The organism is Sphingobacterium sp. PCS056 (genome assembly GCF_023273895.1).
Classification (GTDB): Bacteria; Bacteroidota; Bacteroidia; order Sphingobacteriales; family Sphingobacteriaceae; genus Sphingobacterium.
Genome location: NZ_CP096883.1, coordinates 3575628 through 3690970 on the forward strand (window position 1 = coordinate 3575628; position 115343 = coordinate 3690970).

At 38.0% G+C, this 115343-nt stretch carries 104 protein-coding genes, 1 tRNA gene and 2 pseudogenes (1 of these 107 only partly in view); 64 read left to right on the forward strand and 43 right to left on the reverse strand.

The window, feature by feature from the left end; all coding sequences use genetic code 11:
- Nucleotides 1-64: 64 nt before the first annotated feature.
- Nucleotides 65-826 (reverse strand): response regulator transcription factor, encoded by a 762-nt coding sequence (locus MUB18_RS14910; RefSeq protein ID WP_248753663.1) that lies wholly within the window; start codon nt 824-826, stop codon nt 65-67.
- A 94-nt stretch (nt 827-920) separates the two neighbouring features.
- Here MUB18_RS14910 and MUB18_RS14915 point away from each other — a divergent pair, with 94 nt between their 5' ends.
- The 7 genes from MUB18_RS14915 (at nt 921) to MUB18_RS14945 (ending at nt 11388) form a co-directional block, all read left to right on the forward strand.
- Entirely contained in the window at nt 921-1571 is a 651-nt protein-coding gene (locus tag MUB18_RS14915; RefSeq protein WP_094772156.1) for a DUF1349 domain-containing protein, read from the forward strand.
- A 372-nt stretch (nt 1572-1943) separates the two neighbouring features.
- Nucleotides 1944-2546, forward strand: coding sequence for an RNA polymerase sigma factor (locus tag MUB18_RS14920; RefSeq protein ID WP_248753664.1), 603 nt, complete (start codon nt 1944-1946; stop codon nt 2544-2546).
- 369 nt (nt 2547-2915) lie between these two features.
- A complete protein-coding gene (locus MUB18_RS14925) occupies nt 2916-3971 on the forward strand; it encodes a FecR family protein (RefSeq protein ID WP_248753665.1) in 1056 nt (351 codons plus the stop codon).
- A gap of 88 nt (nt 3972-4059) precedes the next feature.
- Nucleotides 4060-7137 (forward strand): SusC/RagA family TonB-linked outer membrane protein, encoded by a 3078-nt coding sequence (locus MUB18_RS14930; protein WP_248753666.1) that lies wholly within the window; start codon nt 4060-4062, stop codon nt 7135-7137.
- Nucleotides 7138-7148: 11 nt separating this feature from the next.
- The gene (locus tag MUB18_RS14935) at nt 7149-8726 is read left to right on the forward strand and encodes a RagB/SusD family nutrient uptake outer membrane protein (RefSeq protein ID WP_248753667.1); all 1578 of its coding nucleotides are present in this window, start codon (nt 7149-7151) and stop codon (nt 8724-8726) included.
- Nucleotides 8727-8826: 100 nt separating this feature from the next.
- Nucleotides 8827-10740, forward strand: a complete 1914-nt coding sequence (locus MUB18_RS14940; protein ID WP_248753668.1) for an alkaline phosphatase — start codon at nt 8827-8829, stop codon at nt 10738-10740.
- 501 nt (nt 10741-11241) lie between these two features.
- Nucleotides 11242-11388, forward strand: a complete 147-nt coding sequence (locus MUB18_RS14945) for a hypothetical protein (protein WP_021190220.1) — start codon at nt 11242-11244, stop codon at nt 11386-11388.
- A 198-nt stretch (nt 11389-11586) separates the two neighbouring features.
- Here MUB18_RS14945 and lon read toward each other — a convergent pair whose 3' ends face one another.
- Nucleotides 11587-14055 (reverse strand): endopeptidase La, encoded by a 2469-nt coding sequence (lon, locus tag MUB18_RS14950; RefSeq protein WP_094772152.1) that lies wholly within the window; start codon nt 14053-14055, stop codon nt 11587-11589.
- A 327-nt stretch (nt 14056-14382) separates the two neighbouring features.
- On the opposite strand from lon, the gene MUB18_RS14955 reads away from it, so the two are divergent.
- Complete coding sequence (locus tag MUB18_RS14955; protein ID WP_045753075.1) at nt 14383-15060, forward strand: tetratricopeptide repeat protein; 678 nt, start codon at nt 14383-14385, stop codon at nt 15058-15060.
- 92 nt (nt 15061-15152) lie between these two features.
- On the opposite strand, the gene MUB18_RS14960 is transcribed toward MUB18_RS14955, so the two are convergent.
- Entirely contained in the window at nt 15153-15707 is a 555-nt protein-coding gene (locus tag MUB18_RS14960) for a hypothetical protein (protein ID WP_248753669.1), read from the reverse strand.
- Between the two features lies 1 nt (nt 15708).
- A complete protein-coding gene (gpmI, locus tag MUB18_RS14965) occupies nt 15709-17241 on the reverse strand; it encodes a 2,3-bisphosphoglycerate-independent phosphoglycerate mutase (protein ID WP_248755933.1) in 1533 nt (510 codons plus the stop codon).
- A 269-nt stretch (nt 17242-17510) separates the two neighbouring features.
- Here gpmI and MUB18_RS14970 point away from each other — a divergent pair, with 269 nt between their 5' ends.
- The 6 genes from MUB18_RS14970 to MUB18_RS14995 all read left to right on the forward strand — a co-directional run bounded on the left by MUB18_RS14970 (nt 17511) and on the right by MUB18_RS14995 (nt 21491).
- Nucleotides 17511-17903 carry a DUF4783 domain-containing protein gene (locus MUB18_RS14970; RefSeq protein ID WP_248753670.1) on the forward strand — a complete coding sequence of 131 codons (393 nt, stop codon included), beginning with the start codon at nt 17511-17513 and terminating at the stop codon, nt 17901-17903.
- Nucleotides 17904-17973: 70 nt separating this feature from the next.
- Complete coding sequence (nadC, locus tag MUB18_RS14975) at nt 17974-18825, forward strand: carboxylating nicotinate-nucleotide diphosphorylase (protein WP_045753073.1); 852 nt, start codon at nt 17974-17976, stop codon at nt 18823-18825.
- 16 nt (nt 18826-18841) lie between these two features.
- Complete coding sequence (gene plsY / locus MUB18_RS14980; protein ID WP_045753072.1) at nt 18842-19486, forward strand: glycerol-3-phosphate 1-O-acyltransferase PlsY; 645 nt, start codon at nt 18842-18844, stop codon at nt 19484-19486.
- A 51-nt stretch (nt 19487-19537) separates the two neighbouring features.
- Complete coding sequence (locus MUB18_RS14985) at nt 19538-20332, forward strand: M48 family metallopeptidase (RefSeq protein ID WP_045753071.1); 795 nt, start codon at nt 19538-19540, stop codon at nt 20330-20332.
- A 135-nt stretch (nt 20333-20467) separates the two neighbouring features.
- Complete coding sequence (locus tag MUB18_RS14990) at nt 20468-21121, forward strand: DUF937 domain-containing protein (RefSeq protein ID WP_248753671.1); 654 nt, start codon at nt 20468-20470, stop codon at nt 21119-21121.
- A 64-nt stretch (nt 21122-21185) separates the two neighbouring features.
- Nucleotides 21186-21491, forward strand: coding sequence for a hypothetical protein (locus tag MUB18_RS14995; protein WP_045753069.1), 306 nt, complete (start codon nt 21186-21188; stop codon nt 21489-21491).
- Nucleotides 21492-21566: 75 nt separating this feature from the next.
- On the opposite strand, the gene MUB18_RS15000 is transcribed toward MUB18_RS14995, so the two are convergent.
- Nucleotides 21567-24605, reverse strand: coding sequence for an AAA family ATPase (locus MUB18_RS15000; protein ID WP_248753672.1), 3039 nt, complete (start codon nt 24603-24605; stop codon nt 21567-21569).
- A 4-nt stretch (nt 24606-24609) separates the two neighbouring features.
- Entirely contained in the window at nt 24610-25842 is a 1233-nt protein-coding gene (locus tag MUB18_RS15005) for an exonuclease SbcCD subunit D (RefSeq protein WP_248753673.1), read from the reverse strand.
- A gap of 108 nt (nt 25843-25950) precedes the next feature.
- On the opposite strand from MUB18_RS15005, the gene MUB18_RS15010 reads away from it, so the two are divergent.
- Nucleotides 25951-26673 carry a prolyl oligopeptidase family serine peptidase gene (locus tag MUB18_RS15010; RefSeq protein ID WP_248753674.1) on the forward strand — a complete coding sequence of 241 codons (723 nt, stop codon included), beginning with the start codon at nt 25951-25953 and terminating at the stop codon, nt 26671-26673.
- A 324-nt stretch (nt 26674-26997) separates the two neighbouring features.
- Nucleotides 26998-30303 carry a carboxypeptidase regulatory-like domain-containing protein gene (locus tag MUB18_RS15015; RefSeq protein ID WP_248753675.1) on the forward strand — a complete coding sequence of 1102 codons (3306 nt, stop codon included), beginning with the start codon at nt 26998-27000 and terminating at the stop codon, nt 30301-30303.
- A 393-nt stretch (nt 30304-30696) separates the two neighbouring features.
- Here the strand turns inward: MUB18_RS15015 and lgt are convergent, their stop codons facing one another.
- A complete protein-coding gene (gene lgt, locus MUB18_RS15020) occupies nt 30697-31521 on the reverse strand; it encodes a prolipoprotein diacylglyceryl transferase (RefSeq protein ID WP_248753676.1) in 825 nt (274 codons plus the stop codon).
- 188 nt (nt 31522-31709) lie between these two features.
- Here lgt and MUB18_RS15025 point away from each other — a divergent pair.
- The 3 genes and pseudogenes from MUB18_RS15025 (at nt 31710) to MUB18_RS15035 (ending at nt 34845) form a co-directional block, all read left to right on the forward strand.
- Nucleotides 31710-32824: pseudogene (locus MUB18_RS15025) on the forward strand (M42 family metallopeptidase).
- A 38-nt stretch (nt 32825-32862) separates the two neighbouring features.
- Nucleotides 32863-33195, forward strand: coding sequence for a DUF3467 domain-containing protein (locus MUB18_RS15030; RefSeq protein ID WP_045752573.1), 333 nt, complete (start codon nt 32863-32865; stop codon nt 33193-33195).
- A 141-nt stretch (nt 33196-33336) separates the two neighbouring features.
- Nucleotides 33337-34845: a carbon-nitrogen hydrolase family protein gene (locus MUB18_RS15035; protein WP_045752572.1), complete on the forward strand. Its 1509-nt coding sequence runs from the start codon at nt 33337-33339 to the stop codon at nt 34843-34845.
- 61 nt (nt 34846-34906) lie between these two features.
- On the opposite strand, the gene MUB18_RS15040 is transcribed toward MUB18_RS15035, so the two are convergent.
- Together MUB18_RS15040 and MUB18_RS15045 are read right to left on the reverse strand one after the other, a co-directional pair.
- Nucleotides 34907-35356 (reverse strand): cold-shock protein, encoded by a 450-nt coding sequence (locus tag MUB18_RS15040; RefSeq protein WP_021188224.1) that lies wholly within the window; start codon nt 35354-35356, stop codon nt 34907-34909.
- 224 nt (nt 35357-35580) lie between these two features.
- Complete coding sequence (locus MUB18_RS15045; RefSeq protein WP_045752571.1) at nt 35581-36144, reverse strand: YqgE/AlgH family protein; 564 nt, start codon at nt 36142-36144, stop codon at nt 35581-35583.
- Between the two features lie 130 nt (nt 36145-36274).
- Here MUB18_RS15045 and pdxH point away from each other — a divergent pair, with 130 nt between their 5' ends.
- The 5 genes from pdxH to ruvB all read left to right on the forward strand — a co-directional run bounded on the left by pdxH (nt 36275) and on the right by ruvB (nt 40653).
- Nucleotides 36275-36928 carry a pyridoxamine 5'-phosphate oxidase gene (gene pdxH, locus MUB18_RS15050; RefSeq protein WP_045752570.1) on the forward strand — a complete coding sequence of 218 codons (654 nt, stop codon included), beginning with the start codon at nt 36275-36277 and terminating at the stop codon, nt 36926-36928.
- 4 nt (nt 36929-36932) lie between these two features.
- Nucleotides 36933-37424: an NADH-quinone oxidoreductase subunit C gene (locus tag MUB18_RS15055; protein WP_045752569.1), complete on the forward strand. Its 492-nt coding sequence runs from the start codon at nt 36933-36935 to the stop codon at nt 37422-37424.
- Between the two features lie 23 nt (nt 37425-37447).
- Complete coding sequence (locus MUB18_RS15060; RefSeq protein ID WP_094772144.1) at nt 37448-38644, forward strand: NADH-quinone oxidoreductase subunit D; 1197 nt, start codon at nt 37448-37450, stop codon at nt 38642-38644.
- A 239-nt stretch (nt 38645-38883) separates the two neighbouring features.
- Complete coding sequence (locus tag MUB18_RS15065; protein ID WP_248753677.1) at nt 38884-39609, forward strand: polyprenol monophosphomannose synthase; 726 nt, start codon at nt 38884-38886, stop codon at nt 39607-39609.
- Nucleotides 39610-39630: 21 nt separating this feature from the next.
- A complete protein-coding gene (ruvB, locus tag MUB18_RS15070; RefSeq protein WP_045752566.1) occupies nt 39631-40653 on the forward strand; it encodes a Holliday junction branch migration DNA helicase RuvB in 1023 nt (340 codons plus the stop codon).
- Nucleotides 40654-40724: 71 nt separating this feature from the next.
- On the opposite strand, the gene MUB18_RS15075 is transcribed toward ruvB, so the two are convergent.
- From MUB18_RS15075 to MUB18_RS15085, 3 genes are all read right to left on the reverse strand, one after another.
- Entirely contained in the window at nt 40725-41276 is a 552-nt protein-coding gene (locus tag MUB18_RS15075; RefSeq protein WP_248753678.1) for a hypothetical protein, read from the reverse strand.
- Between the two features lie 3 nt (nt 41277-41279).
- Complete coding sequence (locus MUB18_RS15080; RefSeq protein ID WP_248753679.1) at nt 41280-43766, reverse strand: S9 family peptidase; 2487 nt, start codon at nt 43764-43766, stop codon at nt 41280-41282.
- A gap of 89 nt (nt 43767-43855) precedes the next feature.
- Nucleotides 43856-45274, reverse strand: a complete 1419-nt coding sequence (locus MUB18_RS15085) for an ATP-dependent RecD-like DNA helicase (RefSeq protein ID WP_248755934.1) — start codon at nt 45272-45274, stop codon at nt 43856-43858.
- Nucleotides 45275-45367: 93 nt separating this feature from the next.
- Here MUB18_RS15085 and MUB18_RS15090 point away from each other — a divergent pair, with 93 nt between their 5' ends.
- The 3 genes from MUB18_RS15090 to coaD are packed head-to-tail and all read left to right on the forward strand — an operon-like array spanning nt 45368 to nt 47172.
- Nucleotides 45368-46165, forward strand: a complete 798-nt coding sequence (locus MUB18_RS15090; protein ID WP_248753680.1) for a DUF3822 family protein — start codon at nt 45368-45370, stop codon at nt 46163-46165.
- Nucleotides 46156-46689, forward strand: a complete 534-nt coding sequence (rsmD, locus tag MUB18_RS15095) for a 16S rRNA (guanine(966)-N(2))-methyltransferase RsmD (protein ID WP_094772141.1) — start codon at nt 46156-46158, stop codon at nt 46687-46689. Before MUB18_RS15090 ends, rsmD begins: the two co-directional genes overlap by 10 nt.
- A 3-nt stretch (nt 46690-46692) precedes the next feature.
- Nucleotides 46693-47172, forward strand: a complete 480-nt coding sequence (gene coaD, locus MUB18_RS15100) for a pantetheine-phosphate adenylyltransferase (RefSeq protein ID WP_094772140.1) — start codon at nt 46693-46695, stop codon at nt 47170-47172.
- Nucleotides 47173-47444: 272 nt separating this feature from the next.
- Here the strand turns inward: coaD and MUB18_RS15105 are convergent, their stop codons facing one another.
- Together MUB18_RS15105 and gdhA are read right to left on the reverse strand one after the other, a co-directional pair.
- On the reverse strand, nt 47445-47693 hold the full coding sequence (locus MUB18_RS15105) for a hypothetical protein (protein ID WP_248753681.1): 249 nt from the start codon (nt 47691-47693) through the stop codon (nt 47445-47447).
- Between the two features lie 83 nt (nt 47694-47776).
- Complete coding sequence (gene gdhA / locus MUB18_RS15110) at nt 47777-49108, reverse strand: NADP-specific glutamate dehydrogenase (RefSeq protein ID WP_045752559.1); 1332 nt, start codon at nt 49106-49108, stop codon at nt 47777-47779.
- Between the two features lie 169 nt (nt 49109-49277).
- Here gdhA and MUB18_RS15115 point away from each other — a divergent pair, with 169 nt between their 5' ends.
- The 3 genes from MUB18_RS15115 to MUB18_RS15125 all read left to right on the forward strand — a co-directional run bounded on the left by MUB18_RS15115 (nt 49278) and on the right by MUB18_RS15125 (nt 55247).
- Nucleotides 49278-49592 (forward strand): DUF6660 family protein, encoded by a 315-nt coding sequence (locus MUB18_RS15115; RefSeq protein WP_248753682.1) that lies wholly within the window; start codon nt 49278-49280, stop codon nt 49590-49592.
- A gap of 91 nt (nt 49593-49683) precedes the next feature.
- On the forward strand, nt 49684-54006 hold the full coding sequence (locus MUB18_RS15120; protein WP_248753683.1) for a CusA/CzcA family heavy metal efflux RND transporter: 4323 nt from the start codon (nt 49684-49686) through the stop codon (nt 54004-54006).
- 5 nt (nt 54007-54011) lie between these two features.
- On the forward strand, nt 54012-55247 hold the full coding sequence (locus tag MUB18_RS15125) for an efflux RND transporter periplasmic adaptor subunit (protein ID WP_248753684.1): 1236 nt from the start codon (nt 54012-54014) through the stop codon (nt 55245-55247).
- A gap of 90 nt (nt 55248-55337) precedes the next feature.
- Here the strand turns inward: MUB18_RS15125 and MUB18_RS15130 are convergent, their stop codons facing one another.
- Both MUB18_RS15130 and MUB18_RS15135 read right to left on the reverse strand, forming a co-directional pair.
- Complete coding sequence (locus MUB18_RS15130; RefSeq protein ID WP_248753685.1) at nt 55338-55670, reverse strand: HopJ type III effector protein; 333 nt, start codon at nt 55668-55670, stop codon at nt 55338-55340.
- Nucleotides 55671-55710: 40 nt separating this feature from the next.
- Nucleotides 55711-56241 (reverse strand): YceI family protein, encoded by a 531-nt coding sequence (locus tag MUB18_RS15135; RefSeq protein ID WP_094772136.1) that lies wholly within the window; start codon nt 56239-56241, stop codon nt 55711-55713.
- 924 nt (nt 56242-57165) lie between these two features.
- Here MUB18_RS15135 and MUB18_RS15140 point away from each other — a divergent pair.
- The 3 genes from MUB18_RS15140 (at nt 57166) to MUB18_RS15150 (ending at nt 63342) form a co-directional block, all read left to right on the forward strand.
- The gene (locus MUB18_RS15140; protein WP_045752554.1) at nt 57166-57543 is read left to right on the forward strand and encodes a hypothetical protein; all 378 of its coding nucleotides are present in this window, start codon (nt 57166-57168) and stop codon (nt 57541-57543) included.
- A 109-nt stretch (nt 57544-57652) separates the two neighbouring features.
- Nucleotides 57653-58762, forward strand: a complete 1110-nt coding sequence (locus MUB18_RS15145) for an efflux RND transporter periplasmic adaptor subunit (RefSeq protein ID WP_045752553.1) — start codon at nt 57653-57655, stop codon at nt 58760-58762.
- Nucleotides 58763-58782: 20 nt separating this feature from the next.
- Nucleotides 58783-63342, forward strand: a complete 4560-nt coding sequence (locus MUB18_RS15150; protein ID WP_248753686.1) for an efflux RND transporter permease subunit — start codon at nt 58783-58785, stop codon at nt 63340-63342.
- A gap of 66 nt (nt 63343-63408) precedes the next feature.
- Here MUB18_RS15150 and MUB18_RS15155 read toward each other — a convergent pair whose 3' ends face one another.
- The 6 genes from MUB18_RS15155 to MUB18_RS15180 are packed head-to-tail and all read right to left on the reverse strand — an operon-like array spanning nt 63409 to nt 69750.
- Entirely contained in the window at nt 63409-64653 is a 1245-nt protein-coding gene (locus MUB18_RS15155) for a sulfate adenylyltransferase subunit 1 (protein WP_045756120.1), read from the reverse strand.
- A gap of 45 nt (nt 64654-64698) precedes the next feature.
- Nucleotides 64699-65589, reverse strand: a complete 891-nt coding sequence (gene cysD, locus MUB18_RS15160; RefSeq protein ID WP_045756119.1) for a sulfate adenylyltransferase subunit CysD — start codon at nt 65587-65589, stop codon at nt 64699-64701.
- 10 nt (nt 65590-65599) lie between these two features.
- The gene (locus tag MUB18_RS15165) at nt 65600-66301 is read right to left on the reverse strand and encodes a phosphoadenylyl-sulfate reductase (RefSeq protein WP_248753687.1); all 702 of its coding nucleotides are present in this window, start codon (nt 66299-66301) and stop codon (nt 65600-65602) included.
- Nucleotides 66288-66872, reverse strand: coding sequence for a bifunctional precorrin-2 dehydrogenase/sirohydrochlorin ferrochelatase (locus tag MUB18_RS15170; RefSeq protein WP_248753688.1), 585 nt, complete (start codon nt 66870-66872; stop codon nt 66288-66290). The genes MUB18_RS15165 and MUB18_RS15170 overlap by 14 nt, the downstream gene beginning before the upstream one ends.
- The gene (cobA, locus tag MUB18_RS15175) at nt 66873-67631 is read right to left on the reverse strand and encodes a uroporphyrinogen-III C-methyltransferase (RefSeq protein WP_045756116.1); all 759 of its coding nucleotides are present in this window, start codon (nt 67629-67631) and stop codon (nt 66873-66875) included.
- Nucleotides 67632-67647: 16 nt separating this feature from the next.
- Nucleotides 67648-69750, reverse strand: a complete 2103-nt coding sequence (locus tag MUB18_RS15180) for a HEPN domain-containing protein (protein ID WP_248753689.1) — start codon at nt 69748-69750, stop codon at nt 67648-67650.
- A gap of 190 nt (nt 69751-69940) precedes the next feature.
- Between MUB18_RS15180 and MUB18_RS15185 the strand changes: the two genes are divergently transcribed.
- The 6 genes from MUB18_RS15185 (at nt 69941) to MUB18_RS15210 (ending at nt 75050) form a co-directional block, all read left to right on the forward strand.
- Complete coding sequence (locus MUB18_RS15185; RefSeq protein ID WP_248753690.1) at nt 69941-70867, forward strand: PstS family phosphate ABC transporter substrate-binding protein; 927 nt, start codon at nt 69941-69943, stop codon at nt 70865-70867.
- A 1-nt stretch (nt 70868) separates the two neighbouring features.
- Nucleotides 70869-71765 carry a phosphate ABC transporter permease subunit PstC gene (gene pstC, locus MUB18_RS15190; RefSeq protein WP_248753691.1) on the forward strand — a complete coding sequence of 299 codons (897 nt, stop codon included), beginning with the start codon at nt 70869-70871 and terminating at the stop codon, nt 71763-71765.
- On the forward strand, nt 71758-72612 hold the full coding sequence (locus tag MUB18_RS15195; protein ID WP_045754779.1) for a PstA family ABC transporter permease: 855 nt from the start codon (nt 71758-71760) through the stop codon (nt 72610-72612). Before pstC ends, MUB18_RS15195 begins: the two co-directional genes overlap by 8 nt.
- Nucleotides 72567-73376, forward strand: a complete 810-nt coding sequence (locus tag MUB18_RS15200) for a phosphate ABC transporter ATP-binding protein (protein WP_045754780.1) — start codon at nt 72567-72569, stop codon at nt 73374-73376. The genes MUB18_RS15195 and MUB18_RS15200 overlap by 46 nt, the downstream gene beginning before the upstream one ends.
- 73 nt (nt 73377-73449) lie before the next feature.
- Nucleotides 73450-74679: a PQQ-dependent sugar dehydrogenase gene (locus MUB18_RS15205; protein WP_045754781.1), complete on the forward strand. Its 1230-nt coding sequence runs from the start codon at nt 73450-73452 to the stop codon at nt 74677-74679.
- A 59-nt stretch (nt 74680-74738) separates the two neighbouring features.
- On the forward strand, nt 74739-75050 hold the full coding sequence (locus MUB18_RS15210) for a hypothetical protein (RefSeq protein ID WP_248753692.1): 312 nt from the start codon (nt 74739-74741) through the stop codon (nt 75048-75050).
- Here MUB18_RS15210 and MUB18_RS15215 read toward each other — a convergent pair.
- The 5 genes and pseudogenes from MUB18_RS15215 to MUB18_RS15235 form a co-directional block, all read right to left on the reverse strand.
- Nucleotides 75047-75490 carry a GNAT family N-acetyltransferase gene (locus tag MUB18_RS15215; protein ID WP_045754783.1) on the reverse strand — a complete coding sequence of 148 codons (444 nt, stop codon included), beginning with the start codon at nt 75488-75490 and terminating at the stop codon, nt 75047-75049. The two genes, MUB18_RS15210 and MUB18_RS15215, sit on opposite strands and share 4 nt — an antisense overlap.
- Nucleotides 75481-75861, reverse strand: a complete 381-nt coding sequence (locus tag MUB18_RS15220) for a diacylglycerol kinase family protein (RefSeq protein WP_248753693.1) — start codon at nt 75859-75861, stop codon at nt 75481-75483. The genes MUB18_RS15215 and MUB18_RS15220 overlap by 10 nt, the downstream gene beginning before the upstream one ends.
- A 72-nt stretch (nt 75862-75933) precedes the next feature.
- Entirely contained in the window at nt 75934-76659 is a 726-nt protein-coding gene (gene bshB1, locus MUB18_RS15225; RefSeq protein ID WP_248755935.1) for a bacillithiol biosynthesis deacetylase BshB1, read from the reverse strand.
- An 82-nt stretch (nt 76660-76741) separates the two neighbouring features.
- Nucleotides 76742-77235 (reverse strand): annotated as a pseudogene (locus tag MUB18_RS15230) (glutathione peroxidase).
- Nucleotides 77236-77255: 20 nt separating this feature from the next.
- Nucleotides 77256-77894, reverse strand: a complete 639-nt coding sequence (locus MUB18_RS15235) for a DUF4294 domain-containing protein (protein WP_045754786.1) — start codon at nt 77892-77894, stop codon at nt 77256-77258.
- A 150-nt stretch (nt 77895-78044) separates the two neighbouring features.
- Between MUB18_RS15235 and MUB18_RS15240 the strand changes: the two genes are divergently transcribed.
- The 7 genes from MUB18_RS15240 to MUB18_RS15270 all read left to right on the forward strand — a co-directional run bounded on the left by MUB18_RS15240 (nt 78045) and on the right by MUB18_RS15270 (nt 85275).
- Complete coding sequence (locus MUB18_RS15240) at nt 78045-80261, forward strand: RelA/SpoT family protein (RefSeq protein WP_045754787.1); 2217 nt, start codon at nt 78045-78047, stop codon at nt 80259-80261.
- A gap of 82 nt (nt 80262-80343) precedes the next feature.
- Nucleotides 80344-80832 carry a Fur family transcriptional regulator gene (locus tag MUB18_RS15245; RefSeq protein WP_045754788.1) on the forward strand — a complete coding sequence of 163 codons (489 nt, stop codon included), beginning with the start codon at nt 80344-80346 and terminating at the stop codon, nt 80830-80832.
- Nucleotides 80833-80959: 127 nt separating this feature from the next.
- Entirely contained in the window at nt 80960-82237 is a 1278-nt protein-coding gene (locus MUB18_RS15250) for an adenylosuccinate synthase (RefSeq protein WP_248753694.1), read from the forward strand.
- Between the two features lie 3 nt (nt 82238-82240).
- A complete protein-coding gene (pabB, locus tag MUB18_RS15255) occupies nt 82241-83527 on the forward strand; it encodes an aminodeoxychorismate synthase component I (protein WP_248753695.1) in 1287 nt (428 codons plus the stop codon).
- Between the two features lie 67 nt (nt 83528-83594).
- Nucleotides 83595-84251 (forward strand): TatD family hydrolase, encoded by a 657-nt coding sequence (locus MUB18_RS15260; RefSeq protein WP_248753696.1) that lies wholly within the window; start codon nt 83595-83597, stop codon nt 84249-84251.
- A gap of 3 nt (nt 84252-84254) precedes the next feature.
- Nucleotides 84255-84980, forward strand: a complete 726-nt coding sequence (locus MUB18_RS15265) for a ThiF family adenylyltransferase (RefSeq protein WP_094772126.1) — start codon at nt 84255-84257, stop codon at nt 84978-84980.
- Nucleotides 84981-85035: 55 nt separating this feature from the next.
- Entirely contained in the window at nt 85036-85275 is a 240-nt protein-coding gene (locus MUB18_RS15270) for a hypothetical protein (RefSeq protein ID WP_045756454.1), read from the forward strand.
- A 272-nt stretch (nt 85276-85547) separates the two neighbouring features.
- Here the strand turns inward: MUB18_RS15270 and MUB18_RS15275 are convergent, their stop codons facing one another.
- The gene (locus MUB18_RS15275; protein WP_248753697.1) at nt 85548-85877 is read right to left on the reverse strand and encodes a hypothetical protein; all 330 of its coding nucleotides are present in this window, start codon (nt 85875-85877) and stop codon (nt 85548-85550) included.
- A 176-nt stretch (nt 85878-86053) separates the two neighbouring features.
- On the opposite strand from MUB18_RS15275, the gene MUB18_RS15280 reads away from it, so the two are divergent.
- The 5 genes from MUB18_RS15280 (at nt 86054) to MUB18_RS15300 (ending at nt 90571) form a co-directional block, all read left to right on the forward strand.
- Nucleotides 86054-89173 (forward strand): heavy metal translocating P-type ATPase, encoded by a 3120-nt coding sequence (locus MUB18_RS15280; RefSeq protein WP_248753698.1) that lies wholly within the window; start codon nt 86054-86056, stop codon nt 89171-89173.
- 119 nt (nt 89174-89292) lie between these two features.
- Nucleotides 89293-89499: an immunity protein Tsi6 family protein gene (locus tag MUB18_RS15285; RefSeq protein WP_248753699.1), complete on the forward strand. Its 207-nt coding sequence runs from the start codon at nt 89293-89295 to the stop codon at nt 89497-89499.
- 175 nt (nt 89500-89674) lie between these two features.
- Entirely contained in the window at nt 89675-89950 is a 276-nt protein-coding gene (locus tag MUB18_RS15290; RefSeq protein ID WP_094772123.1) for a hypothetical protein, read from the forward strand.
- Between the two features lie 117 nt (nt 89951-90067).
- Nucleotides 90068-90358: a DUF1049 domain-containing protein gene (locus MUB18_RS15295; protein ID WP_045756449.1), complete on the forward strand. Its 291-nt coding sequence runs from the start codon at nt 90068-90070 to the stop codon at nt 90356-90358.
- 140 nt (nt 90359-90498) lie between these two features.
- A tRNA-Lys gene (locus MUB18_RS15300) sits at nt 90499-90571 on the forward strand.
- A 456-nt stretch (nt 90572-91027) separates the two neighbouring features.
- Here the strand turns inward: MUB18_RS15300 and MUB18_RS15305 are convergent.
- On the reverse strand, nt 91028-91711 hold the full coding sequence (locus MUB18_RS15305; protein ID WP_317233165.1) for an MBL fold metallo-hydrolase: 684 nt from the start codon (nt 91709-91711) through the stop codon (nt 91028-91030).
- Nucleotides 91712-91765: 54 nt separating this feature from the next.
- Nucleotides 91766-92353, reverse strand: a complete 588-nt coding sequence (locus tag MUB18_RS15310) for a Crp/Fnr family transcriptional regulator (RefSeq protein WP_248753700.1) — start codon at nt 92351-92353, stop codon at nt 91766-91768.
- 736 nt (nt 92354-93089) lie between these two features.
- Between MUB18_RS15310 and MUB18_RS15315 the strand changes: the two genes are divergently transcribed.
- Together MUB18_RS15315 and MUB18_RS15320 are read left to right on the forward strand one after the other, a co-directional pair.
- Nucleotides 93090-93434, forward strand: a complete 345-nt coding sequence (locus MUB18_RS15315; RefSeq protein WP_094772063.1) for a YciI family protein — start codon at nt 93090-93092, stop codon at nt 93432-93434.
- On the forward strand, nt 93427-94692 hold the full coding sequence (locus MUB18_RS15320; RefSeq protein WP_248753701.1) for an RNA polymerase sigma factor: 1266 nt from the start codon (nt 93427-93429) through the stop codon (nt 94690-94692). The genes MUB18_RS15315 and MUB18_RS15320 overlap by 8 nt, the downstream gene beginning before the upstream one ends.
- 131 nt (nt 94693-94823) lie before the next feature.
- Here the strand turns inward: MUB18_RS15320 and MUB18_RS15325 are convergent, their stop codons facing one another.
- From MUB18_RS15325 to MUB18_RS15340, 4 genes are all read right to left on the reverse strand, one after another.
- The gene (locus MUB18_RS15325) at nt 94824-95429 is read right to left on the reverse strand and encodes a DNA alkylation repair protein (protein ID WP_248753702.1); all 606 of its coding nucleotides are present in this window, start codon (nt 95427-95429) and stop codon (nt 94824-94826) included.
- A gap of 217 nt (nt 95430-95646) precedes the next feature.
- A complete protein-coding gene (locus tag MUB18_RS15330; protein ID WP_248753703.1) occupies nt 95647-96186 on the reverse strand; it encodes a DinB family protein in 540 nt (179 codons plus the stop codon).
- Between the two features lie 360 nt (nt 96187-96546).
- Complete coding sequence (locus MUB18_RS15335) at nt 96547-97548, reverse strand: alpha/beta hydrolase family protein (protein WP_248753704.1); 1002 nt, start codon at nt 97546-97548, stop codon at nt 96547-96549.
- Between the two features lie 218 nt (nt 97549-97766).
- The gene (locus MUB18_RS15340) at nt 97767-98387 is read right to left on the reverse strand and encodes a hypothetical protein (RefSeq protein ID WP_248753705.1); all 621 of its coding nucleotides are present in this window, start codon (nt 98385-98387) and stop codon (nt 97767-97769) included.
- A 625-nt stretch (nt 98388-99012) separates the two neighbouring features.
- Here MUB18_RS15340 and MUB18_RS15345 point away from each other — a divergent pair.
- From MUB18_RS15345 to MUB18_RS15390, 10 genes are all read left to right on the forward strand, one after another.
- The gene (locus tag MUB18_RS15345) at nt 99013-99486 is read left to right on the forward strand and encodes a Dps family protein (protein ID WP_248753706.1); all 474 of its coding nucleotides are present in this window, start codon (nt 99013-99015) and stop codon (nt 99484-99486) included.
- A 68-nt stretch (nt 99487-99554) separates the two neighbouring features.
- Nucleotides 99555-100250 (forward strand): LytR/AlgR family response regulator transcription factor, encoded by a 696-nt coding sequence (locus MUB18_RS15350; RefSeq protein WP_248753707.1) that lies wholly within the window; start codon nt 99555-99557, stop codon nt 100248-100250.
- A 166-nt stretch (nt 100251-100416) separates the two neighbouring features.
- Entirely contained in the window at nt 100417-102639 is a 2223-nt protein-coding gene (locus MUB18_RS15355; protein ID WP_248753708.1) for a hybrid sensor histidine kinase/response regulator, read from the forward strand.
- 4 nt (nt 102640-102643) lie between these two features.
- A complete protein-coding gene (locus MUB18_RS15360; RefSeq protein WP_248753709.1) occupies nt 102644-103702 on the forward strand; it encodes an NADH:flavin oxidoreductase/NADH oxidase in 1059 nt (352 codons plus the stop codon).
- 21 nt (nt 103703-103723) lie between these two features.
- Nucleotides 103724-104275: a hypothetical protein gene (locus MUB18_RS15365; RefSeq protein WP_248753710.1), complete on the forward strand. Its 552-nt coding sequence runs from the start codon at nt 103724-103726 to the stop codon at nt 104273-104275.
- A 233-nt stretch (nt 104276-104508) separates the two neighbouring features.
- On the forward strand, nt 104509-105555 hold the full coding sequence (locus tag MUB18_RS15370; protein WP_248755937.1) for a cupin domain-containing protein: 1047 nt from the start codon (nt 104509-104511) through the stop codon (nt 105553-105555).
- Nucleotides 105556-105581: 26 nt separating this feature from the next.
- Nucleotides 105582-106283: a YoaK family protein gene (locus MUB18_RS15375; RefSeq protein WP_248753711.1), complete on the forward strand. Its 702-nt coding sequence runs from the start codon at nt 105582-105584 to the stop codon at nt 106281-106283.
- A gap of 11 nt (nt 106284-106294) precedes the next feature.
- On the forward strand, nt 106295-106756 hold the full coding sequence (locus tag MUB18_RS15380) for a redoxin domain-containing protein (protein ID WP_248753712.1): 462 nt from the start codon (nt 106295-106297) through the stop codon (nt 106754-106756).
- Nucleotides 106757-106758: 2 nt separating this feature from the next.
- Complete coding sequence (locus MUB18_RS15385; RefSeq protein ID WP_248753713.1) at nt 106759-107274, forward strand: DsbA family protein; 516 nt, start codon at nt 106759-106761, stop codon at nt 107272-107274.
- 165 nt (nt 107275-107439) lie between these two features.
- Nucleotides 107440-108261 (forward strand): alpha/beta fold hydrolase, encoded by an 822-nt coding sequence (locus MUB18_RS15390; RefSeq protein ID WP_248753714.1) that lies wholly within the window; start codon nt 107440-107442, stop codon nt 108259-108261.
- A gap of 249 nt (nt 108262-108510) precedes the next feature.
- Here MUB18_RS15390 and MUB18_RS15395 read toward each other — a convergent pair whose 3' ends face one another.
- From MUB18_RS15395 to MUB18_RS15405, 3 genes are all read right to left on the reverse strand, one after another.
- Entirely contained in the window at nt 108511-108828 is a 318-nt protein-coding gene (locus MUB18_RS15395; RefSeq protein ID WP_248753715.1) for a nuclear transport factor 2 family protein, read from the reverse strand.
- A 22-nt stretch (nt 108829-108850) separates the two neighbouring features.
- The gene (locus tag MUB18_RS15400) at nt 108851-109645 is read right to left on the reverse strand and encodes an SDR family oxidoreductase (protein ID WP_248753716.1); all 795 of its coding nucleotides are present in this window, start codon (nt 109643-109645) and stop codon (nt 108851-108853) included.
- A gap of 201 nt (nt 109646-109846) precedes the next feature.
- A complete protein-coding gene (locus MUB18_RS15405) occupies nt 109847-110905 on the reverse strand; it encodes an ankyrin repeat domain-containing protein (protein WP_248753717.1) in 1059 nt (352 codons plus the stop codon).
- Nucleotides 110906-111349: 444 nt separating this feature from the next.
- On the opposite strand from MUB18_RS15405, the gene MUB18_RS15410 reads away from it, so the two are divergent.
- Entirely contained in the window at nt 111350-111673 is a 324-nt protein-coding gene (locus MUB18_RS15410) for a winged helix-turn-helix transcriptional regulator (protein WP_248753718.1), read from the forward strand.
- On the opposite strand, the gene MUB18_RS15415 is transcribed toward MUB18_RS15410, so the two are convergent.
- The 6 genes from MUB18_RS15415 to MUB18_RS15440 all read right to left on the reverse strand — a co-directional run.
- Nucleotides 111642-111821: an NAD(+)--rifampin ADP-ribosyltransferase gene (locus MUB18_RS15415; protein WP_248753719.1), complete on the reverse strand. Its 180-nt coding sequence runs from the start codon at nt 111819-111821 to the stop codon at nt 111642-111644. The two genes, MUB18_RS15410 and MUB18_RS15415, sit on opposite strands and share 32 nt — an antisense overlap.
- 47 nt (nt 111822-111868) lie before the next feature.
- Complete coding sequence (locus MUB18_RS15420; protein WP_248753720.1) at nt 111869-112396, reverse strand: hypothetical protein; 528 nt, start codon at nt 112394-112396, stop codon at nt 111869-111871.
- A gap of 227 nt (nt 112397-112623) precedes the next feature.
- Nucleotides 112624-113454, reverse strand: coding sequence for an SMI1/KNR4 family protein (locus tag MUB18_RS15425; protein WP_248753721.1), 831 nt, complete (start codon nt 113452-113454; stop codon nt 112624-112626).
- A gap of 160 nt (nt 113455-113614) precedes the next feature.
- Complete coding sequence (locus MUB18_RS15430; RefSeq protein ID WP_248753722.1) at nt 113615-114256, reverse strand: hypothetical protein; 642 nt, start codon at nt 114254-114256, stop codon at nt 113615-113617.
- Between the two features lie 63 nt (nt 114257-114319).
- A complete protein-coding gene (locus tag MUB18_RS15435) occupies nt 114320-114946 on the reverse strand; it encodes a DUF4304 domain-containing protein (protein ID WP_248753723.1) in 627 nt (208 codons plus the stop codon).
- A gap of 359 nt (nt 114947-115305) precedes the next feature.
- On the reverse strand, nt 115306-115343 hold the end of the coding sequence (locus MUB18_RS15440) for an AraC family transcriptional regulator (RefSeq protein WP_248753724.1). It continues 808 nt past the right edge of the window; only the last 38 of its 846 coding nucleotides appear in the window; its start codon lies off the right edge, out of view — the gene reads right to left on this strand; its stop codon occupies nt 115306-115308.

The window sequence follows — 115343 nt, forward strand, 5'->3', positions numbered from 1 at the left end:
CATCACTCCTGATTGTGCTAGATTTTTTTACTCAGCCTAAAAAACTCATTATATTGATGATGAATTATAGCAGATTTAAAGAGGATGCGATACGGCATGCTGCTATAGAGTTTGTGACACGGAGTTTTTCAAGTATATTTTGACGGTGTCGATTGACTGTATTAATACTGATGGAGAGAACATGGGCTATTTCCTTACTTCTTTTACCAAGTTTGATCAAGCGAAGAATTTCGATTTCGCGCTTAGATAGCAAATTATTACTTTCCTGATTTTCAGATTGAATGATCTGTCCAGTGACACTATTCACAATACAACCCTGGTAGGCTTCTGTATTTTCAGAGAAATGAGCAAAATTGTATAAACAGAGTGCTAACCAAATACTGCCATTGGGTGAATTACGTACATAATACATACGATGGGATATCCAGCTATATTGATTTTCATGATTGTACATTCTGATTTTACTGATCACATGATAATTATGCCGCTCCGTTAGTGGGACATGTTTTAGAAAATGAAAATATTGCAATTCCAGCATATGCTTTTTTATTAGATCGTCCGGATGAATAAGATTAAAAATAGCATCTTCCCAGATGGAATCAATCTCTACATTATGATCAGATATTCCCAATGTTTTGGCAAGACCACCTGCATAGATATAGCTTTTATTATTCTTAAGATCGCTTAAAACTGCTATAGCATTTTCGATGTGGGCATAAAATTGTGCGATATATCGGTACTGCTCCAGCTGTTTGGAGGGATCCACTTCTTGATCAAATACCTGCTTTAAAAGCTTTTCATTAAGGATTCCAGCAATATTATTCATTTCGTAAAAATGGTTATTTATCAGTATTGACAATCTTTATGTGCACGTATACCTTTGCTAAAGTAAAAAATTATAAGATTATTTGGATAAACTGATGAAGAAATTAATATTGGTCATCGTGACTATACTTTGGCAACAGTGGACAGTGGCACAAAATCTAACTAAAATGCAATGGTTTAATGAGCCAGCAAAGTGGGAAATAAAAGATCAGGCGCTCCATATGTTTGTCACACCACAGAGTGATTATTGGAGGATTTCACATTATGGTTTTACCGTTGATGATGCGCCATTTTATTATGGTACCTATGGTGGAGAATTTGAAACTAAAGTCAAAATTTCTGCTGACTACAAAGCTAGATTTGATCAGATGGGACTGATGCTGCGCATCGATAAAGAGAATTATATTAAAGCTGGAATCGAATTTGTCGACGGAAAATATAATTTAAGTACAGTAGTAACGCATCGTACGAGCGATTGGAGTATCATTAGTCTTGAAAATGCGGTACCGTATGTTTGGATAAAAGCTGTAAGACGCTTAGATGCTGTGGAGATCTTTTATTCATTTGATGACAAAAAATATACCTTAATGCGTAATGCTTATCTGCAAGATAATACACCGGTAATGGTTGGCTTGATGGCTGCATGTCCAGATGGTAATGGGTTTGATGCAACATTTGAAAACTTTTCTGTAAAACACCTAGCCGATCAAAGACGTCTTGAATGGTTAAAAAATCATGCCGACTAATAATCAATGCAACCGGCCAAAATAATGGTGTAAGGACGTGGTAAAAGAATAGAAACTATACCTAACACGCATTAAACACTAAATCCTAACGCCTAAATCGGATCATAGCCTTTATATTCCAATATAAGAATGTATGGTCGAAATCTGAAACGCCAACGTCATATGATGACGTTGGCGTTTTTACCATGCTATGTAGAGCTTTTTGGTTCATTTATGAGCGTCAATCACTTATTCAATTTCTTCACACAGCCTATATTCTTAACAATTTGATAACCTACTAAAAGGATTAAGCTGTTTATTTTTTAAATAAATTTGCCCGTGGTTTTCAAACCACAAAACCACAGGTGCAGAAGAGAAAACATATCAATTAACATGAATAAAATGGTAAAAGAAATTGAAGAAATCGTAGCAATGTCTAGGGGGGACGTAAAGGCTTTCAATGCATTGTATGCGCGGTACCATAAACCTGTACATGCAAATATTCTAAAATTAATCGATAATCGTGAATTAGCTACGGAAGTGTTGCAAGATGTTTTCTTATTGCTTTGGCAGAATCGATTTAAGATACAGGTAGATCGTCCTGTTGGAGGCTGGTTATTTGTTGTCAGTTATAATAAATCGCTTAATGTTCTACGTAGTAAGTTGAAAGAATCAGTTGCGTATATTGCCAATTATCCCGAAGAAGTTTATGCGGAGGAAGATAGTAGTATTCAAGAAGAAATTTTCAATAAGCAAATGGAAATCTTGGAAGAAGCCGTTGCCGTATTACCAAAAAGAAAACGGGAAGTATTTAAATTGTGTCGTTATGAGGGGCGCACAAAAGAAGATGTAGCTGATCTTTTAGGACTTAGCCCACAATCGGTAGCAGATTATCTCAAACAATCGAACAAAGCCATCAGAGAATATGTCGCTAAGCAATACCCTGCTTATGCAGAAAGATCATTACTCATCGTCTTTCTTCTCGCGAATCTTTAATTTTTTTGAGTCACTCCCTATTGCCTTATCTCTGGAACATTCCGATCAGAATCATAGAAAACCGCCTCATAAGAACTTTATAAAGGGCTTTTTTACAAAAAAATAATACTTTTTACATCCCTTAAATCCGCCTTATTATTTCTTTTTGAATACATTGGGTGATTCATCTCTCCGAAAAATTTGCCTTTTTTTAATATGTATAAAATGGAAGAGTATTGCGCTTACATTAAGGCTCGGATATAATCTTTCTCATACGTGATCATGTCTTTAATATTAAACGATGTATCCACATGTTTAATTTATTTTTTATTAATAATTTCTTAACAACAAAAGCATCCCCTTTGGAAATTTCCTGTGTATTTACTATTGATGAAGCAACAGATTCTTAATTTAATTACGCGTTTTTGGGAAGGAAAACTTTCTAAAAATGATCAACATAAACTATTGTCCGACTTAGAAGATTCCAAACAACTTCTACTGGAGAAACTTAGGAACGATTTTGCAGCAGTACAAGAAAACGAAAAGTTGGCAACAGAGGAAGAGTATCAAGAGATGCTACTCGTTATTCATGAAAAAATGGGGGTGATCAAAGTATTACCTGATCGACGTCGTTTAAAAATAGGTTGGTCAATTGCCGCCTCCATTTTACTGGCAATGGGAATATTTGGGTATCACTTTGTCCAAACAAATTTACCCGGTCCCAGTACAACGGTACAAATACCAGAACCACTCATACACAAACTGGCCAACAGCAGTACAGATACGCTTACCTATAAAATGAAAGATGGGTCTCGCATCAGTTTATCCCCACATAGTACTATTTATTATACAAAAGGATATGGAGACACCGATAGAAAACTAACACTTATTGGAGAAGCAAGATTTAATGTTGCTCATGATGTACAACGACCATTTATTGTATCTGCCAATGGTTATACAACAACTGCACTTGGTACTGAATTTACAGTTGAAAGTTATACTAAAAGTAAATTATCGGTTAGGTTACTATCAGGGAAAATAGTTGTGAAATCAACGAATCGAAGTCCATTTGAAATGAAAGATCAGGTTCTCAAGCCTGGGCAACAGTTATTGATTGATGATCATCTTAAAACAGCTTTATTAGTTGATCGCCAAGAAAAAGTGGATAATTTGAAATTAGCGGGCAACGTGAAAGCAGATAAGCATGCACAGGAGAGCGGATTACAGTTTGATCAAATGCCACTTCCAGAGGTATTTTCTAAGATTGAAAATCTCAAGGGTGTAATCATCAATCTAGAAGAGGCATCTCTTGAAGGACTATCCTTTACTGGGAAATTTGAAGAACATTATCCACTGGATGTTATGTTGTCCATTATTTGTCAGATGAATGAACTTACCTATACCCACAGCAATAACAGCATAATCATTAAAAATAAAAATCAATAAAAGAAGTAAATAATACCGTTTAAATTTTAGTTCATGCGGTACAAACCACCTACAAATTAAAAGACTAAATGAAATGAAAAGAAACCCTATGAAGTTAAGAGCATTATTGACAATGCTATCGATCTCAGTTGCTCTGCAATCTTATTCCCAGTCCAGTGGGCAAATAAGAGGTACCATTATGGATAATAATGGTGTCGTCAAAACAGGAGCGACGGTTGTACTTTTAGATACGAAAGGACAAGTGGTCACAAGTATATCGACAGATCAAAAAGGTGTATTTGTATTTAAAGAATTAAATGAAGATGCTAAGTATAAAATAAAGGTTTCCATGATTGGTTACGAATCTTACCTTGAAGATCTCAAAGGGATAAAGAGCGGTGACAGTAATTCGATTTTGATTACTCTGAAAGAGCAACTTTCAGCCCTTAATGAAGTGGTAGTCATTGGTTACGGTCAGCAAAAAAGGGGAGATTTAACAACTGCGGTAAGCTCCTTACCTAATGTTGCAGAAAATGTTGCTCGTCCTTTGACGAATGTTGCAGACCTGATGCAAGGAAACGTGGCAGGTGTAACCGTGATGTCTGCAGGCGGAGATCCTTCGGCAATGCCTAAAGTGATGATTAGAGGAATGGGAACCCTAAACCCCGAATCTCCACTTTATGTAGTTGATGGAGCGCCCTATTATGGCGGACCTATCAATCCAAATGATATTGAAAGTATGGATATCTTGAAAGATGCAGCGTCTGCAGCTATATATGGAGCACAGGCATCATCTGGAGTTATCGTGATCACAACTAAAAGTGGTAAGGCTGGAGCACCAAAATTAAGTATAGATCTCTATCGCGGTTGGCAAAATGCGAGCAATCTACCTACTGCTTTGAATGCGACACAATATGCCCAGGCTTATAATGATGCCGCAAAAAGAGACGGAGTGAATCCTGCAGATGGTCATAATGCTACATTAAACCCTTGGGGACAGGAAACACGTACGAATTGGATGAATGAAATCTTCAGAACTGGTAATATTTTAAATGCAAATGCGCAGGTGTCTGGTGGATCAGACCGATCCAGGTATAGTTCTTCATTTGGTTATCACGATAAAGAAGGCTTATTGCTCAATACAGGTTACAAGCGTTTTGCTTATCGTTTGAAATCCGAATTTGATTTTTTTGATCGATTGACATTAGGACAAAATTTTTATGTCAACCATACTACCGCTCGAGGTACAAATACCTCAAGTAGTTATAGTGGATCTATCATCAATGCAATTTATATGAATCCTGCAGCGCCTGTTTATGATGAGAAAGGATTATTTCACGGTACTGTACCTTTTAATTTATCACAATTTTCATCTGCATATGGCGATACTTATAATCCAGTAGCTTTACTTCTACGCCCAACAGTTAACAATCCGACACTTAACCTCAATGGTAATGTTTTTGCCAAAGTGAATTTATGGGATGGTCTAACTTTCAAATCTAATTTTGTTTTGGATATCAATCGGTATTCTTTAAAAAGATTTGATCCCAAAATACCAGAAATTGGAAGATCAAATGGTAACAATTATTTGACTCAAGAAGAAGCACGTACGGATCGTTGGATTTGGGATCAGCAGTTGAATTATACCAAACGTTTTGGTGACCACCAGATTGATGCTGTAGCAGTATACTCTGCGCAGAAAACAAAGTATGAACAATACTATATTCAAGGAATGGGATTTGAACGGGAGGATGATTGGTATCAATATATCGAGAATGCACTATCTATACCAGGAATTCCAACAAGTGATGTTTGGGAAGATGCATTAACCTCAGCTATTGCTCGTGTTAATTACAATTATGCAGGACGGTATTATTTAGGAGCGAGTATCCGGCAGGACCGAAGTTCACGCTTACCAAAAAATAATCGATCGGACGTATTTACATCAATTTCGGGAGCATGGAAAATTTCTTCAGAATCATTTTTTAAAAGTGATTTTATTCATGATTTAAAACTACGCGCTTCTTGGGGGCAGATTGGAAATATTCAATCCGTTGATAAATATGCCTATAACCTACCTTTGAATAGCCGTACTGTCACACCTTTAGGTTCTGAGGGTCTTTTGGTACGTCATTTTGCATTAAATAAACAGGGTAATCCAAATCTGATCTGGGAGACTTCTGAATCATGGGATATCGGGCTAGATATGACTTTATTTCGTCAGTTGAGTTTTACAGCAGATTATTATCGTAAAAAGACCATCGGAATGATCTATGAAATTCAACCTGATCCACATTCAGGTATGCAGAGAGGCCCTACAAGTAATACAGGTGATATTATGAACAAAGGATTTGAATTCAGCACAAAATATAATCATCAATTTAGAGATTGGAAACTTGGCTTAAATGCTAATATCGCCTTCAACCGAAATGAGGTATTAAATATTGATGGGTTAGGAAGTGACTTTATTGAACACGGCGATAATGTTCGTGGCATATTGTCTCCATATCGTTCTACGCCAGGACAAGCATTATATTCATACTATTTGATTCCGAATAACGGAATATTTAATTCCGAAGCAGAAGTACAAGCCCATAGTATTAATGGCAAGCTTATTCAACCCTTTGCACGGCCTGGTGATTTAAAATTCGAAGATACAAATGGTGACGGGAAAATCAGTTTTGATGATCGTGTATATATGGGTAGTGCGGTTCCTAAGTTTACCTATGGTTTTGCCCTTAATTTAGATTATAAAAACTTTGATCTAAATGTATTAACCTATGGTATTTCAGGAGCAAAAATTTTTAACGGATATAAATTCACAGCCTACAACGCCGGTTTACAGGGGTATAATCTGGACAACCGTATTCTCAATGCCTGGACGCCCAATAATCTAAATAGTAATATTCCAGCTCTTTCTTCTAAAGATCCAAATGCTAATTACGGAACGATATCAGATTGGTACCTTGAGAGTGGCGATTATTTCCGTATAAAAAACATTACTATTGGCTATAACTTACCTAAGTTTTTGAACAAACTGCAATCTAGGATCTATTTTTCTGCTGAGAATCCGTTCACCTTTACCTCTTATTCAGGTATAGATCCAGAGGTCGGCAGTATCGGATTAGATGTAGCAAATTATCCTTTAGCCAAGACATACACGATAGGATTAAATGTTAATTTTTAAGAATGAAAATCATGAAAACACCATCCATAAAAAAATACAAATACATTACAATAGCATTACTGGGATTGAGCATAGGTATACAAGGCTGTAGTAAAAGTTTTACTGATCTGACTCCAAAAGGATCAATCACCAATGAAAACTTCTGGAAAACAGAAGCAGATGCCATCTTTGCCAGTAATGGTCTTTATGAACATTTCAATGACGATAATATGTTCGGAAGAGGTCTGTTTTGGTTTATCAACGCATCAGACGATATGGTAACAGGACGTACAGATGCAGGATCAGCAGCAGTGCGGAATTTTACAGCTACAGGTGCTGAAAGTCGTATAAATAGTATGTACAAGAAATTTTATCAGATCATACAACGTGCAAATACCATCATCACTAAAGTGCCAACTATGAGCATTAGCGATAATGTAAAAAACCGTGTATTAGGACAAGCATATTTCATGCGAGGTTATGCCTATTTCTATTTGTCACAATATTATGGTGATCAACGTGCCGGTGTTCCCATCGTTACTGATTCAAATATGAATGAAATTAAATTTGTACGACCGGCGCATGTGAAAGAGAATTTTGCGCAGATTGAAGGGGATCTTTTAAAGGCGGCAGAACTATTGCCACTTGTCAATACATATGGAGCAGATGATTTAGGAAGAGCACATAAAGACGCTGCCTATGCCTATTTAGCCAAAACAAATTTGCAATGGGCACGATATGACGAGAGTAAATGGACGCAGGTTGCTAAGTACTGCGATATGGTGACCAACTCAGGATCAGGCCGTAAATTAATTAATACAGGAAAACCAGAAACAGATTTTGCAAGTGTATTTTACATCGAAAATAACTTTTCATCTGAATATATCTTTTCAGTAGTTTCTAATAAAATTCAGGGTTCCATATTGCCGGCTGTATTATTCGAAAATACAGGTTACGGACTTTATAATGGTTGGGGATATTTTCACCCCACTTTGGAATTGTACAATGCTTTCGAATCAGGAGACAATCGTAAAAAGGCAACCATACTTGAATTTAACGATACATTTACGTTATTCGGATTGAATCGGAAATATTATTCGTCTAATTCTCAAACTGGTTTTCAGTTCAAAAAGTATATGCAACCTTTCCGTTTTCCAAAGGAGCAACATTTAAATCCAAGTGGAGATTACCCAACTTCTGATCTAAATATTCCTTTAATCCGTTATGCAGATATTCTTTTAATGAAAGCCGAAGCGCAGATTAAACAAGGGAAATCTGGAGATGTGGAGATCAATTTAGTACGTAACCGCGCAGGGCTTCCAGCATTAAGCGGCGCAACAATGGTTGATTTAAAAAGAGAACGTCGTTCAGAGTTTGCTGCAGAATATACCGATAGGCATAGTGACCTGGTTCGTTGGGGTGATGCTCAAGCTGCCTATGCACGACCAGCAACTGGAAGGCAACATAATGCTAAAACTGATCCAACCTCTAGCTACACCATAGTGCAAGTTTGGCCTGCCCGAACTTTTAATCCTGCTATTCATCATGTATGGCCAATTCCGCCATCAGATTTGAGTAATTCTGGGATTAGTCAAAATGAGGGATGGTAAAGCTATCCTACAAGTAATTTGAATCAACAAAGACGGCAGACTATAAAGATGCAAAAGATTGATGTGGTCTGTCGTTTTTTGTCCAATAGAAAGAATGAAAATGAAATTTGCTAAGTTATTATTAATACTGCCCTTAGTTGTTATAATCGTCCGGCTTGATGCACAGGAAACAGCTGCTAATCGTTTTGATAAACTCATGTATAGTACGCATCAGCAGCACCATGCACTTCGGGTCCGTGGTCATAGTCATAATGATTATGAACAGGATATTCCCTTGTTACGTGCTTACTACGCGGGAATGGAATCCATTGAAGCAGACCTATTCCTACGAGATGATACCTTATATGTGGCGCATGAGGCTAAAGATATCAAAATAGGACGAACCTTGGAAAATCTATATATTAAGCCTTTGGCAAACCTATTTAAACAAAATAATCTACATCCCTTTGCTGACAGCAGTAAAAACTTACAGCTGGTTTTAGATTTGAAAGAAGATTTTCAGATTATGATGCCAAAGTTAGTAAGCCTGTTAGAGCCTTATCGTTACCTAGTAGATTCTAAACAAAATAAACATGCCATTCAAATAGTAATCAGTGGCAATATGCCACCACCTGCTCTCTTTAAAAACTATCCAGACTACATATCCTTTGACGGTAGATTTGAAACCACATACACCAGCCAGCAACTGCAACGGGTAGCTATGATGAGCGATAACTTACGAACCTATACGCAATGGAATGGGAAGGGGGTGCCCACGAAGCAAGAGCAATTGAAAATAGAACAGCAAGGAATTAAGGCACGAAAATGGGGTAAACCATTTCGTCTTTGGGGCGCACCCGAGAGTGTCAATACGTGGATAGTATTAGAAAAAATGGGCGTTACCTGGCTAAATACAGATCATCCTGATGTGCTAAAAGCATATTTAGATGATTTGGAGAGTTCACGTTTTAAGGCAAATAACCCTTACGCTTTATATCAACCTACTTTTGCAAAAGATGGGAGTAAGGATACAGTCAAAAATGTGATTCTGCTAATTGGCGACGGTATGGGGTTAGGGCATATTCAAGCTGCTATGGTTGCCAACCGTGGTCAGCTGCATATGGCACAGATGAAATATTTAGGTTTTTCTTTAACAGCATCAGCTAGTCCAGGTAATACAGATTCAGGAGCTGGGGGATCAGCAATTGCTACCGGGCATAAATCATATAACGGTACGATAAGCGTAGATACATCTGGTAATCGGTTACTGAGATTACCAGAACTATTAGCAAGAGTTGGAAAGGTAAGCGGAATACTATCCACAGGGGATGCCTCGGATGCGACTCCCGCAGCATTTTATGCGTCTAATATAGACCGAAATGCATCTATCGCAATTACAGAAGCGCTCATCGAGAATAAGTATGTTAAGATATTGGCTGGTGAACTACCTGGACCTTATCGAGAAAAGGAAAGAAAAGATAAATTGGAAAAAAAATTAAATCAAGCCGGATATCAAGTTGTTGATAATCTAAGCGGATTAAAAAACGCCAAATCAGAGAAAACAATAGTCTATTTTGATGAACAAGATATGGTAGCTGTCAAAGATGGTAGAGGTAGTATTTTAAAAGAATTGCTCGCAATGAGCATCAGTAAACTTCAGGGTATGGGAAGTGGATTCTTTATCATGGCCGAGGGTGCTCAGATTGACTACGGCGGCCATGCGCGAGATTTAAATTATGTAGTAACAGAAGCTTTGGATTTTGATCAGGCAGTCGGCGAAGCACTTCGTTATGCTGATCAGAATGGTGAAACCTTGGTAATTGTAACAGCAGATCATGAAACCGGCGCACTTTCTTTGTTAGATGCCGATACAAAGACAGGGGCAATACAGGCCAATTTTGCATCTAATGATCATAGTGCAATGATGGTTCCTGTAATGGCTTATGGCCCCGGAGCTCAAAACTTTTTGGGTTATTATCAGAATACCGAACTTTTCAAAAAAATTGCTCAAGTCTTAGGCGCAATACAAAAGTAGTTGAATTGTCTCAAATGAGATTGTAAATAATAAACTGGGCAGTTCACTGTTATAAAATGCCCGGTTTATTATATAACCAAATATACAAAATCTGATACAATTGTGAATTTTCTAAAAATCACCTCTTCATAATGATAGCGTCACAGATAAGCGTATATTCTTGAGCATTTATCTATATCTTCTGGTTATTTTAGAAATAAGATTCTCCCTAAAGAATACAATCTTGCACATATACCTTGCTAAATAGTTACTTTAAACTGTTAAAAATCACTATATATAATATTTGTAGGTAGTTGTCGATTAAACTTTTGAGCATTAAAGAAGTCAAAACTATTATTAAAAAAGCACTTATTCAATTATTGAAAATAAGGAGCATTATGGTCAGCTTTTACAATTTTTAAGAATTAAGTGTAATTCAACCAAATAATATCATTTACATGCATAATTAGTAGAGTTTGGCTCGATATTTGAAGAATAATAAACAATCAAAACAATATATATATGATAAAAAGAGAAAGAACAAGAAAATCAAAAATTGAACAAAACCCATACATGTACTACATGACGAACTGGGGATTTATGGAAACGGAGATTAAAGAAGATCGTCCCGTAGCATTGAAGAAAGAAAACGATAAGCTTGAGAAATAATTCTCAACGCTTTTAAAACCACAAATTAGACACTTGCTTTTCCTAAACAGAAAGCATTTTGTGTTTATAGACCTTTCCCACTTTTATTTAATTATTTCAAGTATGTCAATGTCTAGTCAGAGTTGTTCATGTGTCTACATGTAAAAGCCGCTATAAAGATCAATTTATAGCGGCTTTTTATTTTTAGAACAATTTTGACTATTTCTTTGGTTCTAATCCTTTAGTCAGATCTTTTGCATGTTTTACTTTCTTATCTAATAATCCGAGCGCAATGACATCAGCCATTTCTGTTACATAGTGAAACTTCATGTCTTTGATGTAACTTTCTTTGATCTCTTCAATATCCTTTTGATTGGATTTACATAAAATAATCTCCTTAATATTTGCACGCTTAGCTGCCAATATTTTTTCTTTGATACCACCTACAGGAAGTACTTTTCCACGTAAGGTAATCTCACCTGTCATGGCTAAGTTTTCTTTCACTTTGCGCTGTGTGAATAGAGATGTCAATGCAGTCAACATCGTTACACCTGCCGAAGGTCCATCTTTTGGAGTAGCTCCTGCCGGTACATGAATATGTACATCCCAGTGATCAAATACCCGATAATCAATATTGAATTCTTCAGCATGTGAACGTAAATATGCCATAGCAATGGAAGCTGATTCTTTCATGACATCACCTAAGTTACCAGTTAAACTCATTTTTCCTTTTCCTGGGCTCAAACTTGATTCAATAAATAAAATATCGCCACCAACCGAGGTCCAAGCTAATCCGGTCACCACACCTGCCACTTCATTGTTTTCATAGCTATCTTTATCGAAAATAGGAGCCCCTAAAATTTCGACAAGATCCTTCTCATTGATATTGACATTATATTCTTTCTCCATTACAATACGAGTTGCAATACCACGTACGGTCGAACCTATTTTTTTCTCTAATCCACGGACACCAGACTCACGAGTATATTCTTCAATTATTCTTTCGATAATTTTAGGTTTCAGCGTTATATCTTTGGCTGTTAGACCGTGCGCTTCACGTTGTTTCGGAATGAGATGTTTTTTAGCAATCTCAATTTTTTCTTCGATTGTATAGCCATTGACTTCAATAATCTCCATACGATCCAGTAGCGCTGGTTGTATATTATTTAAGGAGTTTGCAGTAGCAATAAACATCACTTTAGACAAATCATACTCCATCTCTACGTAATGATCATAGAAGCTTGTGTTTTGTTCTGGATCTAATACTTCTAGAAGAGCTGAAGATGGATCGCCCTTAAAGTCTGCACTCATCTTGTCGATTTCGTCGAGTACAAAAACAGGGTTAGCAGCTCCGGCTTTTTTCAAAGACTGGATAATACGGCCTGGCATGGCACCAATATAGGTCTTGCGATGACCTCTTATTTCTGCCTCATCACGTACTCCTCCAAGTGCCATTCTTGTATATTTACGTCCCAAGGCCTTTGCAATCGATTTACCTAAAGATGTTTTACCGACTCCGGGAGGCCCTACCAAACATAAAATTGGGGCTTTCATATTGTTCTTTAATTTCAATACTGCCAAATACTCAATAATACGCTGTTTAACTTTATCCAATCCGTAATGGTCTTTGTCCAACACTTTTTGTGCTCTAGTTAGATCAAAATTATCTTTTGTAAACTCATTCCAAGGTAGGTCGAGCAATAATTCCAAATAATTGATCTGAACAGAATAGTCTGCTGCTGCAGGATTGATACGCGCTAATTTTTCGATTTCTTTTTCAAAATGTTTCGCTACAACATCATTCCATTTTTTCTTTGATGCTCTTTTTTTCAATTCAATAATTTCCAGATCAGGAGTATTACCACCCAATTCTTCTTGAATTGTTTTTAATTGTTGATTTAAGAAATAATCCCGTTGTTGTTTGTCCAGATCAATTCTTACTTTATTTTGGATTTGATTTTTCAATTCTAAAATCTGAATCTCAGAAGTCAACAATTCTAATAAAAGACGTGCTTTCTCATCTGCATTTAACAACTCTAACAATTGTTGCTTTTGAATCAAGTCAACATTGATATTCGAAGAGATAAAATTAATTAAGAAAGTAGGGCTTTCAATGTTTTTTATAGCAATACCAGCTTCACTTGGCAAGTTGGGCGATAATTGAATAATTTGAAGCGCCATTTCCTTTAAAGTCGCAATCAGAGCTTTGAACTCTTTAGTTGCTTTCGGTTTTTCTTCCTTATATTTCTCGACGTTTGCTTTAAGATATGGTTCTGTTTGAACGGCTTCAATTAATTTGAACCGTTGTTTACCCTGCAAGATAACCGTTGTGTTTCCATCAGGCATTTGCAGCACCTTAATGATATGTGCTACGGTACCTACTTGATAGAGTTCATCAATAGTTGGGTCTTCCATAGACATATCTTTCTGGGCAACAACTCCTATTGTTTTATCTCCTTGATAAGCATCTTTAACTAATTTGATGGATTTGTCACGTCCCACAGTTATCGGAATAACAACACCAGGAAATAAAACGGTATTGCGAAGAGATAAAATGGATAACGACTCAGGAATTTCGGCATTGCGCATGTCATCTTCGTCTTGTTGACTTAATAATGGAAAGAATTCGGTATCTTCAGATATAATGGGAATCGCCTGATTGAAATCAAATGTTTCGAATTTGCTCATATTATGTTAAGGTATATTTTTATTTTATGTCAGTTTATGACAACATGTCGTAAAACTGATAAAAAGTTATTTTAAAATTGTTATTGTAGGGTATTGCAAGTAAGATGCCAACCTATTATTTGAAAACTAATGATTCAATATTGCAGTGCATTAAGCAAAAAAGGCAGTCTATGTACTCCATAATGTCAGATTATTTAATTTAAATATTGTGTAAATAGGCATAATAATTGTAATATTGATGCAGGAATAGCGTTGTAAGTGGGAGCGTAATGGAAAAGGTTTTCAAAAATTACAGTAAACGCTTGAATATGAATTAAATACTTTAAAATGAAACGTAATTATTTAAATATGAATCTTAAATCAGTTAAATTAGGCTTATTTACTGGTGCATTTGCTTTGATGTCTCTTTCATCATATGCACAGACAGCAAAACAAGAGGAACACTCCAATCCAAATGTTCGTTTAGGGCAAAAAGCACTATTAGACGGTGATTTTAAAAATGCTGCTGTCTACTTAGAAAAGTCTTTACCTGCAGAGAGTAAAGATCCAGATGTATTATATATGTTGGGTTACTCTCAATTTCAAAATGGCGACTTCAAAAAAGCAGCAGAATCTTTTGGAAAAGTTGTTACGTTGGACAGTAAAAATGCAAATGGTTACTACTTTAAAGGAAAAGCTAATAATAATTTAGCAACTCAAACGTCAACAAAATTGAACAGTTCAGCACGTGAGTCGCTATTGAAGATTGCTATCGAAGATTATTCTAAAGCAATCGCTTTGAACGCAAATGATGTTAAATTATACCAAAACAGAGCATTAGCATACCGTGACTATGGAATTTTGGTAGGTACAGCGGGAGTGGCTAATTACAATAAAGCTGTAGCGACTGACGCTTACAATAATGCAGTAAAAGATTACGAAAAAGTATTGACTTTCGATGCTTCTCGTAAAGATATTCAAACGGAGATTAAAAAAGCTAAAATCTACCGTGATAACTTGAAATAGTATTTTCAAAACAGTAAAAAGCACTTTATGATTAAAAAACATAAAGTGCTTTTTTATTTTACATCCCTGCCATTAGGAGAGGTGATCGTTCATTAATGTGATTTTAACTGACCAGTAATCTTATATTGACTTTTGCCCAAGATGAGTATGTCTTGATCTTTTTCAATCTGATATAAGGAATCTACGTCGTAAATAAGTTTTTCATTACTCGAATATAAACTATTATCAACTTTTCGTTTGATAACAACTTGTTGAATCTTTCCTTTTAAATCATGCTCTACAGCTAAGTACTGAATTGCTAAACGATGATCCTTAGCTTGATAGATCGTTTTGCAATCTACTTCTTTAAAATCGTAGAGATTTGGATCTGCATCTTTGGTAATATCAGCGGCAATAAATCCACTTAATTCAGTGTGCCAGTTTGGAATCTTTACAGATTTAGTTTCACTATCCTCATCTTTAGCTACTGTCTTGACGACAGTGGGATCTAATTTTGTTAACTTTTCAATTTCAGCATTAAAAAATGAGTCCAAAGAAAGTGTGGATCCTTTGGCATGTTGGACCGATTTTTCGTTGCTACAGGACCAAAATAACAACACACTCCCTATAAATAGCAAGAGTGTGTTGTTGATATGTTTATTTTTCATATTAGTCTTCTACCAATACTTGACCATCCATTTGTAAAGGGATCTCAACTTTCAATAATTTCAATATAGTAGGTGCTATATCACCTAATTTTCCATCTTTTACTTTTTTATAATCTTTATCAATCAAGATGCATGGAACCAAATTCGTTGTATGTGCAGTATTGACGGAGCCATCTGCATTGAGCATAAACTCAGAGTTACCGTGATCGGCAATAATGATAAAAGAATAACCGTATTGTAATCCCTTTTCTACGACTTGTTTTGTACAATTGTCAACAGTCTCTACGGCTTTGACAACGGCATCGAACACACCTGTATGGCCAACCATATCTGGATTAGCAAAATTTAAACAAATAAAGTCCGGTTGTGCTTCTTCCATATCTTTTACGATAGCATCAGTAATGCCTTGGGCAGACATCTCAGGTTGCAAATCATAGGTCGCTACCTTTGGCGAAGGGATCAATAAACGACGTTCACCATCAAATTCTTGTTCACGTCCTCCTGAAAAGAAGAAAGTAACGTGCGGATATTTTTCTGTCTCGGCAATACGTACCTGTGTTTTATGATTTGCAGCCAATACTTCACCAAGTGTATTGGTTAAATTGTCTTTGTTAAAAATAACCTTTACATTTTTAAACGACTCGTCATATGCGGTCATCGTGACATAGTACAGGTCAAGTGGCTTTAAATCATACTCTGGAAATGCTTTCTGTGTTAAAGCTACTGTAATCTCACGTCCACGATCTGTTCTAAAGTTGTAACAGATCACGACATCACCATCCTGAATGGTTGCCATAGGTTGACCAGCAGCATTGGTTAATACAAGAGGTTGAACAAATTCATCTGTCACTTCTTGATCATATGAATGTTGTATAGACTCCAAGATGTCTTTGGTTGCCGTACCTGTACCATGTACCATTAGATCGTAAGCCAACTTCACACGTTCCCAACGATTGTCACGATCCATGGCATAATAACGTCCAATAGCGGATGCTAGCGTACCTACAGATTGTGGTAAGAAATCTTGCAATGCTTTAACATAAGTAATTCCAGAGTTTGGATCAGTGTCACGACCATCTAGAAATGCATGAATAAAGACTTGGTCTGAATGTAACCCAGCATATTTAGCCGCGTCACATAGACCTCGCAGATGGCTCGTGTGCGCATGAACGCCACCGTCTGAAAGCAATCCTATTAAATGTACTTTTTTATTATTGTTCAAGGCATATTTAAAAGCATCTTGAATGGTTGTATCGGTATTGAATACACCATCTCGAACTGCTTTGTGAATGCGACCTAGTTCTTGATAGACAACACGGCCAGCGCCTAAGTTCATATGTCCTACTTCAGAGTTACCCATCTGACCTTCAGGCAAACCAACAGCTTCACCTGAAGCTTCAAGTTTTGAGTTTGGATAGTTTGCTTTTAAATAATCGAGATAGGGCGTATGAGCTGCAAATGCAGCATCAGATTGATCTTCTTTTCCGTATCCTAATCCGTCTAGGATTAATAGTGCTACTTTTTTTTCCATAATGATATAAGCAAATATAATTTAAAACAAGTGATATTTCAAGGCTATACGTGCGGTATTAGAAAATTAATGTTTTTTCAATGTAAATTTCCGTAGATTTGGCATTGTTTATGTAACTCATCTACTAAAATCACAACAGTTTAGTCTACCAGCAATAACTATTTAAGTAAGTTCCTGGACTACATCAGGTTTAATTATCTACATTAATGAAAAGAATTATATTTTTTATTAGTATTTTCATGTGCATGAGCGTGTGCGTATTTGCTAATCATATGAGAGGAAATAATGCTATTTTATGTTATCAGTCATTTATGATGACACCTAACATGGCGGACATAAATGATACCCTTCTGATCGAACTTAAAACTGGAAATGCGAAGAATATAGCACGATTTTTCGCTTCAAATATAACATTGTCAATTTTGAATGAAGATGGTCTTTATTCAAAATTTCAGGCCGAAATGCTGTTACAAGGTTTTTTCTCTAAAAATAAACCTAGTGCAGTAAAATTACTACAGAAAATTACAAATAAAACCAATTATAGTTACTACGTCTACCAGCTTTCAAGTAACAAAAATTTATTTCGAGTTTTTATTAAAATCAATTTATCAAAAAGTGGGCAGACAATCGAAGAATTTAGAGTTGAAAAACAGGCCTCTAAATAATATTTCGAAATTATTTTCTTGAATAAAATTTAAATTTCCATCTTCGCTACATTATTAGTGACAACTCAAGATGGAAAAAAGAGAATATATTAAAAAATTTGTTCACGATGCAATACTAGAAGATGTTGGCGATGGCGATCATACAACACTTTCAACTATTCCAAAGGATAAAATTGGTGAAGCCAAATTAATTGTCAAGGAAGATGGTATTTTAGCAGGTGTAGAGGTTGCTTTAGAAATTATCGAGCAAATTGACCCGACGCTTACTTGTGAAGTCCTTATCCAAGATGGAAGTGCTGTACAAGTAGGTGATATCGCCTTATTCTTAAAAGGAAAGATCCATAGTATTTTAATTGCAGAACGTTTGATCTTAAATGTGATGCAGCGTATGAGCGGAATAGCTACGACTACTCACCGTTATGCCAAGTTGTTGGCAGGTACAAAAACGAAAATATTAGATACTCGTAAAACAACTCCCTTACTTCGTTTGTTAGAAAAAGAAGCAGTCAAAATTGGAGGGGGCACCAATCACCGTTTTGGTCTGTACGATATGATTTTGATTAAAGACAATCATGTGGATTACAGCGGAAGTGTAACACAGGCTTTAGCTAGCGCTAATGCTTACAGAGCGACCTTGAATAAGCCTATTGAAATCGAAATTGAAGTTAGAAATTTTGATGAACTAGCTGAAGTTATTACCTTTGGGCATGTTGATCGCATCATGTTGGATAATTTCAGCCCTGCGGATGTAAAGAAAGCAGTCGATATCATTGCCGAAAGATTTGTTACTGAGGCTTCTGGTGGAATTACAGAAGAAACGCTTCAAGCATATGCAGCAGCAGGGGTAGATTACATTTCAGCAGGAGCTTTGACACATTCTGTCAAAAGTTTGGATTTAAGTTTAAAAGCCAAATTAATTTAGGATTTAACAATAATTAATGATTTCTATTTATTTAGTAAGTGCAGTATTACTAGCTTATTTATTTGGATCAATCCCTACTGCGGTATGGTTTGGACAAGCATTTTATGGTGTTGACGTAAGAGAATACGGTAGTGGAAATGCTGGAGCAACTAATACTTTTCGTGTTTTAGGGCCCAAAGCAGGTGCTGTAGTGATGTTTGTTGATATTTTTAAAGGGTTTACATCTACGAATTTAGCTTATCTAATAGAAGCTGGTCAGAGCACCAGTAATGTACAATTTGTCAACTATCAGTTGGCGTTAGGGGTAATCGCTGTCTTGGGTCATTTATTTCCAGTATTTGCTGGATTTAGGGGAGGGAAAGGAGTTGCCACTTTATTTGGTATGATACTCGCTATTCATGCGCCAGCCGCATTACTTTGTGTGAGCATATTTATTATTATTTTATTGACCACACATTATGTCTCGTTAAGTTCGATTATGGCTGGTTTCACTTTTCCATTCAGTATCGCATTCTTATTTAAAACATCTATTCCATCAGTTTTACTCTATGGTATCGCGATCTGTGCGCTGATTTTAATCACCCATCAAAAGAACATCGAGCGTTTGCTGAAAGGACACGAATCTAAAGTTTACCTTTTTAAAAGGAAAAAGAATATTTAGGCATAGGAATTGCATTAGTTACTTTATAATGCAATGTCTAACAATTAACATATGAAAAAGGTTTTTAAATATACTAGTATGCTCTTGATAGGAGCTACTTTAGCTTCATGCTCTACTGTTCCGATCACAGGGCGTAAACAATTAAGTTTAGTCAGTGATAGTCAGATTCAAGAGCAAGCGGCATCTTCTTATAAGCAATTTTTAAATTCCTCAAAAACAAAAGTAATTACAGGTACTAGTCAAGCCACATTAGTTAAAAAAGTTGGCAACAAGTTGGCTATAGCAGTCAATCAGTACCTGACCCAACAGGGGATAGCAGATCAGTTTAATTTCAATTGGGAGTTTAACTTGGTACAGAGTGATGAGATCAATGCTTGGTGTATGCCTGGTGGAAAAGTAGCTATTTATACCGGTATTCTTCCAGTTACACAAAATGAAACAGGTCTTGCGACTGTGATGGGACACGAAATCGCGCATGCGATCGCTCGTCACTCAATGGAGCAAATGTCCAGACAATATGCAACACAGGCATTAGGAAATGTCATTGGAGTCGCAACATCAGGAACAAGTTATGCTGGTGTTATTAATAGTGCATATGGCATCGGTGGCCAGCTGACTTCTCTGAAGTATTCTCGCGGAAATGAATCGGAAGCTGATCATATGGGGCTTGTCATCATGGCCATGGCGGGTTATAATCCAAGTGAAGCTGTCAAATTTTGGGAACGTATGGCAACCGGTGGATCAAAAGGAACACCAGAGTTTCTAAGTACACACCCAAGTGATGCTAGACGTATCAGTGACATTCAAAAGATGCTACCAGAGGCATTAAAATATTACAAAAAATAACACTTTAAAAGTACTAATATAAAAAAGAGGTTTACGAACCTCTTTTTTTGTGGCGTTCGAGCTGCTTATACCTTGATGCTTGGCTTAATTATTGTCAACTTTCATTGATTCATATTAAAATATAAAATTATGGGAATGACTGATTTAATAACAGGTGGCCTTGGAAATAAAATGGCCGCAGGATTGTCTAAAAAGTTGGGGATTGACTCCACTAAAGCAACTTGGATCTTAGCAATAGCAGTTCCTCTAATTGCGGGCGCAATTAAATATAACCAAAGTAAAGGAGATGCCAATCATGTAAATGGTTTTGCCGAAGCGTTGGACACCAAACATAATGGAGCAATCTTAGATCATGTCGATGAAGTCATCGAACAAGGACCTACAGAAGATGGCAATAAGATCGTACAGCACATCTTTGGCAGTAATGCTGAATATGTAAGCTCAAATCTGGCTACGAAAAGTGGATTTAGCTCTGCGCAGATCACAGGAGTATTGGCTACTTTGGCACCGATCGTGATGGGGTACTTAGGTAAAGAAAAGGCAAATCATGCACAAAGTGGTACCAGCAATCCGTTAGGAGATCTATTAGGTGGGTTTTTAGGTGGAAATTCTAACGCTGGAGGTGGAATAGGGAGTATAATAGGAAATATATTTGGAGGGGATGAAAAAGCAGAAGGAGCAACAGTTTCATCCGGTGGAGGATTGACCGATAAGATCTCTGATTTTTTTGACAAAAATAAAGATGGTAGTGCCATTGATGATATCGTTGGTATGTTCACCAAAAAATAAGCGAACGATAAAAAACGTTTTGCTGTTCCAATTGTTATTTTAGTAAAGATCAAAATATACGATTATGGATAATAGGAATAAATATGATTCTGCTACTGTTGCTTTAGAAAAATTGAAAGAGGCTGGTTATGTGATTGATTATAATATAGAGTTAGAACCTTTAATTGCTAATCCATCCAATTATAAGATTGACTATGTATACCGTTATGAAGGAGATTCAAATCCTGATGATGAAAATACGGTCTATGGTATTGCAGAAAAGAATAGTTTAAATAAAGGTGTCTTTGTGATCGGCAATCTATCCTTTGTAGAAGGGAAAATTCGAGATGTTATTATTAATCTAGAAATTGCCCATAAGCAAGAAATATAAAAATAGGGGCCTAGGCCTCTATTTTTAGATTCATACAAGTCACTAATCCGTATATAAATTAAGATGACCTAGTTTTTAAAAATTATGGATCACTAGACTTCCTCTTTCTTCATCTTTGACAATTTTTATTGACGCTGGAATACGCTCTTGTAGTTCATCTACATGGGAAATGATGCCTACAATTCTATTTTCTTTATGAAGGGCATTTAGCGTTTCAAAAATGAGGTTAACAGAATCAGTATCTTGCGTACCAAATCCCTCATCAATAAAAAAGAAATTCTTTTCATTTCGATTTAGACTACGTGTACTTTCTGCTAATGCGAGTGCCAAACACAAGGATGCCTGAAAAAACTGACCTCCTGATAATGTTCTGACTGATCGGGTTTTACCTCCATTAAGATGATCTATAACTTCAAAATCATTATCTGCATTGATCATTAATTTGAGATGACCTCTTGTCAAACGTTCGAATCGTTGATTGGCAATCTGACATAAATCTTCTAAATATTGCGTCGAGATATAATCTACAAATCCATTTCCTTTAAATAGATTAGATAGTATATTTAGATTCTTACTTCGCAGTATGTGCTTATCCAGTTCACTTTGTAACTGTATTTTTTCTGCATATTTCTTTTTCGAGATGATAAGTTGATCCTTTAATGATTGCAGCTGACCGATCAATTTGTCCTTGACATCTTTGGTAAGCTGTAGTTCTTGACTTACGGTATCTAGTTGCGATATATCAACTGCTTCTTGCTTTATTCTGTCCTCTAGTTGTCGTATTGCTGTTTTTACAATAGCAAATTGTTCTTCAAACTGTTTAATTCGGGATTCTTCATTTTCCAGATCATACTGCTGTTGCAGTATTTGCTGTATCGCCTCCGTAGATTCAAAACCATGTACCTGTAATAATTCAGCTATCGATTTCTGATAAGATTCAATTTTTAAACGTGTCGTGTCTAATTGTAGCTGCAGACTCGTAGTATGCGTAGATTGCGTTGCTATCGCAACATTTAATCGATTAATTTCATCAGATAAGTTCTTGAATTCTTGCTCTGTAGCGATGATAGACTGAACTGATTGTGCAATTGTATTTTCAATATCGGAAATGGGCATGAGCTGAAAATCGGGTAGGTTCAGCCGTTTGATCAATTGCTGATGACTCGAAGCGCGGCCCTCAATTGCCGATTTAGATACCGCAATATTAGTCAGCACCTGATTATACTTTTCCTTTTTAGCCTTTAATTCATTCAATTCATCTTGTAACAAGCTTAAGTTGCTTTCTGCTACTGTACAATTCTGCTCTATCGTGACCGCTTCCAACTGCCATTGGTCAAATGCCTGACGGTCATTTGGCTGAAATGTGGTCCACGTAAATTGTTTAAGGTGGTCACTCAAATCGATAGCTATAGTGTCCAACTTGGCGGTATTTAAATCCACATCTTTCTGCAGATTTGACAACTGCGCAGCGAGTTGAATAAACCGCTGTTTTTGTTTTTGAATTTGAACTAATTCAGCAATCACATTTGATTTTTCAGACTGTAATGAATTCAATAATGAAGACAGGTCTTCAGTTTGCATGATATGAGGGTGGTGTTCAGATCCGCATAGTGGACAGGCTTCACCTGCTGTTAATGCATGAGAATAACTCGCTAATTGTTGTTGGACCTGAGCCTTATTTTCATCGGACTGTATCATCTCCAACCGTTGGTTTGCCGTTATTTCTTGATCATTCAATTTTTCATTCCAATTGGATGGATCTAGATCTTCCTGTTCAAATTGCAATAGAATAGCTTGCAGTTCTTTTTTCCTAGTCAGCAATTCTACCTGAAGCTCACTTTGGCTTTTAATGAACAATTCATGCTTGGTATACCAAGCATGAATTGCTACGAGTAGGTTACCTGAAATACGTTTTTCCTTTAATTTTATTATTTCCTGCTGTTTTTCCTGAATGAAAACTTGTTTTTTCTGGATTTCTTGTTCCACATCATGAAGAACAAGCTTGCCCTTAGCTAATCGATCATTATCTTTGCTAATATCACCCTGCAATTGTAGAACTTGAACAATATTTTTAAGATCCTCGACTTCTAATTTTTTATGATCAAGCAGATTGAAGTCACCTTCCACCAGTTTGTATCGACTATTTGCATGGATCAATGCGCCCTGCACAGTATTTAATTGTAACTGTGCACTGTTTACATCTTCTTGCAATTTTGATTCTTCGCTAAGTTCCCTAGCAACGCTATCCAATATATTTTTGAAAATTCGCTCTACTTTCTGAAAAAGCTGAATCTGAGTTTTAAGCGTTTCAATATGAACCTGCTCTGTACTTAGTTGCGCAAAAACCGCTTTCTTTTTTGCAATTTCAAAATGAAGCTGTTGAACCTCTAATAACTTTTGATGATGTTGCTCCAACAGTTGGTGTTTTTTGGTCACATCAAGGAGATCCAATTCTTCTTTTTCCAACTGTGTAAGTAAGTCCGCAATGCTTTCTTCGGTATAGTCTTCCAATGTCTGAACCGCCCCTGAAAGATGTTGGAGTTTCAAGTCTGTTTCTTTATTGAGAGCAGCAACTTTATAAAAAAGGTCATAGTGATCCAAGTTGAAAAGTTCTTTCATCATACTGGATCGTTCGGCACCCTTAAGCTCAAGAAATTCCTTGAATTGTCCCTGTGGAACAATAACAGTACGATTAAAGTTTTTGTAAGAGATGCCCAGTATTGTTTCAGCATCCGTACTCTCTAGTGGTATCTTTTCTTCACCATCAAATACATAAGCTTTTCGTATAGGAGTGGTGACTTTATCAAACTGTTTACCATTTCTTCTCCAAGATGCTTCAAATGCATATTTTTTATTTTCCTTGCCGATAAAGTGAAATTCGATTCTAAGCAGGTTAGCATTCAAATTCATCATATTATAGGCTCTATTATTACTGTTTAGCCGATTTGTATTAGCAAATAGCGCGAAAGTAATGGCTTCTAGGATCGATGATTTTCCTGATCCGACTTTTCCAAAAATACCGAAGAGACCGGCGGAAGTCAAGGATGTAAAATCTATTTCCTGTTTCGTCTGATAGGAGTAGAGTCCTTCTATCGATAGATATAGTGGCAACATATGACTAATTCTCCTTTTCGTTTTGAGTTCCTAATACTTCATTAAATAGTGCTAACAATTCTTCCGATGGCGCTTGATCATTATTTCTGTGACGGTAATAATCGGCGAAATTTTCGTTAATGCTCTTACTTCTTCTGGATACGAGGACTTCTTGTTGTCCATCACGGCGACTATGTACTTCGGGAATGAGGTAGATTATACCGGGATGACTGTCTTCAATACGTTTTCTTTCGGCCTGTGTCAACGATGTTTCGGAGACAAGTGTTAGTTCAACTAAACTATCTTGATGATCTTGTAACCACTCGATAGCATCCGATACCGCATTAAATTTTTTACGAATTAATTGCTTACCAGATCGTAAGGCAATGGTTTTATAAGTAGCTTCTTTTTGAGGTTGAACAGTCACGATAACAACATGTTTATCTTGTCCAGCTTCTGAAAAAGAATAACATAGGGGGCTACTTGAATACACAACAGGTGCTTGATGTCCACCGATTTCCTGATAGCGATGAAGATGACCAAGTGCCGTATATTGTATTTGTGAAGGAATACAATCTGTAAAAACAGTATCAGCAAAACCAATACGTAAAGGTTTCTCTCCCTCGGGTTCTTCTAGGACAGGACCACCTTTTTTGTTCATGTATAAATGTGATACTAAGATATTGGCACCGTTGGAATCGCAATATTGGTCGGCCAAAGATTGCCATTTTTGAGTGATTACTTCATTAAGTCCCAACTGTTCATCTTCTCCTAGATATTCTTTTAACCGATGTTCATTGGCAAAAGCCGTTACGATAACCCGAAGAGGAAAATCTAGATGGGACAATTTAATTTCAAGAAAACCGACATCACCTTTACTAATCTCAAAACCATTTTCAATCTGATAAGGGGCAAATCGCATATTGGGCCTACCGGCAAATAAAATACCGCAATCCCTTGCCAAACTATCTGGTGCATCTATACGATCAGGAGAGTCATGGTTGCCTGCAATAGCAATAACTGGCCTAGTGCCATTATTGGTCAGGCGTTTAAGTGTTTTATAAAGCAGTTCTATAGCTTCTACAGGAGGGTTAAAGGCATCAAATAGATCTCCGGCAACAAGAATAACGTCTACTTGCTCCTGATCTGCGATTGCAATAATTTCTTCCAATACTGCTTTTTGTTCATCAAATCTGGAGAAATAATCCAATCGTTTACCTAAATGCCAATCGGCTGTATGTAAAATTTTTAGCGACATGTTTTATGCGTGAAAACTTAAAATTACCTCGAATTTTCTATAAAAAAGAAGTTAATTAATATTAATATCTATTTTGCTGATTCAGAATAAAATGTATTTTTGTTTCTTATGCATATAACGAAAGATCGCAATCCATATCCTTTTTTGGTTTTTAACCTTGTTTTAACCTTATTTTTTAGCATCCTGCACCAGGATTGTCAAGCTCAATTGAAAGCTATAAAAGGACAGACCGCTTATCCATTTTTACTCAATCTGCCAGAAGGAGAGGCTACTACAAAACAGCCTATTCTTATATTTTTACACGGAAGAAGCCTTTCAGGAACCAACTTGGACCGTGTCAAAAGGTATGGCGTATTGTATGCAATGGATAAAGGGCAAGAAGTCCCGGGGATAATTATAGCTCCCCAATCTAGAGGTGGCTGGGATCCTGACAAAGTCATGGAGATCGTGGATTATGTGATCGAGCATTATAATGCAGATGCAGATCGCGTTTATGTTTGTGGCATGAGTATGGGAGGTTATGGAACCATGGATGTAGCAGGAAAGTATCCTGATCGTATCGCAGCAGCTGTAGCCATATGTGGTGGAGGAAGTGTTAAATATGCCGACAATCTAAGTCAGGTACCCCTATGGGTGCAACATGGTAATCGTGATCGAGCCGTACCGATGTCCGAGTCAAAAAAAATCGTCAATGCCATAAAAAAAGCAGATCCTGAGGCTGATGTTACCTTAACGATTATACCAGGAGGTACACATGGAAGTGTAGAAAATTTGTTCCATAAAGACGAAATCTACAACTGGCTTTTTAAACATAATCGCAAAGGCACCTAAACAATAACTCCTATTTTTTGTTTTGAGTTATGTCAAATATTACACAAGAGGGTAATATTCAAATTTATTTTCAATCTAAATTACAAGATATCACAATCGATTGATTTGTAATTTTAATAATACTTATTGACGTTCAATAGAATTATTGTAAAACCATATGTTAAATTTTGTTAAATTTTCGGATTTCGTAATTATTTATGATTTTAACAAAGAGCTCAACAAGTAAACACTCTTGTTAAGAGTATATTAAGTTTTTGTTAAGTGCTTCCAATGTTAAATTCTCTTTTTACTTTTGCGGCATAACTATTAACAAAAATTTTCTTTATGAAAAGACCCTTACTCTTTTTTGCGCTTGTATTAGCAAGTTATGGTACCATTCATGCTCAAGTAACCACGAGTAGTGTGACTGGGATTGTAAAAGAATCCTCAGGTCAAGTGACATCTGGAGCAACGATTAAAGCCACTCACGTTCCTTCAGGTACGGTTTATTCGAGTGCAGCAAATGCAGCTGGACGCTTTAATTTAGCCAATATGCGTGTTGGAGGCCCATACAAGATCGTTGTTACTTTTATTGGACAGAAGCCGGTTGTTTACGATGATGTCTATTTACAGTTAGGCGAGCCTTTTGTTTTAAACCCTATTTTTGGAAATGAAACAACCAATTTGAATGAAGTTGTCGTAACAGGCCGAAACACACTTAAAAGTGAAAAAAATGGAGCTTCTACAATTGTTGGTCGCCGTCAAATTGAAAATTTACCATCTATTACTCGTAGCGTAAATGATCTGACAAGATTGACACCGCAAGCTAATGGTGCATCAATTGGGGGAGGTAATTTTAGATCAAATAATTTTACACTGGATGGTGCCAATTTTAATAACCAATTTGGTATTGGAAGTAATGTGCCTGCAGATGGCTCTCCAATATCTATTGATGCGATTGAACAAATTTCTGTAAATGTAACGCCTTATGATGTCAGACAATCTGGATTTACTGGAGCAGCAATAAATGCAGTTACTAGATCAGGTAGAAATGAGTTCTTTGGATCAGCTTTTTACACTGGTCGTTCTGACAAGCAACAAGGTACTCGAATTGGAGATGTTTTAACTCCCGTAAATCAACTTTCAGTAAAACAATATGGTGTAAGTTTAGGCGGACCAATTATTAAAGATAAATTGTTCTTCTTTGTAAACTTAGAACAAAATAAGACTGAAGAGCCAGGACCAGTTAAAATTGCCTCTTCACCATCAAATGTATTTGGAGCTGCAACAACTCCTTCTTATGTCGCACGACCAACAGAAGCTTTTATGGACGAAGTTTCGAATTACCTGAGGGATAAATATGGTTATGAGACTGGCCCATATCAAGGATACTCAAATAAAAGTAATAATGATAAAATATTTGCACGAATTGACTGGAATATAGCAAATAATCATAAAATTAATTTTAGATATAATCAAGTTAAAGCTAAAACTCCAGCCACGATCAGTAACTCCTATACAGGTTCTGGAGTATCTGGTATAAGTCGTACAGGTAGTAATGCTTTACATTTTTCAAACTCCAATTACTTTCAAGAAACAAATTTATATTCTGGAACTTTAGAATACACCGGTAAAATTGGAAATGTTAATCAATCTGCTAGGATTTCTTATGTCAACCAAGACGAACCTCGCTCAGTAAATGGCGGTTTATTTCCATTGGTTGATATCAAACAAGGTGATAATGTTATAACTACTTTTGGCTATGAACCATTTTCATATGGAAATTTAAGATCCGTAAAAACATGGACTGCAAATTATGATGTAGATTATACCGTTGATAACCATAACTTTACAGCTGGATTGCAATTTGAAAATAGTAATGTTAAAAATGGATTTCAAAGATTTGGTGCAGGCTATTATTTGTTTAACTCATGGGATGATTTTAAGAACGGCGCGAAAGCAACTAATTATGCCCTAACTTATCCATTAACACCTGATGGTTCTCAAGCATTTCCAGGCTTTAAATTCAATCAATGGTCTCTTTACTTTCAAGATCAATACACTGTAAATGAAAAGTTAAAATTAACTGGAGGCTTACGCTTTGAACTTCCAGGTTACCCAGATGTAAGTCAAGTAAAAGAACATCCTTTAATTTCAGCTTTAACATTTGCTGATGGTTTGAAAATAAACACAGGTGTTTTACCAAAAACAAAAATAATGGTTTCGCCAAGATTTGGTTTTAACTATGATGTTCTTGGAGACCGATCACTTATGTTAAGAGGAGGAACGGGAGTTTTTACTGGTCGTATACCATTTGTATGGATTGTGTCCCAATCGGGGGATTCAGGAATGCTACAAGCTTCGATTACAAAATCTGGGCCAGATGTTCCTAATTTTAGTCCAGATATTAAAGCAAATTACCCAGCTACTATTGCTGATCCCACAACTTCAATATCATCATCAAGTATTTCGGTTATGGATCCTAATTTGAAATTCCCGTCTACATGGAAATCTAGTCTTGCTTTTGACTATAAATTACCTTTTGGGGTGGTCGGAACTCTAGAAGCAATTTATAATAAAGATATCAATGCAGTAGTTGCTAGGAATGTTAATTTAGCGGATCCAAAAGAAATGAATATTGCCGGATATGCAGATCACCGCTTTATATATGGGGATGCAAACATAGATAAATACATCAATAAATTAGATAAAGGGCAGGCATCTTCAACTGGTAAAAGCGCATTTTCTGCTATTCAAATGTCAAACCAAAAGGGAGGACACTATTGGTCAGTAACTGCACAATTGGCAAAAGCATTTGAAGATGGTTTCTCTGCATCTTTAGCTTATACTAGAAGTGGAGCTAAAAATTACGGTGATGGAGCAGGAAGTCAAATCGCGAATTTATGGTCTCTACCTTATCAATCAATAGGTAATTCAAATATTCCAACATTAGGATATACCGATAATGTGTTGCCAGATCGCTTGGTGGGATCAGTTTCCTATAATAATAAGTGGATTAAAAACTTGAATACCGCTGTGACAATATTTTATTCTGGATCTTCAACAGGACGTGTTTCATATGCCTATTCTGCAGACTTTAACCGTGACGGACAGAACAATGATTTAATTTATGTACCTAAGGATGCGTCTGAGATTACATTTGTAAATATTGCAGCTTCACCAGGATCAATATATGGTGGAAAAGCATATACAGCAAAAGAACAATCTGACATATTTTTTGACCTTATTGATAATGACGATTACTTAAAAAGTAGAAAAGGTCAGTATGCTGAACGTAATGGTGGTACTATGCCGTGGAGACATCAGTTTGATCTAAGATTATCTCAAGAATTATTCAATGGAATAGGTGGTGGTAAAAATTCATTAGAATTTTTCTGGGATGTATTTAATGTTGGAAATTTATTCAATTCAGATTGGGGTGTATTTAAAACAAGTAATAATTTATTGCTAATCCCGACCAACATGACGAGTACAAGTTCAACTCCAGCTTTAGATGTTCAAGGAAATATAAATCCGACATTTAGATTAAATGGTGCAAACGGAGATGTAATTAGATCAACAACTCGCGTTAATGAAACAATAACATCAACATATTATATGCAGTTTGGTATCAAATTCAAATTTAATTAAATACAAATTGATCTATATAAAAAGGGGTATGCATATATTGCATCCCCATTTTTTATGAAATAAGATCTCCAAAAATTATGTATAAAACAGGGTGTTGTTAGCTTACTAACAACACCCTGTTTTTTTTACATCTTAGGATCCGCTTTGTATCCTTTCTAAAAATATACAAAGATTATAGTCTTAAACCAATAAACAGGTTATTGTCTATAATTCTCTCTTTGTTGAGATAGCTTTTAATTACAGAAGTCATAAAAAAAGGATCAAAACTCCTCAGAGATTTGATCCTTTTTCGCTTAATCTAACAAAGCGTCGAAATTTTATTTGTTGTCAATCTAGTAAAATTGACTTTGGATATAGCCTCTTTTATGTTATTAAATTTTAGAAATTTCCTGCTTAGCGTTTCACTTCTTTTGGCTTTCTAAATATAAAATAGAGTCCACCTAATATAAAAGGAATACTTAAAAGCTGTCCCATATTTAGTGCCATACCTTGCTCAAAATCTTCTTGATCTATTTTAAACGTTTCGAGATAAAGACGGGCGGAGAAAAGCAATACAAAGAAGAGTCCCATTAGAGAACCTGGCTTCTCCATTTTTTTGCTCTTAAATAGGTAAGCAATAATAAAGAAGATGATGATGTAAGCAATAGCTTCATAAAGTTGTCCTGGGTGACGGGGCACTTGATCTACATGATCAAAAACAACCGCCCATGGTTTATCCGTTGGTGTACCAATAATCTCCGAATTGAAAAAGTTACCCAAACGAATAAATGCTCCTGCAATAGGTACGACAACCACCAGACGATCTGCTAACCACAAAAAATTTGTTTTCGTTTTTCTACAGAATAAATATAATGCGGTCAATATACCAATAGCACCACCATGGCTAGCCAATCCTGCAAATCCAGTCATCTGAAATTGACCGTTTACAAATTTAAAGGGCAATACCATCTCCCACAAATGGTCTTTATAATAATCGAATTCATAAAATAGACAATGACCTAATCTTGCGCCAATTAAAGTGCCAAGAAAGATATAAATACTCAATTGATCCAATAATTCTTGACTCTTATTTTCATTTCTGAATATTTTAAGCATGATCATATACGATACTGCAAAAGCCGCTAGCCAACATAATGCATAGTAACGAAGACCAAAAGTGCCGATTTTAAATATTTCAGGATCTAAATTCCAATGTATGACGCTGAATAAATTCTCCATATTGTCTGTTAATTTTTTATAAGCGTAAATATAATGTTTAAAATCATTTTCATAACATCATTTAATAGGAATAAAGCTAAAAAACGGAGAAAAGTGCGTGATATCGTCCCAGATTAAATAAATTCAATTTTTACTTTTGTGGTTACTATAATTTTTCATAATTTGACGTCGGAAATAAAATTTGGAGCATGGCAGACAAGAAGAAGAAAGAAAATAAACATATTTCAATAGTAACAAAGGACTCGATTTCTTTTTTGAAAAATATATTAATAATCCATCACCAACTGGATTTGAATGGGAGGGACAGCGCCTGTGGTTAGATTATTTGAAGCCATATGTTGACGAAACATTTACGGACAATTATGGTACTGCTGTAGGAGTGATCAATCCTCAGGCTGAATATAAAGTAGTTATAGAAGCTCATGCTGATGAGATTTCTTGGTTTGTTAACTACATCACAAAAGATGGATTAATTTATGTCATCCGCAATGGTGGTTCGGATCATCAGATCGCGCCATCCAAGAAAGTAAATATTCATACCGATAAAGGGATTGTAAAAGCAGTATTTGGCTGGCCCGCAATCCATACACGTTCTGGCGAGAAAGAAGAAGCACCTACTTTAAAAAATATCTTCCTCGATTGTGGCTGTATTTCCAAGGAAGAAGTAGAAGCATTAGGTATTCATGTCGGTTGCGTGGTTACTTATGAAGATGAATTCAGTATCCTGAATAACCGTTACTACGTAGGTCGGGCAATGGATAACCGTGCTGGTGGCTTTATGATTGCAGAGGTAGCGCGTTTACTCAAAGAAAATAAGAAAAAATTGCCATTTGGCTTGTATATAGTGAACTCTGTACAAGAAGAAATCGGTCTACGTGGCGCTGAAATGATCGCACAACGCATCAAACCTAATGTTGCAATCGTCACCGATGTGACACACGATACGCAAACACCGATGATCAACAAGATCACGCAAGGGGATCTGTCATCTGGAGGTGGACCTGTATTATCGTATGCACCAGCTGTACAGATTAATCTAAACAAATTGTTGGTTCAAGTTGCGGAAAAAAATGCAATTCCTTTTCAACGTCAAGCTTCGTCACGATCTACGGGTACAGACACCGACGCATTTGCATACAGTAACGGAGGTGTGCCATCTGCTTTGATTTCCTTACCTTTACGCTACATGCATACTACGGTAGAAATGGTGCATAAAGAAGATGTGGACAATGTGATCCGATTGATTTATGAGACATTATTGAATATTGAAGCAGGACAGGACTTTAGAACTTTTAGTAATTAATAGAAAAACATATATTTCAAATACTTATAATAAATTTTATGGAAAATAATCAAAATCAAAACGAATTGAGTATCGAGTTGACAGAAGAAGTAGCAGAAGGGATCTACTCAAATCTAGCGATCATTACACATTCAAACACAGAGTTTGTGATTGACTTCGTACGTGTAATGCCAGGTGTGCCGAAAGCTAAAGTGAAATCTAGAATCGTTTTGACACCTGAACATGCTAAGCGTTTGTTAGGTGCATTACAAGATAACGTTATCCGCTTTGACGCTATTGCTGCTGCTGGAAACCAAACTACTGATGCAGAAGTAATCGGTGGTGATCCAACTGTTGCGTTCCCTTTTGGAGGAACAACAGGTCAAGCGTAATTTTTCGCATTACAAAATGCAATAAATCAGCTTTTTAGAAGAGCTATAGCCAGCGGCTATAGCTCTTTTTCTTTTAAAACCAAATAACCGTGCTTTTAGGCTTGAATTTTGTTTAAATTTAAGTCACTAAAATTATATTGTATGGATATTCAAGTCAGGAACTTGACGAAGAAAGATTATGTTGATTTGAGAAGGTCAATGACCGAAGCTTACCAAGGAGTGGGAGATGTCTGGACAAGAGAAAATATTGTCGATCTCATCGATTTATTTCCAGAGGGGCAGTTATGTGTAGAAATTGATGGCCATGTGGTCGCTTGTGCACTTTCTATTATTTTAAACTCGAAGAAAAGTAATATATACGACAGCTATTACGAAATTATTGACGACGGAAAATTTTCCAAACATACCAGCGATGGAGATACCCTCTACGGGATAGAAGTGTTCGTACATCCAGATCATAGGGCTTTAAGGTTAGGAAGACGTCTATATGATGCACGAAAAGAACTCTGTGAGCAGATGAACTTGAAATCTATTATAGCTGGAGGTAGGATTCCCAATTATCACAACTATTCGGATAAAATGAGTCCAAGGACATACATTGAAAAAGTAAAGAGAAAAGAGATTTTTGATCCGACCTTAACTTTTCAATTGTCCAACGACTTTCATGTTAAAAAAATATTGAAGCATTATCTTCCAGAAGATTCCGAATCCATGGAGTTTGCCACCTTATTAGAATGGAATAATATTTATTATGAGTCGGAATCACGCTCTATATCAACAACCAAACAAACAATCCGTTTAGGTTTGGTACAATGGCAAATGCGTTTATTTGACAATATTGATGCGTTTTATGATCAGATTGAGTTCTTTGTCGATACGGTAAGTGATTATGGAACAGATTTTATTATGTTTCCCGAATTTTTCAATTCGCCATTAATGAGTCCTTATAATGAATTACCAGAACGGTTGGCGATGGAAAAATTAGCGGAGAAGACTTCTGAGATTATTGATAAAATCCAACAATTTGCAGTTTCCTATAATGTCAATATCATCGCTGGATCGATGCCTATTATGGAAAATAAAAAGTTGTATAACATTTCTTATCTCTGTCACCGGAACGGTAAACTGGATTCTTTTAAAAAGATACACATAACTCCAAATGAAAGTAAATACTATGGAATGACAGGAGGTAATGAAGTAAAAGTATTTGATACCGATTGTGGAAAAGTAGGTTTATTGATTTGTTATGATGTCGAATTTCCTGAACTCAGCCGCATCCTCGCAGATCAAGGCATGCAGATCTTATTTGTCCCATTTATGACCGACACACAAAATGGTTATATTCGTGTCAGGTCTTGCGCTCAGGCTCGTGCTATTGAAAATGAATGTTATGTTGCGATAGCGGGATCTGTGGGCAATCTACCCCGTGTTAATAATATGGATATTCAATATTCACAATCAGCGGTATTTACTCCATCAGATTTTGCATTTCCAAATAATGCGATTAAGGCAGAAGCAACTCCAAATACCGAAATGGTATTGATTGCTGATGTGGATCTATATGCACTTCGCGACCTTCACGAATATGGTACAGTCAAAATTATGAAAGATCGTCGAAAAGACCTATATGAAGTCAAGCTGTTGAAATAATAAAACACAAAAAAGGGATTTAATTACTTAAATCCCTTTTTTTGATATACAACGGTCAATGTTATTTTTGCAATTTAACATTAACGGCATTCATACCTTTTAATCCTTTTTCTGTTTCAAAAGTAACTTTATCATTCTCTTTAACAGCGTCAATTAGACCATTAACGTGGAAAAATATTTTATCCTGAGTTTTGAGATCACGGATGAAACCAAAACCTTTATCAGTATTGTAAAAATTCACAATACCTGATTTGATTAAATCTTCTGGATTTGCTTCATATTTAGCAGTTGATATCGCGATATCTTCTACATTAATTTTTGTTTTTTTCGTTGGATCAGGAGGTGTTGAAGTTATATTTCCATATTCATCGACATAAACAAACATTTCTTCTAGACTTTTACCTTTATCGGTATTGTTCTTTCTTTCTTCTTTCTTTTGTTCCTTATCTTGTTTCTTTTTTAACTTCTTTTTCTCTTTTTCTTTTTTGCTAAAACTTTCTGAACTACTCATTTATTTATTTAAAATTAATATTAAACCATATTAAACTACTCAATTTTTAGCAGTTTAATTAAACAAAAATCATCGCATTAAATAAATTCAAAGGTGAAAGCCATATCTCGAATTAAGAAAAATTGATATGTTTTAAAACGTAAGGACTCTGCTTAATGACACAAATATACTAAAAATTAGTGAATATTATATTTTATTCATAAAAAATCCGACAAAATAACAATTTAATTTAAGCTTGGTGATTGTGGAAAATTTGCTACATGAGCATACTTAGCTCCCAGACTGATAACAGCCTCTTTCCAAAGTAGTTCCGTGTCCTTTTCAAACACTAAAGCTGTTGGAAATTTATTTTGAACAGCCCAACTGTTTACGTTAATTTCTGCGTCTAATTGTGCTGGCTGCCAGCCAGAATAGCCTAAGAAAAATTTCACTTCATCCTCTTTGATTTTTCCTTCATTGATCAATGAAAATAGTAATTCTGGGTCTCCTCCAAAATAGATATTTTCACGGATTTCATCACCACTTAATAGCAGATCAAACCGCGAGTGGATGAAAAATAATTCATTTTGTGCCACAGGTCCACCAATATGAAGCGGAAATGTGCATGTTGCCATTTCTTTAACAAGGTCTCCAACACAGCCTACCACTTTTTTATTGAGAATAAACCCTAGGGTTCCTTCATGATCATGATTGCACAACAAAATGACCGATCGCTCGAAGTCGGTGTCGAGCATAAAGGGTTCAGATATTAGTAAACAGCCTGTTTGTGGATCAAGTTCGTTAAACATTTTCTTTATAAATTAGACTTATAGTACAATAAAATTAATGCCAAAGTCATTTTGCTGATTAATTTATACTAGATTAGTCGATAAAAATAAGTGAATTTAGTATGTTTGTGACATACATAAATTTAAAGTCATGGCAATCGAACACAAAGATATTGCCGCTATCCGACAAGATTATGCATTGGGTAATCTAAGTGAAAGCGACGTTAGCAACGATCCTTTAGTGCAATTTGAAAAATGGTTTAACGAAGCTATTCATAGTGAGGTGCTTGAAGCCAACGCAATGGTTTTATCCACAGTGGGAGAGTTTGCTTTACCTTCATCACGGATTGTATTATTAAAAGATCTGAAAAATAATGGATTTAGTTTTTTTACAAACTTCAATAGTCGCAAAGGTATAGAAATGTTTGGCAACCCACATGTGGCAGCATTATTTTTCTGGCCAGAACTGCAGCGTCAGGTGCGTATTGAAGGATTAATAGAAAAGCTTCCAGCAGAAGATTCGGACGAATATTTTCAATCTAGACCCAAAGGAAGTCGCATTGGTGCTTTAGCATCACCACAGAGTGAAACCATTCCCAATCGTTCTTTTTTAGAGGGAAGAGTAGCAGATCTTGAAAAGCAATTTGAAAACCAAGAATTGGTACCTCGACCAGAGTTTTGGGGCGGTTACTTAATTAAGCCACTATATATCGAATTTTGGCAAGGTCGCTCTAGTCGTCTACACGATAGAATTGCTTTCCAAAAAGTTTCTGATTCTTGGAAAATAATACGCTTAGCACCTTAGTATCATGAATACGCAAGAAATTTCAACTCTAATCGTTTCCAGATTCGGACAACATGCTATTGAAAAGATTGAGGAGACGGGGCTTCAGCCAGCACTTTTTGTTCAAGTCGATCTTTTAGAAGATATCTGCTTTTATTTACGGGACGAAGAAGGATTATATTTTGATTTTTTAAACAATATCTCGGCAGTTGACCTCCATGAAAATGGATTTTTAATCACCTATCACCTAACATCTATTCCTTATTTACATACCTTGGTGTTGAAGGTGTTAATCGAGAATGATCGAGATGAAGCACATCTGCCAGAGGTTCCATCCGTGTCAGCCGTATGGAAAACAGCAGATTGGCATGAACGCGAAGCATTTGATCTGATGGGCATATTTTTTACCAATCATCCTGATCTCCGGCGTATCTTACTTCCTGACGATTGGGAAGGCTACCCCTTAAGAAAAGATTATCAAGATCCTGAAAGTTATCATGGAATCAAAATTAAATAAATAAGAACTCGATAACAACAAATATGTCGAATACGAAATATACTGCTGCTTTAGAAAAATATGAACAACATCTAGCAAGTATTGGCTCTCAGGAAATGATTATAAATATGGGGCCTCAACATCCTTCCACGCACGGTGTGCTTCGATTGCAGTTGATAACTGATGGTGAAATCGTAAAAGAGGTTATTCCGCATTTGGGTTATTTGCATCGGTGTTTTGATAAACATGCCGAATCCATGAACTATGGAAAGAGTATTCCGTTTACAGATCGGTTAGACTATTTATCGTCGATGAATAATAGCCATGCATTTGTAATGGGAGTAGAAAGAATGTTGGGTATCGCCGATAAAATTCCAAAAAGAGTAGAATATATACGTGTATTGGTCTGCGAACTTAACCGCATCGCCTCACATTTGATCGGAATAGGGACATACGGTATCGATATTGGTGCATTTACACCATTTATGTGGTGTTTTAGAGATCGGGAACATATCATGAATATGCTGGAATGGGTATCCGGTTCACGTATGTTGTACAATTATATTTGGGTGGGAGGTTTATTTTACGATCTACCTGTAGGTTTCGAACAGCGATGTGCCGAATTTATCACCTATTTTAAACCAAAATTGGTAGAACTTGATCAATTATTGACCGAAAATCAAATCTTTATATCCAGAACAGCTAACATTGGTATATTGCCAGCCGATGTTGCCATTAATTATGGTGTATCGGGGCCCATGTTAAGAGCGTCAGGAATAAAATGGGATCTCAGGAGAATCGATGCCTATTCTGCGTACCCAGAGATTGATTTTGAAATCCCAATCGGAAAAGGAGAGATGGGATCAGTGGGCGATTGTTGGGACCGTTATAAAATACGTGTTGATGAAGTAAAAGAATCAGTAAAGATCATTGAACAATGTTTGGAAAGACTAGTAAAAGATTTTCCACGCACCGATACGTTTGACCCTAGGGCTTTAGTGCCTAAAAAAGTAAATTTAAAAGCACAAGATTATTATGTACGAGCAGAAAATCCGAAAGGTGAATTAGGGTTTTACTTCGTCACTCAAGAAAAGTCTGATATCCCCAAAAGAGTGAAAGCACGTGGCCCCAGTTTTAATAATCTTTCTGTATTACCTGAATTGGGGAAAGGAACCCTGATAGCAGACCTCATCGCCATATTGGGTTCTATGGATATCGTACTGGGCGAGGTGGATCGTTAATTCGGGACTTTGTAATTTTTATGTTATGAACAGGCGGAAAAACGCAAATTCTTTGCTTGGTAAAACCTTTTATCATATATTTGTAGTCTCATAATTTAAGTTTATAATTGGTTAATAAAAGTCCGCTATTGCAAAATAGTGGACTTTTTTATTTTTGATATACACCTATTATTGACATCAAAGTCCAATCAAAATCCCAATATAATTAGTAACTTTACCACATACAAAATGTTTTTAAAGTGTCCGATAGTTTAGTTATCATACCTACATACAACGAGAAAGAAAATATCGAAAAGATAATTCGTAAAGTATTTTCGCTCGCTGTACCATTTCATATTTTAATCGTTGATGACTGTTCGCCAGATGGAACTGCGCAGATCGTGCGATCTTTGCAGGCAGAGTTTGTAGGACGATTATTTATCGAAGAACGCATTGGGAAATTAGGATTGGGTACAGCCTATATCCACGGGTTTAGATGGGCTCTGGAACGCCATTATGAATTTATATTTGAAATGGACGCAGACTTTAGTCATAATCCCGAAGATCTGATACGTTTAAGACAAAGCTGCATAGATGGATCAGATATGAGTATTGGATCGCGTTATATTAAAGGAGTAAATGTTGTCAATTGGCCGATGAATAGGGTGTTGATGTCTTACTTTGCTTCCGTATATGTGCGATTTATTACAGGGATCAATATTCAAGATGCAACAGCTGGTTTTGTCTGTTTTAGGAGGAGAGTTTTGGAGCGGATACCTCTGGATAAAATTAAATTTGTAGGTTATGCGTTTCAAATTGAAATGAAATTTACAGCAATCCAATATGGCTTCAAGGTTGTAGAAGTTCCTATAATCTTTACAGATCGTACCGAAGGAACATCAAAAATGAGTACAAGTATTTTTAAAGAAGCTTTTTTTGGCGTTATCCAACTGAAAATTTCAAGTTGGACGCGAAAATATAATTAAATCTAAGAAAGGGAAGCGTAAATGAATGAGCACTTAGATCCGAATGCGGAGAATTTAAATCATACGGATCGGGATATCGAACGTGTATTGCGTCCGCAAGTATTTGAAGATTTCACTGGGCAGGAGAAAATTTTAGAGAATCTTAATATTTTCGTTAAGGCCGCTAAATTGAGAGGCGAGTCCTTGGACCATGTTTTACTTCATGGCCCTCCAGGTCTAGGTAAAACGACGCTCTCCAATATCATAGCCAATGAGATGGGAGTAGGCATCAAGATCACCTCAGGGCCTGTGCTGGACAAACCAGGAGATTTGGCCGGTCTATTGACCAATCTTGAAGAAGGTGACGTGCTATTTATTGATGAGATCCATCGTTTAAGTCCAATTGTGGAAGAATACCTGTATTCGGCTATGGAAGACTTTAAGATCGATATCATGCTAGAAACTGGACCTAATGCGCGTTCAGTACAAATATCACTAAATCCATTCACATTAATTGGAGCAACGACACGGTCAGGACTATTAACATCTCCTTTACGAGCGCGTTTTGGGATCAATGCACGCCTACAATATTATGACGTCAAACTATTGACCACTATTGTATTGAGGTCTGCAGATATACTTAAAACACCAATCAGCGATGAGGGTGCTTATGAAATAGCACGTAGAAGTAGGGGAACACCACGTATCGCCAATGCCCTTTTAAGAAGAACACGAGATTTTGCCCAGATCAAAGGGACAGGCTCTATTGAACGGGAAATTGCCAAATATGCATTGAATGCATTAAATGTGGATGAAAATGGCTTAGATGAAATGGATAATCGCATTTTAAGTACCATTATCGACAAATTTAAAGGTGGACCTGTCGGTTTAAAAACAATTGCCACCGCAGTCGGTGAAGACGAGGGAACTATTGAAGAGGTGTATGAACCTTTCTTGATTCAAGAGGGTTATCTCATGCGTACATCAAGAGGGCGTGAATGTACAGAAGCCGCTTTTAGACATCTCGGTAGAGCATATGCCCATAAGGGAAATACGCTTTTTTAAAATCTCTCCTTTGTCATGATATAGGTTGGATATGATCAAGCAATATCGTGATCGAAATGTGCATATCAGCACTATTTTTTATGCTTTTTTAAAATCTTTAAACTCCGGCTTTTTATAGCTGGAGTAGGATTTATGCGAAGTAAGTATTCGACTTGTGTGTACAGCTCCTCTTTTATCCAAGGATATCTGACGCGCAGTTGATCTAAAATATCCATGCAATTTGTAAGTACAGCAATAGGGCAGGAAGGGTCAATTAACCAGCTGAAAGACACATGGATTATAATGTCATATTCCACATCATCCAATTGGATAGCTGTCGCTTTAGGGGAAGTGAGGTGCATGAGAACTTTAGTATAGCTTCTAGCACAACTCCAGTTATTCAGGGTACTTAAGTTTTGGATAAGCAGGGTAGAGATGTTTTTGTCTAACAGCTTTTTGTCTTTCAGTACAATCGTTTCAAATATCCAAGCACTCCGAAAAGCAAGTTGCTTATCTTCCTGATACATCGATAGCTCCAATAAGTCGATCAAAGAAAGTCCTTGTAATATATTCAAAGAAAAATCCGCTACCTGATACTGCGTATAGATAGCGGAAAAAATTTCTAATTTTTGTTTTGTTATCATTGATTATCTACTCAATGGTATTTCTCTATTTATTTCCATCATATTGACCTCTTTGATTTTTGAATCACCGATCAGGTACTCGGAAAAGTAATCGCCCATTTTCCAGAAGAAATATTCCGTCATATCACCAAATCCGTGACGTTGACCAGGCAATAATAAGAAGTCGAATCGCTTATTGGCTTTGATCAATGCGTTGACCATTCGAATTGAATTGGCGGGGTGAACGTTATTGTCAATATCGCCAGTTGCGATTAATAACTTACCTTTCAAATTTTTTGCTAAATCAGTATTTTTATCGATCTGATAAGTAAAAGTCGTATCCCCTTTGGTACTAACTTTTTCTGTAACCCCATGATGTCTTTCGCTCCACCATCTGTTATAAATGTTATTTTCATGGTTTCCAGCACCAGAAACGGCTACTTTAAAAAAGTCAGGATATACCAGCATGGCTGCTGTGGACATAAAACCTCCACCAGAGTGTCCCGTGATACCGACACGGTTGATGTCGATAAATTTGTAACGATCGGCCAATTGTTCGGCTGCAGCCTTTTTATCCTCCAGTCCATAATCTCTTAAGTTTCCATAACCAAACGTATGGTACCATTTTGATCTTGCTGGATGTCCACCACGGTTACCAACAGTGATGACAATCATACCAAATTGAGCTAATCGGTCGATCCTGTCCATACTTCTGCCAAATGATTGATTGACAGCCTCCGTTTGTGGCCCTGGATAGATGTATTCTACGATTGGATACGTTTTTGTGCTATCAAAATCAAATGGCTTATACATCACGCCATATAGGTCTGTGATACCATCGCCAGCTTTAACTTTAAAAGGTTGTGGAAATTTATATCCAGCAGCAAATAGTAAGGAGAGATCGGCCTTCTCTAAGGTCATTATTTTTTTTCCATTGCTTTGATACAATGCGATTTCAGGAATGCTATTTACCCTAGAAAAATTATTCACAAAATAACGAGAACTTTCACTGACATCAACTTGGTGATCAAAGTTACCTGGATTTAATAATTTCAGATTTGCTCCATTAAACCCTACACTATAATGATGCAAATAATAGGGGTCTTCATTTTGGTCTTTACCATTTGCCGTAAAGTACAAGGTCCTTGCCGCCATATCAGATCCCGTAATCTCTTCACAATTGAAAGAACCACTGGTCACTTGTTGTTTCAGGTTGCCTTGGCTATCGTATAGATAAAAATGACCCCATCCATCGCGTTGTGACCAGTGGATAAACTCTGTACCATTATTGATCAATAATGGTTTTTTGATATCTTGATAAACGTTGGATCTTTCCTCTACCAATACTTGAGTTGAACCATCTATATTTACTTTAACCAAGTCGATACGTTTTAAGTCGCGACTAGATCGAGCAAGATAAAAAGCATCATTTGTTCCTAACCAGTAGTTGATAAAGTAATCACCTTTATAGCTATTTTTGTCAACATTTTTTGACCAATTACTTAAAGTCTGATTTTTAAAAGCTCCAATTTTTATTTGTTTGTACGATTTATCAGAAGCGTTAAAAACAAATAACTGCGTCTCCGTAGAATCCGTCTCACCGGGCATCTGATATTTATAAGTCTCCAAAGTCGGACGTTTACTGCCTACATTATTGATAACCCATAGGGGATTTAGGCTTCTATTGTCTTTACGCGTAATCACGAAGTGTTTTCCATCAGGAGACCAGTTCATCCATACACGTTTACGTTTAACAATATCGTCGTCCTTTTTATCATCACCTGTTGTGGTGCTGTATTCGTCACCAGCCCAGGCATAATATTGAACCCCATCCTTTGTGATTTGATGTTCTATGATCGTACTGTCTTTTTCATTTTTAACAGCTTTTTCATAATTGGCGCGATCCATCCAGAATAGATTGAAATCCTTTGCAAAATAAATCGTATTGGTGTCAGGAGAGAAGGTAGCCCAAGATAATGCTTGTTTCTCTTTTGTTTTATCACTTAGCTCCCTAACTTTTTGTGTAGCCAGATCGTATTCCAAGAAGAAGATTTTCTTTTTTAACGTATCCGTCTTTACTTTCAACTTTTCAATCTCTTCTTTAGATTTCACGGTATCTTTGGTACTTGCAACTTCAAATCTAATTTTCTTTTCATCTTTTGTAAACTTTAGATTTTGAAGAGTAAGATGCTGTGCGTCAAATGGGTTTTTTACGATTTTGGTAATTTGGGCAGCTAGCTTTTCATTATCAAAAAGGACTTCCTTTTTATTGGTAGCAGGATCTACTAAATACCAGTTTTTACCCTGAGGAGTAGTAAAATCATACCAAAATCGATCGGTAAAATTAATCCAATTGGGTTTAATTGTTGTCGAGAAGATCATTTTCTTAAGCTTCTCAGGCGAAAATTTAGCCGCCAATTGATAATTTGCTTTAGGAGGAGGGGTTGATTCTTGTGCTGTTGCATAAAAAGATAGTAGCAACAGGCTTAAGAATAAGTAAATTTTATTCATTCTTTAGTTTTATATGTATAATAAACTCAAAAGTATTAAGTAATCGCATAAGAAAGAAGTAAGTCTTGTAAAATTTTAGTTAATGACCCTTAAGAAAAGAATTTTTCATTAAAATTTACTAAAAATAGCTCTTCTGTGGCCCTTGTTATGCCCGTATAAAGCCATCTTAAAAATTCTGTTGTCAACATTTCATCCGTCAAATAGCCTTGATCTACAAAAACAGCAGGCCATTGGCCACCTTGTGCTTTGTGACAGGTAATAGCAAAGGCAAATTTAATTTGCAACGCATTATAGTATGGATCCTTCTTGATAGCTTCTAGGCGATCTTGCTTCAGAAATATATCTTCATAATCGAGAGCTACCGCCTCATATAGCTTTTTTTGATCTTCATATGGAAGATTAGGACTATCGGTATATAAACTATCCAAGATAACACGACAAGTGATAGGCTCTTGATGTTGGGTATCCATAAATTCAATGGTGATATCCGCAAACCGAAAACCATGCTGTTCGTGGACATTGCTCACCTTTCTTATTTTAGCCATATCACCATTTGCAATAAAACCATTCTCGACACCATTATCTTGTAGCCAGAAATAATTGTTACGGACCACCATAATATGATCACCTCCCGTGATCTCTTCATCGCGAAATAAAATTTGATTGCGGATATGTTGATTATACAAATTGGCTGACCTATTGGAACGGCAGATTATCATCGTATTTTCAATCCCAAACTTATCATAAGCGTAATTAATACCTTCAATTAAACGTTCGCCTGTCATGCGATAAATATCTTTAAATCCATTTGTTATAAACTTTGGAAAAGGGTAAGTGCCCTCCAGTTCTTCCAAGTTTATTTCTTGCCTGATCTTTGTCGCATTGAATAAAATACCCGAATCCTTTTGTTGTCGTACGACGTCGGTCAACTCGAACGTGTAAGGATGAAAATAGAATTCATTTTCGAGGTAAGCTGGATTGAGAGCGGGACTTTCCCATAGTCCTACTGGTGGTAGCTGAGCCGTATCGCCCACAAACATAATTGAACAATGCTTACCGCTACGTACGTATCTAACCAGGTCGTCGAGTAAACTTTTTGAAAACATATTAACGCTTTCATTTGAGATCATTGACGATTCATCAATAATAAACAACGTGTCTTCATGCAAGTTTTCAGCTAATGTAAAATCAAGTTGAAAAGAAATCGCATTTTTCTTACGGTATATTTTTTTATGGATAGTAAGGGCAGGTCTACCGGAATAGAAACTCATTACTTTGGCGGCACGTCCTGTAGGAGCTAGTAAAACTGCCTTTTTCTTAATGTAAGGCAATGTTTTGACCAAAGAGGAGATGATGGTGGTCTTACCTGTACCCGCATAGCCTTTTAAGACAAAACAATCTTGCGTGTGAAAGGAACTCAAAAATTGAGCTAACAATTCAAACACAGAATTTTGCTGTGGAGTTGCTGTCCAAGGAAAGCGTTGGATTAATAAATCTTTAATAAGCACCATCAAAGTTATCTAAAAGGTTTGTCTTATCGTTTAGAAAAGTTAATTTTGTTAGGTTGTACAATTTAAAAATTGAATTTGGAAAGCATACATATGAATTATATCTCTGAGGACTTCAATATCCATTTTTTGCCAGAATATACCTTATCGGCAAAAGCAGGTTTTAGCAAAGACGTTATTACAGTAACCGATAAGGAGTTAAACCTGAATCTCTTACTGGAATATGATGCTGAAAATCCAAAATTGGAAGCCACTCAAATTTTGAGCTTACCCTTTCGATTTGTCAAAGTGGTAATACCGCACCAAAGTTTAACCTTTATTCCAAAAGAAGTTTTTCAAGAGGATCGCTTAAGTGACTATGCACCCTATCTCGTAGAGCATGTACCCAACCATATACACACCTATGAGATGAAAAATCTAGGTATTGTAGCAGTATTTGAATACGACTTGATTTTATACAACAGATGGAAAGCTTTATTTCCAGATGCTCAAATCTTTCCTGAATTTTGTATTATACTTGATCAGGCCCAAGATCTGGTACCCATTAGAGGATCGGTCCTTGGTGTGCATTTTGTATCTGACCATTTGGTAGACCTGTATGTATTTCAAAACGGACAATTCATCTTATACAATTCTTTTGACGTTTATTTTGCTGAAGACCTAAATTACTATATTCTAAATATTTTACAACAGTTTTCTTTGTCTGAAAAAGTATCTAAAGTATTGATATCTGGAGATATACCAAACGACAGTTATATGAAATGTTTAGAAAGATATTCTGATAATGTAGCCTACTTATCATCAAAAAGTAAGGTTCATATTAATCATGAGAGCGACGACATTAATTTAAAAAATTATAACACATTATTTGACGCGATACTATGCGAATAATAGGAGGACAATATGGTGGTATACGTCTTAATCCACCCACAAACTTACCCGTAAGACCAACGACGGATATCGCAAAGGAAGCACTGTTTAATATCTTACAAAACCGTCTAGATTTTGACGAGTTAACTTGTCTTGATTTATTTGCTGGTACCGGTAATATTAGTTTTGAACTCGCGTCTCGGTATGCACATGCTGTAGAATCAATCGATTTACACTTCAAATGTGTACAATACATTGCCGAAACGGCAAAAAAGATGAATATTTCAAGTATAAAAGCTAAAAAAGCTGATGTCTTTAAGTATATCCAAACCGCAAAGCACAAGTTTGACTTTATTTTTGCAGATCCTCCATACGATATTCCAAAATTACCTCAGCTAGCACATCTGATATTGGAAAATGAGCTTCTCAATAAGGGTGGTTTATTAATTATTGAACATCCATCAACTAGAGAAATGGATCCACATCCAAATTTTGTCGAAAAAAGAAAGTATGGGTATTCATCATTCTCATTTTATACGTGTTAAGTTATGAAAATTGCTGTTTTTCCGGGATCATTTGATCCATTTACATTAGCACATCAAGACCTTGTGGAACGCGCTGTACCTCTCTTCGATAAAATTTATATTGCAATTGGTGTCAATAGTGCTAAACAGGGATTGTTGACTGCAGCAGATAAGCTGGCAACCATACAAGCAGTTTTTAAAGATAGGTCAACCATTGAAGTTGTTTCTTTTGAAGGGTTGACCATCAATTTCTGCCATAGAGTTGGAGCCAACTTTTTACTGAGAGGACTGCGAAATACTGCAGATTTTGAATTTGAAAACAGTATCGCACAAAACAACTTAATATTAGCTCCACACATCGAAACATACTTTTTAATGAGCAGGAGTGGACTCGCTCATATCTCTTCCACGATCGTTCGAGATGTCTGGAAAAATAAGGGTTCAATTGTCAATATGGTGCCTGCCGTCATCAATGATTTTTTAAGAAATAAAGATTCATTGTAATCAATCTTATATCAAAATACTGAAAAAGGGTATCCAAATTTTGGATACCCTTTTTTATCTTAAAACAAAAATAATCATACACCAAATTATATTTTGTCATTGTATATAGTTTTTTGTTTTACAGCACTTTACGAGCTTTACCTATGGTTTAAATATAGGCTTGGTCTCTAGATGGTCTACAAGCGCCCCAAAAGTGCCAAATAATATTTTGTTTCAAGCTTTATTGAATTCTAATCAATTGACAATAAGATAAATGTCGTGTTATCATTAAGTTAAGAATCATATCTCTCAAAGGCATTCAGGAAAGAGCTGCGCATGCCATTGAAGTGTTGAAGTACTTCTGTAATGAAGGCATCGTCAAGCAATTCGAAGACACCATTAACTCCCCCTACAATATCTGTTTCTGCAATCTTATAAGATTGTTCTAAGGTTCCCTGCTCAAATTTGATGATGAACTTTTGGTTCATACCAAATATAGATATCTTACAATCTGGATGTGGTAATTCTGCTAATATTCTCATGTTACTAATTTTTACAAAGTAAATAAAAAAACGGCTAATCCTGTTGAAGGATTAACCGTTATATGGAAAAATAAAACGTAAAATTAGACAATCCCTTGTTCAGTCATTGCTCTAGCTACTTTCAAAAAGCCACCAATATTGGCTCCTTTTAGGTAGTTGATATAATCTTTATCATGTCCATATTTGACGCAAGTCTTATGAATATTGACCATAATATCTTTTAATTTGCAATCAACTTCTTCTTTCGTCCATTGTTGACGAATTGAGTTTTGCGACATCTCTAAACCAGAAACAGCTACACCACCTGCATTTGCAGCCTTTCCTGGTGCAAAACTAATTTTGGAGTCATGGAAAATTTTAATGGCCTCAGCTGTAGAAGGCATATTTGCACCTTCAGCAATACATTGACAGCCATTGGCAACTAAGGTAAGTGCATCTTCTTTTGTCAATTCATTTTGAGTAGCACATGGGAGCGCGATATCGCATTTAAATTCCCATGGTTTTTTATCCGTAAAATATTTTGCGTTCGGATATTTGATGATGTATTGATCCAAATCACGTCCGATAGTTCCGATATATGCCAATTTTTCAGAAGTTATTCCATCTTCATCATAAAGCGTACCCTGACTATTGGATAAGGTAATTACTTTTGCACCTAGGTGTATCGATTTTTCAGCAGCATAATACGCTACATTACCCGCTCCAGATATCGCCACTACTTTATCTTTTAAATCTTGATTGTTGAAGTCATAGATGCATTCAACAAAGTAAAGCAAGCCGTAACCCGTGGCCTCCGGTCTCGTATAGGAGCCACCCCACGCACTGCCTTTACCGGTTAACACACCCGTAAATGCATTTTGCAATCTTTTGTACTGTCCAAATAAATAACCAATTTCACGTGTACCAACACCGATATCACCAGCAGGCACATCTGTATCTGGACCAATATGTCTGAACAGCTCAGTCATAAAGCTCTGGCAGAAACGCATAATTTCAGCATCCGATTTTCCTTTAGGATTAAAATCAGCGCCACCTTTACCGCCACCTATAGGTAAGCCCGTCAAGCTATTTTTAAACACTTGTTCGAAAGCCAAAAATTTCAAGATACTCAGGTTTACCGATGGCGCAAATCGTAATCCACCTTTATATGGACCGATAGCACTGCTCATCTGAACACGGTAACCTCTATTGATCTCAACTTCGTTTTTATCGTTTAACCAAGCCACACGAAATGATATAACACGCTCTGGCTCAACTAATCTTTCTAAAATCTTCAGTTTAAGTAATTCTGGATGACTTTCAGAAATAAATGGAATTAAATCCTCTGTAACTTCTTGTACAGCTTGTAGAAATTCTGGTTCATTTGGATTGCGTTTCTCAACGTAATTGATGAATTCGTTAAAAGTATTTGACATGTATTATAGTAAATTTTTCCCTTTTGAATTGCTAATATATAAAAATTAAACATATTTCATTACATTTTTTTTATAAAACATAACCGTTACATGTAAAAATTAAAAAGGAGCCATTAATTTTGCGTTCTTAATTAATTTATTATTTTTGTACTATATTTAAATCCAGTACTTGAAGATATTTGTCTATATATTAAGCTTATATTTCATCGCATTGACGATGGTACCTTGTGCAGATCATGTACAAGAATCTTCTTTCGTACACACGACACAGTCCAAAGATATCCATCATAGTGAAGAAGAACATGTGGATTATTGTTCCCCATTCTGCATATGCGCATGCTGCTCTACAGTTTTAAACATAGCAGACAATACTATCTTTTCCTTTGTCACCGTATTATTGCAGTCAAAAGATGAAATTGCGTACGAAAGCATTTTTTATTCTTTTGATTACTCCAGCATCTGGCATCCGCCTCAACTCGGTTAACACTCGTTTTCTTAAAGTCTTAACAGACTAAATTTCATTCACTCATATTTTCAATGAGTATTTTTGTATCGCTATTTTTAAGTAGAATATTATGTTGAACGCAATCATCAAGTTCAGTATCCGTAATAAAATTATTATTGGACTCTTTACTTTGATATGGATCATCTGGGGGATATGGAGTGCCTTTCATATTCCTATAGATGCCAATCCAGATATAACGAATAATCAAGTACAGATCATAACCAGCTCACCTGCATTAGCCACCCAAGAGGTGGAGCAGTTTGTCACTTATCCGATCGAACAAAAACTAACAAACTTTCCTGATCTCGTGGAACTACGTTCCATATCACGATTTGGGTTATCTGTCGTCACCGCAGTTTTTGACGACGATGTCAATATTTATTTCGCTCGCCAATTGATCAGTGAAAAACTGCAAGAAGCAAAGGAAAATATTCCAGACGGTCTCGGAAGTCCAGAGTTAGCACCTATTAGTACAGGATTAGGCGAGATCTATCAATACGTCATCCATCCGGCAAAGGGGGCAGAGTCCAAATACTCCGCAGCAGATTTACGGACGATACAAGACTGGATCATCGCCAGGCAGCTCTATGGAACCCCTGGGGTAGCCGAAGTAAATAGTTTCGGAGGAAAGCTCAAACAATACGAAGTCGCTGTCAATCCATACAAACTAAAAGTAACAGGAGTCGGGATCAACGAGATCTTTTCCGCATTAGAACAGAATAATCAAAATACCGGAGGAGCCTATATTGACAAAAAGCCAAGCGCATATTTTATCCGCGGCATCGGACTTTTGACATCCATGGAAGATATTGGCAATGTTGCTATAAAAAATAAAAATGGTTTCCCCATCTATATTAGAGATGTAGCAGAAGTGCGTGAGGGCTCGGCCGTGCGCTACGGTGCACTTACTTACAATGGTGAAAAAGAAGCTGTAGGCGGTATCGTTATGATGCTCAAAGGCGAGAATTCAGCCGAAGTGGTGGCTGCTGTCAAGGAAAAGCTAGAGCGAATCAAGCAATCACTACCAAAAGATATCGTAGTAGAAGCTTTTTCTGACCGTACAGATTTAGTCAATCGTGCCATCGGTACAGTCGAGAAAAATTTGATTGAAGGTGCACTGATCGTTATTTTTGTTTTAGTCATCTTTTTAGGTAATCTACGAGCAGGACTGATTGTTGCCTCTGCTATACCATTGTCCATGCTCTTCGCACTAGGTATGATGCGTTTATTTGGAGTAAGCGCCAATTTAATGAGTCTAGGAGCCATAGATTTTGGACTTATCGTCGATGGAGCATTGATTGTTGTGGAAGCCACTATGCATCATTTAGGACTGAGAAAGACAAAACATGTACTGAGCCAAGTGGAGATGGATGAAGAAGTATATCAGTCATCTTCAAAAATTAGAAATAGTGCGGCTTTTGGTGAAATCATTATCCTGATTGTTTACATTCCCATATTAACACTAGTAGGTGTAGAAGGTAAAATGTTTGGACCGATGGCACAGACAGTGAGTTTTGCCATTATAGGAGCCTTAGTCTTGTCATTGACCTATATCCCAATGATGAGTGCATTATTTTTATCTAAAAAACCTCAGCACCAGATTACATTCGCCGACAAAATGATGGCTAAACTGCAATTATGGTATACACCACTGGTGCAAAAAGCCGTCAGTATTAGAAAAACATTATTAATATTGACCTTGGCACTATTGGCTTTCTCAGGATTTCTATTCAGCAAGATGGGCAGTGAATTTATCCCTCAACTTCAGGAAGGAGATTACGCATTTCACTGTATCTTACCACAGGGATCCTCGCTTTCTCAAAGCATAGAAACTTCCATGCAGGCCGCTAAGATCATTAAAAAATTTCCAGAAGTCAAAATTGTGGTCGGTAAGACCGGTAGTGCCGAGATCCCGACAGATCCAATGCCTCCAGAGGCGACCGACATGATCATTACATTAAAACCCATGTCCGAGTGGAAATCAGGAGATACTTATACCGGGTTAGCAGACCGGATGTTGGATTCACTTTCAGTGATTCCAGGTGTATTCTTTGAAGCTTCTCAACCCATTCAAATGCGTTTTAATGAATTGATGACTGGAGTCCGACAAGATGTGGCGATTAAAATATTCGGAGAAAATATTGATAGTTTAGCAACTATCGCAAGTCGCGTAGGACAAGTAGTGCAAAGTGTCAATGGCGCTTCGGCTCCGCAGATCGAACGCACGACAGGGCTCCCGCAGATATCCATCATCTACAATCGGACACAGCTTGCCTTACATGATGTCACGGTCAATGAATTAAACAAAGTGATCGCCATGTCTTTTGCAGGGACAAGTACAGGATCAATATATGAAAACGAGCGCAAGTTTGATCTAGTTGTTCGCTTAGATAGCTCCTTTAAGACATCTATGGCAGATGTAGAGAATCTGCCAATTTTGACAGGAGACGGTGATCAGGTTCCCTTAAGTCAGCTTGCAACCATTACCATGAAGGATGGCCCTGCGCAGATCAGTAGGGAATCTGGAAAAAGATTAGTTGTCATCGGGTTTAATATAAAAGATCGTGATGTAACCTCCGTGGTCAATGAGATCCAAGAAAAGCTAACCAGCATGGATGTCATGCCCGCAGGGTATTATTATACCTTCGGAGGAACGTTTGAAAACCTCAATGCCGCCACAAAAAGATTGGCACTAGCCGTTCCAGGAGCTTTGTTACTTATTTTCATATTGCTTTATCTTACATTTCGGTCGCTCAAAGAGTCTTTATTAATTTTTACAGCAATACCAATGAGTGCCATTGGTGGCATCTTTGCACTTTTGATTCGAGATATGCCCTTTAGTATTTCTGCAGGTGTTGGGTTTATTGCCCTATTTGGAGTAGCAGTATTAAATGGCATTGTATTGATTTCTACATTCAATCAATTGGAAAAAGAAGGAATGACCAATGTATTTCAACGCGTGTGGGAAGGAACCAAAATTCGACTAAGACCTGTATTGATGACAGCTACGGTTGCATCTTTAGGTTTTTTGCCAATGGCTTTAAGTACTGGAGCCGGTGCCGAAGTACAGAAGCCACTTGCAACAGTCGTGATAGGCGGATTACTATCTGCAACATTTTTAACATTATTTATATTACCATGTCTATATGTGTTATTTTTTAATAGCAAAAAAATGAAAATCGGAAAATCAACAATCATCACGTCATTGGTCATACTATTCCTATCGTTTCCAAACATAATCTTTGCACAGAGCAATATAAAGCGGATACAATTAGAGGAAGCAATCACACAAGCCCTAAATGCCAACCTCAATTTTAAAAATACAGCACTGGAGCTTGAAAAATCACAGCTTGATCAACAAAGATCTTTTGATAGGAAAACAGGCATATTTATTGAAAATGAAGATTTTTCACCATTAGAGCCAAATGGACTATGGAAAGTTGGACTTAGTCAGGATTTTGCTTGGCCAGGTTTCTACAAGGCAAGAAAAGAGCTTCTAAGGAAAACCAGTCAAATGGTATCAGAACAGCGTGAAGATGCTCGAAAGCAATTGATCCGCGATGTATCTCTAAATTACTATCAGTTGGTCTATCTAGAAGCGCGGCAATTATTCTTTTCGCAACTCGATAGCACCCATCAAAAATTATATGAATCAGCAAAGCTACGTGTAAAAACAGGGGAGGCGGCAGGATTGGAGCAAATGGCAGCCGAAACGAAATGGCAGGAAAATAAGACCACTATGTTGCAAAATGAGCAAGATTTGGCTATTGCAGCGCAAAATTTTAGCGTTTTATTAAATGACAATTCCGTTATTCTCCCTGTAAAAGAGTCTTTGCAAAAAATTAAAACTTCTCAACATCCGGATTCAATAGGAGAGCATCCCTTAATTAAAATACAGCAAAAATCAATAGAAATAGCTGAAGCCAACACAAAAATGGAAGCGCAGTCAAAATTGCCGGATTTTTCTGGAAGAGCATTCTCCCAAAGACTCTGGGGGCAGCGTAATCCTGTGACGGGAATTTCACTAACGATGAATGTACCTATGTTTTCAAATCAATATTATCAAAACAAAATCAAAGTAGCCGAACTGGAAACGGCAATAGAGAAACAAGAGCTGGAACAGTTAAAGATGAATCTTACAGCGCAAAAAAGCAATGCAAAAAAAGAAATCACCAAAAATGAAAAACAACTGCAGTTTTATGAACAATCCGGATTGAAACAATCCGAAGCCATCATGAAAGCCGCCAATTTAGCCTACCAGAGCGGCGAAATCAGTTATGCAGATCTTATTCAATTCTTTTCACAGTCCATTGATATCAAGATAAATTACCTAACAGCTTTGAATGCGTATAATCAAAGTGTGATTCAGTATCAATATTACCATTCAAATTAATAATTATGAAACTACATTTTTTAATTCGATATAGTTTATTTTTTGCGGGCAGCATTCTTGTAGCTTCTTGTCAAACAAATTCTTCAGAACACAAAGAAGTAACAGAAGAACATCAAGGGCATGATCACGAAGAAGAAGAGGCGCTAATGCTGACAGCAGCGCAGGAAAAGCAGGTCGGAATCAGCTACACCACCTTATCCTACCAAATATTAAGCAATGGTCTTGTATTAAACGGCGTACTTGATGTCCCTAACGATAAAAAAGCATATGTGACATCCGTGTACGGTGGAGTGTTGGAAGAACTTTACGCGCGACCAGGAGATTTTGTTAAAAAAGGACAGGTACTAGGTAAGGTACTCAATCCCGATTTGATTAAAATGCAAGAACAGCTGCAATTGATTAACAATCAGATCTCGTTGACACAACTAGAACTGATTCGTCAACAGGAATTGGTAGAAGGCAATGCTGCACCTCTAAAAAAACTCCAACAAGTCGAGGTGGAGCTTGCCAATTTAAAAGCGCAGAAAAACAGCTTATCCAGACAATTGTCAGCCGGAGGAGGTTCTTTACAAATTTCATCCCAGATTACCATCAAAGCACCAATCTCAGGAGTGGTTGCGTCCATACAAGGATTGATCGGAACCCGCATAGAAGCTTCATCGCCAATTCTAGAAATTGTCAACAATGAAGCTTTGCATGTCGACATGTACGTCTATGAAAAGGATTTTTCAAAAGTCAAAAAGGGACAAAAAATTCTATTTTCACCTGTTAATAATGCCCATATTTCTTATGAAGCACAGATCGATCAATTGGGACAGGCATTTGAAAAAGAAACAAATGCGATCGCCGTTCACGCGCAGGTCTTGGGTAACAAAGAAGGCCTTATCAATGGGATGCAAGTACAGGGAACAGTAGTCATCGGCGACGACAAGTCTCTAGCCGTACCCACAGATTGCATCGTTAGCACAGAAGGCAAAGACTACATATTCATCTTAAAAGAGGAGCATGCTGAACAGGAAAAAAATGCGACTACCACTACTAAAGAGGAGAGTCATGAAGGACATGATCACGGTAAGGACGGACATGAATATGAAAGAGTAGCTATAGTTAAAGGCGTGTCATCACGTGGTTTCACAGCTATAACGCCAATAAAAGAGCTAGATGAGCAGACCAAGATTGTTCAAAAAGGAGCATTTTTCTTATTGGCCAAAATGACAAATTCAGGAGAACATTCTCATTAATGCACGGTATCCAGATATCATTTCCGAGGAAAGCATTATGAAATAAATAGAGAAGCCATTAATTATCTTAATGGCTTCTCTATTATTATACTATTTTAGCGTCAATGCAACGCCGCTGAACGATACACCATCCCAGCCATTCAACATAAACTGGCGTATATTTTGATGATTATCACCTTCAGGATCGTTTAAAACAGCTTCATAATGCTCAGCAAATAGAGCGAGTGTCTGCTCTTTATCCAAATTATTCAAGCTGGCAAAAGCCAAGATCTTTGCACTACCTTGATTTTCGGTCTCCTCGTTAACTTGATCTCCATTAGTAAATGCAGTAGGAGAGTGCTCATAACGAGCTGCTATATAAGCTAAAACATCAGAAAATACAATTTCTTTGTTCGCAAGACTTGCCAAAAGTTCGTGTGCCATTTTTATAAAATATTTAATTTACTGACGCAAAATAATAAATTTATTGTTCTTTATGCAGTAACAAATGAATTGATATATCAATGTCTTCATCAATCAATAGACTATTAGCCTCTAAAACAGAATTATACTTCATATCAAATTCCCAACGACTCACTTTACCAGTTACATCAAAAGAAATTCTTTCCATACCATATTGATCCACGATCTGACCATTATAATCCACCTTCAATTCTACCAACTTGGTATGACCATGCATAGTCAAAAGACCCTCAAGCCTAAAAATTTCATCATTAATTTTTTTAAAAGTAGTTGATCTAAACGATATCGTAGGATACAATTCTGTGTCAAAAAAATCGGCACTTTTCAGATGTTTATCTCTTTCTTCGACATTTGTATTAATACTATTAGCATCAATAGTAAATTCTATAGCAGCATTTTCAAAATTATCATTCCATTCAGCAAAACCATGAAAAGTATTAAAACTACCTCTAATAGAAGCAATTACCAGATAAGTGATGCGAAACTGTACCGAGGAATGGGCTGAGTCTATAAGCCATTTTGTTTTTTTCATATGATTTACACTTTTATAAGATACATTGTTAGGTAAATTTAAGAAATAATATCATGATAGTCAACAGTATACAGTTTCATTCTTGAGTAAAAAAAATTGTAATAGAGTCATCTAAACAGAATAAAATGATGATTTATCCACATTTATTTTCAGATTGAAGAAGATTGGTTAAAGCAGGATTAAGGATTAAAATAAACACAATTACAAGCGTCCCAATCCACTAGATTATGTAAGAATAGTGCATGCGTTGCCAGTAAAAAATAATCGGATATAAGAGCTAAAATGGGTGTTAGTGAAAATGTATTTCATTAAATAAATAATCCCAGTTGAATAATGGAAGGTGATGGTATTTATTTTCTATTTAACATAATATAAATTATACGACTTGTTAAAATCCTCATTTACAGTGATGCCTACAATGACTATTTTATATGCACAACCTGATTATATAATTCGCTACCAGCTAGCTGTAGTCTCATACCGTGCAATCTTATGATTACAAAAGTTTACTTGGCAAGCTTTGTTACCTGTATGGACTTACACCAAACATCTAACTGCGACAATGCATCATTATCATTTTTTCCAAAGGTTATATATCCTTATGTCAATTAACATGGACTCAAATTATACAGTCCTTCTACAAGAATCTTTAAATCGATGGTCAATTTTAAATGAACACATATTTCATCAGCTCTTTTCAGTTATTTATTTTCTAGTGAAATTCATTGATTTTTCATTTAAAACCCTAAGCTGAGATTTTGATTATTCGGAGTAAGACTCACGCGATTTTTTTTATTGAAATCTCAGCGATTAGGAATTTTATTAAAAACGCATCTATTATTAAATGTCAATCGTATGTTTTTCTTTTGTAATATTTATGTAGATGTTCCACCTTAGTTATTTGATTTTCTATATTTGTTTTTTATGTGGACTAGAATATTTTATTTCTTGGCGTTATTCAGTTACTTGAACTTGCTTTTTTATCAAGCTGGGGTCAATCCTAATGCGCATGCGACAAATATTCCCACACAATATTTTATGGGCGATTCATTACTAGAATTTGTGCTAGACGATGTGCTCGATATTCCAATTGAAATTCCCGAAAAAGATGCTGAGGTTCAATTTGACGATTACCGCATTTTTAATTTCAACCCCCAGATTTTATCCATTTTTATTTTTGTTCTCGGTATCGTTTATTCTGCTTTATCCATTTTAAAACAGAAAAAGCATCCCCTTTATAGTAAAAAAAATGCCTGCTTATCAGGTTATTATCAGTATTTATACCGATACAGTTTATTCTAATCCACTCCTGCCCTATTTTTTAATTTTAAGTTAGATTTTTATAATCTAACACTCTAAAAATCAATACCTTGTATTGGTTACTTCTATTTGTCAACATTTTATTTTTTATATGAAAACACGTTCCATGTCTTGGTATGCACTGTCATGCCTTGCGATTTTATCTGCTTGTACAGCCAAAAGCAACGATAAGCAAGTTAGTACAGCTCCAAAAAAAGTGCCCGTTTCCAATCTAGTCGTGATGGATACAACAATTTACAAAGATTATATCGCTGATATACAATCGGTCAAAAATATTGAACTTCGATCTCGATTGAGTGGTTTTTTAGAACATATATATGTTGATGAAGGTGCATCTGTCAAAAAAGGACAAGTGCTGTTCAGATTGAGCGATGACATGTACAAAGCAGATTATGCGCGCGCGAAGGCTAATTTTAATACTGCTTTGACTGATGTTAAAAAAGTGATGCTAGAATTAGAACGTACCAAAGACCTTGCTGCTAAAAATATAGTGAGTAAAACAGAAGTTGAATTGCTCAAATTGCAATATACAGCTGCTGAGTCAAAGGTTGAAGAAGCGAGATCAATGATGCAGCAAGCGAAGACACAGCTCGATTATACATTAGTACGTGCTCCTTTTGACGGTAAGATCGATCGTATACCACTAAAAGAAGGATCACTCTTAGAACAAGGCTCCTTATTGACTACCGTGTCTTCGATGAACGAAGTGAATGTCTATTTTGATATCTCTGAAAATGAATACCTCCGTATCGTTTCAGATTCCTCATTTAACCACAATTCTTTCAATAAGGATGTAAAATTGATCCTTGCCGATGGCAATACCTATCCTTATTCTGGAAAAGCGACAATTGTAGAAAGTGAATTCGAAAAAAATACGGGATCCATTTCATTACGTGCAAAATTTGTCAATCCACAAGGAATGCTTAAGCATGGAGCATCTGGAAAAATATCTGTGCCGATTCAAACTGGAGACACAAAATTTGTTCACCAAAAGTCTGTCTTTGAAATTCAAGATAAAACTTACGTCTACATCTTGAATAAAGATAAAACCGTTTCAATGAAATCATTTGAAGCAGGTCAGCGCGTAGGCCATTACTACATCGTCAATGCAGGTTTATCAGATCAAGATCAGATTGTATACGAAGGGGTCCAATCATTAAAGGACGGTATGAAGGTAGAAGTTGTCCCAGTTAAATTGTAACACGTTCTTGAATAAAAATTATGTTTGATGTTTATATAAAAAGACCTATCCTATCGTTGGTTATATCATTATTTATAACCTTATTGGGATTATTGGCCTTATTTACATTACCTGTTACCCAGTTTCCAGATATTGTTCCTCCTTCTGTGGTTGTCACAGCAAACTATACAGGTGCCAATGCTGAAGTCAGTACCAATGCTGTTGCGATTCCATTGGAGCGTGCTATAAACGGTGTTGCAGGTATGACCTCTATGAATACAGTATCGACCAATAATGGTACGACGCTGATTCAGGTGGTATTTAAAGTGGGTATCGATCCCGATATTGCGGCAGTGAATGTGCAAAATCGCGTCACCACTGTACTTGATGAACTTCCAGAAGAAGTAACCCGCGCCGGAGTAACAACAGAGAAGGAAGTAAATAGTATGTTGATGTATTTAAATCTTTATACCGAAGATGAAACTGCAGATGAGCGTTTTATTTACAACTTCACCGATATCAATGTGCTCAAAGAGCTAAAGCGCATTGAAGGTGTCGGTTTTGCTCAAATCATGGGCATGCGCGATTATGCGATGCGTGTTTGGGTCAAGCCAGATCGATTGGCTGCTTACAATATATCAACCGATGAGTTGATTGCCTCCTTGCGAAAACAAAATATTGAAGCAGCTCCAGGGCAGACCGGTATCAGCTCCGATAAAATGGTCAATATGCAGCAATATGTGCTCCGTTATCCTGGCAAATTTTCAGAACCTGAAGAATATGCCAATGTACCCATTCGTGCCAATTCAGATGGAACCATTATCCGCATAAAAGATGTTGCCGAAATTGAATTTGGCTCTTTAGATTACGAAATGGTTTCAAAAACCGACGGTAGACCATCAGCGTCCATCATGCTGAAACAATTACCAGGTTCCAATGCTCAAGATGTAATTAAACGTGTCAAAGATCGCATGGCCGAACTGCAAAAAGCGACTTTTCCTGCTGGGATGAAGTATACCATGGGCTATGACGTCTCCCGATTTTTAGATGCATCGATTTCCAGTGTGATCAAAACATTGTTGGAGGCATTTTTATTGGTATTTATTGTTGTATTTATTTTCCTACAGAATTTTAGAGCGACATTAATTCCGATATTAGCTGTTCCAGTCAGTTTGATCGGATCCCTATTTTGCATGCAGATGCTCGGATTCTCGATCAATCTATTGACCTTATTTGCACTCGTACTCGCTATTGGTATTGTGATCGACAATGGTATTGTAGTCGTCGAGGCCGTATTTGCAAAGATGGAGGAAGAAAATCTGCCACCGATGGAAGCTACCCTTGCTGCAATGAAAGAAGTCGGTACAGCCGTGATAGCGATTACGCTGGTTATGTCAGCTGTATTTATACCTGTAGCCTTCCTAGATGGACCGGTCGGTATTTTTTATAGACAATTCTCTCTCACATTAGCCTCTGCCATTATCATTTCTGGTATCAATGCATTGACATTGACACCTGCATTATGTGCGCTGATGTTAAAGAATCCACACGATCAGAAAGAGAAAAATAACTGGATGACGCGATTCTTTAAAAAATTCAATAGTGCATACGATAAATTAGCAGGCAAATACCGTGGGTTTCTATCCAAAACCGTTAGCCGTAGAGGACTTACAGTCCTGGTATTGGTCCTATCTTTTATAGCGACTTGGGGAACCAGTGCGATCTTACCATCCGGGTTTATCCCAACAGAAGATCAGGGAATGGTCTATGTCAGTGTAACCACTCCTCCTGGGGCTACTGTAGACCGTACTGAAAAAGCATTGGATGAAGTCGACCGGATCTCCAGAAGTTTAGAATCTGTTGAAACCGTTTCCACACTAGCAGGCTATAGCATCTTAACCGAGGTGTCCGGATCATCATACGGCATGGGGATGATCAACTTAAAATCGTGGGAAGACCGCTCACAGACGGTCGATGATGTGATGAATGAGCTCAAAGAAAAAACAGCACATATCGCCGATGCCCAAATTGAGTTCTTCCCTCCGCCTACCGTTCCCGGATTTGGTAATGCTGCAGGTTTTGAAGTTCGCTTACTGGACAAAACAGGAACCGAGGATTTAAATAAAACTGCTGTCGTACTTGAAGATTTTATGAATAAGCTCAATGCCAGCGAGTCTATTGAGAGCGTTTCTTCGGGATTTGACGTTAATTTCCCCCAATATATGCTAGAAATAGACTATGATTTGGCAGCCAAGAAGGGCATATCAGTCGATAATGCAATGAATACATTGCAAACCTTAATGGGTAGTTTCTACGCCACCAATTTCATTCGCTATGGCCAGATGTATAAAGTAATGGTTCAAGCAGATGCACATTATCGAAAGCAACCTGAAGATGTACTGAATCTTTTTGTCAAAACCGACAATGGCGAAATGGTGCCATATTCAGCATTTATGACGATGAAACGTGTATTTGGTCCAGAGCAGATTACACGTTATAATATGTTTACAAGTGCTATGATCAATGGTCAGCCAGCGGCAGGGTTCAGTACAGGACAAGCAATAGAAACAATACAAGAAATAGCGAAAACACTACCACAGGGGTATAGTATCGAATGGTCGGGTATGACCAAAGAGCAAATCGCTTCCGGCGACCAGACGATTTATATCTTTGCCTTAGTGTTATTGTTTGTTTATCTATTATTAGCCGCTCAGTACGAGAGCTTCTTTCTGCCCCTGCCCGTTATATTATGTATTCCAGCAGGAATGTTTGGAGCCTTCCTATTCTTAAAATTATTAGGTCTAGAAAACAACATCTATGCGCAGGTCGCACTCGTCATGTTAATCGGTCTTTTAGGGAAAAATGCTATTTTGATTGTCGAATACGCAGTACTTAAAAACAAGCAAGGCATGTCTATTGTACAGGCTGCTATCGATGGAGCCATCGCCCGTTTAAGACCGATTTTAATGACCTCGTTTGCTTTCGTCGCTGGTTTAATTCCCTTAATGTTCTCATCTGGTGCAAGTGCAATCGGAAATCGAACAATAGGTACAGCCTCTGTCGGTGGTATGTTGATTGGTACCATTATAGGGGTATTGATTATTCCAGCATTATATGTCCTTTGTTCCAAAAAACCTAAAAAGGTGAATCAGAAAAAAGCAGGTACCATCGCTTCTATCGTTCTAGTTTTACTATTGGTATCCAGCTGCTCCGTTCCAAAAAATCTGACAGCCCTGCAATCTACGGTACTGCCAGAAAAATTTTCGCCCACAACAAGTAAAACAGACACCTCTATTGGTCAGATTCCTTGGAGAAAAGTATTTGAAGACAAAAAGCTGATTGCACTGATCGATTCAGCATTAGTGTACAATTACGATTTACAGATGGCAATCAAGCGTATTGAAATCGCTCAAGCAAGTTTTAGACAGAAAAAAGCAGCCTTATTTCCCAAAGTAAATGCAGAGGTAGGCGCTGGATTGACAAAATATGGTTTCTATACTGAGGAAGGAATAGGTAATTACGATAGTAATTTTTCCGAAAACCTCAAATCAGACGAAAAGATACCATCGCCTGCTATTCCAGACTATTTTGTTGGACTGCGCAGTTCATGGGAAATCGATGTTTGGGGAAAATTAAAAAACCTGAGACAATCTTCTTATGAAAATTACCTAGCACAGCTCGAAGCAAAACAATTAATTGCCACAGAGCTAGTATCCAATATTGGTTCTGCTTATTATCAGCTGATCAGTTTGGATAATCAATTGGCTGTTTTTGAAAAGAATCTCAAGTTACAGGAAAAAGCCTTAGCCATCATTGAAGTTCAGAAAGAAGCAGGACGTGCCACAGCGTTAGCCGTTCAGCAGTTTAAAGCCATTCTTGCCAATTCAAAATCCGATCGTGCCAAGACAAAACAGGAAATCAGCATACTCGAAAATCATATCAATTTTCTAATTGGCAGAGTCAATAAACCAATTGAACGTACCGCTATCAAACTGGAGGAAGTGCATTTATTTGATAAGTTAGCTTCGGGAGATCCCGCATTGATGCTTGCTCTAAGGCCCGACATCCGTGAAGCATCGCATCAGATGATATCTGCGATGCACGAAGTGCATGCGGCAAAAGCGGCATTTCTCCCCGCAGTAGTATTGTCTCCATTTATCGGACTCAATTCCTTTAGTTTTGACAAATTGATAGATATCAATAAATCTGCCACTTATGGATTATTTGGAGGTATTACAGCACCCATTTTCAATCAAAGAGAATTGAAAACACAGTACGAGCAATATAAGGGAAACTACGGAATTGCTTTCCTCAACTATGAAAAGATCGTGCTGCAAGCTTACAATGAAGTTTCCAATGCGCTATTGACCGAAGACCATATTATTGATCGTTTTCAACATAAAAATGAACAAGTGGTCGCACTAGAATCTTCTGTAGATTCTGCACATGATCTATTTTTGGCAGGACGTATCAATTATTTAGAGATTATTACCAGTCAGAGAGAATCCCTAGCTGCTCAGATAGAGCAAGTCAACATTCTCGAAGAAAAAATCTTAAATCAATTGGTTCTTTACAAAGCCTTAGGTGGAGGTTGGCAATAAAAAGTAAAATGTATAAAAAGAGGGTTGGCTTAAACAAAAGCCAACCCTCTTTTTATAAACTAATAACTAGGCAACACTTTCGATCATAACAGCCGCAACCGTTAGATTGGTACGCGGATCAATGATGATTCCCCGTCCCGTGGCCTGATGATCTTGATAAAGATCAAATGAAAGATCTTCAGCAGCCTTGATCTGAACACGACCGATATCATTGAGCGCGATCTGTTCACCATACTTATACTCCTGATTGTTGATGTCGACCTTATGAATGATTTCGTTAATTTTAACTTTCGTTGTTCGACCAAAATTTTGAAAAAGATAGATCTGATTCGTATCCAGAGCCTTATTATCAAACCAACAGATATTCGCCTCGATATTTCGTTCCACTAGACCTGCATCACGAGCGGTTACGATGGTATCACCCCGGCTGATATCAACATGATCGGTCAGATGAACGATCACAGATTGTCCATCTTCCGCCTGATCCAAATCCAGTCCTGCTAGTTCAATTCTTTTAATTTTACTTTTGACCGAAGAAGGTAAAATAACGACATCATCACCAACTTTCAAGCCATTTCCCACCACACGTCCAGCATATCCACGATAGTCATGTAGTTCATCCGTCTGCGGCCTTACAACCCATTGTACAGGCAAGCGCCATGCTTGGTTGTCCACCTCATCAAATTCAACAGTTTCCAAATAAGAAAGCAACGAAGGTCCCTTATACCAATCAAAATGAAGTGAAGAATTCACGATATTATCACCTTTCAATGCCGAAACAGGCATAAAATCAACGTCCTTCAATTCTAATCGTTCTGCCAGCACTTGGTAATCTGCCTTGATGGTTTCAAATACCTCCTCACTGTAGTCCACCATATCCATTTTATTGATACAAACCAGTACTTTCTTCAAAGCCAATAATTTAGCTAAGAAAGAATGACGCTTTGTTTGTTCGATCACACCTTTGCGTGCATCCACTAATATAATGATAAGATCGGAGTTGGAAGCCCCAGTGATCATATTGCGTGTGTATTGTATGTGTCCTGGCGCATCAGCGATGATAAACTTACGATTTTCCGTTTGAAAATATTTATAAGCAACATCAATGGTAATCCCTTGCTCCCGCTCCGCCTTTAGTCCATCCGTTAAAATTGCCAAATCAACTGTACCATCGTTATTTTTACGGTTGGCCTTTTTGATCGCTTCCAGTTGATCGTCTAATATCGAATCCGTATCATATAGTAAACGGCCGATCAATGTACTTTTGCCATCATCAACAGAACCAGCCGTTATAAATTTTAAAATTTTCATGTTTTAGATTATAATTTTTAATCTTCAAATCTGGTGAATTTCCCTTTAGAAGTACCCTTGTTTTTTACGATCTTCCATTGCCGCTTCCGACACCTTATCATCCATCCTTGCTCCGCGTTCACTAACCGTGGAAGCTTTGATTTCGGCAATGATATCGTCTAGTGCAGTCGCTACAGAATCCACAGCTGCTGTACAAGTCATGTCACCTACAGTTCTAAATCGTACCGATTTCGTTTCGATCACGTCCTCCTCATCAATATTTAAGAAAGGAGCAGCAGCCATCAACTGACCATTACGCGTGATCACTTCACGCTCATGGCTAAAGTATATACTCGGTAGCTGAATATTTTCCCGTTTGATATAATTCCAAACGTCCAGTTCTGTCCAGTTTGATATGGGAAATACACGGACATTCTCTCCTTTATTGATTTTTCCGTTAAATATATTCCATAGTTCAGGACGTTGGCGCTTCGGATCCCATTGTCCAAATTCATCACGCACAGAAAACACGCGTTCTTTTGCCCTCGCTTTTTCCTCATCACGACGAGCACCACCGATACAAGCATCAAAACCATTTTCCGCTATGGTATCCAACAGCGTCACCGTTTGCAATGCATTTCTACTTGCATTTTTACCCTTTTGTTCTATCACTTTACCGGCATCGATACTATCCTGTACATGACCTACAATCAGTTTTTCACCGATCTGCTCGATCAACCAATCGCGGTAAGCGATTGTTTCAGGGAAATTATGCCCAGTATCTATATGTACCAAAGGAAAAGGAAATTTACCTGGTCTAAATGCCTTTAATGCCAAATGAACCAACGTAATCGAATCTTTTCCCCCTGAAAATAAGAGGGCAGGATTTTCAAACTGTCCAGCCACTTCACGTAATATATAGATTGATTCTGCTTCTAGTTGATCTAAATAATCCATTTAATATTTTTTATTTTGTTGTCACATGTAATCCACACTCCTTTTTACTCTGATCTTCCCACCACCAGCGGCCGGCACGAAAATCTTCACCTTCTTGTACCGCACGGGTGCAGGGTGCGCATCCTATGCTCGGGAAGCCTTTATCATGCAGCACGTTATAAGGGATACGCTCCCCTTTAATATAATCATTCACCATATCAAAAGTCCAGTCAAACAAGGGATGAATTTTAATAATGTCATTCACCTGATCATACTCAATATAGTCCATATCATGACGATTAGCAGACTGTTCAGCGCGAATCCCAGTGATCCAGATTTTAGCTCCGCGCAATGCCCTTTGCAGCGGTTCTATTTTACGAATATAACAGCAGGTCTTTCTATTTTCAACAGATTCATAAAAAGCATTTGGACCCTTTTGCGAAACAAATTCTTGGATTTGCTCTGTATTCGGGTAGTACGTATCGATCTTCAATGCATATCGTTCTACCGTTCTGCTCCATAGCGAATACGTCTCCTTAAACAATCGTCCAGTATCCAAGGTGAAAACTGCAATATTCACTTTGCTTTTTCCGATCCAATCGGTGATGATCTGGTCTTCGATACCAAAAGATGTCGAAAACACCACCTGATTAGGATAGTGCTCAGCAATAGCCTCAAGCAATTCGACTCCCTGCTTACCTGATAAAAGTTCTTTAATGTTACTGATCTCCATCTCGCTCAATCAATGATTTAGTATGTTCATTAAGTGCATTTACTTTCGCTTGAAAATCTCCCTTCAATTGATCCCGCAGTTGACTCATCAACTCCAACGTATCATCAATTTCTTCAGGAAGCATATTCTGCAACAGTTCCTTCACCCGTTTTGCTATAGTTGGCGATTTCCCATTTGTCGAAATCGCAATTTTTAAATTTCCTTTTTTTACAATAGATCCCAGATAAAAATCACATAACTCAGGCTTATCAGCTGCATTCAGCAAAATAAAGCGAGCACTGGCTAACGCTCTGATCTGATCATTGAGTTCATGGTTATTTGTCGCTAACATCACCAGATGCTTATGATCTAGATCAGACTCCACAAAATCACGCTCTTCAAATTTTATATGCGCATATTGCATTAATATAATCTTAAACTCGCAGCATATTTCAGTAGCGATCACGGTGATCTGTGCTTGATCATTATTTTGAATGATCGCTTGAAATTTTTCTAAACCAATCGGTCCACCACCTACTAATAGGATCTGAATTTGATCTGGCTTGATAAAAATTGGAAATAGCGTATTCATTTAAGCTGTTGCATATTTTTCTACGATATTTTTGAAATTGGGATGTTTCGAAACCACTTCTCCCAATACAATTATTGCAGGAACACCAATACGTTTTTCTTGCGTTTCATCCAAAATATCATTAATAGTGCCCATTATAATTTTCTCATCTGGCGTAGAGCCATTTTGGATCAACGCAATGGGAAGATTTTCTTTGCCATGCTTTCTATACAATTCCACGATCTCCGTCAGCTTTCCAAAACCCATCAAAACTACAACTGTAGCATTGGTTTTAACAGCAGCATATAGATCTTCAGACAGTTTACCAGCAGTCGTAGACCCCGTGATCACCCAAAAACTTTCACTTATGCCGCGGAAAGTCAACGGAATTTTTTGCAAACCAGTAAGCCCGATGCTCGAAGAGATACCTGGGACAACAGCTGTTTCAATGTCAAATTGGCTCACAAAATCCAGCTCTTCACCACCACGGCCAAAGACAAATGGATCGCCACCTTTCAGACGCACCACATGACCATGTGTGCATGCATAATCAACCAATAGCTGATTGATCTGGTCTTGTGAAGTAGAGAGCTGTTCCGCCCGTTTTCCTACATATATTTTTGTGCAATTTTCACTAGCAAAATCCAATAGACTTTCATCAACTAAGGCATCATATAAAATCACATCGGCAGATTTGATTGCCTTTATACCTTTTAAACTGATCAATTCAGGATCTCCAGGACCAGCTCCGACCAAGGTTACTTTGGGTTTAATATTCATTCTTCTATCCTCCTCATTAATTGACCTTCACACTATTTCTATACGCATACACTGCATTAAAGAAAATATTCAAGCTCGCAAGATAATTTTCAGCAAACTCGGGTGTAGGTTCATTCTTATTAATTTGTAAAACCAATTCTGGAAATGTCGTTTCCAAACTAAACAACTGCTGCTCCACAAATTGGGTTTGAAATTCCTGGATCACAGCATGCTGTGAACTCACATTTACACCTTTATCCAATAATAAAGCTTTGGCACAACCGACAAACGTACTATAGGCATGGTATATCGAATCCGCATATTTCCTTTCTTCAAAAGCAGAAATCGCCCAGCCTTTCTTTTCTTCGGCTTCATAGATCAAGGTAGCGACCAGATCAATCACCACACCCGCACATTCACCTACGCCAATTGCTGTTTCAAAAGTCTCTTGATGTCCCCAATCAATATATTCATCATCCGACAATGTCGTCAAGTCTGCCAATGGCTTCAATAAGGTATAAAAGTAATTTTTTGACTGACGGTCATAATAAGCATGGAAGTTTTCACCTTCCTGTACATTCTTTTTATAATCCGATAAGACCAAATCTACCACATGTAACACTCTTTTCGTCGGCACTTTAATGATTCTTTCAGCCACACGGCCCACGCCATCGCCAACAGTACCACCACCGATCATCACTTGTGCTGCAGGAACAACTTTCCCATTCGCTTTGACAGAGCTACCATGAAATCCCAGATGGGCCAAACCATGTTGACCACAAGAATTCATACAACCCGATATTTTTATCTTTAGTTCCTTATTATAGACAAAGTCGGCATAAAACTCACGGATATACGTTTCGATCACCCGAGCCATCTCTGTACTATTGGAGATACCCAAATTACAAGTATCCGTACCTGGACAAGTCGTCACATCCGATGTGCTCTGAAATCCCGCAGAAGCCAATTCCAGTTTCTTCAACTGCTGATAGATATGAGGCAGAGATCGCTCAGTAGCATATTTTAAGAGTAATCCTTGATTTTGTGTGAAACGAATCTCATCGGCTACTAGACCATCTAGTCCTGCGACTAGCGCTCGCGCTTTTTCCGTAGGAAGATCACCTGTAGATATCTTAACAAATACCCCATAATAGCCTTTCTGCTTTTGTTCAAACGTATTTGTCGACTTCCAGATCAGATATTCAGCGTCTTCATCCAATGATAGATGCGCAATAGCACTTGTATCTGGCGGAGTCGGTTGACTAATGGTATCTCGGTCAATCGGAAAAGATTTAACAGCATTTGCAACACGCTCTTCCGCGATCAGTCGCAATACTTCATCAATACCCAATTTTTGGATCAAGTATTTAAAACGTGCTTTATTTCGATTATTACGTTCACCATAGCGGTCAAAGACACGTAAAGAAGACTCCACAAAAGGAATCAACTGATCTTCATGTAAAAATTCATGTACCAGATGTGCTAGAAAAGGTTGAGATCCCAGTCCACCACCTAATAGAACTTTAAAACCGCGTTCCTCCTGTCCATCAACGATCTTTACTTTAGGAATAAAGCCCAGATCATGGATATAAGAAAAAGCAGTATCATCATCTGACGACGAAAATGACATTTTAAATTTACGGCCCATTTCCGCACAGATCGGGTTTCTTAAACAAAATTCAAAAACAGCCTGTGCGTAAGGAGAAACATCAAAAGGTTCTTTTGGATCTATACCGGCTGTAGGAGATGCTGTTACATTACGCACCGTGTTGCCACATGCTTCACGTAAAGTAATATCATCCTCAGCCAATTGAGCCCATAATTCTGGTGTACGATCTAGACTAACAAAGTGAATCTGAATATCCTGTCTTGTCGTGATATGCAAATTACGAATCGCATATTCATCAGAAACGTCCGATATTTTGATGACTTGTTTGAAAGTTGCTTTTCCAAAAGGCAATTTAATACGCACCATTTGCACTCCGGGCTGACGTTGTCCGTAAACCCCTCTTGCTAGGCGTAAAGAACGAAATTTTTCATCCGTAATCTTCCCCTCTTGAAAAAGTCTAATTTTCTTTTCTAAATCTATAATCTCTTGCTCAACCACAGGGTTTTCAAGCTCTGTACGGAAACTTTGCATATGCTGAAATTGTATTTATTTGGTCTGTATTCTCTTCTATTGGTTCAAAAGTAGAAAAAAAAACGATATAATCTATAAAATCTATTAAATTAATATATATTTGTCAAAAATATTATTGTAGACCAATCCTATAGATATACATAAAATGATAAAAAACAACTGTAATTTACTTGTAATAAGCTTATTGTTGTTGCTTAATAATAATGCATGCGCTCCAAAAATTGAAAACGGATACACTAAGGAACGAGGTTTCGAAGGAAATATTTCTTTGTCTGGAGCATTTGCCCTCTATCCTTTAGTTGTTTTATGGAGTGAAGAATTTAAAAAGGAACATCCACTTGTTCGCTTTAATATTTCTGCCGGTGGAGCCGGAAAAGGAATTGCCGATGCGCTGACTGGAATGGTCGATATTGGACTGATTTCTCGCGATCTTCATCCCGAAGAAATGAAAAATGGTGCATATCCCATTCATGTTGCAAAAGATGCCGTTATCTGTACCATCAATGCCGACAATCCAAACTACCGTCTACTGAAGGAACGCGGATTGACCAATGCAGAACTAAAAAATATCTTTATTTACAATAAGTATAAAACGTGGAATGACATTGATAAACGTTTTACAACAGATCCTGTAACGGTGTATACACGTGCAGATGCTGCTGGAGCAGCTGAAACATGGGCCAATTTTTTTAAAAGTAAACAAGAAGATTTAAAAGGAGTCGGCATATTTGGTGATCCCGGCATTGCACAAGCGGTCAAAGATGATCAAAATGCCATCGGTTTCAATAATATCAATTATGTCTATGATTTAAAGACAAAAAAAGTAATGGATAAGATTGATGTACTGCCCATAGATCTCAATGGCGATGGCAGCATCAATGAACAGGAAAGTTTCTATAATACGATTGATGAACTGACAGATGCCGTGAGTAATAATAGATATCCAAGCCCGCCATCCAGAGACCTGTCTTTTATCACAAAAGGCAAGCCCGACAATTTACTGCTTAAAGAATTCATCTCTTTCGTCTTAAAGAAAAAATCGCAGAGCTATTTACTGGAGAATGGCTATGTGCCGCTAACAGAAACATTTATGAACGAAGAATTGAAAAAGTTATAATATGTTGCGAACAAGATTAATAAAAAATGCTATTGCAAAGCAGTCAAGCTTTGTTTTGTTGCTTATCTCCCTTTCGGTTGTGATCATTATTGGTATTGGCTTGACTTTCAAGTCGATCCCTTTATTTGAAACCTTCAATATTTGGGATCTTCTGACGAATCATATCTGGGCGCCCATGAAAGGAAGTTTTGGATTTCTCCCTTTCATTATGGGTACATTAAGTGTCACACTTGTCGCCCTGCTCATCTCTTGCCCACTTTGTATCCTCAGTTCAATTTATTTGACGGAATATGCTTCCGATACATTAAAAAATATCGTGTTACCTCTGATCAACGTCTTGGCTGCAATTCCTCCCGTACTATATGGGGTATGGGGCGTACTGTTTATTGTACCAGCAATACAATCCTACATAGCTCCTATATTTGGTGTCTCTACTTCAGGATATACGATTTTAGCCGGCGGCATCGTATTATCGGTTATGATCTTTCCGATCATGATCAGTATTATGGTCGAAGTACTCAAAACAATACCTGCGGAACTCAAAGCCGCTTCTCTATCTTTAGGAGCGACCAAATGGGAAACTGCCCAAAAGGTGATCTTACGCCGAGCAAAACCGGGTATTATTGCCGCGATTGTTCTCGCCATCTCCCGAGCATTTGGAGAAACAATAGCCGTCTTGATGGTCTGTGGCAATGTGCCCAAGATACCAACATCCATCTTTGACGCAGGATATCCGATTCCAGCACTAATTGCCAATAACTTTGGCGAGATGATGTCTATTCCCCTTTACGATTCAGCACTGATGTTTTCCGCTTTACTCCTATTTGTGATTATTTTCGGATTCAACTTAATTTCACGTATCATATTAAACAGATTGGAGGGCAAACACAATGGATAATCTAAAAAAAAGACTTTTTAAAGAAAAGATTGCGAAAGGCTTTATGCGGCTATCAGGTATGCTGGTCACAGGTTCACTTTTTTTTATTATCGGTACAATACTCTACAAGGGTTTACCATATCTATCTTGGGAGATGGTCAGCCAACTGCCTCAAGGAGGATTTTATATGGGTAAAGAAGGAGGAATATTAAATGCTATTCTCGGTTCGCTCTATCTCGCTGGGGTCGCGACCCTGTTAGCGACTATCATTGGAGTTCCGATCGCTTTATTTTTAAATATATACATCAAAACCTCTTCCAGATTAGCGCAATATTCAAAATTGATGTTCGATATTCTTTACGGTATCCCTTCCATCGTATATGGTGCTGTAGGATTTACTATTATGGTCTATTTTGGTATCCGTGCATCCTTACTTGGGGGTATTATCACCATTACATTACTAACTATACCGATCGTGGTCCGTACAGTCGATGAATTGATCCGAACAGTCCCCAACGATTTGAAGCATGTGACTTTGTCCTTAGGTGCCACCAACTGGGAAGTAGCAAAGGTCTTTATTTTACATATTAAACCAGGTATTTTCACCGCTATATTATTGGCATTTGGACGTTCTATTGGTGATGTCGCTGGCGTGTTGTTGACCACGGGATTCAGTGACAATCTCCCACGGTATATTGACGAACCAGCAGCAACTCTACCGCTGGCTATTTTTTTCCAGTTAAGCAGTCCTATTCCTGAAGTCCAAGGTCGTGCCTACGCATCTGCACTTATTTTAACTTTTATCATTCTAATTATTGTTATATGCACTCACATCCTATCATCGAAACAGAACAAACACAAGTTGTAAACCCTGCTATTCAGCCGCATATTCAAATACAAGATCTGAATATTCATATTGATGGGCACCATATTTTAAAAAACATCAATTTGTCACTACCCAATAATAGTATCACCTCGATCATTGGTCCATCAGGCTGTGGAAAGACAACATTATTAAAAACACTGAACCGCCTGATCGATGATACTAAAGGTGTGCAGGTATCCGGATCAGTCTTTGTCAATGGTGAAGATATTTATGCACCAAATGCCGAAGTGACCCATATCCGAAAAAAAATGGGACTGCTTTCTCAAAAACCTTTTCCACTACCGATGTCGATCTATGATAATATCGCTTATGGGCCACGCATCCATGGTACACGAAACAAAAAGGAATTAAACGCAATCGTAGAGACACAGCTGAAGAATGTAGGCCTTTGGGAAGAGGTCAAAGATCGATTGGACCAATCCGCCACGAGGCTTTCTATTGGTCAACAGCAACGCCTATGCTTAGCTCGAGGACTAGCGGTCAAACCAGAGATTATCTTAGGAGACGAATCGACATCTGCACTCGATCCGATCTCCACGCAGACCATTGAAAATCTTTTGATTGAACTCAAGAAAGATTATACCATTGTACTGGTTACCCACATCCTGAGACAAGCACGCCGTGTATCCGATTATATTATTTTTGTATATGGTGGAGAGATCCTTGAGTTTGGAAAAACAGAAGAAGTACTCTTAAATCCTAAACATGAGATCACCCGACAATACGTCAAAGGATTTATTTCATGATAATGAGCTGACGTGCGTATTTTTTAATAAATTATTTATATTTTTATATGATATGAAACAATTCAACTTGTCTATGAAAAGTAAATTAGCCACCGTACTGATTAGTTCTTTTGCCTTGTACTCGTGTTCAAACGGGACTACGGGGGCAGAAACCAATACAGTAGATAGCATCTATCCAGCTGTTGAAAAAAATGAAGCCAATACAAAATACAAACCTGCTTTTGCGGGTCAAACACGTATCAATGGCGTAAAGACCAACACGGCATTTGAAGGAGTCGTATTGAATACCACCTTAAAATCTCCTTGGGGCATAGCAGCGCTACCAGATGGACGGTTACTGATCACAGAAAAAGAAGGTACATTTAGAATTGCTACTACCGATGGCAAAGTTTCAGAGCCGATAACAGGACTGCCAAAAGTAGATTCGGATGGGCAAGGTGGATTGTTAGGATTGACAATCGATCCAAATTTTGAAACCAATCGCATGATTTACTTTGTTTTTGCAGAGCCAAGTGCAGAGGGCAACTTGACAGCAGTAGGCAAAGGAAAATTATCTGCCGATGATAAAACAATAGAAAATGTAGCCGTTATTTATCGAGCTACTCCCAAATACAAAGGCAAGTTACATTACGGTGGACGGATCTTATTTGACAAGTCCGGCAATTTAATCGTGAGTACCGGCGAACGTTCAGATCTAGCAACCAGACCACAAGCACAAGATCTCAAATCAGGATTAGGTAAGATTGTCAGAATCACGACAGATGGTGCGCCTGCATCGGGCAACCCATTTGCAGGACAAGCTGATGTAAGGCCAGAAATATACAGTTACGGTCATAGAAATGTACAAGGTCTGGCACTACATCCAGAAACTGGTGATCTGTGGGAAACTGAATTTGGTCCACGTGGCGGAGATGAATTGAACCGTATTGAAGCTGGTAAAAACTACGGATGGCCGACCATTACTTATGGATTAGAGTACAGTGGCGAAAAAGTAGGTGATGCCATTCAGCAAAAAGAAGGATTAGAACAGCCCGTTTACTATTGGGATCCTGTCTTATCGCCAAGCGGTATAACATTCTATACCGGAGATCGTATTCCGGAGTGGAAAAACAACCTATTTATCAGCGGTCTAAGCAGTACACATATTGCGCGATTGGTCATCAAAGACAATAAAGTCGTTGGCGAAGAGCGATTATTGGCTAAAGAAGGACAGCGTTTTAGAGATATCACGCAAGGCAAAGATGGCGCACTATATGCGATCACCGATTTAGGAAGACTCTATAAAATCGATAAAAAGAACTAATCTTTTCGAAATAAATGCAAAAAGGTAACCGATGGGGTTACCTTTTTTTATATAGCGGTATGAATAACAAAAGAGATAGTATGATCAGACACGTTGTTTTTCGGATTTTAGCACTAATTATATTGTTGTTCATAGCTATTCCCATTGCGATGGCACAACTCGATCCCGCTCGCCGTTGCGGGACCGGCGATATTGGTGCTATCCTATTTTTTATGGGTATAAATTATCTAGTTTGGATGATCTACCTACTTGCAGAATCTTTTTTCTTATATCGTAAGCATGAAATCGCAAAATTCAAGTTCAATGTGATCGCTGCCTTGATCCTTCCCATCTTTATATTAGTATCTTTTGTTTTTAATCTGATGGATTAAGAACTCAATTCCATACTATAAAGATCAAAATCTTTCGCCCAATAGTCCTTTACAATCTGGTTTAAAATAAAACCATTTTTTTGATAAAACAAATACGTCAGCTGCGAAGTACGGACCGTAATCCGATCGATATCCGGCATACTTTTTAAAATTGCAATCCGGTGTTCCAATAATTTTCTTCCGTAGCCTTTACCTTGTTCACTAGGCAGGACAATATCCCAGCTGATTACACCCCTTCTTTCTTCCAGTTCGAGGTTGATACCACCACAGGCCACTATTTTACCCTCCGCTTCCAGCACAAAGTATTGCTCGATTTCAAAATCGAGGTAGTACTTCAAATCCTCCATTTCATCTTGAGCAAAATAAGCTGGAATATTTTCTTGCATGACACTCAATACGATCTCCCGATCTCTTACCTCGTAAGCTCTAATTACAACCATAACATCGTGATTTTAGGAATAAAAATGACAAGCGCTATTATAACAGAGACAAACGCCGCGGTCAATACCGCTGCAGCTGCCAGATCTTTTGTTTTTTTAACAAATTCATTATTTTCTTGACACACCAAGTCTGCCAAATTCTCAATGGCCGAATTGACTATTTCCAGTGCAAAAACAGCACCAATGCACAGTAAAATAAACATCCATTCGACTGCAGAAATATCAAAATAGAAACCTGCGATCACCGTTACCACGGTCGCAGCAAGATGAATACGCGCATTATGTTCTTCAATCAATAAGATTTTAAACCCATTAAAAGCATAAGTAAAACTTTTTATTCGATCTTGTAGCGAGAATTTTTGATTTTTCATGTAAAAATGCCGTAAAAGCAAAAGCCGTTTCTTAGTATGATAAAGAAACGGCTTTTATTTGATTATTTTAAATTAAATCAGATGAAATATATCATCTACACCTAATATTTTTTTCACCGTAAATCCTTCCGCATATTTAACCTGTATCGATCTCCCAAATTCTCGAGCACGAGCTGCGGTCGATTCCATAAAATCAGGATTTGAAATGTAAGTCTGAGGTTCATCCGAACCACTCTCCTCACCAGTATAAAACTGCGTCTTATACGCCAAAATTGATTTTTCTTTAACAGCGTAAAAATCGGTAATATCCATCACGATATCCGGTTTAATATAATAATCCTGGATCATCTGCAGTACGAGTCGAGGACGATGCGCCTCCTGTAGCACACCATCATAGGAAGTTTCGATCTTGCGCAATCCCGATAAAAAACAAGCTTCAGAAACCATATGCCCTGCTCTTCCGTGATCGGGATGGCGATCAGTGATGGCATTGGTAATGATAATTTCAGGTTGATATTGACGGATAGCACGGATTACCGCTAATTTATCCTCTTCACTATTATTAAAAAAGCCATCGCGCAGTGCTAAATTATCCCTTACCGTCAATCCCAAGATTGAGGCGGCATCATTTGCCTCCCGGTCCCTTGTTTCAGCCGTGCCACGCGTACCCAGTTCACCCCTAGTTAAATCTACGACACCTACTTTTTTGCCCTCAGCTACATATTTTGCTATCGTTCCTCCTGCGCCCAATTCCGCGTCATCAGGATGCACAGCAATTACTAATAAATCCAGTTTTATCATGGGAGTATATTTTTAAATGTTTAACCAACTAAATGTAGGCAAAAGTACTAAACATTTTGTTCTTTCTACTCTTTTGATCTTACTCTTCCATCAGTAATTGTTCGACACGCTTTTTCACTTTAGCAGCCATCGGTGAAGTAATGGGATAGAAGTAATCAACGACTTCTCCTTTTTATTGATGAGGTATTTGTGAAAATTCCAAACAGGCTTACTGTCAATACGGCCATTCTCTTCTCTATGAGAAAGATGTCGGTATAAGGGTGATGCATATTCTCCAGCCACATGTGAGCGTTTAAAGATCGGGAAACTCACTTGTTGATTGATTCGACAAAATGTTTCCAGCGTATAGCCGGTCAATGGTTCCTGTTTTCCAAAATTATTGGAAGGAAAACCCAATATCTCAAAGCCTTGGTTTTTATAGGTCTGGTATAGTTTTTCTAAAGATTTGAATTGTCGTGTAAAAACACACTGGCTCGCGGTATTGACGATCAGCAACACTTTTCCTTTGTAATCAGCTAATGATTTTTCTTGACCATTAAACTGTAAGGCTCTAAAATCATAAACTGTCTTCATAAATTATTTATTGTTATTTTTTAAAAATAGCGTGGATCCCTTCTCGTTTTTTGAAATTCTCTGATGATATTTTCAATTTCAAAATCCTCTCTAGGATCATACGTACTTTTGAGGTTATGTCCAAATATTTTAGCCACTCCCTGATATAAAAATGCCGTCAGTCCGCCTTTCATCTGTTTCACCATTTCATAACTCGAGTGCCCAGTCTGTCTATCAATAAGTTTAATTAAGATTTTCCCCTGTGTGATACTCATGTTTTTAATTTCTTTATTAAACATGGCTTTCACCTCATTTTCACAATTTTCTATTAGTTTCTTTTGTTGTTTTTTATCGGTCTCCAAAGCCAGCTCACGATCCAATTGATCGTATCTTTTTTGAGCAAATATCGCATACGGTAACACTCTTAAGACATTTCTTCTTAATCTCAAATATTCTTTCTTAGCATCCTCCGAAGTCCAGATACGCGGTTTGGAGATTTTTACTTCAGGAATTAAAAACCAAGGCAGTCGCTCACCAGTCTCCAAAGTGGTCATATTGTATTCTTCCAGCACTTCCTGTTCCCCCTCCCCGTAACGAGGTACTGTCAATGCTTGAGCCATCCCTAAAAGAGGAACGAAGAAAAGCAAAAAAAGCATCCAGCGTAAGTTTATTTTGATCATTACAATTTAAAAATTGTCCTTTTTTTGTCAATAGTATTAAAAAATTATTACATTTAATAAAAATAAATTTGGTTTACTACTTATTCCATTAAATTAACATTAACTAATTTAAGAAATGTATTTTTAAAATCATAATGCAACTGCAAGTTTATGAAAGATTATGTGATTGATATAGAAGCAGAAAATAAAGAAATACGTAAAAGATACAGAGCATTACTACGCGCATGTAAACCAACGATGCAACGAGGCGACAAGCAGATGATCAGAAAAGCTTTTGATCTTGCTCTGGATAGCCACAAAGAAATGCGTCGAAAATCTGGCGAGCCTTATATTTTCCATCCAATAGCTGTAGCGCAAATCGCTGCAGAAGAAATTGGCTTAGGGACTACCTCGATTGTATGTGCCCTATTACACGATGTAGTTGAAGACACCAACATTACCCTTGATGAAATCGAGCAGATGTTTGGTAAAAAAGTACGTCGTATCATTGATGGATTGACAAAAATTTCAGGAATTTTTGATCCCAATAGCTCCATGCAAGCGGAAAATTTCCGTAAGATGTTGTTGACATTGGCCGATGACGTCCGCGTGATCTTGATCAAACTTGCCGATCGCCTCCACAATATGCGCACCATGGAGTTTATGGCTCGCGACAAGCAGCTCAAAATCGCTTCCGAGACCAGCTATTTATATGCACCACTCGCCCATCGCTTGGGTTTGTATGCCATTAAGTCCGAGCTCGAAGATCTCTCCATGAAATTTACCGATCCGGATACTTATAAGTTTATCGCACGCAAGCTCAATGAGAAAAAGGCCGAAAGGGAAAAATTCATTGCAGACTTTATCGAGCCGGTACAAGAAATATTACGCGAACAAGGCATCTCGGCACAGATCTTTGGTAGACCAAAATCCATCCATTCCATTTGGAGCAAAATGCGTAAAAAATCTATTCCTTTTGAAGAGGTTTATGATCTATTTGCTATTCGAATTGTCATCGATACAGATGATGAGCGCGAAAAAACGGAATGTTGGAAAGTCTATTCTATCGTTACTGACCTCTATCGTCCAAATCCTGATCGTTTAAGAGACTGGGTATCCTCTCCAAAAGGAAATGGATACGAATCGTTGCATACAACGGTCATGGGACCAAGAGGGCAATGGGTTGAAGTACAGATCAGAACCAGCCGTATGAATGAAATTGCGGAAAAAGGTTTTGCAGCACACTGGAAATACAAAGAGTCAAATTCCGATAGCGGACTAGACCAATGGATTAAAAAAATCAGAGATGTCTTAAGCAATCCTGAGCAAAATGCCTTGGATTTTGTCGATGACTTCAAGATGAATTTATTCTCAGATGAGATCTTTATTTTCACCCCAAAAGGAGCTTTAATTCAGCTTCCCCATGAGGCCACAGCTTTAGATTTTGCATTTGAGATCCATTCCGATATCGGAGCCACCTGTATTGGAGCAAAAGTCAACCATAAATTGGTACCACTCAGCCACGTGCTGCAAAATGGCGATCAAGTAGAGATCATCACTTCGACCAAGCAGACACCAAAAGAAGATTGGTTAAATTTTGTCGTTACAGCCAAAGCAAAATCAAAGATCCGCTCTTCTTTAAAAGAAGAAAGACGTCGCGTAGCCGAAGATGGAAAAGAAATTTTAGAACGCAAGCTGAAAACATTAAAAATTACGTACAATACGGACAATATTAATAAGATCGCTAACTTTCTAAAATTCTCCAGCTCTCAAGATCTGTTTTATAATGTAGCCAAAGGATTGGTCGATATCAAACAGTTACGAGAATTTGTTGCACATGAAAAAAACAACGATGCAACCTTAAGTACACAAAACACACAATTCAACAACCATATTGGTGGACTGGTCGAAAAATTTAACAAAAAAGACCAAGATACCCTATTAATTGGTGACGACCTGCAACAGATAGACTATACACTAGCTCCTTGTTGCAATCCCATACCCGGAGACGATGTATTTGGATTTTTAACCGTCAATGACGGTATCAAAATACACCGCACAAGCTGTCCAAATGCATCTAAATTGATGGCAAATTATGGTTATCGGATTATGAAGGCCAGATGGACCTCCAAAAATGATGTTTCCTTCTTAACCGGATTGCGTATAGTAGGGATCGACGATGTCGGCTTGGTCAATAAACTGACCACGGTGATTTCACAAGAGTTCAACGTCAATATACGTTCACTCAGTATCACGAGCAACGAAGGCATCTTTGAGGGTAACATTATGGTGTTTGTCAATGATATCGCACAATTGGAGAGCTTAATGAAAACCCTTAAACAAGTACAGGGCATCACAACTGTTTCGCGTTATGAATCTGAAAGTTAACATCAGTTTAATATCACATTTTTTTTATCTTACGATAATTGAATCAAAATTGGTAAATTTGTAAAGAATCTTATTGATTAATATGAACTCAGCTGAAAATTACGCAACAGTAAAAAAGATCTTTGAAGCCTACTTAGAGAATAAAAATCTAAGAAAAACTCCAGAGCGATATGCTATTTTAGAAGAAATTTATTCCCGCACGGACCACTTTGACGTTGAGTCATTGTACATCCACATGAAGAATAAAAAATATCGAGTTAGCCGTGCTACTGTTTACAACACATTAGAATTATTAGTTTCCTGTGATTTGGTGACCAAACATCAATTTGGCCGTAATATGGCACAATTTGAAAAATCTTATGGATTTAAGCAACATGACCATGTCATCTGTATCGAGTGCAATAAAGTAGTTGAGTTTTGCGACCCCCGTATTAACCAGATTCAGAGTCTTATGGGCGATCTATTGAAATTTGATATTAAACATCACTCCCTCAATCTTTATGGTATTTGCAATGAGTGTCAGCAAAGTATTGCTGCTGCAAAAGCTAAAAAAGAGGTTATTTCAAATTAATCTGAGGATTGGTAAAATATAATAGTACATTTGTTCAGAAAATGATTTGCTCATTTTTCTGAACATTTTGTTTTTAGATAATTCAAAAAAATTAACATAAATTCTTAATCACAATACTTTAAAAGCTATGCAAGTTGATGTGCTTTTGGGCTTACAATGGGGAGACGAAGGTAAAGGTAAAATCGTTGATGTATTTTGTCCACAATACGATTTAATTGCTCGTTTCCAAGGCGGCCCTAACGCCGGACACACATTGGAGTTTGATAACAAAAAATTCGTTTTAAACACGATCCCTTCGGGTATCTTCAATGAAGGAATTCTTAACCTAATCGGAAATGGTGTTGTTATCGACCCGATTATTTTAAAGAGAGAACTAGACAATTTGAAAACTGCTGGATTTGATCCAGTTGGAAAAGGAAATTTAGTGTTAGCTCGCAAAGCGCATTTAATCCTTCCTACACACCAATTATTAGATGCTGCTTCAGAATCTAAAATGGGTGAAGGCAAAATTGGTTCGACATTAAAAGGTATCGGTCCTACCTATATGGATAAAACAGGTCGTAATGGCCTACGTGTGGGTGATACTACATTAGCAGATTTCAAAGAACGCTATGAGAAACTGAGAGAAAAACACCTTTCTATTTTAGCACATTACGGTGAAATCCCTGATTTTTCTGAAAAAGAAGAAGCTTTCTTAGCGGCGATCGAATTCATTAAAACAATTCCACATGTTGATTCTGAGCATTTAGTAAATCAATACTTGAAGGATGGCAAAAAAGTATTAGCTGAAGGCGCTCAAGGTACTTTGTTAGATGTTGATTTTGGATCATATCCATTTGTAACATCATCCAACACAACTACTGCAGGTGCATGTACAGGTCTAGGTATCGCTCCAAATAAAATTGGTGCAGTATATGGTATCTTCAAAGCTTATGCAACACGTGTAGGTGGAGGTCCATTCCCAACAGAGTTACATGATCAAGTAGGTGAAAATTTACGTCAATTAGGACATGAATTTGGTGCCACTACAGGTCGTGCACGTCGTACAGGTTGGATTGATATTCCTGCATTAAAATATGCTATCATGTTAAACGGTGTGACCGAATTGATCATGATGAAAGCCGATGTATTGGATACATTTGAAAAAATCCAAGTGTGTACACACTACAGACATGAAGGCAAAGTAATTGATTATATGCCATACGAAATCATCACAAACGAGGCTGAGCCTATTTTAGAAGAAATCGATGGGTGGAATCAAGATTTAACAGGAATTACGCAAGAGAGCGAAATCCCAACAGCATTGCAAAACTACATTACGTATCTAGAGAAAGCATTAGAAGTGCCTATCACGTTCTTATCAGTAGGACCAGATCGTAAACAAACATTAAAATTGACTAAATAGTTAATGCGGGTCGAAGACAATTTTGTTATAGATTCAAAGTATAATTTTCATCAAAAAGCGCTGCAATGGGCAGCGCAATTTGATGAAGTAGCCTACCTCCATTCTAACGAACAGACGGATCAATGGAGTGCATTTGACTGTTTAATTGCTGTTCAAGCCACTGAGCAGTATACCTCTACCCATCAGCATAGCCTCGCTGAGGTTCAACAATTCGTTTCGGATCATCCCCATACTTATATACCAGGTTTTCTTTCATACGATCTGAAAAACGAAATTGAGCAACTCCAAACCCATCACGTCGATCGGTTGGACTTTCCACTTGCATATTTTTTCATTCCGGCTATTACGATTAAGATCATCGGAAATACCGTATCGATCAGTGCCGAAAAGCCTGATGAAATATTTCGAGCCATTCTAGCCCTTGAAATAAAAAACGAAGCGGTCGGTTTTAGTGGTCAGGTACAGACCAGATGGACCAAGGAAGAATACCTTACAGCATTTAGCAAGATGCAGGATCATATCCAACGAGGAGATATTTACGAGGTCAACCTTTGTCAGGAATTCTATGCAGAGCAGGTCGATCTAAATCCTTTGGCAGCATTTGAAAAATTAAATCAAATCTCCCCTACACCTTTTGCCGCTTTTTTTAAATTTCAGGACAAATATATCCTGTCCGCTTCACCAGAAAGATTTCTTGCCAAACGCGATAGGCAACTGATCTCTCAACCCATAAAAGGAACAGCAAAGCGCGGATTTACAGATGAAGAAGATCAGCAGATCATAAATCGCATGTTGAACTCTAAAAAAGAAATTGCTGAAAATGTGATGATCGTCGATCTCGTTCGTAATGATTTAACAAGAAGCGCAGTTCCAAAATCAGTTAAAGCAGACCATCTATTTGAAATCCACACATTCAAACTGGTCCATCAGATGATTTCAACAATCACCTGTGAGATCAGCCCCGATGTATCAGATATCGAAGTCATTAAAAATACTTTTCCAGCAGGTTCCATGACCGGAGCACCTAAAATAGCAGCAATGCAGATCTGCGATCAAGTCGAAGCAAATCGACGTTCACTATATGCCGGATCTATCGGTTATTTTGACCCAAATGGTAATTTTGATTTCAATGTCGTCATTAGGACCATTTTATATAATGCCCAAAACAAGTATTTATCCTTTCAAACCGGTGGTGCCATTACTATTCAGGCCAATGCAGAGGATGAATATCAGGAATGCTTATTAAAAGCAAATGGCATGTTGAAAGTACTTGATACCCATATCCAATAAATATCTACACCTTTAGTAGGATAAAATTATCAATCTTCATTTTTTTTTCTCAAATTTGCGCCTGATTATGGCACAGCTCTATATTGACATTCATACCCATCAGCACCGCCCGCCAGAGGCAGATCTCTTTTGTGTATACAACAATATGCTTAACAGTGATCAAGATCATAGTTTTTTTTCACCCCTCACCGCAGGATTACATCCTTGGCATATCGCAGCAGAAGATCCATTTAAAGGTTTACCGCTCCTGGAAGAATTACTCCAAGATCAGGAAATCTTAGCAGTCGGTGAATGTGGTATCGATAAAATAATTCCTGTCCCCATACAGGTACAACAGGACGTATTTCAAAAGCAAGTTAGGCTAGCCAAAGAATATGCTAAACCATTGATTATTCATTGTGTACGTGCTTTTGAGGAAGTACAATATATACTAAAAGAAGAGCAATTTGCGGGCAAGAGCATCTTTCATGGATTTAACAAGAATAAAGAACTTGCAGAGCAATTATTAAAAAAAGGATATTACCTTTCGTTCGGAGCTTCCATATTGACTGGTAAGCACGATGAAGCACTCGCATCTGCACCCCTAGATCAGCTGTTTTTAGAGACAGACGATGCAACGCTAGATATTAGGACCTTGTATGCCTATTTGGCGCAGTTAAAAAAAATATCTTTAGAAGAACTAAAGAATACCGTATTTAATAACTATCAACTTGTATTTGGATAAAATATGAAAGACTTATCATGGCTATCACGCACAGAAGCATTAGTGGGACGTGAAGCTTTAGAAAAATTGGCAAATTCTCACGTCATGGTTTTAGGACTGGGTGGTGTAGGTTCATTTGCAGCAGAATTTATCTGTCGTGGCGGAGTTGGCAAAATGACCATCATTGATGGTGATACGGTTGATCCATCCAATAGAAATAGACAATTGCCTGCACTGGCAACAAATCATGGTATGTCCAAAGCGCAGATCATGCGCGATCGCTTGTTGGCTATCAATCCAGAATTGGATTTAACCATTATCGAGGATTTTGTTCTTCCCGAAAAAATTTCCGATCTATTAGATCTCAAGCCAGATTATGCCGTAGAAGCCATCGATAGCATTACGCCAAAATTGTTTTTCATCCGTCAGGCCTTAGAAAGAAAAGTTCGCTTTGTAAGTTCAATGGGTGCCGGAGGTAAAATGGATCCCACCAAAATAGAAATTGCCGATATCGGAGAAACGTATAATTGTAAACTTGCCCACCATATTCGCAAAAAACTATATAAGCATGGTATACGAAGTGGCTTCAAAGCGGTATTTTCAACAGAATTGCCAGATAAAGCATCTCTATTATATACGGATGGAAGCAATTATAAGAAATCGGCTTATGGCACCATGTCTTATCTCCCAGCTGCCTTTGGAGGCGCCATCGCATCAGTAGCTCTAAGAGATCTAATTGCTAAAAATTAATGATATTCTCGTCAATATGTACTTAATATATTGACGAGAATATGTAGTTTTGACTATGGAAAAACTTTTAAAGTTAGTTGAAAAGAACAAACTTGCTAATCAGCCAGTTGATGAGTTTTCAATGGTGATCGACGATAAACAAATTGTTCATGGGGTCATTTTTGTCGTAAAAATTGAGAAAAAAACCTTCAAACTTTTCATTCCTGAACCCCACTATAAGGCAGTCATTGATGGCGATGCTAAACCCTTGATCAAAAACATCTTAAAACATCCTGAAGTTATGCTATTTGCATAAAATATTATTAGGCAATGCATTATAAACAGTATATAAATTTTTTGTATTATACTGTTTATATCTCCTTTCCGCATCAAAAATCACTCCCTCACGTTAAGATCCATTGCTGAACATATCTTTTTATTTAAGGCGCTTTTTAAGCGATTTAAAGCATTAAAATATAGTAATAGAACAGAAGTGTAGCGTTGAACTCCAGAGACGCTTCAGTGTATTTATTATTGATTATCGCCATCAAGCCAAAATCGGATCAGCTCTACCCCTTGCAGTTGACGCTACTCGATCAAGTTAAAGATCAATAATAAAGAAGTTATAAATAGTACAAACAGGCCCGTTAAAAAGATAATATCTGCAATATTTTCCAATCTTTTAACTTCCCTCAAATGACCTCTTTTCATCGCAATAAAAGAGATGATACAGCTTGCCATAAATATAAAGATCGCAAGGGCAGCACACTCATCAATTAAGCTCTCCTCTGTTAATTTCATTTTTTTTATTGTCGTTAAGACTAAAAAACAAATTCCGAGTAAATTGGCCGACGTATTTAATATATGAGAAGTACGTCCTGTACTTTCCCGTTTATCTTGATTATGATTTGTATCCATTGACAATTTTCAATTACAAACAAAGTTACCTATACTTTGTTGTTTTTACGGTTGTTGATCATCCTTTTTAAGCGCACTTACACTTCAGGTAAAATCTTGTAATTTAAACCTCAAATGTTACAGTATAAATTTTTATCCAAACAGGGATATTTGTTTAAGTTAATTTAAAGCAGATTATGAATCAAAAATATCAAATATCAGGCATGACTTGCAATGGGTGCCGCACCCATGTATCGGATAAACTCAATCAAATACCTGGGATCAAAGCGATCGTTACATTAGATCCTGCCGAAGTGATCATTGATAGCGAACAGGCTATTGATATCGAACAATTGAATGATACACTATCCGAGATTGGTGATTATAAAATCAGGGAAACAGTAATTGAAAATAACGAATCTAATTCAACACAACATAGAAAAGAATATCAAACGATAACCAAAGCAGCAGTTTCACCTTCTGGTAAGTATATCTGTCCCATGTATTGCGAAGGACATGATCATACATACGATGCACCTGGCTCCTGTCCCGTCTGCGGTATGTTTCTCGTTCCTGTTGAGTCCTTGGCACATCAGGCAGCAAATCAAGTTGAAGTACCCAAAGCTTCCTGCTGTTCGTCAAAAAAACAGGACAATCCAGTAACAGCAACATCTACAGCAGCTTCGGGTAAGTATATCTGTCCCATGTATTGCGAAGGACATGATCATACATACGATGCACCTGGCTCCTGTCCGGTCTGCGGTATGTTTCTCATTCCTGTTGAGTCCTTGGCAGATCAGGCAGCAAATCAAGTTGAAATACCCAAAGCTTCCTGCTGTTCGTCAAAAAAACTTGACAATCCAGTAGCAGCAACATCTACAGCAGCTTCGGGTAAGTATATCTGTCCCATGTATTGCGAAGGACATGATCATACATACGATGCGCCTGGCTCCTGTCCCGTCTGCGGTATGTTTCTCGTTCCTCTTGAGTCCTTGGCAGATCAGGCAGAGGGGCATAGTCATACGCAAGCCTCCTGCTGTTCAACACATGAAAAAGTAGATAAACCAAAGGTTACAGCCCAGTCGGCCGGAAAATACTATTGCCCTATGATGTGTGAAGGTGACAAACTGTATGATAAGCCCGGATCATGTCCCGTATGTGGAATGAATTTAGAAAAAATCCCTGAAAAGAAGGCGGCAGTCACCTACAGTTGTCCGATGCATCCAGAAGTCGAAAGCGACAAACCCGGATCATGTCCCATCTGTGGTATGGATCTAGTCGCCAATGCCGCTGCAGAGGAGGTAGATCATACCTATCAAGATCTGAGGAAAAAACTTTGGATTGCCATCTTATTTACGGTACCCTTATTTATACTGTCCATGGGTGAAATGATCCCAGGCAACCCGATTGGTCAGCTCATTACACCAAAGATGTCAGGTTGGGTGCAGCTATTTTTAACTATTCCTGTTGTCTTTTATGCCGCATGGATGTTCTTTGAGCGCGCTTGGACATCCTTCAAAACCTGGAATTTGAATATGTTCAGCTTGATCGGTCTAGGAGCAGGAGCAGGTTTTTTATACAGTGTCGTTGCCCTTTGTTTTCCATCGCTCTTTCCAGATGAGCTTCTCGGACATCATGGGCAAGTTGCCCTATATTTTGAATCTGTCGCTGTTATCCTGACCCTAGTCCTATTGGGACAGATGATGGAAGCAAAAGCTCATTCCAAAACAAATTCAGCCATTAAAGAACTGATCAAACTATCGCCTGCGGAAGCAAATTTGGTTGAAAACGGTGTGGAGAAGAAAATTTCCGTCGCCGACATTCAGTTGGATCAGGTATTACGCGTTAAACCAGGAGAGAAAATCCCTGTAGATGGAGCAATTACATCGGGTTATAGCACCATTGACGAATCCATGTTAACAGGAGAACCCGTTCCGGTAGACAAAAAAGAAGGCGACAACGTGAGTGCAGGAACCATTAATGGGAACCAAACCTTCTTGATGAAAGCCAACCGCGTAGGTGACGACACCTTATTGGCACAAATAATTGAAATGGTCAACAGTGCAAGCCGTAGTAAAGCGCCCATTCAAAAACTGACAGATCGTGTATCCCGTATTTTTGTCCCCGTTGTGATCGGTATTGCCATATTAACGTTTGCCGCTTGGATGATTTATGGCGTCGAATCCAAACTTGCTTTCGCATTGGCCAATGCATTAGCCGTACTCATCGTTGCATGTCCATGTGCATTAGGTCTGGCAACCCCGATGTCAGTGATGGTAGGTATAGGTAAAGGTGCTAAAAATGGTATTCTCATCAAAAATGCAGAAGCACTTGAAAAACTAGATAAAGTCAATGTCTTGGTGACCGACAAAACAGGAACCATAACCGAAGGAAGACCAAGTCTGGAACAGATATTCAGTACCTCCAGCCACACTACTGAAGAACTATTGATACTAGCCGCTTCTGTCAATGCAAATAGCTCCCACCCATTAGCAGAAGCTGTAGTCAAGAAAGCTAAAGAGTCATCATTAACATTCCAGGATACCGATCGTTTTGACACCATCAATGGCAAAGGTGTGATCGGTTATATCGCCAATCAAAAAGTGTTATTGGGAAATGAATCCTTATTAGCAGATGATGGCATCACGATCACCGATGCAGTCAAAGAACAAGTTGCCGTCGAGCAGCAAAAAGGCCGTACCGTTTCCTATTTGGCTCAAGGTACGACACTGTTAGGGTATTTAGTGATCGCTGATAAAATCAAAGATACCGCAAAACAAGCCATCCATTATTTGATGGATCATGGTGTTGACGTGATTATGTTAACCGGTGATAATGCAAAAACAGCCAAAGCAGTAGCCGATGAGCTGGGTATTAAACACTTTAAAGCGCAAGCACTGCCACAGGATAAATTAATGGAAATCAAAAAGCTACAGCAAGAAAATAAAGTCGTAGCCATGACCGGTGACGGGATCAATGATGCACCCGCTTTGGCGCAAGCCGATATCGGTATTGCCATGGGTACAGGTACAGATGTAGCCATCGAAAGCGCTGAGGTGACCTTACTAAAAGGAGATTTACTAGGTGTGGTCAAAGCAAAAATACTGAGCCATAAATTGGTGAGCAATATCAAGCAGAATCTACTCTTCGCCTTTTTGTACAATGTCTTAGGTATTCCTATTGCAGCCGGTATCCTATACCCTACTTTTGGTATATTGTTATCGCCGATGCTCGCCGCAGCAGCGATGAGTCTGAGTTCAGTATCCGTCATTTTAAACTCATTGCGACTCAATACGGTCGATATTGATGCGAAATAATTGCTACTACAGACCTGCATCAGGTCTACATATTTGAAAATAGCCTCTTAAAAAAGAGGCTATTTTTCGTAGCTACATGATGATTTCCGAAGAGAATAAGATTAATTATAACCATATATTTGAAGCAGCAATTACAGAAACAAAAACAGTTGATCGCTCATTCGCCAGAGGTTTTGCTATATCCATTGATCGATCAGCAGCTCCAAAGCTTAAAACAAAGAGTCCTTGTCAATCGTCGAGCAATTACACAAGAGGAATTATTGGAACAATACAGTTTCGGTTCAATTGCTGCAAAAGACTTTGACGATACCGAATATGGAAATTAGTTGATGTTTTTTTGGTTTATCCCATCAATACGAGCATTTTCCAGAAAATTACAGATCGATCTCCTTCATTGTTTGAGATTAATTTGTTACTTTCAACGAAGTATGGGCGCTGCACGAAGAATTCATCCAGTTTCATATTGAGACGTTATTTCACCTAAATCAATGATGGTAAACAATGAAAATATGGCATTACTTCTTAGGGACCCTGTTGATCTTCGGCTTACTGAGCTGGCTTTCCTATCATAATGGAATGGCTTATCATGGTTTAACAACTATAGGATTTCCGCTTACGTATTACAAGGAAGGTGTTGGACAAAGTTTAGATACTGGACAAATGGAAGGCTTTAGCCATTATTCATTGCTCGCTGTAGCGGCAAATCTAATCTGCTCCTTTCTGACCTACTTCGCTTCACGTTACTTGTTCAACATGTGGAAAGATAGAACATCATGAAAAATCAATAAAGTTTAAATTTTAGCGGCATAAATGATCACTCTGTAATAGCTTTCTTAATCAAGCATATAAAGTATCGCCTACAATGATTATTTTTGACAAAAAATAAAGCGCAAAATGAATTTCAAAACGATCATACTTTTAATCCTAGTCGTCATTATTACGATTTTTTTTATGCAGAATACTGCTCCTGTGGAGTTCTGGTTTTTTGGCAAGCATATTTTTGCGCTTTCCTCTATTATAGCCATCACCCTCTTTATTGGGATCATTATTGGTGCTATTCTATTACGACCAAGGAAAAGAAAGACCGAAGTGATTCAGGTCAATCCCTCTACGACATCAGATATGGACGAAATATCGAGCTCCAAATCAACATTGAGCAATGAAGATCGCGATTATATTTCCTGATTTGTAAAAATTAATACCCTATAAATGAAAGGACAAGAAGGTCCTTTGTAATTAAATAGTCGTTTTATTTGCACTGTATAGTAGTTTTTTCTACCTTTGCATCACTCCAAACAACGAAGGAAACTTCAAAAAAAGAGTAAGATTCCGTAGCTCAGCTGGTAGAGCAATACACTTTTAATGTATGGGTCCTGGGTTCGAATCCCAGCGGGATCACAAAGAAGCTTCACAGAAATGTGAGGCTTTTTTTGTATCCAATGGGATGAGAACAGAAGCGTTGGGATGGGTTCGACCTTTTTCATTGCGGACATGCGTTTGGGGTATGTGGTTCGCAATAAATCCCAGCGGGATCACAAGAAAGCTTCACAGAAATGTGAGGCTTTTTTTGTATCCAATGGGATGAGAACAGAAGCGTTGGGATGGGTTCGACCTTTTTCATTGCGGACATGCGTTTGGGGTATGTGGGTCGCAATAAATCCCAGCGGGATCACAAAGAAGCTTCACAGAAATGTGAGGCTTTTTTTGTATCCAATGGGATGAGAACAGAAGCGTTGGGATGGGTTCGACCTTTTTCATTGCGGACATGCGTTTGGGGTATGTGGGTCGCAATAAATCCCAGCGGGATCACAAAGAAGCTTCACAGAAATGTGAGGCTTTTTTTGCAATCTATCTTTACATAACCGCGCTGCATTTAGCCACAAATTGCTCAAACTTCCGATCTGTATTTCGCATGATCGGTCCATGACCGAAGCAGATGATAGCAGGATTTAGATTTGCTAACTTCTGGAGCGATTTGATGTTGAGCCGCTGATCGGAGGTGAATATATTTGGCGGAAGCCGCAGACCAGTCGCTGTGGTGAGCAGGTTCATATTTGTCGCAGCATCCCCGATTATCAGTACACCATCCCGCTCACGGAAAAAAGAAATATGACCTGCCGAATGTCCGGGAGTCTCTATTACCCGAAAGTTTCCGATCCTATCGTTTTCAACAATTGTGTGCTCCACTTGATACCCCTGACCTGCCCAGTACTTTTGTTGAAGCTTTGCTACCCAATGTTGCGGAGTTGGATAGTCGTGGGTTACCATACCCGTTTCAGTCCTAAAAACTTCACTGGGATGACAGAGCAAAGGTATCGCAAACTCAGCGCATATCAGATCGCTACAGCCTTGGTGGTCCGCATGCGAATGCGTCAGTACATGTTGGTAAACGGGGATTTTCTGGAGAGCTTTCTTTACAGTGGTATACGAACTCCTTATTCCGGAGTCGACCAATACACCTTCGATAATATAACAGTTGATACTGTTTCGTGGCATCAATGAAATCTGGAAAACTTCGGGAGCAATTTGATGTAACATTGTTTTTTTATGCAAATCTACACCGCTGACCAGGACGGCATAAGGACATTTGTCCTATAATACATTGGGTCTATGTATTTGTCCTTTCGCTCGTGTCAGTGATCGCTGCGTGATGCCCAGGTACGATGCCAGATCCTGCGTCGCTATGCGCTGCACGAGCATCGGTTCGCTAGACAGGACATGGCGGTATTTATCCACAGCCGACCTATTATTGTAATTCAGCAGATAACGTTCCTTTTGGTTATACTCCCGCTCCATCACCGATTTTATAACCCCGTTCCAGGCGGTCACCTCACCAAGCAGATGCTGATAGTTCGAGTAGTCTATCCGATAGATCAGGCTATCTTCTATAGCCCTGATACTCCTTCTCGATTTTTCCTGCGCCACAAACTCCGGAAATGAGGTCACAAATTCATTTTCAAACTTGAAGCAAGTTATATTCTCCTTACCTTCTTTATCGATCGCGTACGCCTTTACTGCGCCACTAGCGATTAATCCAATATGACGGCAGGATTCATCCTCACGAATAAAAAAATCACCCTTTTTTAAGCGCATTGGTTTGAAAAACTGCATAGAAAAGTTGATTTCCTCAGCCGATAGTCCTCGTGTTGAGGATAGGTAATTTTCAAATACGTCAGTCATTTCGCACTCTTCTTGTCCTTTCATTTTCCTTTTAACCGTCTATGGATACATATCCAATCCAACATCCAAATCTAACAATTATTGTACATTCACAAAAAGCTGCATCTATAGCTTTTTTAGTTCACTTTACTAGCACATTACAGGGCATGATCTTTCCATTTACTGACTGTTACTCCATTTTATTTCATCAGCTTTTGTTTGTATATTCAGAATAGAAATCTGTCGCTCTGATGGCGTATTCTTTAATTGGTGGACGCTTTTCCCATAATTCGTCAACTATCATTAGCGTGGTAGTGGATTGCGCCTCCCATAGAGCTCAATAGTACAGTCATCATATCAGGGTCGGCGAGTTTCGAACCAATAGAGGCTCATGATCGTGTGCGGGCATTTAGGGGACTGAGCCAACTTTCTTGTTCACGGTAGAGAATTTGGGATGGCAGGACTGCTTAAATCTCAGCGGGATCATGAAGGTAAAGCTAATCGCAATATGAGCTTTCTTTAATTTTAAAGACATGAGAGATCAGAAAGAATGTAGACACATTTGCCACTTTCTTTGTGATTCTATACATTTGTTTTCGTAAGACCAATTGAGAGGAATAGCACTGAAGAGTGACTTATTGATCTTCACTCCTGTTTTAGCAACAAAGTACCAAATAGAAAAAAAATCATAGAAGCTGTCCCCATTCGGAGAACTCGGTCGTCATTGAGGTATATTTAATTTAAAAATTTTAACACGATGAAAGAATTTGCATTAATTTTCAGACTACAAGACATTTCCGATTTCAAACCATCACCGGAACAAATGCAGGAAAGAATGAATTGGTTAGCAGGTATTGCCTCACAAAACAAATTAGTGGATAAGGGAAATACCCTCTTACCATTTGCAGGAAATGCTAAAACTGTAAAGCCAAACAATGTGATCACAGATGGTGCCTACACCGAAATCAAGGAATTTATCAGTGGCTACATTGTCATAAAAGCAGACACCATTGATGAAGCAGTAGAAATGGCAAAAAGTAACCCGATCTTTGATCAAGTGGGCGGAAGCATTGAAGTACGAGAAGTAATAAAACGTGACTAACCCAAAATCATATACGGAACTTTTACCGCATTTATTCCGACAGGAATATGCTAAAATGACGGCTGTCCTTTGCCGTCATTTTGGATTGGCAAATATCGAAATTGCCGAAGATATTGCTAGTGATACCTTTCTAAAAGCATCTGAATACTGGGCTGTCCATGGTGTACCCGATAATCCGACCGCATGGCTATATACCGTGGCCGCAAACAAACTAAAAGATTATTTCAAGCACAGATCTATTTTTGATAGCAGAATTAAAGATGCAGTAACTGTTCAAGCAATGGAGATAGAGAAGATTCTGGAATTTGATGATCAAATCATTGCCGACAGTCAATTGGCTATGATTTTTGCCGTATGTCATCCGACAAACTCTACAGAAGCACAGATCGCATTGGCACTTCAGATTTTAGGTGGTTTTAGTGTCGAGGAAATCGCCAAGGCCTTTTTGACAAATAGAGAAACCATTAAAAAGCGATTGCAAAGGGCACGCACCAACTTACGATATAATCATTTTCAAATGCAAGACTTAACTGCAAATGATATACAAGCGAGGTTGGACACGGTTCTAAAAACATTGTATTTGCTCTTCAACGAAGGCTATTTTTCCACAACCCACACTCAGCTCATCAGAAAAGAGCTTTGTTCAGAATCCGCTCGGCTTACGCTGGTCTTAGCTGAAAATCCACTCACCAATACACCGCAAGTAAATGCCTTGCTTGCTTTGATCTGCTTTCAGAGTTCGAGACTGGATGCAAGAACTGGTACCAATGGCGAAGCCATCCTTTTTGACAAACAGGACAAAAATCTCTGGGATCAGGCACTCATCGACAGGGGAAATTATTATTTAATCCACGCCTGCAACGCTGAAGAAGTTTCAAAATACCACTTAGAGGCAGCTATAGCATATTGGCATACAACCTCCACCGATACGAACAAATGGAAACATATTTTACAATTATATAATAGGCTTATCCTGATCGAATACTCACCAGTTACAGCCTTAAATCGAGCATTTGCTTACGCTAAAGTCTATGGTAGCGAAAAGGCAATCGAGGAGGTGGAAAAGTTAAATCTTCCGGAGAACAACTACTACCATGCATTATTGGGTTATTTATACGCTCAAATAGATATGCCTATTTCAATTCAACATTATACAAAAGCAATTGATTTGACCAAATCCAACATAGAAAAAGAGACACTCAGACAAGAAATTGATCGCTTGTTGCAAAGCGGAGAAAATAAGGGTACAGCAAGCTAAGGGTTAAAGCAATCAAATGGATAAATTGTAAAACTGGGTGAACTCAAAACAGTCATGCATGCATCGGAGATTCAAACCGATTGTACCATGCAGCCGTTATAGAGACCGTCATATTTCTGGTTAATATCTGCTCAATGCCTCTTTTTTACATACGCATATGTGTACGCAATAGTGGTAGTATTCAAATCCCAACTCCAAATCTCTTTCTCAATTAATTCCGGATGTTTTTTGCTGATATCCCTTAAAGCGTTACCGACAGATTTACGCAGATATTCGCTATCGCTTGCTTTGTGCTGAGTAATTAATTCGATTGCCACCTGAGGATGGTCTTTAAAGTAAGCGCGGCTTGTCCAGATCCTCAAGCCTTCGGTCACAGCACGACAAACATTTGGATTTTGATCGCTCAGCCATTCTTTAATTTCAGGGAGCGAATTTTCGTAACCATGATCTGCACAGTATTGATCGAAGGCTTTTGCAATAATCTCCTGAACTTGCCAGCTATCGTCTACATGTGCACGTTCTTTCAGTACCACAAGAACTGATCGATCCTGAGCAGCTATAAAACCCAAGATAAAAATTGCGCAACAACGTAACTGGTAAAACTTGCTCTTTAATAGATCTAAGGCGATTTCTTTAGACTCAGCTCTGGACTGCGTGGTCACTATTTTTTTTGCCTCTTCTTCGAAAGGCTTAAAACCATGTTCAACTTTTAGTAATGCTTCAAGAGAGGACTCCATATTCAATTTATGTTACGTGAGCAAATTACAACTTTGCATAGATGTTTTTTAATAGCTTGATTTATATCTTATGTTGCAATACCACAAAACTGTTGCCTGAAACAACAGTCGAGCTTGTATTTAAGCAATAAAAATAAAGAATTGCAACTAAATAAAGCTAAAACAATCATGGAGCATGCTCTTACTTTTCATTTTATATCAGAATAAGACATACCCGTTAATTAAAGTCCTTTACACTTTTCTTCAGCTGCCGAATATGACGCTCCGTATGGTAGATATTAAACCAAGCCCATTCCAGTCGTGTAAAAGGTCCATATTGTGGAATAGCATAATCTGTACAGATATCCGAAAGATCTTTTGTCCGAATCACAGCTGCCATCTGCTCTATTCTGTTCTGTAAACCAGCCATCAATCTCTCTTTGTCCACTGGTTTTTCCGTTGGTATAATAGCATCTGGCGACTTCATGCGGATGGTATCATCCGTAAATATTTTCTTGATCATATCGATCTTCTCATTTGGTGACCGATCACCAGATTCCGATGCCCCATCCATCGTTTCTGCAGAGGCATAGGATTTGCGTATATGGTCTGCTATCTGTCCAGGAGACCAGCCTCCGTCTACCGGTTTTTTATTGATTAAGGTTTCATCCATGCCCCCTAGCAAGGTTACCAATTGATTCGTGACCTCTTCAAAGGCCTGTAATGTCTGTAAGTTCATATCGTTTGCCATTATACATCCAGCATCATCGGTTGCCATTGTTCAATGTGGTTAAAAAATCCGAATCAGCAATGCAGTCCATTTTATAAAACCAAATCTAATCCATGCAGTACTACCGCTTCATAAAGATAAGCAAATCAAAACTTTTGAACACGATAAATTCCAAATTTTATCTCGTTAACCGCGACCTTTCTACTCGCCTTCTTTCCCTGTATTACTTGTTTCTGAAATAGCAAAAATAGATCACCATCGGTGCTCATCCGACCTTACTCCTTTTTTGCCTATTCGTACACATTCATTCCATAAATCGCCAACTTGTATAGGATCCTCCCCTTCTTATAGTCATGAACTGAAAGCACAGAAACTTGCAAAAGACAGCCATAAACAGTCCTTTCAATTCTACCTCAGATGATTAGCAAGATAATGGATGATTTCGGTCGCTATTTGTTGATGGATCAATTTTCTATCGATGCTGCGATCATCTTGATAATAAGTTGATGCTTCTTTTTGCAACTGCGGGTTCCCCTCATTCAAAAAAATGTAATGACCTGTGTTTCTAGGCAGCTTAACAAATTTTGAACCTCCAATAACGTTACTGTATCTGATTCCATTGGTTTCTATCGGGGCGATTTGGTCATCATGTGCACCGATTATTAATACTGGAGGCATTTTCTGATACTTCTGTTCCAAAAGTCCCAACCCTAACGCTGGAGCTAGTGCTATATGCACTTTAAATCGACTATCTTTTAAAGTAGTGGGTATTTCTGTGCAAGGTATCCTTGTCAATAATGCTGTCAGGTCACCAAGCTCCGGAACAATGAATTCTTTGTGGCCTTGTTCGGATAGAGCGTTACGTTTCAGTAGCTCACAGTCCAATTGAATGCCTGCTAGCGCCAGTGCTGTATAGCCGCCCAACGAAAAACCCATCGTACCAATACGATTACTGTCCACATAACTGTTAAAACGTTCGTCCTGTAAAAATGAAGAGATCAAAAAACTCAGATCCAGTGGTCTTTCCCAATAGCGAACAAAATATTCTGGAATTTTATGATCAAGAGTATTTCCCCAATGATCCGGTGCCAGAACCATGTATCCATTCTTTGCCAGTTCAATGGCCAGCCAAGCTAAACTCAGCCTGTTTCCTCCTGTGCCATGCGATAGTACGATCAACGGATATTTCTTATTTATAAAAGTCGCATTCTGTATGGTCGGAGGTAATACAAAGGGTAACGCTGTCTCCTTTACATCCTGGTCAGTTGTTGGATACCATATCTGAGTCATTATGGGGCGCTCTCGAGCATGGTCAATATAACTGATCGTCTGTTCACCGACATTTGACACCTGACCTTGACAAAAGAATGATATTAAGCTCAATAATAAAATAGTCCACGTACGATTCATCTTCTAATAAATTTTAAGTATAAGTATTTTCATATTCAAATATATAGTAGTACCGATTAGTGCAATATAAGGCACTTAAGTCGCTCATTTCACCTAACGAAATCAAGCTAAATCAGCTTTCCGTGTTTAATTTGTGTATGATGACTGTACCTCGTCCACCGCACTTTTTAAAGCCTCGTCCATCTTGATTTTAACTCCTGTAAACCGTAAATAGGGTATTATACGGACTTCTTTTTTTTCCAGAAAACAACATTGGTATACACGGTCGTCCCGACCAAGATCAATATTGCGATCACATTGATGCTTTTAGATATCAGATCTTTCTGCGGGCCCAAAAAACAGAGTACGAGAAGCGTACTTATGTATATTACACCAGCATTGACCCAAAGCTTTGATACCTTCGGAGCATACTTCTTTCTGCGTAGATCATTTTCAGAATATAATTCAGCTATTCTATTTTTATCCCAATACAGTAAAATCAAACCCGCAACCATCATTAAACTCGTGATGATCCAGGTACCTGTAAAATGCAGAGAAATGGTGATCATCCAGATATTGGTTGTTATGGCTAGAAAGAAAAATGTCCCGATCAACGCAAAGCGCTGTGTCATCAGCAGGATTGCGGTGACGATTTGAGCCAAGCCAAGAAAATTATAATAAATCCCGGAAAGATAAAGTACCTCAAAAAACTGACCTATCGCACCAGTTGTTGGCAATTGAGTAAACCTTTCGCCCACTAATTTTGTAAATCCAGAGGGTACAAATGCCAATGCAATAAGATAGCGGATATGGATAATGATCCATTGGACAAATTTAATTTGTTGTAAATGATAAAACATAGCTAAAAAAAGTATGAGGTTATTTAATTACAAAAAGCTTTGGAAGATAAGTTTTTAAGATCTGGATGATACCCTTTTTTCCTGTAAGCCCATGTATATTTTGTGATTTGCATCATTATTTCTTATTGATTAGCAAATTTACCACAATTGACTCATTAAAGTCAATGGTTATCTTTAACCAAAAATAACCAAATCTTCCATATTGATATGCGCAAACAAATTGTTGTTGATCCTATATCCCCATTCTACGATTAGTAGCCATCAAGTATCAGTTGGACTTTCATTTCTGCACTGTTTATCAATGAGTGCATGTTGAGGCCTCATCTATCGAACTTCGGCATCCAGATATACTGTTGTATCGACCACACCATTTTCAGAGCAAAAAAGTACCGCATGGATCAAAAGAATGATTTTGCTTAGTCATTCTCTCAACCGTTCCACAGGTGGTATCATAAACAAGTACCTAATAAAAGATAAATGTCCTTACTACCATTGCCCTCATAAAAGCCATTTCAACGATTCATTTTGCCTGTTCACCGAAATTCAGATTGTTTTCACAAAATTCCGACGGACATTTACATCAGAATCAAATCAATAATACTTTATAAATTAAAAACTTTATCTTATGCAAACAAACATCGGACTTACAGCACCAAACGCAGATGCTGTAGCAGCAGAATTAGCAAAATTATTAGCAGACGAATTTGTACTCTACATCAAAACAAGAAATGCACATTGGAATGTCACTGGTGACAATTTTCACGCCAATCATATTTTCTTCGAGGAACAATACAAACAGCTTGATGCATTGATTGACAGCGTTGCAGAACGTATGCGCAAAATCGGGCACTATGCACCTGCAAGCATGAAAATGTATTCAGAGCTCACTCACCTTACCGAATATAGCGAAAGAGCTAACGACGGTATTGGTTTTATGAAAGATCTGCTAAAAGACCATGAAAGTATTATCGAATTTATACGTGGCAACATCACACCCTTTTCCGAAAAGTTTAAAGATTATGGTACTAGCGATTTTGTTACCGGAATCATGGAGACACACGAAGAAATGGCGTGGATGATCCGTTCAAACTTCAGATAATCCGTGTCAGACGTTTCAAAATAAAAAAGGAATAATTATATTTGTGTCAACCCTAATAAACTATTCCCATGAAAGCTCTGATCGTTGACGATAATGATATGGCAAGAACCACCTTGGCACATTTGGCAAAACAAATTCCAACTCTGACTATTGTAAATCAATATTCGAACGCAATAGAAGCTTACAATCATTTGCAGAACAATCATGTTGACCTGATATTTTTAGACATCGAAATGCCGGAAATGACTGGAATTGAGCTGACAAAAACATTGCCCAAGAAAGATACGATCATCATTTTCACCTCTTCTAACAAAGAATATGCACTGGAAGCTTTCGAACTCAATATTGCAGATTATATTTTGAAGCCAATCACGCCAGCCCGATTTTTGCAGGCCGTAAACAAAGCACAAACGATCTGGAACAGTAAGAAAGAACAGGTGCAGGTAGAAAAGGAAGAGTTTATTTTTGTACGAGATTCCAACGTTACGAGGCGGTTAAAATTAGATGATATTTTGTATGCAGAAGCGATGGGCGACTATGTCAAATTTTATACGAAAGACAAAATGTTTGCCATTCACGGCACTATGAAAACTGCTGAAGAACGATTACCAAAGGACAATTTTATTAGAGTGCATCGTTCCTTCATCATCGCTTTGAGTAAAATTGACACGTTGCAGGATGGTGGAATTGTACTAGATGGAAAATTTGTTCCGGTTGCAGATGCTTACAGAAAAGCACTCAATACCCGAATGAACGTCTTTTAAAATACTTGTATGTAACTGATCCATCTTCCTCCTCCAATCGATTCTGCAAAGAACGTTTACCACGCTCCTATGGGCTCATCAATACAAGTATTTCAATTCAAAAGGCACAAACTGTTATTTTTAGTTCCAAAATAAAAGTCAATCCGCATCACTTTAACATTTAACAATGATCCATATTTCTTCGGTAATGGGAAACAAACGATTTGCATATCTCATAGTACTTACTTTCCTTGCAGATTCTATATTATTGATCGCAGTTCAGGTCAATTCTGCTCGAAATACCAAGGAACTGATACAAAACAACAACACACTGCTCCATGAACTGACATCTAGCAATCACTTGAGAGAAATTGACCGAGATATCTTAGGGGTAGAGAGCAGGATCAGAGCATCAATTGCGACCAACGATACCACACATCTTAACGGTGTCGATCAAAAAATCGATGATGTAGAAAATTTCTTAGATTCCCTTTCAAAAGATCATGCAGATGCGCAACAGCAGAAGCTGATAAAACGACTTGGCGCTTTGGCCATGGACAAAAAGATGATCAAAGAAACCCTTTTGCAACGCTACAAGACTTTGGGAAATATGGACGACCAAACTTCCATCGCCAATCCACGGGCTAGACAAATATCCAACGAAATCACAGATATCACGGCGCAGATCTACAAAAGCCGACGACTTCAGGTCGCTGATCTCAGTAAGAAAAATGCAGAGATGGGAAAAAAAGCGAAACTTTACGACATGTCACTGCTCATATTATTGGTGATCAGTGGTTCCATTATTGGATATCACATTATCCGTCAGTTTCGCCGACAACATGTATTGATTAAAGAATTGGATATTGCCCAGAAAAAAGCATCAGTCGCTGCGCAAACGAAAGAAAATTTTCTGGCAAATATGAGCCACGAGATCAGAACACCGCTGACCGGCATTCTAGGTTTTACCAATCTGTTGCAAAAAAGGCCATTGGATGCCACATCCGCGGAATTTGTTTCATCCATCCAGCGGGCCGGAGAAAATCTGATGGCCATAATCAATGACATTTTAGACCTATCTAAAATCGAAGCCGGTATGATGCGCATCACACCGGGAATATTCAGCATTACGGGCTTAATCAACTCTGTAGAAACGCTATTCCTAGAACGGGCCAAAGAAAAGGGACTGACCATATACAGCAGCGTAGATCCCTCCATTCCGGATACACTGACTGGGGATGCCACCAGATTGACACAAATTTTAGTCAACCTCATCGGAAATGCAATAAAATTTACGCATCAAGGAAAAATTAATATTGAAGTTCTTAATCGATCTCAAATTGGGCAAGATATCGTTCTTGAATTCAAAATTTCTGATACCGGTATCGGGATTGACAAAGAAAAATTACATGAAGTTTTTGAACGATTCAATCAAGGCGAAGATTCCATTACCCGCAACTTCGGAGGTACAGGTTTAGGACTATCCATTGTCAAAAAATTAATTCTTTTACAAAATGGGGACATCACAGTCAGTAGTGAGAAAGGAAAAGGAACAACTTTTCTTTTTCATATTCCTTATGGGATCGCCAAAGAACAGCTCCATGTCATTTCGACCGACCGAACTGCTTCGCTCCCAAAACAACCTGGTACTCCCCTTCGTGTTCTGGTGGTTGATGATAATGCCCTCAATCAAAGCCTCCTTAATCATCTGCTCTTACAGTGGAACATCAGCTTTCAAATCGTATCTAATGGTTTAGAAGCAATAGAACAATTAACCGAGGAAACCTACGATTTGATATTGATGGATATCCAGATGCCCAAAATGGATGGTTACGCGGCCACTCAGCACATCCGTGAAGTGCTGAAGCTGGATATACCGATCATCGCCATGACAGCACACGCCATGGCGGGCGAACGCGAAAAGTGCCTTAGCCGGGGTATGAACGAATACATTTCTAAACCCATCATCGAAGAGGACCTGTTAAAATTAATCTCTACTTTCGGACTAAAAGAGAATCCGAAAAAAGAGGTCATCATAGAAGCCGCTCCAATCCAATTTCAATGCATCGACCTCAGTTATATGCGCTCCATCAGCGGCGGTGATACTACTTTTGAAAAAACAGTTACGAAACAGTTTATTGACCATATTCCATCAAATTTAAACCAACTCAATCTGGCTTATCAAAATCAGGATTTCACTACCGTAAAATTAAGAGCGCACGATCTAAAATCAAGTTTGGCAATGATGGGACTGTTAGCAGCATTACAAGAAAAGGTAAATCTGCTTGAAATGGCAACCGCACAACAACCTAACATCACACAAGCTTTAGCAGAAATCACAAACACCATTAACAGGGCGTATGAAGAAGCTACCTTATTTTTACAATCACTTAACCAACCTAAAAATTAAAAAAATGGACTTATTCTCTCCTTTAAAGCTTCGTCAGCTATCCTTGAAAAATAGAATTGTTGTTTCACCCATGCAACAGTACAGTGCAATAAACGGTGTACCGGGCAACTGGCACATGGTGCATCTTGGCAGCCGTGCTGTAGGAGGTGCCGGTTTGATCATGACCGAATGTACGGCCATTGAACCCAAAGGCCTGGCAACATTAAGCGATGTCGGAATCTGGAACGACGAACAAAAAAATGCCTGGAAAAAAATCGTCGAATTTGTCCATGATCAGGATGCAAAAATCGGAATCCAATTGTGGCATTCTGGTGGAAAAGGAAGTCTCAAACATCCTAACGAACGTATGAAGCCGCTCACCAAGGACGAAGGAGGATGGACTGTAAAATCTTCTTCACCCACAGAAATGAATGGCATCATTCCGCAAGAGCTATCCATTGATGAAATTCAGAAATTAAAAGTAAAGTTTGCTGATGCTGCACTTCGTGCTGTAGAAGCAGGATTTGATACAGTAGAATTACACGCTGGACATGGCTACCTTTTCCATCAGTTCTATTCTGCATGGATCAACAAAAGGTTGGACGAATATGGTGGGAGCCTAGAAAATAGGATTCGGTTTCTGGTAGAAACTGTTGTTGAAGTCCGAAGAGTACTTCCAGATGGAATGCCGTTACTCGTTCGGATTTCCGCTGTCGATTATCTCGAAACCGCAGATGCCTGGACATTGGAAGACAGCATTGTCTTAGCAAAAATACTGAAAGAAAATGGTGTAGACCTCATCACAGCTTCTGGAGGTGGTTTTGCAAATGTCAGTAAAGATCGGGTTTTCCCCAATTACCAGGTACCATTTGCCTCCACCATAAAACAACAGACTGCTATTGCAACCGGAGCAGTCGGAATGATTACAGAAGCTATGCAGGCAAACAGTATCATTGCAAATGAAGAGGCCGATCTGGTTTTTATTGCAAGAGAACATTTACGAGATCCATATTTTGCATTGCATGCCGCGAAAGAGCTGCAAATAGAAACCGAAATCCCTTGGCAGTATAAAAGAGCTTTTTAATTTTACTAAATTCTCATCAATATGGAAAATTCTGGCGCATCCGTGGTCATCACCCATCATATTTTGGATGACAAACAGACCGAATATGAAAAATGGTTGGACGAAATTGTTCCCATTACCCAACATTCAACAGGTTTTATAGACTTGCAGATTGTCCGTCCTATACCTCAATTAACATTCGTTTATACCGTAATTATCCGGTTTGATACCATCCACAATCTAAAAAAATGGATGCAGTCAGACAGCCGAGAAAAATTAATTGAAAAGGCCCATCCTTTCTTTAGAAAAAATGACCGGTATCAGATAAAATCAGGTCTGGATTTTCTATTTAATGATGAAACCGAAAGCAACACCGTACCCGTTCGCTGGAAACAGTATCTGGTCACCTGGTCAGCCATTTATCCCCTATCGATCATCATTCCCCTGATCACAGTTCCAATATGGAGATTTTTGAAACTTCCTGCAAACCACTATGTGGATGGATTCTTCAATTCCGGTATAATCGTTCTGCTCATGGTATTTGTCGTGATGCCAAACTATACCAAACTCATCAAAAAATGGCTGTATAGCTAGTATCAGTTTACTTAGCAGTCCTCGTTTTAATAATCCTATAAATCCATTTCAATCCAATTGAAGTGGATTTTTTTCTTATGATGCGATCTTTTATCTCCTATCGATTAGCCCGCAACTATTTCTTTCAAAGTTTCACCGACTCATTTTGCCTATTCATCGAATGCCAATTCCGAAATGCCTTATTCCTACGTAGATTTAGAATAGAATAAAGACAAACATATAAAGATAGGATGATGAAAAATGAATTATTAAGTTTCAAATACGAATTAGAGAAAAAAGAACCCCGTACCAACGATGGTGGAACTACCAGAGGAGCATCAGTAAGCGATTTCCCAGCGTCGATTGGTATTGCAGGAGTTTCGATGAGACTACAGCCAGGAAGCATGAGAGAACTGCACTGGCATGCCAACGCCGCGGAATGGGCGTATGTGATTTCAGGAACTGTACGTACCACGATCATTCATCCCGACGGACACAGTTATGTGGACAATTTTGCACCAGGTGATGTCTGGTATTTTCCAAAAGGTTACGGTCACTCTATTCAGGCCACCGGAACTACTGAATGCCATTTCATCTTAATTTTTGACAATGGCAATTTCTCTGAGGATCATACCTTCAGTGCGACCGATTTTGTTTCCAGTATGCCTCCCGAGATTGTGGCCCAAAATCTAAATTTGATACTGGAAGAAGTTGCAGCATTGCCCCAAAAGGAAGTCTATTTTGCAGCAGGAGTAGTTCCAGATGAATCTTCATTTATTGCAGCCCCCCGTCCTAGTGAATCGGATATCGAATTAACAAGTTTGCACCGTTATCCTCTGCACGCCCAACAGCCAAGGATCGTTCCCGGCGGTGGTTTACAAAGATTGGTTACCAGCAAAGAATTTCCCATCAGCAGTACGATGTCGGGCTCCATTATAACATTACAGCCTGGCGCCTTAAGAGAGATGCATTGGCACCCGAATGCAGATGAATGGCAATATTATATTTCCGGACAGGCAGAGATGTCGGTTTTCTTAGCAGAAAGTACAGTCGTAACGGAACAGTTTAATGCAGGAGACGTCGGATATGTTCCGATGGGCGCTGGCCACTACATCAAAAATACTGGAAATACAGTATGTGAAATCCTGATCGGATTCAACAGCGGCACCTACCAGTCAATTGATTTGAGCGCATGGCTAGCTGGAAATCCAAGAGATGTCGTGGTGACTAATTTTGGTTTGGCAAACGGAGAAATTGAAAGATTCCCAGCCAAGCAGCTTTTCATTCAACCTAAAAAATAAAGATTTAATTCAGATCTAGTACAATCATGGATCATCCCTGCGTTAAACCCAATAATCTTGACTCCAAAGAATCTGTCAGGATACAAGAAAGATTAGCCATCTATCTCGCTTTTATTGCCGGATACATAGATGCGACAGGACTGATCAAGTGGAAGATTTATGTATCTTTTATGAGCGGCAACACAACGCAATTGGGCGTCGCGCTTTCAACGGATAAAGATGGGGTCATCATGACTTCAGGTATCGCCATCAGTTGCTTTCTCCTAGGGATTTATGCAGGAGCATGCCTATCACTATGGAAAAAAACGGATTACCAAATATTCACATGCTATATCGTTTCATTCATGCTAACTTGCTATACGATAATTGCTTATATTTATACAATACACATCGGGTCATCCATTGCGATTATTGGATTTTCAACCGGATTGATGAATACGATTGTAACAGCTGTCGGAAACCAAAAAGTAAATACAGATTTCGTGACAGGCACGTTGAACAGTTTAGCAAGAAATACCGCCATGTTCAGTATGACCAAAGATAAAATGGAAAGACAACAGTATAAGACCCATGCCTATCATCTTTCTTTGGTATGGATAGGGTTTATATCTGGTGCATATACCGCTTCGCTCATGCTCGATGCACTAAGAAACTGGTTCTTGATCCTTCCTGCTCTGTTGTTATTGATTGCTGGTCTATGGCTCTCCTGTTGTACTATTAAACCTTAAAAACTTACACTATGTTAAAGCAAAATGATGTTGCGCCCAATTTTACATTGTATGCAACGCCCGATCAAAAAATTAATCTCTCCGAATTTAAAGGGAAGAATGTTATTCTTGCTTTTTATCCTGCCGACTGGAGTCCCGTTTGTAGTGATCAGATGGCTCTGTACAATGAAACGTTAAAATTTTTCAAACAGTACGATGCAGAGCTTTTCGGAATATCTGTAGATAGTAAATGGTGTCACTTAGCCTTCTCACAATCCCGTAACTTACACTTTCCCTTATTAGCAGATTTCGAAGCTAAAGGAGAAATCGCTAAACAATATGGTGTCTACGATGAGGAAGAGGGCGAATGTAAACGCGCATTGTTCGTGATCGATAAACAAGGGATTATCGCATGGAGTTACCTGTCTCCTACAGCAATCAATCCCGGAGCAGATGGAATTTTAGAAGCTTTAGAAATGCTTAAAACAAAATAATTATGTCATTAAAACCAGTCGTCAGCCACACTGATCATGCACAAGGCAATTTAGATGCCGAGCTCATCATAGTAGAATTTGGAGATTATCAATGTCCCTACTGCGGTGCCGCATATCCAGTTCTTAAAGAATTAATGCGTCAATTTGGAAGTCAAATCAAATTCGTATTTAGAAATTTTCCGCTTTCTGAAATGCATCCATATGCTAGACCAGCAGCAATTGCAGCTGAAGCAGCAAATCTTCAAGGTAAGTTCTGGGAAATTCATGATGCTATTTACGAAAATCAGAAAGACTTGAATGAGAATTTGCTGATAAAATTAGCGGAAAAATTAAAACTTGATATCTCCCAATTCAAAGAAGATCTTGAAAATCTAGCATTAGCAGAAAAAATAGATTCTGATTTCGAAAGTGGAATTATCAGCGGCGTAAATGGAACGCCTTCCTTCTTCGTCAACGGTAAAAAATTTGATGGTGCTGCCATAGATTTAATTCGACTTTTGGACGAAAATGCCGAATAAAAGGCAATAGTTGACAGCGACACCTAGCATCATCCTTGTCTATATTTTACCAAAACGAACGGGATACCATATGAAACTAGGGTTGCATTTCACTGAACCTTTTTAGCTAAAAAATTAAGACAAGAAATAATTAATATAAATCAACAATACTTAAAAATTAACACAATGAGCATACTTAAATTAAAAGACGGTACAGAGATTTTTTATAAAGATCAAGGAGAAGGACCCATATTGATGTTTCATCATGGATGGCCCCTATCTTCAGACGACTGGGATGCACAGGTCATCTTCTTCTTACAAAAAGGTTATAGAGTAGTCACGCACGACAGAAGGGGTCACGGTAGATCTAGCCAGGACATTTATGGTCACAACATCGAGACGTATGCTGCGGATGCTGCAGAACTGGTCTCATTTCTTGACCTCCAAGATGTTGTACACATTGGACACTCTACGGGTGGCGGAGAAGTGATCCGCTATGTAAATAAATATGCTCAGGGAAGAGCCAAAAAAGCAGTCTTAATCAGTGCTGTTCCGCCAATCATGATCGCCAGTGACAGCAATCCAGACGGTGTTCCACTTGCGGTTTTTGATCAGATCAGAGATCAGACGTTAAACAATAGACAACAGTTTTATATCGATCTGACCATCCCCTTCTATGGCTATAATAGAGCAGGTGCAGATGTCAAAGAAGGAGTGCAAAGAAACTGGTGGAGACAAGGGATGATGGGCGGAATAGTTGCACACTATGAAGGTATCAAAGCATTTTCTGAAACTGATTTTCGAGAAGATCTTCAAGCTGTTGACATTCCGGTCTTAGTTCTTCACGGTGAAGATGATCAGATCGTTCCATACCAAAATGCAGGTGTCAAATCAGCTAAATTACTGAAAAACGCAAAGCTCATCACATATCCTGGTTTCCCTCACGGTATGCCAACCACAGAAGCCAAAACCATTAATAAAGACCTGTTGGCATTTATTGAGTCTTAACAGATAGATACCAGACAATGGAGCGGTTCGTATATAAGAGACGTCACAGCAGATCGTTAGATTACCGTATGCTGAAGTATCAGATCAACTTGAATAAGAAGATGTATCGCACCGATACATCTTTAAAAAGGCTTGGATTTTTTATTAATCTAAGCCTTTCTTAACATACCCCTTTCCAGATAAGGCCAGATCATGATGACCAATGATCAACCTGAATAGATCGGCGGTTATGGAACATAAATGATCCCATTAACCGGTAATTTTCAGAGATTGAATCAGCCCATCTTTAAATTCATAGTGATAAGTCAATATTAGCGGACTTCCCGGAAAATTGCCTGCAATTTCAGCTTTCAACGTCTGGTCAGTTTCTGAATATGCAAGAGGTTTCATCGTACTTTGATATTCTTTGTTGGCTCTTTCTATCCAATTTTCTATTTCCTTTCTGCCGTTATGTGTTTTTCCTTCGTCAAAAACTACGGCTGATTCTGCGAAACAATTCGCGTAAGCAATAGAATCAAAGTTGTCCTGTGCCTGTACGAGATCGGCTACTACTTTTGGTAAATTCATCTTTTTATGAGTTAAAATGTTATTAAATCGTGGGAATTGTGCCTCCGTCCATGATATATTCTGTACCAGTCAGGTAATGGGCTCTTGGCGAAACCAAAAATCCAACAAATTCAGCAATTTCTTCGGGTTGTGCCGGTCTTCCTATTGGAATTCCCCCCAATGCGTCCATAACGCTTTGCGTCGCCTGTTCTATCGTGATAGCTGTACTTGCCGCAATTCGTTCCATCATTCTCGTTGATGATTCCGTCATGATCCAACCCGGCGAAACGGTGAGTACCCGTATCCCTTTAGGCGAAACTTCTTTTGACAAACCTTTACTATAATTGATTAGCCCTGCTTTTGCTGCAGCATAAGGCAAAGTAGAATCGTATAACGGTAATCTTCCCTGAATGGATGCAATATGGATGATCACACCACTTTTTTGCGCAAGCATTTGTGGTAAAAATGCCCTGTCCAGCCGTACAGGAGCAAGCAGATTCGTTCGGATCGTCTGCTCCCAGTCCTGATCGGTCAGTACAGCAAAACCCCCACCTTGGGTTTCCGAACCCCCGAGCGCATTGATCAGAATATCCAGTCTCCCAAATGTTGCTAAAACTTCTTCCGCTACGCGTCTCGCTCCTTCGGCTTCACTCAAGTCAGCAGCAATAAAATACAGATGATCATGCAACGTATCAGGTGCATTTCTCGCTGTAATGACAACAGTGGCACCCGCATTTGAAAGTCGCTCTGCAATGGCTTTACCCGTTCCTTTTGTACCACCTGTTACGAGGGCAATTTTGCCCTCCAATTCATGATTAAAATTAAATTCTTGTCCCATATATTGAAATATTTAGGACAAAGTTCAGTCTTATGTACAGATCTCACAAGTACGGAGTTACGATTCATATAGGGATAAATTTTTCCCCTATTGCAGTATTTTTAATATCCCGACAACTTGTTTCAAGTAGGAAAGATTTCTATCAAAACTCAAGCTAAGATCGGATAGATCTATCGTTTCTTAAAAGTGTTGTTTTCGATTTTATCTTGTATAGTTCGGCTTATTAAGCAAGATGGGAGTCGGATTAAGAAGTACCCACTTGGTTGCAAGTTCACACAAAAAATTAAGGTCATCAGCAAATCCAGTGTTACGAATCTCTTTGATAAGAATACGGGCTTCTTCCAGTTCTTTCGCAGCTAAAGCATGTTCAGAAGATACGTGTATGTCAAATGCATCCAACATTTTTTTAAAATCCTTGTCCCAGTTTCCCCCGCCATTTCGGTAGATTTCATCACGCACTTTCCCAGCGATGCGGACCACCTCTCCTTGCACTGTTAGGGCACTCCCCTTAGCAGGAATTAAAAGCTCCCACAATTCTTCAAATTGCTCTTTCCAATTTGTACCACCTACGCTTATTGGTGCCACGCCATCATGCATGATACGCTTTTTAACAGGTACAACTTGATACATCTCATAAAGATTGCTGAGTGCATGATCTGTTTCTTGCAGATAGTCTTTATTAAAATTTTCACGATGGAATTCAAAATTCTCACCTATCCGAATAATTTCATCCCTCATCTTTTGCGTTATTTCGGTATTGGCTTGGAGCAATATACGCGATACTTCCACCAACGGGATCAAGTCGATATTGCTTGCGCGAGATAATGCCCTTTCAAGCGGCGTTTGTTTAGTCGCATTTAAAGCCTGGGTGTCAGCCCCATGAGCAACCAGTTTTTTGACAGATGAAACATTAAAACTACTTCCCGCAGCAAAATGCAATGGTGTATCGCCATAGATATCCACAGCCTGTATATTTGCTCCAAGTTCTAAAAAGACCGTGATATCGCCACTTCGAGTCATCGCATGTTGGTGAAGAGCTGTACGGTTGTAACTGTCCACAGCTTCGATGTCGGCTCCGCTTGCTACCATCCAACGAACCAGTTCATCAGGCACATGAAAAAAGCTGAGTGCCGTTGCTTTTCCATAACCACCTCTTGCATCTAATTCACAGGTATCAAATACTTTTTTAAGATTTTCAAGCTTGTTTTCCTTGATTAACTCATCAAAATTCTTGGGAAGTGTTTTTTTCTTTTTTGCCATTTTCTTTTAGTTTCGGATTCGATTACATATGCCACCAACGATTTTGGCCGATACAAGTTGTTGAGTATCGTACACATCTAAATTTAAGATAAAAAGTTTTAAAATGACACCTGTTTAATGACTTTCTTTCGTCCTCTTATCGCAAAATACTGATTAGCTGATATGCTTATTTGTTATCCAAATTTAGTTTTAGCTTGTTCACGGACACACATATAGAAGTTGATCAAATTTCCATCTGGATCGCAAAATAAGAACGGCCTATTGCCCACGGTTTTGTTGTAGGTACTGGAACAGAGCGCCACGATGATCACAACTTGAAGTGCAGTTTGTAATATCGGATTTATAGGGATAAATTTTTCCCCTATTGCAGCATTTGGAACATAGGTTTATCTTTGTACGATGTATGAAAGAAAAAATTTACCAAACTTAAATTGCGGTCTGGATTTGATTGGCGAAGTCCTGTATGGCAAATGGAAAATCCGCTTGCTCTGGTTTATTCATGAAGGGTATCAACGTCCCAGTGAACTGCAACGTAAAATACCCGATGCCACAAGGCGCGTATTGAATATTCAACTCAAGGAACTTGAAGAACATGAATTAATTACCAAAAAAATCTATCCTATCGTACCACCTAAAGTCGAATACAGTTTAACAGAATTTGGAAAAACACTCATTCCGGTCATCTCTACATTGGGAAACTGGGGCGATGAACATGCCGAAAAATTACGTGAGGTCATTATGCAACGCTTACAACCCGAATGTCCATAACATACATATACTTGAATTGCCTATCTTGCTGATTCGACTGAAAACCCGCCTGAATGAGATCGCCAATTTTTAAGTCAGCCTTTGTACCATAAAAATAGGTTTGGGCAAATGCCGTTGCCATATGCCAGTTGTTTTGCTCGTTGGTCATCAGTTTATATTTGGCGCTATTCCCTTTTACAACGAGTTGGGTTTACGTTATGGCTGAGGTTCTGCATTTGCAGAACCAAAATACGAATACATCAGCAGCGAAGCAGCTCTTTTTGCTTTACTGTCTGCAGGAACAAGCTTCAGACCCAATTCATCACTTTTGAGTCTACCATCAGCTCCCCACGTGATATCTTTACCTGATCCATTGACAATCGTACCATCTTCTTTAATCAGCAGTATCACTTTTCCTTCATCGGATAGCAGCTCATCTCCACGTAAATGAACCAGTATCTCCCCTTTGTCAGATTTCAATTCCCCCGATGCGGTGATCGTGCCGAGAAACTCTTCGCCCAGGTAGCACTTTCCTTCTTTATCCATCTGTAAAACAAAATTTTTAGATCCACCATCACTATCCAAAATCTGAAAAGCGTCCAAAATGATAGCGGTTTTTTGAGACTGTTTTCGCTCTTGCTGAACAGCAGCTACAGCATCCTCAGATGGATGCTTCACAGGGCTACTTTGGCCTGTGCAAGCAAGTAACAAGAGCAGCGTTCCGCTTAAGAGTAGTGTCCCCATGATTCAAAATTTTGAGTTAGTGATATCGTATCCGATTATTTAATGTAAGAATAAAAAACAATTAATAGGTCTTTTTCATCAGCTTTTTTTAACTATTCGTTGCGATACAGCGTTCGGTCAATGGTCTGTCGACCGTTAGCCCGAACGCTAAATGACGCAATAGCTATCCAATTGCATAAGCGCATACCGTCAAAGCTGTTCCATCCAATAGGTGAAAGAGCACCTACTTAACCCGTCATGCTATTTTGCAAAAGTTCAGTAATGGGTCTTATTTTCATATTGTGGTTGCCCAGTCTTTCCATGACTTCGCTATTTAAATCTTCTTCAGAAAGGACAAGAAATAGATCTTTTTCAGGAATATCTAGATATTGTACAGCAGAAAAGCTCATTTTGTCTTTCAGTTCATGATAGCGTTTGTCATCTTCTCTTACAAATCCAGCAGGTACTTGGTTTGGAGTCAACCAGATCCAACTATCTTTATATTTGCCTCGATAGCTCGCGTATCCGCTGTTAAAATGCTCAGGTGCATCAAATTTTATTTCAAGGATCTGCTCGATCTGTTTAGCATTTTCCTCTATGGAGTGTTCAGTTTGGATCACTAAATCCCCTTCATTGACATCCAGTGTTAACAAGTCTAAAAACTCAGCAAAAGAATTTGCTATTTTTTCCTGATGGTCACACTCTATATCGATCCATGCAACCTGCGGTTCCTCTTTATTTTCCCTATAATCCAAACATATGTACCAATGTCCATCTCCATCAAGCGGAACAAGTCCATCCAGTTCAAAACTCACATATTCTTGAGATTCTGTCCAATCAAAGTCCGTCAATGAAGGAAAATAAGGTCCGATACCCATGATCTGTTCCTGAGGGGTTTCCGCAATTTTATAACGGATATAACCGCCATTCTGAATTTTTAGAATTTCTATCAGTTTCGCAGGAAGTTTGTATCCAATTTGCTTCTCCGCTTGTTCCAAAATCTCAGGAGTCAACTCGGGTTGCACATAGGGCAAATATTTGGGAACACTCCAAATATTTTTTAATTCACTGTTTGTCATACGATGATCTATTTATATGGGTTTGTAATTAGTATAGTTAACAGATTGATACTACAGGTCTATTAAAGTGATGATACATGGATCAATCACATTCAATTGAAAACCAGCATTTAACTTGGATATTCAACCTCACGGGCAAAAATCCTATTGGATCTTAGTTTTATATTCCCTCTGCATAGTCCGGATTATAACACTGCAAATTTTTAGGCAACGCTATTTCCTTAAATTTTTCTTTCTCTAGATCGATCTCCCATAATTTATGGATTTTTTCTAACATTGGTTTAGCATTATCTTCATATTCAATTAAATAATTTCTTTCCTGCTTTTGATGATCTAATTTTAGCCGAACATTGGAATAGCACCTTTTGGGATAATCACTGATTACGATGAGCTCGTCGCGTATAACAAAGTTTGCTTTACCCTGCTCATAATAATGCATAAACTTCTCCAGCACAATTTTATTTTTACCATGTTGGCAGTTGTCCCGGTTTAAAGAAAATATGGCCATTGCGTACTTGTCATTTTCGGACTCATCTTCAAGCATCGACCCTAAGCATGTGTGCAAGTTATATTGATTTAATTCTTGCGTTGTTTTTCCCACAAATGCCCTATCCAAACGGTCTTGCTGTGCTCCCTTTGTGCTTTCCATTTCAGTTAGTGAAAATGGAAAAATTTCCGTTTCGCTTAGCCTGATTGCTAATGGGCTGATTGCTGTTGCGTTTTTGGACTCATCCTGATCTTGAGGGCGAGAACCAAAAAAAATAAAAGATAAAAACAGCAATACGATAAAAAATTTATTCATGTCTATTTAATCTTTAAATTCAGTTCCAGTTTGTTTTCGTCAATTCTTAGCTCACAGCTCGTGTTATCCTTTATCTAATAGTTCTTGAATAGTTTCTTTTCGCTGATTTTTTATTAATAACGCCGACAGATTATCTTCAAAAATTTGCCATCTTTTTTCCTGCCCAAAAGTTCCATGCAAATTTTTCACGAAGCGTTTTGTATCGGCTTGATTATTGGTTAAGAAAAAATACTCAACGAGTTCCCGATAATGATTCAAGCCACTTTTATCCACCATCAAGTCGGTCAAATCGCTTGTCTTTCTGATGGTATCAAACAGAGAAATCACCGCTGTTATATCCGTGCTGATGGTCGAATTTAAAGCTTGCAAGTCCGTATCACTGCTGATCAAGTAACCGTCATTGACTGCATGGACAATCGAAGAAATTCTATCCTTGTAATAGCATTCATATTCTTTTGGCTCTACCCGTACCGAACGACCGATTACTCGATCCATATCCGTAGAATGGATTCCACAATTTATATAAAATTTAGTCTGTTCAGCCGTATTTCCATGACTCTTTTGAATGTTTACCAGGAAAATTAAATCACCGATTCTTTTATAAAAGTTCATGCCCTTTTTGCCAAAGCCATGTTGTTTGAGTACTGGTTTTACTACTTCTGAAATGATCTGATTCAATTTTTCTTTCATCGTACTTCGTCAAAAATCACCGCCAACATTTAGATCATTGCATCTTGGTCTGCAAATTTCCATTCGAAATTCCTTAAAGAGTTAACAATCAGTTGCTCGGTTTAGTTTTAATCTATATCATCATTTACAAAAGAGTTTTGGTATTTTTTTAAAAACCAATTCGACTGTAAAAATTGCTACTTATTTTTATCATATTGATGACATTAACGTTTAGCATTAAAGTTCTGTATAAATAATTAAAAAATCAATAATCTACAGCTATATTTGTTCAAAATTATGGTTGGAATTTCTTTAAAATCAATACTGCGCTAAAATCAGGACTTAGCTCTTCTTATGTATTTGTGCGTCTCGAGTCTACATTAAGCCACTACTTGAGGTTCTTTCCCCTTTTTATATT

Coding starts and splice junctions, on each gene's coding strand:
- cobA (WP_045756116.1), bottom strand. CDS start 67,631: ATGAATATTAAACCCAAAGTAACCTTGGTCGGAGCTGGTCCTGGAGAT.
- MUB18_RS15335 (WP_248753704.1), bottom strand. CDS start 97,548: ATGAATCGTACGTGGACTATTTTATTATTGAGCTTAATATCATTCTTT.
- MUB18_RS15250 (WP_248753694.1), top strand. CDS start 80,960: ATGCAAGTTGATGTGCTTTTGGGCTTACAATGGGGAGACGAAGGTAAA.
- MUB18_RS15130 (WP_248753685.1), bottom strand. CDS start 55,670: ATGGCACACGAACTTTTGGCAAGTCTTGCGAACAAAGAAATTGTATTT.
- MUB18_RS15390 (WP_248753714.1), top strand. CDS start 107,440: ATGAGCATACTTAAATTAAAAGACGGTACAGAGATTTTTTATAAAGAT.
- MUB18_RS15310 (WP_248753700.1), bottom strand. CDS start 92,353: ATGACTGACGTATTTGAAAATTACCTATCCTCAACACGAGGACTATCG.
- lon (WP_094772152.1), bottom strand. CDS start 14,055: ATGAGCAAATTCGAAACATTTGATTTCAATCAGGCGATTCCCATTATA.
- pabB (WP_248753695.1), top strand. CDS start 82,241: ATGCGGGTCGAAGACAATTTTGTTATAGATTCAAAGTATAATTTTCAT.
- MUB18_RS15195 (WP_045754779.1), top strand. CDS start 71,758: ATGGATAATCTAAAAAAAAGACTTTTTAAAGAAAAGATTGCGAAAGGC.
- MUB18_RS15010 (WP_248753674.1), top strand. CDS start 25,951: ATGCATATAACGAAAGATCGCAATCCATATCCTTTTTTGGTTTTTAAC.
- MUB18_RS15045 (WP_045752571.1), bottom strand. CDS start 36,144: ATGTTTAACGAACTTGATCCACAAACAGGCTGTTTACTAATATCTGAA.
- MUB18_RS15135 (WP_094772136.1), bottom strand. CDS start 56,241: ATGAAAAAAACAAAATGGCTTATAGACTCAGCCCATTCCTCGGTACAG.
- cysD (WP_045756119.1), bottom strand. CDS start 65,589: ATGGATTATTTAGATCAACTAGAAGCAGAATCAATCTATATATTACGT.
- plsY (WP_045753072.1), top strand. CDS start 18,842: ATGATTTCTATTTATTTAGTAAGTGCAGTATTACTAGCTTATTTATTT.
- MUB18_RS15035 (WP_045752572.1), top strand. CDS start 33,337: ATGGATATTCAAGTCAGGAACTTGACGAAGAAAGATTATGTTGATTTG.
- MUB18_RS14955 (WP_045753075.1), top strand. CDS start 14,383: ATGAAACGTAATTATTTAAATATGAATCTTAAATCAGTTAAATTAGGC.
- MUB18_RS15240 (WP_045754787.1), top strand. CDS start 78,045: ATGAAAGATTATGTGATTGATATAGAAGCAGAAAATAAAGAAATACGT.
- MUB18_RS15395 (WP_248753715.1), bottom strand. CDS start 108,828: ATGAATTTACCAAAAGTAGTAGCCGATCTCGTACAGGCACAGGACAAC.
- MUB18_RS15075 (WP_248753678.1), bottom strand. CDS start 41,276: ATGATAACAAAACAAAAATTAGAAATTTTTTCCGCTATCTATACGCAG.
- nadC (WP_045753073.1), top strand. CDS start 17,974: ATGGAAAAAAGAGAATATATTAAAAAATTTGTTCACGATGCAATACTA.
- MUB18_RS14960 (WP_248753669.1), bottom strand. CDS start 15,707: ATGAAAAATAAACATATCAACAACACACTCTTGCTATTTATAGGGAGT.
- MUB18_RS15280 (WP_248753698.1), top strand. CDS start 86,054: ATGAATCAAAAATATCAAATATCAGGCATGACTTGCAATGGGTGCCGC.
- MUB18_RS15005 (WP_248753673.1), bottom strand. CDS start 25,842: ATGTCGCTAAAAATTTTACATACAGCCGATTGGCATTTAGGTAAACGA.
- MUB18_RS15420 (WP_248753720.1), bottom strand. CDS start 112,396: ATGGGGACACTACTCTTAAGCGGAACGCTGCTCTTGTTACTTGCTTGC.
- MUB18_RS15355 (WP_248753708.1), top strand. CDS start 100,417: ATGATCCATATTTCTTCGGTAATGGGAAACAAACGATTTGCATATCTC.
- MUB18_RS15200 (WP_045754780.1), top strand. CDS start 72,567: ATGCACTCACATCCTATCATCGAAACAGAACAAACACAAGTTGTAAAC.
- MUB18_RS15220 (WP_248753693.1), bottom strand. CDS start 75,861: ATGAAAAATCAAAAATTCTCGCTACAAGATCGAATAAAAAGTTTTACT.
- MUB18_RS15370 (WP_248755937.1), top strand. CDS start 104,509: ATGAAAAATGAATTATTAAGTTTCAAATACGAATTAGAGAAAAAAGAA.
- MUB18_RS15295 (WP_045756449.1), top strand. CDS start 90,068: ATGAATTTCAAAACGATCATACTTTTAATCCTAGTCGTCATTATTACG.
- MUB18_RS15270 (WP_045756454.1), top strand. CDS start 85,036: ATGGAAAAACTTTTAAAGTTAGTTGAAAAGAACAAACTTGCTAATCAG.
- MUB18_RS15265 (WP_094772126.1), top strand. CDS start 84,255: ATGAAAGACTTATCATGGCTATCACGCACAGAAGCATTAGTGGGACGT.
- MUB18_RS15000 (WP_248753672.1), bottom strand. CDS start 24,605: ATGTTGCCACTATATCTATCGATAGAAGGACTCTACTCCTATCAGACG.
- MUB18_RS15245 (WP_045754788.1), top strand. CDS start 80,344: ATGAACTCAGCTGAAAATTACGCAACAGTAAAAAAGATCTTTGAAGCC.
- MUB18_RS15430 (WP_248753722.1), bottom strand. CDS start 114,256: ATGAATAAATTTTTTATCGTATTGCTGTTTTTATCTTTTATTTTTTTT.
- MUB18_RS15350 (WP_248753707.1), top strand. CDS start 99,555: ATGAAAGCTCTGATCGTTGACGATAATGATATGGCAAGAACCACCTTG.
- MUB18_RS15325 (WP_248753702.1), bottom strand. CDS start 95,429: ATGGAGTCCTCTCTTGAAGCATTACTAAAAGTTGAACATGGTTTTAAG.
- MUB18_RS14995 (WP_045753069.1), top strand. CDS start 21,186: ATGGATAATAGGAATAAATATGATTCTGCTACTGTTGCTTTAGAAAAA.
- MUB18_RS15120 (WP_248753683.1), top strand. CDS start 49,684: ATGTTGAACGCAATCATCAAGTTCAGTATCCGTAATAAAATTATTATT.
- MUB18_RS15055 (WP_045752569.1), top strand. CDS start 36,933: ATGAATACGCAAGAAATTTCAACTCTAATCGTTTCCAGATTCGGACAA.
- MUB18_RS15375 (WP_248753711.1), top strand. CDS start 105,582: ATGGATCATCCCTGCGTTAAACCCAATAATCTTGACTCCAAAGAATCT.
- MUB18_RS15275 (WP_248753697.1), bottom strand. CDS start 85,877: ATGGATACAAATCATAATCAAGATAAACGGGAAAGTACAGGACGTACT.
- MUB18_RS15360 (WP_248753709.1), top strand. CDS start 102,644: ATGGACTTATTCTCTCCTTTAAAGCTTCGTCAGCTATCCTTGAAAAAT.
- MUB18_RS15155 (WP_045756120.1), bottom strand. CDS start 64,653: ATGAAAATTTTAAAATTTATAACGGCTGGTTCTGTTGATGATGGCAAA.
- MUB18_RS15290 (WP_094772123.1), top strand. CDS start 89,675: ATGAAAATATGGCATTACTTCTTAGGGACCCTGTTGATCTTCGGCTTA.
- MUB18_RS15260 (WP_248753696.1), top strand. CDS start 83,595: ATGGCACAGCTCTATATTGACATTCATACCCATCAGCACCGCCCGCCA.
- rsmD (WP_094772141.1), top strand. CDS start 46,156: ATGCGAATAATAGGAGGACAATATGGTGGTATACGTCTTAATCCACCC.
- MUB18_RS14920 (WP_248753664.1), top strand. CDS start 1,944: ATGAATAAAATGGTAAAAGAAATTGAAGAAATCGTAGCAATGTCTAGG.
- MUB18_RS14930 (WP_248753666.1), top strand. CDS start 4,060: ATGAAGTTAAGAGCATTATTGACAATGCTATCGATCTCAGTTGCTCTG.
- MUB18_RS14945 (WP_021190220.1), top strand. CDS start 11,242: ATGATAAAAAGAGAAAGAACAAGAAAATCAAAAATTGAACAAAACCCA.
- pstC (WP_248753691.1), top strand. CDS start 70,869: ATGTTGCGAACAAGATTAATAAAAAATGCTATTGCAAAGCAGTCAAGC.
- MUB18_RS15030 (WP_045752573.1), top strand. CDS start 32,863: ATGGAAAATAATCAAAATCAAAACGAATTGAGTATCGAGTTGACAGAA.
- MUB18_RS14935 (WP_248753667.1), top strand. CDS start 7,149: ATGAAAACACCATCCATAAAAAAATACAAATACATTACAATAGCATTA.
- MUB18_RS15180 (WP_248753689.1), bottom strand. CDS start 69,750: ATGCAAAGTTTCCGTACAGAGCTTGAAAACCCTGTGGTTGAGCAAGAG.
- MUB18_RS15405 (WP_248753717.1), bottom strand. CDS start 110,905: ATGGCAAAAAAGAAAAAAACACTTCCCAAGAATTTTGATGAGTTAATC.
- MUB18_RS15125 (WP_248753684.1), top strand. CDS start 54,012: ATGAAACTACATTTTTTAATTCGATATAGTTTATTTTTTGCGGGCAGC.
- MUB18_RS15105 (WP_248753681.1), bottom strand. CDS start 47,693: ATGAGAATATTAGCAGAATTACCACATCCAGATTGTAAGATATCTATA.
- MUB18_RS15365 (WP_248753710.1), top strand. CDS start 103,724: ATGGAAAATTCTGGCGCATCCGTGGTCATCACCCATCATATTTTGGAT.
- MUB18_RS15385 (WP_248753713.1), top strand. CDS start 106,759: ATGTCATTAAAACCAGTCGTCAGCCACACTGATCATGCACAAGGCAAT.
- MUB18_RS15425 (WP_248753721.1), bottom strand. CDS start 113,454: ATGACAAACAGTGAATTAAAAAATATTTGGAGTGTTCCCAAATATTTG.
- MUB18_RS15150 (WP_248753686.1), top strand. CDS start 58,783: ATGTTTGATGTTTATATAAAAAGACCTATCCTATCGTTGGTTATATCA.
- MUB18_RS14940 (WP_248753668.1), top strand. CDS start 8,827: ATGAAATTTGCTAAGTTATTATTAATACTGCCCTTAGTTGTTATAATC.
- MUB18_RS14910 (WP_248753663.1), bottom strand. CDS start 826: ATGAATAATATTGCTGGAATCCTTAATGAAAAGCTTTTAAAGCAGGTA.
- MUB18_RS15015 (WP_248753675.1), top strand. CDS start 26,998: ATGAAAAGACCCTTACTCTTTTTTGCGCTTGTATTAGCAAGTTATGGT.
- MUB18_RS15170 (WP_248753688.1), bottom strand. CDS start 66,872: ATGAATACGCTATTTCCAATTTTTATCAAGCCAGATCAAATTCAGATC.
- MUB18_RS15140 (WP_045752554.1), top strand. CDS start 57,166: ATGTGGACTAGAATATTTTATTTCTTGGCGTTATTCAGTTACTTGAAC.
- MUB18_RS15215 (WP_045754783.1), bottom strand. CDS start 75,490: ATGGTTGTAATTAGAGCTTACGAGGTAAGAGATCGGGAGATCGTATTG.
- coaD (WP_094772140.1), top strand. CDS start 46,693: ATGAAAATTGCTGTTTTTCCGGGATCATTTGATCCATTTACATTAGCA.
- MUB18_RS14985 (WP_045753071.1), top strand. CDS start 19,538: ATGAAAAAGGTTTTTAAATATACTAGTATGCTCTTGATAGGAGCTACT.
- MUB18_RS15415 (WP_248753719.1), bottom strand. CDS start 111,821: ATGACCAACGAGCAAAACAACTGGCATATGGCAACGGCATTTGCCCAA.
- MUB18_RS15040 (WP_021188224.1), bottom strand. CDS start 35,356: ATGAGTAGTTCAGAAAGTTTTAGCAAAAAAGAAAAAGAGAAAAAGAAG.
- MUB18_RS14970 (WP_248753670.1), top strand. CDS start 17,511: ATGAGAGGAAATAATGCTATTTTATGTTATCAGTCATTTATGATGACA.
- lgt (WP_248753676.1), bottom strand. CDS start 31,521: ATGGAGAATTTATTCAGCGTCATACATTGGAATTTAGATCCTGAAATA.
- MUB18_RS15380 (WP_248753712.1), top strand. CDS start 106,295: ATGTTAAAGCAAAATGATGTTGCGCCCAATTTTACATTGTATGCAACG.
- MUB18_RS15315 (WP_094772063.1), top strand. CDS start 93,090: ATGAAAGAATTTGCATTAATTTTCAGACTACAAGACATTTCCGATTTC.
- pdxH (WP_045752570.1), top strand. CDS start 36,275: ATGGCAATCGAACACAAAGATATTGCCGCTATCCGACAAGATTATGCA.
- MUB18_RS15435 (WP_248753723.1), bottom strand. CDS start 114,946: ATGAAAGAAAAATTGAATCAGATCATTTCAGAAGTAGTAAAACCAGTA.
- MUB18_RS14925 (WP_248753665.1), top strand. CDS start 2,916: ATGAAGCAACAGATTCTTAATTTAATTACGCGTTTTTGGGAAGGAAAA.
- MUB18_RS15145 (WP_045752553.1), top strand. CDS start 57,653: ATGAAAACACGTTCCATGTCTTGGTATGCACTGTCATGCCTTGCGATT.
- MUB18_RS15345 (WP_248753706.1), top strand. CDS start 99,013: ATGCAAACAAACATCGGACTTACAGCACCAAACGCAGATGCTGTAGCA.
- MUB18_RS15235 (WP_045754786.1), bottom strand. CDS start 77,894: ATGATCAAAATAAACTTACGCTGGATGCTTTTTTTGCTTTTCTTCGTT.
- MUB18_RS15090 (WP_248753680.1), top strand. CDS start 45,368: ATGAATTATATCTCTGAGGACTTCAATATCCATTTTTTGCCAGAATAT.
- gdhA (WP_045752559.1), bottom strand. CDS start 49,108: ATGTCAAATACTTTTAACGAATTCATCAATTACGTTGAGAAACGCAAT.
- ruvB (WP_045752566.1), top strand. CDS start 39,631: ATGAATGAGCACTTAGATCCGAATGCGGAGAATTTAAATCATACGGAT.
- MUB18_RS15165 (WP_248753687.1), bottom strand. CDS start 66,301: ATGGAGATCAGTAACATTAAAGAACTTTTATCAGGTAAGCAGGGAGTC.
- MUB18_RS14915 (WP_094772156.1), top strand. CDS start 921: ATGAAGAAATTAATATTGGTCATCGTGACTATACTTTGGCAACAGTGG.
- MUB18_RS15305 (WP_317233165.1), bottom strand. CDS start 91,711: ATGTTACATCAAATTGCTCCCGAAGTTTTCCAGATTTCATTGATGCCA.
- MUB18_RS15080 (WP_248753679.1), bottom strand. CDS start 43,766: ATGAATAAAATTTACTTATTCTTAAGCCTGTTGCTACTATCTTTTTAT.
- MUB18_RS15210 (WP_248753692.1), top strand. CDS start 74,739: ATGAATAACAAAAGAGATAGTATGATCAGACACGTTGTTTTTCGGATT.
- MUB18_RS15340 (WP_248753705.1), bottom strand. CDS start 98,387: ATGTTTTATCATTTACAACAAATTAAATTTGTCCAATGGATCATTATC.
- MUB18_RS15205 (WP_045754781.1), top strand. CDS start 73,450: ATGAAAAGTAAATTAGCCACCGTACTGATTAGTTCTTTTGCCTTGTAC.
- MUB18_RS15060 (WP_094772144.1), top strand. CDS start 37,448: ATGTCGAATACGAAATATACTGCTGCTTTAGAAAAATATGAACAACAT.
- MUB18_RS15330 (WP_248753703.1), bottom strand. CDS start 96,186: ATGGCAACCGATGATGCTGGATGTATAATGGCAAACGATATGAACTTA.
- MUB18_RS14990 (WP_248753671.1), top strand. CDS start 20,468: ATGACTGATTTAATAACAGGTGGCCTTGGAAATAAAATGGCCGCAGGA.
- MUB18_RS15400 (WP_248753716.1), bottom strand. CDS start 109,645: ATGGGACAAGAATTTAATTTTAATCATGAATTGGAGGGCAAAATTGCC.